We start from the raw sequence: 115343 nt of genomic DNA on the forward strand, positions 1-115343 counted from the left end.
TTTCCAGGAACTCATCAGGGAGAAGGTAGTTCTGGCTAAGAATGGATGTGAATTCCCTTAATTCTTTCCTGGAGGGAAGATAGCCAAAAAGGAGTAAAAACGAAGTCTCTTCAAAGCCATAGCGTTCATTGTTCTTTCCGCCTACCAGGTTCCCGATCTCGATTCCCCGGTAATAGAGCTTGCCAGGAACGTTGACCTTTTTTCCGTCTTGGATTTCATAGCCGACTACATCAGATACGCGGGTCAGGCCCACCCGGACTCCGGTACCGTCTTCGTTGCGGAGCCCTTTTTTTACATTGTGCTCCTTAAATAAATTGTTTGGAATATCCGTAAAATTAGAGGATTTACCAAAGGTCTGAGCGATAAAAAAGTTGTTCATGGAACGATCTCTCCTTTTTTTATTAAGCCACAGCCATAAAGGCGGGTACCTGTTTATAGAAAAGCAGCGCAAAAGGATTTCTCCGGCGCTGCCTCCATTGGCAAGAACGTGACTTGATTTATGTTGTTGGGTAGTTTAACATGGAAAAGTATCAAAGTCAATAACTTGTTACAATCACAACCAAAATATTGTTATTACGTCAGGATGAAGACTGGTTTTTAACAGAAAGGCAGAAAATCCTGTTTTAAGTTTTTCAAGCATATTTTTATGGTTTTCTCCACATCATATGGAAATACCCTGCAAATGTGCCATTACGCCCGAAAAAGCGGGGCGGACGCTGCCAGGAAAGCGTGGGATAAAGAGTAATCCATCAAATTTACAGTAAAACAGGAGGTTTTTAAGGTGAGAGAGTATCAAGATAGAAATAACGGGAAGAACGAAGAAACAGAGGAAAGACAGAATAACCAGAATGAGTCTTCCGATAATACGCGCAAGGAAAATCTTGATGAAAAGAAAACGGAAAAAGATATTGAACAGAAAGAGGATGAAAGGCTGGAAGAATATGGCCAGATGACCCTGGATGATAATGCAGGCAAGCGGAAGATCCATCTGATCTCCATTATCGGGGAGGTGGAAGGCCATGAAAATTTATCCGGCAACAGCAAGGCTACAAAATATGATCACATTCTCCCGAAGCTTGCCGAGATTGAAGATGATGATTCTGTGGAAGGGCTTTTGGTCCTTTTAAATACTTCCGGCGGTGACGTGGATGCAGGCCTTGCAATAGCGGAGATGATCGCTTCCTTAAGCATTCCTACCGTTTCCCTGGTTCTTGGAGGAAGCCATTCCATTGGAGTTCCCTTAGCAGTTTGTACGGATTATTCCTTTATCGTACCAACCGGAACCATGATGGTTCATCCCGTAAGAATGACGGGAATGGTAATCGGTGCTTCCCAGACTTATGAATATTTTGAAATGATACAGGACAGGATCTTAAGCTTTGTTTCCAGCCATGCAAAAATTGCCTACGACCAGTTAAAACGCCTTATGCTGAATACGGAAATGCTCACCAGAGACTTGGGAACCGTGCTGGTCGGTGAGGAAACGGTAAAAGAAGGCCTGATTAATGAAGTGGGCGGAATCAAGGATGCTTTAAAAAAATTATATGAACTGATGGAAACTGCTTCCCGTTAAACGTTGCAATTCTCCCGATTTTTTTGTATACTGTTACCAACGGATAGAAGGGGGAAGTATTGTGCCTGAGACAACGAAGAAACGGACTACAGCAAAAAAAGGAAAAAACGGGAGAACAAGAAATACAACCGCCAAAAAAAATGTGGTTTTGCCGGAACCAGAATTTATCCATTCAGAGGTCGTAATCATTATGTCATTTTTGGCTGCGGCCATACTGTTTTTCAGTAACTTTCATTTATGCGGAATGGTTGGAGATTTTCTGCGCAGCGTACAGCTTGGTATATTTGGAAGTGTGGGATATGTTGCGCCTGTGCTGCTGTTTGCAGGAACAGCGTTTTACATCTCCAACCAGGGAAATCCCAGGGCCGCTTTTAAACTGGCGTCTTTTATACTGGCGCTGGTTTCTTTGTGTGGATTTTTACAGCTTCTTTTTGGAACAAAGGGCGGCGAGGGAATGGGACTTGCCGATATTTATTTTGAGGCTTCCGTAAGCGGAAGAGGCGGCGGCATTATAGGCGGCCTTCTGGCCGGAGGGCTTACCTCTATCATTGGTGTTGTGGGAGCCTATTTGGTGATAGGAGTCCTTCTTATTATATCTGCAGTCTGCATTACGGAAAAATCTTTTGTAGATATTGTGAAAAAGGGAGGCGGAAAGGCATACCGCCATGCCAGGGATAATGTGGACATGCACATGGAAATCCATGCAATACGCCAGGAAGCCCGTAAAAAGCTTTTGGAAGAGAAAAAGCTTCGGGGAGTCAATCTGGAAGCCACGAAGCTGGTGGCGGCCCAGGAGGAAGGCTATGAGGAAGATCTGGCTGAGGAAGTTCCTGACAGCCTTGCCGATGATATTATGGCCCAGGCAGACAGGCTGTCTGCCGTAACTTCTGCGGAAGCAAACGAACCCAATCCTGCTGATGTTTTCCGTGGCAGTTTTTCTCCTGTCCCGGAAAATGAAGAGGATATTGTTCCCTTTGATCCCGATGTGGAAGCAGCTCCGCTTACAGAGGCATTAGAAGAATCTTCTATATATATGAAGAAAGAAGTGAAAACCTTAAAGGAAATGGAGGTCGTGGAAGAGGAATTCTATCCTGAGGAAGGACATGATACCTTTTCCATTCCAGAAGAGCCAAAACAGGTGGTCACCGCTTCCGGCAAAGTGATAGAGACAGATACAGAAGCTCTTCAGAAAAAGTTAGAAAAGAAGCGGGAAGAAGCGGAAAAGGAAGATGGTTTAAGTGTCACCCAGGAAATCAGGCAAAAGCAGGAGATTGTGAAAAAGGAATATAAGTATCCGCCTCTTTCCCTGCTTAAAAAGGGAAAATCAGGGGTCTTTTCCGACCGGGAATACAAGGAAACTGCCATCAAGCTTCAGCGGACTCTTCAGAATTTTGGTGTCGGAGTTACGGTCACTAATATAAGCTGCGGGCCTTCTGTAACCAGGTATGAGCTTCATCCGGAGCAGGGAGTAAAGGTCAGTAAGATCGTAAGCCTGGCGGATGATATTAAATTGAGCCTGGCGGCCGCTGACATCCGAATTGAAGCTCCCATACCGGGAAAATCGGCGGTGGGCATCGAGGTGCCCAATAAAGAAAACCAAATGGTATACCTGCGGGATATTCTGGAGGCGGACGGCTTTCAGAAGCATTCCTCAAAAATTGCTTTTGCGGTGGGTAAGGATATCGGCGGACAGGTGGTTGTCACTGACATTGCAAAGATGCCCCATCTATTAATCGCCGGAGCCACAGGTTCCGGTAAATCCGTCTGTATCAACACGTTGATCATGAGCATTATCTTTAAAGCGGATCCTGAGGATGTGAAACTGATCATGGTGGACCCCAAGGTGGTGGAATTAAGTGTTTATAATGGGATTCCCCATTTGCTGCTCCCTGTGGTCACTGACCCGAAAAAGGCTTCTGGAGCTCTTAACTGGGCGGTGGCGGAGATGACGGACCGTTATAATAAGTTTGCCCAGTATAATGTCAGGGAAATCAAGGGATATAACAAAAAAGTAGAGAGCATAAAAGACATTGAAGATGAGAATAAGCCCCAAAAGATGCCTCAGATCGTCATCATTATCGACGAGCTTGCGGATCTTATGATGGTAGCGCCCGGAGAAGTGGAAGATTCCATCTGCCGTCTGGCCCAGCTTGCCAGAGCTGCAGGCATTCATCTTGTCATTGCAACCCAGCGTCCGTCGGTCAACGTCATAACAGGTCTTATTAAGGCCAATGTTCCATCCAGGGTAGCCTTTGCGGTTTCTTCCGGAGTGGATTCCAGGACCATTATTGATATGAACGGAGCGGAGAAGCTTCTTGGAAAAGGTGATATGCTGTTTTATCCGGCAGGATACCCAAAACCAATGCGTGTTCAGGGTGCATTTGTATCGGATTCCGAAGTCTCCAAGGTTGTGGAATTCTTAACGGAGCAGGGGCTTACAGCAGATTATAATCCGGAAGTGGAGAACATGATCGCTTCCGCGCCTGCAGGCGGAGAGATAAAGGGCGGAGGTAATGACCGGGATGAGTATTTCGTTCAGGCCGGGAAGTTTATCATTGAAAAGGATAAGGCGTCCATCGGAATGCTGCAGAGAATGTTTAAAATAGGCTTTAACCGGGCTGCCCGGATCATGGACCAGCTTGCAGAAGCCGGTGTGGTAGGAGAAGAGGAAGGCACCAAACCCCGTAAGGTACTGATGAGCATGGAAGAATTCGATGAAATGCTCTCCCAGGGTTATTAAACATAAGTGAAGACAAAAGGGTTGCTTTTTAGCCCGTCCATCCGATGATCGGAAGCATTGCTGCTTCCAATAATATAGAACCGTGTTATTTACATAAAAGGAGGATTGGAAAATGAAAACAGATATCGAAATCGCGCAAGAGGCAAAAATGCTTCCTATCAAAGATGTGGCTGCTTCCTATGGAATCGGTGGGGATGAGCTGGAGCTTTACGGAAAGTATAAGGCAAAACTGACTGATGAACTGTGGGAGCGGGTAAAGGACCGTCCGGATGGCAGACTGGTTCTTGTAACGGCAATCAATCCCACTCCCGCAGGGGAAGGAAAGACCACAACTACTGTAGGTCTTGGTCAGGCATTGGGAAAAATGGATAAAAAGGCGATTATCGCTCTCAGAGAACCTTCCCTTGGACCATGTTTTGGCATTAAGGGCGGCGCGGCAGGCGGCGGATATGCCCAGGTGGTGCCCATGGAAGACTTAAATCTTCATTTTACCGGTGATTTTCATGCCATAACCTCAGCCAATAACCTGCTTGCAGCTTTGTTAGACAATCATATCCACCAAGGCAATGCCCTTGGAGTCGACACCCGTCAGATTCTTTGGAAGCGCTGTCTGGACATGAATGACCGCGCTCTTAGAAATATTGTGGTTGGCCTTGGCTCCAAAGCAGAAGGCTTTGTGAGAGAGGATCACTTTGTGATTACGGTGGCATCGGAAATCATGGCAATCCTTTGCCTTGCAAATGATATGGAAGATTTAAAAGAACGGCTGGGAAAGATCATTGTAGCATATAATTATGCTGGAGAGCCTGTGACTGCCTCCCAGTTAAATGCAGTAGGCGCTATGGCGGCTTTGCTAAAGGATGCCTTAAAGCCCAATCTGATACAGACCCTGGAGCACACCGGCGCCATTGTTCACGGAGGTCCTTTTGCAAACATCGCCCATGGCTGCAACAGCGTACGCGCGACGAAAACGGCGTTAAAGCTGGCTGATGTTGTTGTGACAGAGGCTGGATTTGGCGCGGATTTAGGTGCAGAAAAATTCCTTGACATCAAATGCAGAAAAGCCGGATTAAAGCCTGACGCCATTGTATTGGTAGCAACGGTAAGAGCCCTCAAATACAACGGCGGAGTGCCAAAGGACCAGTTAAAGGATGAAAACCTGGCTGCTCTTGAAAAAGGTATCGTCAATCTGGAAAAGCACATTGAAAATATGATGAAATACGGCGTTCCGGTAATTGTTACTCTGAATTCCTTTATCACAGATACAGAGGCTGAACACCAGTTTGTTAAAAAGTTTTGTGAGGAAAGAGGATGTGAATTCGCCTTATCCCAGGTTTGGGAAAAAGGAGGAGAGGGCGGCATAGAACTGGCAGAAAAAGTACTTTATACCCTGGAAAATAAAGAAAGCAATTTTGCGCCCATTTATCGTGATGACATGGGCCTTCAAGATAAGATCGCTGCAATTGCAAGGGAGATCTACGGCGCAGATGGCGTGACCTATGCTCCGGCAGCTTTAAAAGCCATAAGAAAATTTGAAGAAATGGGCTTTGGCAGCCTTCCTGTGTGCATGGCAAAGACACAGTATTCCTTATCCGATGACCAGACAAAGCTTGGAAGGCCGGAAGGCTTTGATATTAATGTGCGGGATGCTTATGTGTCCGCCGGAGCAGGATTTGTGGTCATTCTGACCGGAGCTATCATGACCATGCCAGGTCTTCCAAAGAAGCCTGCCGCAGATAATATTGACGTAAATGAAGATGGAGTAATCACCGGATTATTCTGATTGGGAGGTTTTATGAAGTTTAAAGAATGGTTAAAAGACTTAAAATATGAGGTGCTGCAGGGCAGCCTGGACGTTGAGGCCGAGGATGTCATATATGACTCCAGAAAGGCACGAAAAGGTGTTGTATTTGTCTGCATGAAAGGCACGAGAACCGACTCCCATGAATTCATACCAGAGGTGGTGGACGCCGGGGTGGAAATCCTTGTAGTAGAACGAGAGATGGATATCCCGGATGGCGTAACCGCCATTCTCGTACATAATGCAAGAGAGGCGCTGGCTCTTTTATCAGCCGCCAGATTTGGATATCCGGCGGAAAAGATGGTGACGATCGGCGTGACCGGAACCAAAGGAAAAACCACCACCACCCACATGATCAAGACGGTTTTGGAAGCCTGCGGCAAAAAAGTGGGAATGATCGGAACTACGGGCATTGTGATCGGCCAGGAAGTTACGCCTACGGTGAATACGACTCCCGAGTCCTATGAACTTCATCAGGCCTTCAGCCGCATGGCGGAAGCAGGCTGTGAATATTTGGTAATGGAGGTTTCCTCCCAGGCCTTTAAAATGCACCGGGTAGATGGAATCTGCTTTGATTACGGACTGTTTACCAATATTTCCCCTGATCATATCGGACCGGATGAGCACCGGGATTTTGAAGAATATCTTTTTTACAAATCCCGGATCTTTTGCTGCTCAAAAGTGGGGATCATGAATGGGGATGATGAGCATTGGGATGAAGTGGTAAAGGATGCTTCCTGCAAGCTCTATTCCTTCTCCATGGAGAAAAAGGACACGGATTTTAAAGCAGAGGCTGTCAGGTACATCGCCCAGCCGGATTTTGTCGGACTGGAATTTGACATCAAAGGAGCTTGTGAGCTATCTGTCCGGGTGAATATTCCAGGACGCTTTAACGTTGCCAATGCCTTGTCTGCAGTCAGTGTTTTAAGTTTTTTAGGGCTTCCGAAAGAGAATATCTGCCATGGACTGGAACATTTAAACGTGAACGGACGAATGGAAATCGTTTATTCTTCTGAAAAATGTACGGTAATCGTAGATTATGCCCACAATGCGGTCAGCATGGAAAGCCTGCTCTCAACGCTTAGAGATTATCACCCAAAGCGCCTTGTCTGCGTCTTTGGCTGCGGCGGAAACCGTTCCAAGGACCGGCGTATTTCCATGGGAGACAGCGCCGGACGCCTGGCAGATCTTACGATTATCACCGCGGATAATTCCAGATACGAAAAAACGGAAGATATCATCGCAGATATTCGTGAAAGCCTTGAAAAGATAGGTGGGAAATTCATGGAAATTCCGGACCGCAGGGAAGCGATCCGTTACAGCATCATTCATGCCGAACCAGGTGACATGATTGCCATTATAGGAAAGGGGCATGAGGATTACCAGGAGATAAACGGAGTCCGCCACCATTTCTCAGACAGAGAAGAGGTCTTAAATGCAGTGGATGCCCAGCTTTCAAAGGAAGCTTAAAAGGAAGGCAAAGCGATAAATAAAATGCCGAAAGCCGTAAGGATATGCGGCTTTCGGCATTTCCGCGGTAGGTGGTATGCCCAAAAGCACGGGAAGGAAAGAGGAACGCCCTTCGGGCATACCTTTATGCCCAAAAAGCATGGGCAGGAAAGACGAAAGGAATGTGCGCCGGAAGCGTACATGGAACGGAGGAAGCAATGGTAAATATGACAGTAAAGGAAATACTTTCAGCTACAGGAGGTAAGCTTCTTTGCGGAAATGAGGATACGGTTCTGGAGCACATCAGCATTGACTCCAGAAATATGAAGGGGAATGACCTGTTTGTTCCCATCATTGGAGAACGGCAGGATGCCCACCATTTTATCGGGCAGGCCTTTGACAATGGAGCAGCGGCCGTGCTTACCAGCGAGCATGACGCTATGGACTCTGTCAAACCGTGGATCCGGGTAGAGGATACAAAAAAGGCGCTTCAAGCGATTGGAAGCTATTACAGGGACTGCTTAAAGCTCCCCCTGGTGGGAATCACGGGAAGCGTGGGAAAGACCACTACAAGGGAGATGGTTGCCAGTGCTCTGTCTGCCCGTTATTCCGTTTATAAAACTCCTGGAAACCACAACAGCCAGGTAGGAGTGCCTATTACCATATCTGAGATTTCACCGGAGGCTGAAATTGGAGTCATTGAACTGGGAATGAGCGAGCCGGGAGAACTGACCGTCATTACCAGGATCGCAAAAATCCAGATGGCCGTAATAACCAATATCGGAGTAACCCATATCGAGCAGCTTGGATCCCAGGAAAACATCTACAAGGAAAAACTGACTATCCAGGATGGGTTAATGGAAGGCGGAATCCTCTTTTTAAATGGGGATGACCCGCTTTTAAAAACCACAAAGGCAAAGGAAGGCTGTAAGACCATTTATTACGGAACAGGAGATAATTGTGATTACAGGGCTGTCGATGTCCATTTGGAGGAAGGCTTTCCGGCCTTTACGGCAGTCTTCGGCCAGAAGAGAGTTCCTTTGCGGCTGGCAGTAATGGGAAGCCATAATGTGTTAAATGCCATGGTGTCCCTTGCAGTGGCTTCTGAGTGCGGTATCCCTATGGAAGAAGCGGCAGAATGTCTTCAGAAATTTACCGGTTTTAAGAACCGGCAGCAGATCTATCATGCAGCCGGTATGACTATCATCGATGATACATATAACGCCAGCCCGGTTTCCATGAAAGCAGGGCTGGAGGTCTTAGGTTCTATTAAAAAGGCGGAACGAAGGATCGCCGTATTGGCTGATATGAAGGAACTGGGAGAAAAAACGCGGTCATACCATTATGAAATCGGAGAATACATTGCAGAGCATCCAGTATATGAGGTGGTGACTTTGGGAGAACTGGCAGGGGAGATTGCCAGAGCGGTGAAGGAATATGCTCCTCATATCCTGGTTAAGGAATTCATGGAACCAGAACTGCTGGTATCTTATTTAAAAGAGGAATTAAAGGAAGGGGACTGCGTGTTGTTTAAGGGCTCAAACAGCATGAATCTTGGTCAGGTTGCGGAAAAGTTTTACCGGCCTTGACAGCCTTTTAGAGCCCATGACGCAAATGGTGCAGGTATACCTTTATGCCCAAAAGGCGTGGACAGAAAAGAGGAAACACTCTTCGAGTATACCTTTATGCCCCAAAAGCGTGGGCAGAAAAGAGGAAAACAATGACGGAACGATTTGCCCGGATTATTATTGATATTTCCCATGAAAAAGTTGACAGAACCTTTGATTACCGGATTCCGGCCGGGCTTCTTGATGAAGTGGCTGTAGGTTCTCTGGTTTTGATTCCTTTTGGAAAAGGAAATTCCATGCGGAAAGGGTATGTGGTGGGCATTGCCTCCCATGCGAATTATGATCCGGATAAAATTAAGGAGATAGCAGGAATCGTAACAGACGGCGTATCGGCAGAATCCCTGCTCATTTCCCTGGCATGGTGGCTGAAGGAGCGGTATGGCTCCACCATGAACCAGGCATTAAAAACAGTGCTTCCTGTGAAGCAAAAGGTAAAGCCAAGGGAAAAAAAGGTGATTAAAAGCCTTTTGGACCATTCCCAGCTTTTAAATGCCTTGGAGGAAGCGGAAAAAAAGAAATACAAGGCCAGGGCACGCCTCTTTCAGGCACTTTTGGAGAATCCAGCCATTCCATACGAAATTGCGGTTAATCAGATGAACCTTTCTGCCGCCACCTTAAAGCCGGTTATTGAAAGAGGATACGTAAGTCTTGATTGTGAAGAGGTTTACAGAAATCCTGTTAAAACAGAAATAAAAGAAAGAAGCAAGGTGGTTTTAAATGGAGAACAGCAGGCAATTGTAGACAGTTTTTACCTTGATTATTCCCATGATATAAGAAAAACCTATCTGATCCACGGCATTACAGGAAGCGGCAAGACAGAGGTTTATATGGAACTGATCCAAAAGGTCATAGAGGATAGAAAGCAGGTGATTGTTCTCATTCCTGAAATAGCCCTGACTTATCAGACCGTCCTGCGTTTCTATGGAAGATTTGGGAACCGGGTGTCCATAATCAATTCCAGATTATCGGCAGGGGAACGGTATGACCAGTTTGAACGGGCAAGAAACGGGGATATTGATATTATGATCGGTCCCCGTTCGGCCCTGTTTACTCCCTTTTCCCGTCTTGGACTGATACTCATAGACGAAGAGCATGAAGGAGCTTACAAAAGCGAGGTATCTCCAAGATATCATGCCAGGGAGGTGGCAGTGAAAAGAGCCTCCATGCAGGGGGCATCTTTGGTTTTGGGCTCCGCAACTCCCTCCCTGGAAGCTTATACAAAAGCTCTTCAGGGAGAATACCAGCTTTTTCGCCTGACAGAAAGGGCCAAAAAAAACAGCCGTCTGGCGGCAGTATCTGTGGTGGATTTAAGGCAGGAACTTAAAGAAGGCAATAAGTCCATTTTCAGCAGAAGCTTAAAGGAACTGATCGAGGACCGGCTTAAGAAGCGGGAACAGGCCATGTTATTTATCAACAGGCGCGGCTATGCGAACTTTGTGTCCTGCCGTTCCTGCGGAGAAGCCATTCGCTGCCCTCACTGTGATGTGACTCTGACACTTCATAATAACAGCCGCCTTGTATGCCATTATTGCGGATATTCCATATCCATGCCAGACCGCTGTCCGGCCTGCGGCTCTCCCTACATTGCTAATTTTGGAGTAGGAACCCAGAAGATTGAACAAATGACCAGAAAAATGTTCCCGGCTGCCAGAGTCCTGCGAATGGATCTGGACACCACCTCAAAAAAGGGAGGACATGAAGAGATACTCACAGCTTTTTCCGAAGGAGAGGCCGACATCCTTATCGGCACCCAGATGATCGTAAAAGGCCATGATTTTCCAAATGTGACCCTGGTGGGAGTGCTGGCTGCAGACCTGTCTTTGAATACTCCGGACTACCGGTCAGCAGAACGGACCTTTCAGCTTTTAACCCAGGCAGCAGGAAGGGCCGGCCGGGATTTTCGAAACGGTGATGTGGTCATCCAGACCTATAGTCCGGAGCACTACAGCATTGTGACCGCCGCCAATCAGGATTATGAGGCATTTTACCGGCAGGAAATGGCATACCGCCGTCTGATGAAATATCCTCCGGCAAGCGGCCTGTTAACAGTACAGTTTTCTTCCAGACTGGAGGACTGTTTAAAAGAAGCAGCTGATGCGGCTGCCGGTTTTATCGGCCCCCTTGCGGAACAGGAAGCGGTGCAGATCATCGGCCCGGTAGAGGCTACTGTTTACAAAATTAATGATATCTATAGAAAAATTTTATACTTGAAACAGGAAAACTATGATATACTAATAAAAATCAGGGATCAGATCGACGGTTTTTCAGAAAACTATGGGCACCTGTTTGATCAGGTAATGATCCAATACGATTTTTCATAAATTAAGAGGATATACCCTTTGGGCATCTCTTTACGCCCCATATAGCGGGGCCGGCTTTAACCATAAAGAACTGGCAGGAAAGAGGATAAAAGAAAATGGCAATTAGAAAGATCAGAACCATTGGAGATGAAATTTTAAGAAAGCACTGCAAGCCTGTAAAGGAGATCACGCCAAGGATCAGCGAACTGATCGTGGATATGTTTGAGACCATGTATGACTCGTGCGGAGTTGGCCTTGCGGCTTCTCAGGTGGGGATTTTAAAACAGATCGTAGTCATAGATGTAGATGATGGCAACCAGTATGTACTTATTAATCCGGAAATCATAGAGACAAAGGGAAGCCAGACCGGGCCGGAAGGCTGCCTTAGCGTGCCTGGAAAATCCGGTACAGTCACAAGGCCTGATTACGTAAAAGTAAAGGCTTATGATGCTGCTATGGAGCCCTTTGAGTTGGAAGGGGAAGGCTTTTTAGCCCGGGCAATCTGTCATGAATGCGATCATTTAAACGGTGATCTCTATGTAGATATCGTGGAAGGCGAGCTGGAGGATGTCTCCTTAGATGAGGAAGAAGGAGAGGTTGAAGAATAATTATGCGTATTATATTTATGGGAACACCTGATTTTTCTGTTCCCGCTCTTGAGGCTTTAAAAGAGGCCGGGCATGAAATTCTTGGGGTAGTTACCCAGCCGGACAAACCCAAAGGAAGAGGGAAGGAAATCCAGATGACTCCGGTAAAGGAGAAAGCAATGGAATACCACATCCCTGTTTATCAGCCGGTCAAGGCCAGGGATCCGGAGTTTGTTAAAATTCTATCAGATCTGGAACCGGAACTGATGGTAGTAATCGCTTTTGGACAGCTTCTGCCAAAGGCTATTCTGGATATTCCAAAATACGGCTGTGTAAATATCCATGCTTCTCTGCTCCCCAAATACCGGGGCGCATCTCCCATACAGTATGCGGTCATTAACGGAGAAAAGGAAAGCGGAGTCACGACCATGATGATGGCGGAAACCCTGGATACCGGAGATATGCTGGATCAGGAAGCCATTGCCCTGGATAAAAAAGAAACCTTTGGAAGCCTTCATGATAAGCTGAGCAGGCTGGGAAGCAGGCTTATTTTAAAAACCATAATAAAGCTGGAAGAAGGGACTGCCGAATGTACGCCACAGGATGATTTAAAGACCTGCTACGTAGGCATGATAAAAAAGTCCATGGGAGATATTGACTGGTCCATGGATGCAGTATCCATTGAGCGCCTGATCCGCGGCTTGAATCCATGGCCCAGCGCCTATACGGTCTGGAATGGAAAAGTGATGAAACTGTGGGAAGCAGATGTAGTGGATAAAGAGTATGAGGGGGCTTACGGCCAGGTAGTAGAGGTTAGCCGGGACTCTCTGGTCATAAAGACCGGGAAAGGCTGCCTGTCCATACGAAAACTTCAGCTGCAGGGAAAAAAATGCATGGAAATTGACGCATTTCTCCGCGGATACCAGATTGCGGAAGGCACCATTTTGGAGCGCCTTGCAGGTACGTCTTCATGCCCAGAAAGCGTGGGCAAGTAAGTGGAAAGGAGAGTCTGATTATGTATTATGGCGGTATGATGGGATATTATTGGGATCCGACATGGATCCTTGTCATCATTGGAGCAGTTCTTTCCATGGTGGCATCTGCAAAAGTGAATAGTACCTTTAATAAATATTCAAAAGTGAGAAGTATGTCCGGGATGACAGGAGCAGAAGCGGCAAAACGCCTTTTAACTTCCCAGGGCATCTATGATGTTCAGGTAAGGTCTGTAGGCGGGCAGCTTACGGATCATTATGATCCAAGAACCAAAACCGTTAATCTGTCGGAGTCTGTTTACGGCTCCACATCAGTAGCGGCAATCGGTGTCGCGGCCCATGAATGCGGTCATGTTATGCAGGACAGCACAGGCTATATTCCCTTAAAACTCCGGGCAGCCATTGTTCCTGCGGCCAATATTGGCTCCAAGGCGGCACTGCCTCTTATTATTCTCGGCGTCATTATAGGGGGGATCGGTTCTCCCTTAGTTAATATTGGCCTGATTCTTTTTTCTGTGGCGGTTATTTTCCAGCTGGTCACCCTGCCTGTGGAATTTAATGCGTCCAGCCGGGCGGTCACTCTTTTGGGGCAGGTGGGAATCTTAGGCGACCAGGAATTAGGCTATACCAGAAAAGTTCTGGGTGCCGCAGCCCTTACCTATGTAGCGGCGCTTGCTGCGACCGTACTTCAGCTTTTAAGGCTGGTCATCTTGTTCGGAGGAAGAAGGAATGATGACTAAGGAAACCGACAGCAGGGAAATCGCCCTGGATATCCTGTTAGAGATCCTGGAGCGTGGAGGTTATAGCCATATCATCCTGCGCCAGGCTTTAAATAAATATCAGTATCTGGATAAATCGGAACGGGCTTTTATTTCCAGGATAGCAGAAGGAACTGTGGAATACCTGCTTCAGATCGATTATATTATTGATTCCTTTTCCAACACAAAGGTTAAAAAGATGAAGCCGGTAATACGCACTATTTTGCGCATGTCGGTTTATCAGCTTCTTTATATGGACCGTGTTCCGGATTCTGCCGTATGCAACGAAGCGGTGAAGCTTGCCGTGAAACGGAAATTTACAGGATTAAAGGGCTTTGTCAATGGAGTACTGAGGAATATTTCCAGAAATAAAGAGGGATTAAGCTGGCCGGATGATTCTGTCCGCTATTCCATGCCGGCATGGATCGTATCCATGTGGGAGGAAACTTTTGGCCGGGAAACAGCAGTCACCATGATGGAGTCCTTTTTAAAAGATAAAAAAACTACAGTCCGCTGCAATTTTGCAAAGGCTTCCAAGGAAGAAATCCTTAAGAGCCTTAAAAAGCAGGGGGCAGAAGTGAGTGAGTCCGGAATTTCGGAAGCAGTGCTTTGCATTGAAAAATATGATTACCTGGAAGGACTGGAAGCATTCCAAAAGGGATATATCCAGGTTCAGGACCTAAGCTCCAGCTTTGTAGGTGAGATCGCAGATCCCAAAAAGGGAGATTACGTCATTGACGTCTGCGGCGCTCCTGGAGGAAAGAGTATTCATATAGCAGATAAGCTTGACGGAACTGGTATGGTGGAGGTCCGTGACTTAAGCCTCCAAAAGATAAGCATGGTTGAGGAAAATATTAAACGGTGCGGATTTTTAAATATCCGTACAAAGGTCCAGGATGCTCTTACTGCAGATCCGGATTCCGTGGAGAAAGCGGACATTGTCATTGCTGATCTGCCTTGCTCCGGTCTTGGGATCATCGGACGAAAGCCGGATATCAAATACCGTATGACGCCGGAAGACTTGGAATCCCTGGCAGCGCTCCAACGGGCGCTCCTGACAGTTGTCCAGACATATGTAAAACCGGGCGGGCGTCTGATTTTCAGTACATGTACCATAAACCGAAAAGAAAATGAAGAAAATGCCCAGTGGTTCCTTGAGCATTTTCCTTTTGACTGCATAAGCCTTAAGGGAAAATTTGGAGAAAAGATGGATTCAGCAGCTGCGAACCAGGAATTTATACAGCTTTTGCCGGGAATCCACCCCTGTGACGGATTTTTTATTGCGGCATTTCAAAAAAGGTAGAGCCTTTGGGGCATACCTTTATGCCCAAAAAACGTGGGCAGAATAGAGGAAATGTAGAATGGATAAGATAGATATAAAATCTCTGGATATGGAACACCTGATATCCTATATGGTGTCCATAGGAGAAAAGCCCTTCCGTGCAAAACAGCTTTATGAATGGATGCACCAGAAGCTGGCTTCTGATTTTAATGAGATGACCAATCTTCCTAAAACACTGAAGGAAAAGCTTTTGCAGCTTACAGAATTTACCTGCCTTACAGTCGTGGAGGAAAAGATTTCAAAAATAGATGGAACAAGAAAATACTTATTTGCCCTTTCCGATGGAAATGTGATTGAAAGCGTTTTGATGAAATACAAGCATGGAAATTCTGTCTGCATTTCATCCCAGGTAGGCTGCCGCATGGGCTGCCGGTTCTGCGCTTCCACACTTGACGGACTGGAAAGGAATTTGACCCCTTCTGAAATGCTTGACCAGATATACCGGATCCAAAGAATCACCGGGGAACGGGTTTCCAATGTGGTGGTTATGGGGTCCGGAGAACCTATGGATAATTATGATCATCTGGTTCAATTCATTCGTTTACTTACTGATGAAAACGGCCTGAATATCAGCCAGCGCAACATAACGGTGTCCACCTGCGGCATTGTTCCGGGAATTCTTCAATTGGCTGAAGAAGATCTGCAGATCACCCTGGCTTTGTCTCTTCATGCACCAAATGACGAAGTCAGAAAAACCCTGATGCCTGTTGCCAACCGTTACCCGCTAAAGGAGGTGCTGGATGCCTGCCAGACGTATTTTGAAAAGACCGGGCGAAGGCTTACCTTTGAATACAGCCTTGTAAGTGGTGTCAATGACAATTTAAAAGAGGCAGCCGCCCTGACTGCTCTTTTAAAAGGCCAGCACGGGCATGTGAATCTGATTCCGGTAAATCCTATTAAGGAGCGCAATTACGTGCAGTCAGACCGGAAGGCCATAGAAGCCTTTAAAAATCTTCTTGAAAAAAACGGAATAAATGTTACTATAAGAAGAGAAATGGGACGGGATATTAACGGCGCCTGCGGGCAGCTGAGAAAAAGCTTTTTAAATCAGGAGTAAAGAGGAAGTGAGAATAAAACGATGAAGGCTTGCGCTATGACGGACACCGGAAGAGTCCGTACGGCCAATCAGGATTATGTCTATGCCCAGGCAGAGCCTTTGGGCACACTGCCCAATCTTTTTTTGGTTGCAGACGGCATGGGCGGTCATCAGGCCGGGGATTACGCCTCCAGATATATTGCTGAAAATCTGGTGGCTCACTTAAAACAGGCGGATTCGCCGGGGATTGTTCCCCCTCTCCGGGAGGGAATTTTAAAGGTCAACGGAATGCTTTACCAGGAATCCTTAAAAAGTACAGAATTAAACGGCATGGGAACAACCCTGGTGGCAGCAGTGATCGAAGATTCTACCATGTACGTGGCTAATGTGGGAGACAGCCGTTTGTATCTGGTTAGGAACCGGCTGCAGCAGATTACAAAGGACCATTCCTATGTGGAAGAACTGGTGTCTTTAGGCCAGCTGGAACGGGGAAGCCGGGATTACCGGGAAAAAAAGAATATTATAACAAGAGCGGTTGGTACAGAGGATAAGCTGGAGATTGATTTTTTTGAAGTCAGTCTGGAACCGGGGGATTATGTGCTCATGTGTTCCGATGGACTCAGCAATATGCTTGAGGACGCTGAGATAGAAGAAATTATCTGCTCAGAACTGGAACTGCCGGAAAAGGCAGAAAAGTTGATTACAATAGCCAATGATAATGGCGGAAAAGATAATATAGCTGTTGTTTTAATTGATCCGCAAATTGGCAGGGAGGTAAGCTTATGATCTTAAGACCGGGGACATTTTTACAGGACAGATATGAAATACTGGACCAGATCGGTTCCGGCGGGATGTCAGATGTATATAAGGCCCTGTGCCATAAATTAAACCGCCCTGTTGCCATAAAGGTCTTGAAGGAAGAATTCAGTTTAGACAGCGGTTTTGTCAGCAAGTTTAAGATGGAAGCCCAGGCGGCTGCCCGCCTTTCCCATCCCAACATCGTAAATATCTATGATGTCGTGGATGAAGGGAATCTCCATTACATTGTTATGGAACTGATTGAAGGAATCACGTTAAAAAATTATATTACAAAAAAAGGCTGTCTTGATGTGAAGGAGGCCATAGGCGTTGCTATTTCCGTTGCGCAGGGAATTGCGGCAGCTCATGAACAGGGAATCATACACCGGGATATCAAGCCCCAGAATATTATCATTGCCAGGGATGGAAAGGTGAAGGTGGCTGATTTCGGAATCGCCCGTGCCGCTTCTTCCCAGACCTTAAGCGCTACCGCGGTGGGCTCTGTCCATTACATATCTCCGGAACAGGCAAGAGGCGGTTACAGCGATGTGAGAAGCGATGTTTATTCTCTGGGAATTACCATGTACGAAATGGTGGCCGGCCGGGTCCCCTTTCAGGGAGATAATACAGTAACCGTTGCCCTGGCTCATTTGGAAGACCCTATCACACCGCCCAGCTTTTATAATGAGAACATTCCGGTAGGACTTGAGAACATTATTTTAAAATGTACCGAGAAAAAGCCGGAGTACCGTTATGGAAGCATGCAGGAGACCATATCCGACTTACGGAAAGCGCTTGTCAATCCTGACGGAGATTTTGTCCAGTACAATTCCCAGGTGGATGATTCCCAGACTGTCATCATAGGAAAGCCGGAGCTGGAGCAGATCCGTTCCGGCCGGAAGGTACAGGCAGATCCTGCTGTAAACAGGAATGGAAACAGAAATCAGGAGCAGCGGCCGGAACGCCGCCAGGAAAAAAATGCAGGCGCACAGCCGGGCGGCAGAACCAGAAAACAGGATTCTGAGGATGACATCAATCCCAAAATCGAACGGCTTCTAACTGCGGCAGGTGTTGGTGTTGCCATCCTCATTGTGGTCGTACTGGTCATTGTATTCTCAAAGGTGGGAGGATTGTTCCGTTCCGGTTCTCCTAAGGAAACCGAATCAACTGCGGAGATTTCCACCGAAGAAACCTTAAGTGATAAAAAGGTGAAAATGACAAGCGTTGTGGGCTTGGCAACGGATATTGCAGAGCAGAAGTTAAAGGACAACGGCGGACTGTATATGAAGGTAAGCGATTACGTATTTCATGATACCATAGACAAAGGCGATATCGTGTCCCAGGATCCGGTTGAAGGGACTGTAATTGATAAGTATTCTGCTGTCTACGTAGTGGTCAGCAAGGGACCGGAACATGCAACCATTGACTTAACAAAGCTTGGACTTGAGAAGATGGATGGCACTTCAGCCAAAGCAGTGCTGGAGAGCAATGGCCTGACTGTTAATATAGAGCAGAAAAGCAGCGAAACCGTTGCGTCAGGATATGTAATCAGCTATACTCCTGATGCGGCAAAAGAAGGTGAAACCGTAACTCTGGTTATAAGCAGCGGTCCGGCTCTTGTCAATCCGGTCACGGTTCCGGATATTACCGGCCAGACTCAGGAGATTGCTGTGGAGATGCTGGCTGACGTGGGACTGGTACAGGGTACGGTTACGGAAGCGGCTTCTGAGACGGTTTTAAGGGGCAGTGTCATCAGCCAGTCCTTAACCGCTAACAGCCAGGTAGAGGCTGGAACTGCCGTGAATTATGTTATCAGCAGTGGAACCGCCCAACAGGCCAAAGTCAAGTATCTGGCTTCTATTGAAAAGTCCTATCCCCTGCAAAACATTATCGGACCAGGCTCCGGCAGCACCCAGCTTACCTTAAAGATCCAGCTGAAGCAATCGGTAAATGGAAAAGACGAAATCAGAGAGCTTATGGGACCTGTTACCATGGCAGGTGACCAGGTGCTTCCTGTATCATTTAAGAATATAGAAGGCGCATATGGCGTTTCAAGCGGTACTGTAGAGATTGTAAATGTGGAGACTGGCGATGTGATTAATTCTTATGTCATCACATTTATCCCGGTGCCACAATCGTAAGGAAACACCCTGCGGGCATACCTTTACGCCCGGTAAAGCGGGGCGAGGTTTGCCCAAAAAGCGTGGGCAGGAAAAAGGAAATTATATGACAGGAAAAATTTTGAAAGGAATTGCAGGCTTTTACTATGTCCACGGCACGGACGAAACCATCTATGAATGTAAGGCAAAGGGTATATTCCGCAATAAAAACGTAAAACCTTTGGTTGGGGATGATGTGGAATTTTCCATTCTGGACAGTTTGGAAAAGAAAGGCAACATCGAGCATATCCTTCCCAGGGAAAATTCCCTGGTTCGTCCGGCCGTAGCCAATGTAGATCAGGCTCTGGTGCTGTTTTCCATCACCCATCCGGAACCTAACTTAAATCTACTGGACCGTTTTCTGGTTATGATGGAAGTTCAGGAGGTTCCTGTAAAAATCTGTTTTAATAAAATTGATTTGGTTGGAAACGAGGAAATGCAGGCTCTTGGAGAAATCTATGAGGCGGCCGGCTATCCCGTATATTTTACCAGTACCTATGACGACCAGGGAATTGAGGAGATCAGGGAACTGGTACGGGGAAAAACCACGGTTTTAGCAGGACCTTCCGGAGTAGGGAAGTCCTCTTTAACCAATCTTCTCTATCCCCAGGCTGAGATGGAGACTGCAGGTATCAGTGAAAAGATCCAGAGGGGAAAGCATACCACCAGGCATTCGGAGCTTTTCGGCATCGGCCGGGATACGTACCTGATGGATACACCTGGATTTAGTTCCATGTACTTAGATGACATGGAGTGCGGCCGGCTGAAAGATTATTTCCCGGAGTTTGAACCCTATGAGGACGGCTGCCGGTTTCTGGGCTGTGTGCACATAGGGGAAAAAACCTGCGGAGTAAAAGATGCGGTAGAAGAAGGAAAGATAAACCGGGGCCGATATGAAAACTACCGGCTTTTATATCAGGATCTAAAAGAGAAAAGGAGATATTAATATGCTTAAACTTGCCCCTTCCATATTAGCGGCGGACTTTAAAATTCTTGGACAGCAGGTAGCTGAGGTAGCGGAGGCAGGTGCCCAGTACATTCATCTGGATGTGATGGATGGAGCATTTGTTCCCAGCATTTCATTTGGAATGCCGGTTATTGGAAGCCTTCGGGACTGCACGGACCGGGTTTTCGATGTTCATATGATGGTAGAGGAACCCGGAAGATATGTAAACGATATCAAAGAAGCGGGAGCTGATCTCATCTGTGTCCATGCGGAAGCATGTACCCATCTGGACCGCACCATTAATCAGATCAAGGAAGCAGGACTAAAGGCAGGAGTGGCACTTAATCCGGCGACCCCCTTATCTGTCCTTGACTTAATTCTTCCGGAAGTGGATATGGTTTTAATTATGACGGTAAATCCAGGTTTTGGCGGACAAAAATTCATCCCTTATACACTGGATAAGGTGAGGGCTTTAAGGCAAATTTGCAGGGAACGGAATCTTGAGACGGATATCCAGGTTGACGGAGGCGTGACTTGTGATAATGTGAGAGAACTGATCGAAGCAGGCGCTAATGTATTTGTGGCCGGTTCAGCTGTGTTTAAAGGAAATGCTGCCGCCAATACAAAGGCATTCTTAAAAATATTTGAGGAATATGAAGGGTGAAAGAAGAAGTCAGAGGTTTGATCGTTACCGGAGGTACCATGGATTATGGATTTGCCGGCAGGTTTTTAGAAAACAGAGAGTTTGATAAAGTCATCGCAGTAGATGGCGGGCTGGCGGCCCTTTCCAGGCTTCGGTTAAAGCCTGATGCCATTGTCGGAGATTTTGATACGGTGGCAGAAGATGTCCTGGCAGAATATAAAAACAGCCAGGACAAGATCACCTGGGAAATCCATAAACCGGAAAAGGATGAGACTGATACCGAACTTGCCATAAATACCGCCATAGGACTCGGCTGCTCGGAGTTAGTCATGCTTGGGGCAACGGGAGGAAGGATGGACCATTTTATCGGCAATCTCCATCTTCTCTATGCATGTCTGAAAAAAGGCGTAAAAGCCGCCATTGTTGATGAAAAAAACTGGATTACGGTGATCGATAAGGGAAGAACCTTTCATGCTGAAACATTGTGGGGAAAGTATATTTCCTTCCTTCCCCTGTACGGAGAAGTGAAGAAAATCACATTGACCGGATTCAAATATCCTCTTTATGAAAAGGATATTGACTTAGGAACAAGCTTGTGCATCAGCAATGAGCTGACCGGTGTAGAGGGCACAATTGAATTCGCGTCAGGAACCCTGATTTGTATCCAGTCCCATGATTAAACTGGCATGGTTTAATATATCGAAACTGGATATTTATGTCACTCCACTTGCATGCTAAGATAAAGAACAACAGAAGCAGCAAGGGAGGAATTACCAATGAGTAAAACAGACAACAGGATTTATAAAACCGCACTGACAGGACTATTTGCAGCCATGTCCTATATAGTATTTACGTTCCTGCAATTTAAGATCACCCTACCGGGAGGAGATGCCACATCCATTCATCTGGGAAATGCGGTCTGTGTTTTGGGCGCGCTTTTATTAGGTGGACTGTACGGCGGATTAGGCGGCGCCATCGGCATGACCATTGGAGACCTTTTTGACCCGGTTTATGTGGTCTATGCACCAAAGACTTTTGTACTAAAGCTGTGCATTGGTCTTATCACCGGATTCCTGGCTCATAAAATCGGCAGGATTAATGAATCCTCTGATAAAAAGCATATACTTTCCTGGACCATTGCGGCAGTGGCAGGAGGACTTTTGTTCAATGTGATTTTTGATCCCCTGGTGGGTTATTTTTACAAGCTTCTGATCCTGGGAAAACCGGCGGCAGAACTGGCGCTGGCATGGAATATTGCATCTACTTCCATTAATGCAATAACCTCTGCCATTGTTTCCGTCATCATTTATATGCCCCTCCGGAATTCCCTGATCAGGTCCGGTTTATTTACGAAAATTTGTTAGGAAGCACCCTGCGGGTATACCTTTATGCTCAAAAAGCATGAGCAGGAAAGAGGAAATTTTTATGACATCAGAAATACATCAGAAAAAAATTGCTGTCATTCATGATCTGTCAGGATATGGCCGCTGTTCCTTAACAGTGGCCCTTCCCATTCTTTCAGCCTTAAAGGTCCAGTGCTGTCCGGTTCCAACCTCCATCCTATCTAATCATACCGGATTTCCAACCTATTTTTTTGATGATTATACGGAGAAAATGCCTTCATATATTGAACAGTGGAAAAAACTGGATCTGTCCTTTGACGGGATTTACAGCGGATTTTTAGGCTCCGAGGAACAGATTGGAATTGTCATTGACATGATTAAGGATTTTAGAACACCGGATACAAAGGTTTTGGTGGATCCCATTATGGGAGACCATGGGAAAGCCTATCAGACCTATACGGAAAGGATGTGCAGCCGTATGAAGGAACTGGTTGGCTTTGGAGACATTGTAACTCCCAATCTGACAGAGGCCTGTATCCTGACCGGAAGAGAATACCGGCCAGAGGGCTGGAAGCGTGCAGAGCTTCTTGCAATGGCAGCTGAAATATTGGAAATGGGACCTGATTCCGTGGTGATCACAGGCGTAAGGGAAGGCGGCTATGTGACTAATGTAGTAGCGGAGAAGGACCAGGAGCCCCACTTTTTACGTTCTCTTCATGTTGGATGTGAACGGCCGGGAACCGGAGATGTGTTTTCCAGCATCCTTGCAGCCCAGACTGTGAAGGAAATTCCATTGACAGAAACAGTGAAAAAAGCGGCCGGCTTTGTAAAGAACTGTATTATAAAATCCGATGAGCTTCATGTTCCGGTGAAAAACGGAGTTTGCTTTGAAGAAATCCTTTCTTTGCTCATTCGTGGATAAGAATGAGGCAATGGATGGGGAATTTTAGGAAAGGGGCTTTTCTTTGCCCTTTTTTTGTAGTATAATCAACGGCAGACTATCATGCGGGACAACTTTCGCAGAGAATATTGAAGAAAAACCAGGAGGAATACCATGTTAGATTTAAAGTTTGTAAGAGAAAATCCTGAAATTGTAAAGGAAAACATTAAAAATAAATTTCAGGATAACAAGCTGCCTTTAGTTGACGAGGTCATTGAACTTGATGAGCAGAACCGTGCGGCAAAGCAGGAAGGGGATGCCTTAAGAGCTGAGCGCAACAAACTTTCCAAACAGATCGGCGCCTTAATGGGACAGGGAAAAAAGGAAGAAGCAGAGGAAATGAAGAAAAAAGTGACCGATGCTTCCGAAGATCTTGCCCAGTTGGAAGATAAGGAACGTGACCTGGAAGAAAGAATCAAAAAAATCATGATGACCATTCCGAATATCATTGATCCCAGCGTCCCCATCGGTAAGGATGACAGCGAGAACGTAGAGGTAGAGCGTTACGGCGAACCGGTCGTTCCTGAGTTTGAAATTCCTTATCATACGGACATTATGGAAAGCTTTAACGGCATTGACCTTGACAGTGCAAGAAAGGTGGCTGGCAATGGCTTCTATTACCTGATGGGTGATATTGCAAGGCTTCATTCTTCCGTACTTTCCTATGCAAGGGATTTCATGATAAACCGTGGCTTCACCTACTGCATTCCGCCTTTCATGATCCGCAGCGAAGTAGTGACCGGCGTTATGAGTTTTGCGGAAATGGATGCCATGATGTATAAGATCGAAGGAGAGGATTTATATCTGATCGGTACCAGTGAGCATTCCATGATCGGAAAGTTCATTGATACCATCCTTCCGGAAGAAAAGCTTCCAGAGACTCTGACCAGTTATTCTCCCTGCTTCCGTAAGGAGAAAGGCGCTCACGGCTTAGAGGAACGTGGAGTATACCGGATCCACCAGTTTGAGAAACAGGAAATGATCGTTGTCTGCAAACCGGAAGAAAGCATGGATTGGTATGATAAATTATGGCAGAATACAGTTGACTTGTTCCGTTCCCTGGATATCCCTGTAAGAACCCTGGAATGCTGTTCCGGAGATCTGGCAGATTTAAAGGTGAAATCCGTGGATGTGGAGGCATGGTCTCCCAGACAGAAAAAATATTTTGAGGTGGGCAGCTGCTCTAATTTAGGCGATGCCCAGGCAAGAAGACTGAAAATCCGTGTTGCAGGTGAAGACGGAAGAAAATATTTTGCCCATACCTTAAACAATACCGTAGCTGCCCCTCCAAGAATGCTGATCGCTTTCCTGGAAAACAACTTACAGGCAGACGGAACCGTGAAGATTCCGGAGGCTTTACAGCCTTATATGGGAGGCACAAAAGCACTTATGCCGAAAAAATAATAATTTTAAAAAGGTCCGGCTCTTTCCGAAAAGCCGGGCCTTTCTTAAAAAAAGGAATGGACACAACACCTGAATACATGCAGAATGAAAGCCTTTTTATATTTCCTGCAAAAGATATACGGTTGCAGTTGACAAGTGGGATAATAAGTATGGTATGATGGATACGGCAAAAGACAGGTGTGCAGCCGGTAAAAGACAAACTCATCTGGCGAAAAAAAGAAAAGGAGTGACAGCGGCATGATTACATTTAACCATTTTAATTTTAATGTACTTGATCTGGAAAAGAGCTTAAAATTTTATAAAGATGCATTGGGACTTACCCCTGTGCGAGAAAAAACAGCATCGGATGGTTCCTTTAAACTGATATATTTAGGTGATGGGAAAAGTGATTTTACCCTGGAACTGACTTACTTAACAGAGCGGAAAGAGCCTTATAACCTGGGCGAATGTGAATTTCATCTGGCATTCCAAACGGACGAATACGAGAGCTTCTATAAAAAACATAAGGAAATGGGCGTTATCTGTTTTGAAAATCCTGCCATGGGCATTTACTTCATCAGTGATCCGGACGGCTATTGGATCGAGATTGTTCCCGCCAGATAAGGAGAGACCGTGTATATTGAGGTAAACGGAATTACGTTATATTATGAGGTGTCAGGAAGCGGCCCGGCCATCCTTCTTCTCCATGGAAATGGGGAGGATCACAGCATTTTTAATGAGACGGCGGAGCTTTTAAGAAAAGATTATACTGTTTATGCCCTGGATTCCAGGGATCATGGGAAAAGCTCCAGAGTGCAAACACTGAGCTATGACGAAATGGCGGAAGATGTGGCAGAATTTGTCGGAATGCTGAAGCTTGAAAAACCCTGCTGCTGCGGATTCAGCGACGGTGGGATCATAGGGATACTTGCCTCCGTCCGGCATCCTGAGCTTTTTTCAAAGCTGGTGCTTTGCGGTGCCAATGCTTATCCCCAGGGCTTAAAGTGGTACTGGCTTAAATTTTTTACTATGATCGAAGCCTTAAGCCATGACCCAAAGCTTCTGATGATGCTTAGAGAACCCCAGATTACGGCCAAAGAGCTGGAGAGCATTTCTGTTCCAGTGCTTCTTTTGGCAGGAGAACGGGATATGATCCGTGAATCCCATACCCGTTATCTTGCTTCAAAGATAAAAGGCAGCCGTGTTAGAATTCTTCCCGGGGAAGGGCATGGAAGCTACATTATTCACAGCAGAAAACTTTATTATTCCATGAAAAAGTTTCTTAAAAGACCGCTTTCATGAGAAAAATAAATGTCAGGCGGATATTCGCAATCCGCTCTGCTGCTTGATTCGGTTAAAATAAAATATGGGTGTAAAGAAAAAACACTTGACACCTTATAAAAAGTATTGTATGATATCCCAGGTGATGATATGGAAAGGATTGCAAGACAGGGCTTATTATATGATTTCTATGGCGCTCTTTTAACAGAGCATCAGAGGCATATCTATGAAGATGTTGTTTTTTATGACCTTTCTTTAAGTGAGATTGCACAAGAACAGGGAATCAGCCGTCAGGGGGTCCATGACCTCATCAAACGGTGCGATAAAATCCTGGAAGGTTATGAAGAGAAGCTTCATCTGGTAAAAAAATTTGAGCAGACAAAAAAACTGGCCAGAGAGATCCAGAGTTTGACGAAAGAGTTTGCCGACAGGGCAGACATGAATCTGATCCATCGCATTGAGGAGATATCGGGCGAAATCATCGAGCTGGAAGCTCATTAGGAGGGCGTTAGATGGCTTTTGAGAGCTTATCCGATAAATTACAGAATGTATTTAAAAGTTTAAGAGGCAAAGGACGCTTGTCCGAAGCCGATGTAAAGACAGCCCTTAAAGAAGTGAAGATGGCTTTGTTGGAAGCCGATGTAAGCTTTAAGGTTGTTAAGCAGTTTATTAGTGCCGTACAGGAGCGGGCCATTGGACAGGATGTCCAGAACAGTCTGACTCCCGGACAGATGGTTATAAAGATTGTAAATGAAGAGCTGGTAAAGCTGATGGGGTCTGAGACGACTGAGATTCAGTTAAAACCTGCCAGCGATATGACCATCATCATGATGGCCGGTCTTCAGGGTGCCGGTAAGACCACCACCACTGCCAAGATTGCCGGAAAACTCAAGGCAAAAGGCAGGAAACCGCTTCTCGTTGCCTGTGACGTTTACCGTCCGGCTGCTATCAAGCAGCTGCAGATCAATGGAGAAAAGCAGGGCGTTCCCGTATTCTCCATGGGAGAAAACCATAAGCCGGCGGATATTGCAAAAGCTGCGGTTGCCTATGCGGAAAAGAATGACCAGAATGTAATTATTCTGGACACGGCAGGCCGCCTTCACATTGATGAGGACATGATGAACGAGCTGATCGAAATTAAAGATACAGTAGATGTTCATCAGACAATACTGGTAGTAGATGCCATGACAGGACAGGATGCAGTAAATGTAGCAGGAATGTTCAACGATAAAATCGGCATTGACGGCGTTATCATTACCAAGCTGGACGGTGATACCCGGGGCGGTGCTGCCCTTTCAATCCGTGCAGTGACCGGAAAGCCGGTTCTTTACGTAGGTATGGGAGAAAAGCTTTCGGATCTGGAACAGTTTTATCCGGACCGTATGGCTTCCAGAATACTTGGCATGGGCGATATCCTTTCCCTTATTGAAAAGGCTGAAACCCAGGTTGACGAAGAGAAAGCAAAAGAGCTGTCCCAAAAGCTCCGCAAGGCGGAATTTGATTATAACGATTTTTTGGACCAGATGAATCAGGTAAAGAAAATGGGCGGCATGGCAAGTATTTTAAGCATGATGCCAGGCATGGGACAAATGAAGGATATGGATTTTGATGAAAAAGCCATGGACCGGGTAGAAGCGATCATCCTTTCCATGACCAGCAAAGAACGGTTGAATCCGGAGCTTATGAAGAATGCTTCCAGAAAACAGCGTGTGGCTAAAGGCGCAGGCGTGGATATTACCGAGGTAAACCGCATTGTAAAGCAGTTTGACCAGATGAAAAAGATGATGAAACAGCTTCCCGGCATGATGGGCGGCGGTAAGCGTCACGGCGGTTTGTTAGGTAAACTGAAATTACCGTTTTAATTACTCTTTTCCGTTAGCAAAGCAGATTTTCTGCATTCGCTATAAATTAGTTTTAGAATCCAAGATTTAAGGAGGTGAATTTCACAATGGCAGTAAAAATGAGATTAAAAAGAATGGGTCAGAAAAAGGCTCCTTTCTATAGAATTGTAGTTGCAGATTCCAGATCTCCAAGAGATGGCAGATTCATCGAAGAGATTGGTTACTATGATCCTACCACAGAACCAAGCGTAATCAAGTTTAATGAAGAGAATGCTAAGAAGTGGTTAACAGCAGGTGCTCAGCCAACTGAAGTTGTAAGCAAGCTTTTAAAGATCGCCGGTATCCAGTAGTGAGAGGTGAAGCATATGAAGGAATTAGTAGAAGTAATTGCAAGAGCACTGGTTGATAATCCGGATCAGGTTGTTGTTACTGAAACCGTAAAAGAGGATGAGATAATCCTTGAACTTACGGTTGCACCTTCCGACATGGGTAAGGTAATTGGCAAGCAGGGCAGGATCGCAAAAGCTATCCGCTCTGTTGTAAAAGCAGCAGCCTCCAAAGAAGACAAAAAGGTTACTGTAGAGATCCAGTAATCAGAAAAGACCGCCGGCCTGTCGGGACGACGGTCCTTTTGGCATGAATCGAACTTCTTTGTGCAAATACTCAGAATAAGCCGGATAGTAATATCCGGTTTCTTTGACATGAGTTACCGAAAGAAGGCAGGTAAAGGGAATCGGATTTCCTTTGCATGATATGGAGAGACAGATGGAAAATTTGTTAAGAGTTGGCGTAATTTCCTCTACCCATGGGGTGAGGGGAGAAGTAAAGGTTTATCCAACCACAGATGATGTAAATCGCTTTAATAGTTTAAAAAATGTAATCCTGGATACTGGAAAAGAGCATATGGATCTTGAAATCCAGGGAGTAAAGTTTTTTAAGAATATGGTAATCCTTAAGTTTAAAGGATATGATTCCATTGATGATATTGAAAAATACAAAGGAAAAGATTTACTCATAACCAGGGACCAGGCTGTAGAACTGGGACCGGATGAAAATTTCATTGTTGACTTAATCGGGCTTCGTGTAGTCACTGAAGATGGAAAAGAATTTGGAACACTGACCGATGTGATCAAGACCGGAGCCAATGATGTCTATGAAGTAAAAACGGCCGAAGGGAAGGAAGTCCTGCTTCCTGCAATCAAGGAATGCGTGTTAAATGTGGATTTAAGGTCAGGAATTGTTACGGTTCACATCATGGACGGGCTTCTGGATTAAAATAGAGGAGTGGAAATAGATAATGAACTATCACATATTAACCCTGTTTCCTGAAATGGTCCTAAACGGCCTCCACACCAGTATTATCGGAAGAGCGGCAGAAAAGGGCCTGCTTTCCATTGAAGCCATTGATATCCGGGAATATTCAACAGACAAGCACCGCCATGTGGATGATTATCCTTATGGGGGCGGAGCTGGAATGGTCATGCAGCCCATGCCTATCTGTGAAGCCTATGATGACTTGTGTGAGAAAACCGGGAAAAAGCCCCGGGTTATTTACATGACTCCTCAGGGAAGGGTTTTTAACCAGAGAATTGCAGAGGAGCTGGCAAAGGAAGAAGACCTTGTTTTTCTATGCGGGCATTATGAAGGAATTGATGAGAGAGCTTTGGAGCTTGTTGCCACGGATTATCTTTCCATTGGTGACTATGTGCTGACAGGAGGCGAGCTTCCGGCCATGGTCATGATAGACTGCATTTCCCGGCTGATTCCAGGGGTCTTAAACAACGATACCTCTGCAGAATTTGAATCCTTTCACGATAATCTGCTGGAATATCCCCAGTATACCAGGCCGGAAGAGTACAGGGGACTTAAGGTTCCTGACATCCTTTTATCCGGTCATCATAAGAATATCGATACCTGGAGAAGGGAACAATCCATTAAGCGGACCCTGGAACGCAGGCCGGATCTTTTGTCGGATGCCAACCTGTCCAAAAAAGAAGCGGAATATTTAAAAAAGCTTGAAAATGAGCAGGAAAAACGGGAATAATATAACCGAATCAAGCAAGTAGCAACGCGGATTGGGAATATCCGCTTGATGAAAAAGGACTTGCAATCTAAGTTTCTTTATGATAAAATGTAAAACGTTGTGATGAAAAGGCGATGGTCCTCTGTTACGGATTTTAAAATGAAGTATTAAGAACATCAAATAATATCAAGGAGGTTCACACAATGAACGAAATTATTAAGAATATTGAAGCAGCACAGTTAAAGCAGGAAGTTCCACAGTTCAACGTTGGCGATACCGTTAAGGTATACAACAAGATCAAAGAGGGAGCCCGCGAAAGAATCCAGATTTTTGAAGGAACTGTTATCAAAAGACAGAACGGCGGCGCCAGAGAGACATTTACCGTAAGAAAGAATTCTAACGGCATCGGCGTTGAGAAGACCTGGCCATTACATTCCCCTTCCGTAGACAACATTGAAGTTGTAAGAAAGGGTAAAGTAAGAAGAGCAAAGCTGTATTACTTAAGAGACAGAGTTGGTAAAGCTGCCAAGGTTAAAGAATCAGTTAAATAATTCCGGATCAAGGTGAGGGGGACAATGCAAATTGTCCCTTTCTTGGCATAGTTACTTAAGAAAGTTCACTTCACCATGCTCACCAAATGACCAATTATGCCAAGGGAATCGAACTTTCTTATAATAGATGGGGTGTTTCATACATGGATTTTTATCACAGTGAAGATAATAATAGGCTCCGGCAAATAGTCAACTGGGTGGTTGACATTGTAGTAGTGATTGCATTAGCATGGTTTCTGGTCTATGCTTATGGAACACAGATCGCGATTGCAGGGCATTCCATGCTTCCTCTTCTCGCCTCGAATGACGTAGTTTTGATGGACCGGCTGGTTTATGATTTTGGAAACCCGGACCGGTTTGACGTGGTGGTATTTCAAAGAGAAGACCAGAAAATGAATGTAAAGAGGGTCATCGGCCTGCCAGGTGAAACTGTGCAGATAAAAAATGATGAAATCTTTATTGACGGCGAAAAACTAAAAGAACCCTCCGGTTCCGGCAGGATTTCTCTGGCCGGGCTTGCGGAAAAGCCGGTTAAGCTTGAAGATGATGAATATTTCCTGTTGGGTGATAACAGGGACAGCAGCGAGGACAGCCGTTTTGCCAATATCGGAAATGTAAGCAGAGACCAGATCCAGGGAAAGGTATGGTTCCGGATGCTGCCTTTTATAAAAATGGAACTAATTCGTTCAAAGTAGAGGAATGTTATGAATATACAATGGTATCCAGGTCATATGACCAAAGCCAAGAGGGCTATGAAAGAAGATATCAAATTAATTGATTTGATAATAGAACTGGTGGACGCAAGAGTCCCCTTAAGCAGCCGAAACCCTGATATTGATGATTTAGGGGCCGGAAAAGCGCGGATTGTTCTGCTTAATAAATCCGATCTTGCGGATGAACGTTACAACAGCGCCTGGGAGTCTTATTTTATAGCCAAGGGCTGCCACGTTATCAAGGTGAATTCCAAAAGCGGGGCAGGATTAAAGCAGATTAATGGTGTTGTCCAGGAGGCATGTAAGGAGAAAATAGAGCGTGACCGCAGAAGAGGAATTTTAAACCGCCCGGTGAGAGCCATGGTGGTTGGGATCCCCAACGTGGGAAAGTCTACTTTCATCAATTCCTTTGCAGGAAAAGCATGCACAAAAACAGGAAACAGGCCAGGAGTGACCAAAGGGAATCAATGGATCAGGCTGAATAAAAGCCTGGAGCTTCTTGATACTCCCGGCATTTTATGGCCGAAATTTGAAGATCAGCAGGTAGGAATCAAGCTGGCCATCATTGGATCCGTCAATGACGAGATCTTGAATAAGGATGAACTGGCAATGGAACTCATCCGTTTCCTGACAAAAGAATATCCCAAGGTTCTTTCCGAAAGATATGGAATAGAAACAGAAGATTCTCTGGAGGCATTAAGGCAGGTGGCACAGGCAAGGGCCTGTCTTGCAAAGGGCGGAGAGCTGGATCTGGTGAAGGCTTCCAATCTTTTGATTGACGATTTCAGAAGCGGAAAGCTGGGCCGGATGACTCTGGAATTACCTGTGCAGTAGTCGGAATTAAATATTAGGGTTTTGCTTTTTGGAAGAAGAGCAAGACCCTGTTTTTTAATCATAAAATGGGAGCTTAATGAAATGAGAAAATTAACAGAAGAAAAACTTCAGGCAGAACGAGAGCGTCTGGAGAACATGAAAGAGTTTGAATACCAGTATGAGGATCATATACTGGTCTGCGGGATCGATGAGGCAGGACGGGGGCCTCTGGCAGGACCGGTGGTGGCCGGCGCAGTGATCCTTCCCAGGGCCTGCGAGATTCTCTTTTTAAATGATTCAAAAAAGCTGTCAGAGAAACGGCGGGAAGCCCTGTATGAAGAGATCCGGGAAAAAGCCTCCGCTTTTGCGGTGGGAGTAGTGGGGGCAGACAGGATCGATGAAATAAACATCCTGCAGGCTACCTATGAAGCCATGAGGCTTGCCATAAATAAATTGGGAGTGGAGCCGGAAGTTCTTTTAAATGATGCGGTTACGATCCCAGGCATTGCCGTTTCCCAGGTTCCCATTGTCAAAGGAGATTCAAAAAGTGTGTCAATTGCTGCCGCAAGCATTATGGCCAAAGTGACCAGGGATCATATGATGGAAGAATATGATAAAATATTTCCGGAATATGGTTTTGCAAAGCATAAAGGATATGGGACGGCTGTTCATATTAATGCCTTAAAGGAGTTTGGCCCCTGCCCCATTCACAGGCGCAGTTTTATTAAAAATTTTGTGGGAGGTTCTCTTTGAAAAACCATCGGGAGGTTGGACGCGAGTTTGAGGATGCGGCCGCCGCATATCTGGAAAGTAAAGGATATGTAATATTAGAGCGAAATTATGGGGACCGTAAGGGAGAAATTGATATTATCGCAAAGGATGGAAAGGAACTCGTCTTTATCGAGGTAAAGTACCGGCGGAATCTGGAAAAAGGGGATCCTGCGGAAGCAGTCCATTTTTTGAAACAAAGAAAAATCAGGGATGCTGCCAGGAGATATCTGTACCGGCACCATCTGGGAGAGGACATTCCCTGCAGGTTTGACGTGGTGGCGATCCTGGGCCAGGAAATCCGGCTGATAAAAGACGCATTTTAAACAAAGGTGTGATGGAAAATATGTGGAAGCGAAAAGCTAGTGATATGAGATTGGATTATAAAACAATGGAAAAGGTGCCTTATTTGTCTTTTCCGATTTTAGAAAGAACCGGGCTGGTTAAACAAGGTTTTTCAACGAAGCTGGGCGGCGTCAGCCAGGGAAAGTTTGCTACTATGAATTTTACATTTACCCGGGGAGATAATCGGTCACATGTCCTGGAAAACTACAGCCGGATGGCAAAGGCTCTGGGAGTTGATATGGAACGGATGGTTTTGTCCTATCAGACCCATACCACCAATGTCCGGCTGGTGACAGAAGAGGACGCAGGGAAAGGAATTGTAAAGGAACGGGATTATGAAGATGTGGATGGATTGATCACAGATGTTCCTGGAATTACTCTGGTCACTTTTTATGCAGATTGTGTCCCCCTTTATTTTCTGGATCCGATCCACAGAGCTGTTGGGCTCAGCCATTCCGGCTGGAGGGGAACCGTGAAACGCATGGGGGAAGTTACTGTTAAAAAAATGGAGGAAGCCTTTGGAACAAAGGCGGAGGATGTGATCGCCTGCATCGGTCCCAGCATTTGCATGGAATGCTATGAGGTGGGAAGTGAAGTCGCCCAGGAGTTTATGAAAGGGTTTGACAGGAAGCATTGGGGCGAAATATTATGGGAAAAGGAAGATGGGAAATATTTGCTGGACCTTTGGCGGGCAAATGAAATTGTGCTGCTGGAGGCTGGAGTAAAGCAGGAAAATATCCAGGTTACGGATATCTGTACCCATTGCAATTCAGATCTTTTATTTTCCCATCGGACGACCGGAAATGAGAGAGGAAATCTGGCTGCGTTTTTAGGGATCGCAGAAAAAAGATAACCTCTAATGATACAGATGGAGAGATGCTGCTAAGCTGACTTAAATTCGTTTGCAGCATCTCCCTTTTTGTTAAAATAAAAGGAGCATTGCCCCCGGCATGAATTATGATGATTTCATGCCATCGTGCAATACTCCTTTCCGCTTTTACAAAAGTGAGGCATATTCTTATGCCAGATATTTTTTTAACAAATTCTGTATCTTGTCCGTAGATGAAAGAGCAGTACTTATGGGTACGTCATGATTTAAGGAATTCACAACTGCCGCAATGTATTTACTGATGTCTGCTTCCACATACCATTCCCTGTCAAGCAATTCCATTGGACGGTAATTTAAATTTGTTGTAACAACACAGTCTATGTAGCCCCGGCTGTAATACTCGTCAAATTTAGACAGTCCGTTGGTAAACAGGCCAAAGGTACAGCAAACAATAACCTTGTCCGCTTTCCGTTCTTTTAATTCCTTAGCCGTATCCAGCATACTCTCTCCGGAGGAGATCATATCGTCTACGATCAGCACCGTCTTGCCCTCTACGGAAGCACCCAAGAACTCGTGGGCAACAATAGGGTTCCGTCCGTCTATCACTTTGGAGTAATCTCGTCTTTTATAAAACATACCCATGTCCACACTTAAATTGTTTGCCAGGTATACGGCACGGTCCATGGCACCCTCATCCGGACTGATGACCATTAAATGCTCTTTATTAATCTTTAAATGCGGATACTTCCTTAAAACTGCCTTGACAAACTGGTAGGTGGGCATGAAATTGTCAAATCCGTTTAATGGGATGGCATTTTGAACTCTGGGGTCGTGGGCATCAAAGGTAATGATGTTGCTGACTCCCATGTGAACCAGTTCTTCCAATGCCATGGCGCAGTCTAAAGATTCCCTTTTGGTTCTCTTGTGCTGACGGCTTTCATATAAAAACGGCATAATGACGCATACCCTGTGGGCCGTTGCGCTGCAGGCACCAATGATTCTTTTTAAATCCTGAAAATGATCGTCAGGAGACATATGGTTGGTATAACCATTGACCGTATAGGTTATGCTGTAATTGGTGACGTCCGCCATCACGAATACATCCGTACCCCGGACAGATTCCCTGATGATGCCTTTTGCTTCTCCGCTTCCAAAACGTGGGCACTCGCATTTAAGAAGATAGGAGTCCACATCATAACCGCGATAGTGAAGATCAGCTTTACGGCGTATAAGCTCCTGGATATCATTTCTGCGGAAACCTACGATGTGGTCATTTACTTTTCCGGCCAGTTCCCGGCAGCTTTCCAGCGCTGCAATCTTTAAGGGTGCAACAGGTAGCTGGTCGTTAAATACATAATCATTTGCCATGACAAAGATTCCTCCATAATAAATCAACAGCCAGTCGTAAGACTGCCTGCTTTTAATCTTACACCCTTTTATACCATTGATTGACAGAATGCGTCAATAGCCTTGGGCGTATTTCCAGGAAAAAAAACAAAAAAGGCTTCCTTTACAAAGAGTAACAATCTTGTTATGATATATGGGACAGCTACAGAAAGGTAAAATTGAAATGAGCAAAAGAGGACATATCATAAAAGAAGTGGATCCCGGCTCCATTGCAGATCAGTTGGAACTTGAGCCAGGGGATGCGGTCCTGTCCATAGATGGCAATGAACTGGAAGACATTTTTGATTATGAGTATTATATTAACAGCGAGTCCGTTCTCATGACCGTGAAAAAGAAAGACGGGGAAGAGTGGGAACTGGAAATAGAGAACCAATACGAGGACTTAGGTATCACCTTTGAGAACGGACTGATGAGCGAATACAGATCCTGCCGGAACAAATGCATTTTCTGTTTTATTGACCAGATGCCCCCTGGAATGAGAGAGACCCTGTATTTTAAGGATGACGATTCCAGGCTTTCCTTTTTACAGGGGAACTACGTGACGCTGACCAATATGAGCGATCATGACATCGACCGCATCATCAAATTTAAGCTGGCACCTATTAATATTTCCGTCCATACCACCAATCCTGCCTTAAGGTGTGAGATGCTTCACAACCGGTTTGCAGGCAAAGCCCTGGATAAGATCCAAAGGCTGTATGAGGCGGAAATCCCCATGAACGGACAGATCGTGCTGTGCAAGGGCGTCAATGACGGAAAGGAACTGGAGAGGACCATAGGGGATTTATCAAAATTCCTCCCATACATGGAGAGCGTATCCGCAGTCCCTGTGGGAATGTCAAAATACCGGGATGGCCTTTATCCCTTACAGCCCTTTACGGCCGAAGATGCAAAAGAGATCTTAAAAATCATTGAACGGTGGCAGAAAAAGCTTTATAAAACCCATGGGAATCATTTCATTCACGCCAGCGACGAGCTTTATATCCTGGCCGGGCGGCCCTTTCCGGAAGAGAAGCGTTACGACGGATATATTCAGCTGGAAAACGGTGTAGGCATGCTCCGGCTTTTGGATGAGGAAATTAAGGCTGCTCTGGAAACTATGGAGGATGACCATAAGTCCGAAGAAATCTCAATAGCAACAGGAAAGCTGGCTGCCCCTTATATTGAAAAACATGCAAAACTGGTACAGGAAAAATTTCCCGGGCGGATCATTCATGTTTACTCTATTACCAATGTTTTTTTCGGTGAGCAGATCACAGTGGCAGGCTTAATCACCGGGCAGGACCTGATCGGACAACTTAAGGATAAGCCCCTTGGCAGACGGTTATTGCTTCCGGAATGCATGTTCCGAAGCGGAGAAGAGGTATTTCTTGATGACCTGACCCGTCAGGATGTACAAAATGCTTTACAAGTACAGGTAGATATTGTAAAATCAAGCGGTCAGGATTTTGTACAGGCAGTTCTTGAGCCGGTAGAAGAGAGTGAAGCTTCTTATGAAGGATATGAGTTAAACACCCTTGCGGGTATACCTTTGTGCCCGGAAGATCAGGCAGGAAGGGAGAAATACCCTACAGGTATACATTTATGCCCAGAAAACATGGGCGAGGGAGAGAAAGGAAATATTATATGAGTAAACCAGTAGTTGCCATCGTAGGCCGCCCCAATGTGGGAAAGTCTACTTTATTTAATGTTTTGGCCGGTGATACCATTTCTATTGTAAAGGACACGCCGGGCGTTACCAGGGACCGGATCTATGCAGACTGTACCTGGCTGGATATGAATTTTACCCTGATTGATACAGGAGGCATTGAGCCGGACAGCAGTGACATCATCCTGTCCCAGATGCGGGAGCAGGCGGAGATCGCCATTGCCACTGCAGATGTTATCATCTTTATCGTGGATGTCCGTCAGGGACTGGTGGATGCGGATTCCAAGGTCGCTGACATGCTTCGGAAGTCAAAAAAGCCTATCGTCCTTGCGGTCAATAAGGTGGATAGCTTCCAGAAATTTGGAAATGATGTATATGAGTTCTATAACCTGGGAATTGGTGATCCGGTTCCGGTTTCCGCAGCTTCCAGACTGGGTCTTGGAGAGCTTCTTGATGAAGTGGCAAAGCATTTCAGTGCTTTTGATACAGATGAAGAAGAGGATGACAGGCCGAGAATTGCGGTTGTGGGAAAACCAAACGTAGGAAAATCTTCTATTATAAATCAGCTCTTGGGAGAAAACCGGGTTATTGTCTCCAACATTGCAGGCACTACCAGGGATGCGGTGGATACAGAGATCGTCCATAATGGAACGGAATATGTGTTCATTGATACGGCAGGACTGAGACGGAAAAGTAAGATCAAAGAAGAACTGGAGCGCTACAGTATCATCCGTACCGTTACGGCAGTTGAACGGGCCGATGTGGTGGTAGTGGTTATTGATGCTGAGGAAGGCGTAACCGAGCAGGACGCAAAAATTGCGGGTATTGCCCATGAGCGGGGTAAGGGCATCATTGTTGCAGTCAACAAATGGGACGCCATTGAAAAGAATGATAAGACAATCTATGAATATACAAACAAGATCAAAAATACCCTGTCCTTTATGCCTTATGCAGAGTACCTGTTTATTTCAGCAAAGACCGGACAGAGGATGAATAAGCTGTTCGAGGTGATTGATATGGTTCGGGAGAACCAGACCCTTCGGGTGGCTACCGGAGTTCTAAACGAAATCATGACAGAAGCCGTGGCCCTTCAGCAGCCGCCGTCTGACAAGGGCAAGCGGTTAAGGCTCTATTATATCACCCAGGTTGCCGTAAAGCCTCCGACTTTTGTAATCTTTGTAAATGACAAGGAACTGACCCACTTTTCCTATACCAGATATTTAGAAAACAGGATCCGGGAAGCATTCGGTTTCCGGGGAACCTCCCTTAAGTTTATATATAGAGAAAGAAGCGGAAAGGAACAGTAGTATGGAACGAATCATCTGTCTTTTTGCAGGTTATTTATTTGGACTCATACAGTCCGGTTATTTTTACGGAAAGGCCCATAAAATCGATATCCGGAATTACGGAAGCGGTAATTCCGGTACAACCAATGCCTTAAGGGTCATGGGGGCAAAAGCCGGAGCAGTGGTCTTTTTTGGAGATTTTTTAAAGTCATTGCTGCCTTGCCTGATGATCCGGGTCCTGTTCCGGTCCCAGCCGGAGATGATTTATCTTCTGTTATTATATACGGGCTTTGGCGTTATTCTCGGCCATAATTACCCGTTCTACCTTAATTTCAAAGGCGGCAAGGGCATCGCGGCCACTGCCGGGCTGATCGTAGCTGCTGATTTAAGAATGACCCTTTTATGTCTGGCGGCATTTATTTTGATCGTTGCCATTACAAGATATGTTTCTCTGGGCTCTCTGGTGGTTGCAACGATTTTTATTGTATGGATGTGTCTTTTTGGATGGATGGGAGCCTATGGGATTGATCAAAAATTGCTGCCGGAATTCTACATAGTGACGGCGCTCATAAGCGGTCAGGCATTCTGGCGTCACCGGGCAAATATCGGGCGCCTTGTCCGTGGCAGAGAGAATAAAATTTCCTTTCGTTCAGGGGAAAAATAAAATGAGGTGAAGAAAATGGCTAAAATCGGAGTGATCGGATCGGGGAGCTGGGGAATTGCGCTTGCAGTTCTTCTATATAATAACGGACATGAGGTGACCGTCTGGTCGGCTCTCCCTGAGGAAATTTCGGAGATAAAATCGACTCACAGACATCATACCCTTCCGGATCTGGTGCTTCCAGAGGATATGGTCTTTACGGAGAATCTGGAGGAAACCATGACAGGACAGGATCTTCTGGTAACAGCAGTTCCTTCCGTATATGTCCGTTCCACCGCAAGAAAGATGAATCCATTTTGCAGATACGGTCAGGTGATTGTCAACGTTGCAAAAGGGATAGAAGAAGCCTCTCTTATGACCCTTTCCGAAATATTGGAAGAAGAACTTCCCATGGCAGATGTGGCAGTCCTTTCCGGTCCCAGCCATGCGGAAGAGGTGAGCAAGAACCTTCCCACTACCTGCGTTGCAGGTGCCCGTACCAGAAAGACAGCTGAATACATTCAGGGAATTTTCATGAGTGAGGTTTTCCGGGTTTACACAAGCCCCGACATCCAGGGAATCGAACTTGGAGCTTCCCTTAAAAACGTCATTGCCCTTGCTGCCGGAATTGCAGATGGATTGGGCTATGGAGATAACACAAAAGCGGCCCTTATTACAAGAGGGATCGCTGAGGTATCCAGGCTGGGAACGGAAATGGGCGGTAAATTCCAGACCTTTTGCGGTTTGTCCGGAATCGGTGATCTGATCGTGACCTGTGCAAGTATGCACAGCCGGAACAGAAGAGCCGGAATCCTGATCGGCCAGGGAAGGACCATGGAGGAAGCCACAAAGGAAGTGAAGATGGTGGTGGAAGGCATTTATTCTGCCAAAGCCGCTCTGGCCCTGTCGGAAAAGTATGATGTTTCCATGCCTATTGTGGAGCAGGTAAATGCAGTTTTATTTGATAATAAACCAGCCTCTGAGGCTGTCAAGGAACTGATGCTTCGGGATAAGACCATTGAAAGTTCTGATCTGCCATGGGATAAATGATGCCCTCTCTTTAAGGACAGGCTGGAAAAAAGAAACATGTCGATTTTTTCATAATTAAACTAAAATCAGTTGACATTTTTTAAAAGCCATTTTATTATAAAGACTATGTATACGTAAACGGCGTTCGATCTTTATGCCAAAGCTACTGTATATATAGAACGTTTTATGAGGAGGAACGGATTATGAAAAAATCTATGAAGAAGTTACTGAGCCTTACCATGGCAGTTGCTTTGGCAGCATCTTTAACTGCCTGCGGAAGCGGCAAAACTTCAGAAACCACCGCGGCATCAGGAGAATCCACGGAAGCAGCAAAGGCTTCTGGAGAAGGATCTTTTAAAATCGGTGGTATCGGACCAATTACCGGAAGTACAGCGATTTACGGACAGGCTGTTATGCGCGGTGCTGAACTTGCCATTGACGAAATCAATGCAAGCGGCGGAATAGGCGGCACTCAGATTGAGTACAACTTCCAGGATGATGAAAACGATACGGAAAAGGCAGTCAATGCCTACAATACCTTAAAGGATTGGGGTATGCAGATGTTAGTCGGTACCGTTACCTCCGCTCCCTGTATCGCAGTAGGTGCGGAATCCAGTAACGACAATATATTCCAGCTCACTCCTTCCGGCTCTGCAGTAGACTGTGCAAAGTTTGAAAACCAGTTCCGTGTATGCTTCTCCGATCCAAACCAGGGAGCAGCTTCCGCACAGTACATTGGTGAGAACAAGCTGGCTACTAAGGTTGCCATTATTTATGACAGTTCCGATGTTTATTCATCCGGTATCCATGATAAATTCTTTTCTGAAGCAGCAAATCAGGGAATTGAAATTGTGTCTGATGAGGCCTTTACCGCAGACAACAATACCAACTTCTCCGTACAGCTTCAAAAGGCACAGGATTCAGGCGCTGAGCTTGTATTCCTTCCGATTTACTATTCCCAGGCTGCCCTGATCCTTGCACAGGCAAAGCAGATGGGATATGAGCCCCAGTTCTTTGGCTGCGACGGACTTGACGGACTTTTAACCGTAGAAAACTTTGACACTGCATTGGCTGAAAATGTAATGCTTCTGACACCATTTGCTGCAGATGCAAAGGATGAACTGACACAGAAGTTTGTTACAACATTCAAAGAAAGGTACGGTGAGACACCGAACCAGTTTGCTGCTGACGGCTATGATGCGGTTTACGCCATCAAGGCTGCCGCTGAAAAGGCCGGACTTACAGCAGATATGGATGCTTCTGCAATCTGCGATGCTTTAAAGACAGCTATGACAGAAATTTCCGTAAACGGTTTAACAGGCGAGAACATGAAGTGGTCAGAGAACGGAGAACCTGATAAGGCTCCAAAAGCAGTTAAGATCGTAAACGGTGTTTACACAGCGATGTAATTACCGAGGCATAATTCGCTAAATGACCCAATGGAGGGTCGTCCAGAGGACGACTCTCTTCTTTTAAAATAAACAACGAATGAGGTGCGATGGTATGATGAGTTTCATATCCTATTTTATTAATGGTCTAAGCCTGGGCAGTGTTTATGCAATCATTGCCCTGGGATATACCATGGTATATGGCATTGCCAAGATGCTTAACTTTGCTCATGGCGATGTAATTATGATTGGAGGATACGTAGTGTTCACAGTCGTCAGCACAATGGGCCTTGGCCCGGTTGCCGGCATACTCCTTGCAGTGATCCTATGCACGGTACTTGGCGTTGTCATTGAGGGCGTTGCTTATCGTCCCCTCCGTATGGCAAGTCCTCTTGCAGTTCTGATCACGGCAATCGGTGTGAGCTACTTACTCCAAAACATCGCACTGCTCGTTTTTGGTTCTAATCCGAAATCCTTTACTTCTGTCGTAACAATTCCGGCTCTTAAGCTTTCACAGGGAAAGCTTACCATTTCCGGTGAGACCATTGTTACCATCGTCAGCTGCGTTATCATTATGATCGGTCTGACCATGTTTATCAAAAAGACAAGAGCAGGGCAGGCCATGCTTGCCGTATCGGAAGATAAGGGAGCTGCTCAGCTCATGGGGATTAATGTAGATGGAACCATTGCCCTTACTTTTGCCATTGGCTCTGCTCTGGCTGCTGTTGCCGGCGCGCTTCTTTGTTCCGCTTATCCGACTCTTACCCCCTATACCGGTTCCATGCCAGGCATCAAGGCATTCGTAGCTGCCGTATTTGGCGGAATCGGATCCATTCCGGGAGCATTGATCGGCGGACTTTTACTGGGTGTGATTGAAAACTTAAGCAAAGCTTACATCTCTTCCCAGCTTTCCGATGCCATCGTATTTGCAGTCCTTATTGTCGTTCTTCTGGTAAAGCCTACAGGAATCCTGGGTAAGAAGATTAACGAGAAAGTATAGGTGGACGACATGGAAAAAAGTATGAAAATGAAATTCTGTCTGAATAAGACTTTAAAAAGCAACATGATAACCTTTGGGCTGGTGATCGCCGCATTTATCATTGTACAGCTTCTTGTAAATGCAGGCCAGGTAAGCAGCCTGATGAAGGGCCTTTTGGTGCCTATCTGCATCTATACCATTATGGCAATATCCTTAAACTTAACGGTAGGCATCCTTGGAGAACTGAGCCTGGGACATGCCGGCTTCATGTGTATGGGAGCCTTTTCCAGTTCCCTGTTTTCCATTTCCATGCTGGAAGCCATTCCAAATCCGGGAATCCGTTTCTTTTTCGCTATTTTGATCGGAGCTTTTTTCGCGGCTTTGGCCGGCATTGTGGTGGGGATTCCGGTTTTAAGACTCCGGGGCGATTATTTAGCCATTGTGACCCTGGCATTTGGAGAAATTATTAAAAACGTAATGAACGTGATCTACATTGGAAAGGATGCTGACGGGCTTCATTTTTCCACGAAAAATGCAATGGCACTCAATATGGCAGAAGAAGGAAAGGTGATCATAAACGGCGCCCAGGGCATTACCGGAACGCCTAAAAATTCCACCTTTGCGATTGGTGTCATCCTTATTTTGATCACTCTGGTAATTGTTCTGAATTTGATTAATTCCAGATCCGGACGGGCAATCATGTCTGTAAGAGATAACCGCATTGCCGCAGAATCCATTGGCATCAACATTACAAAATACAAATTAATGGCCTTTACCATTTCTGCCTCCCTGGCAGGCGTGGCAGGTGTGCTGTATTCCCATAACCTTTCTGCCCTTACTGCAACACAGAAGAATTTTGGATATAATCAGTCCATCATGATTCTTGTATTTGTGGTTCTCGGCGGAATCGGAAATATCCGGGGTTCCATGATCGCTGCAGTTATCCTGACTCTGCTTCCGGAGCTTCTTAGAGGTTTAAATACCTACCGGATGCTGATTTACGCCATCATCCTGATCGTCATGATGATTTTCAACTGGAGTCCGAAGCTGATTGATTTCAGGAAACGGTATTTTCATAAGAACAGGGCATAGAAGGAGAGGGTATAACCATGGCTTTACTGGAAATCAAGAATCTTGGAATTTCCTTTGGCGGACTGCGCGCCGTAGATAATTTCAGCATTACCATAGAAAAAGGACAGCTTTACGGTCTTATCGGCCCTAATGGAGCAGGTAAAACTACCATCTTTAATCTTTTGACCGGTGTATATAAACCCAATACAGGCACTATTTTGCTGGACGGAGAGAACATGACCGGGAAAAAAACAGTGGATATTAACAGGGCCGGAATCGCCAGGACCTTTCAGAATATCCGTCTGTTTAAGGATTTAACTGTTCTTGATAATGTTAAGACCGGTCTTCATAACAGTTATTCCTATTCAACCGTCGCGGGGATTCTTCGTCTGCCAAAGTATTTTAAGGTGGAAAAGGAGATGGACGAACAGGCCATAGAGCTTTTGAAAGTATTTGGCCTTGATGAAGAAAAGGATGTCCTTGCGTCCAATCTTCCATACGGAAAGCAGAGGAAACTGGAGATTGCCCGTGCTCTTGCCACTGGTCCCAAGCTTTTGCTTCTGGACGAACCGGCAGCCGGTATGAATCCCAACGAAACTACAGAGCTTATGGATACCATACGCTTTGTACGGGATAATTTTGATATGACCATTCTGTTAATTGAACACGATATGAAGCTTGTTTCCGGGATCTGTGAAAAACTGACCGTACTGAATTTCGGTCAGGTGCTTACCCAGGGAAAAACAGCGGATGTGCTCAATGATCCGGAAGTTATCAAGGCATATCTGGGAGAATAAGGAGGCTTAAGGCATGGCATTACTTGAAGTAAAAGATCTGGAAGTATATTATGGCGTCATCAAGGCGCTTAAGAGTATTTCCTTTGAAGTAAACGAGGGTGAGATCGTGGCCCTGATCGGCGCTAACGGCGCTGGAAAAACCACGACCCTTCATACCATAACCGGCCTTTTAAAGGCGGCTTCCGGAACAATTCAGTTTGACGGCCGCGATATCACAAGAATTCGGGGCGATAAAATTGTGAGCATGGGTATGGCTCATGTACCGGAAGGGCGGCGGGTTTTCGCAGCTTTAAGCGTTTATGAAAATTTAAAGCTGGGCGCTTATACAAGGCGGGATAAAAACGAGATAGAAGAAACCCTGCAGATGATCTATAAACGTTTCCCAAGGCTTCAGGAGAGAAAGAACCAGCCTGCGGGAACCTTAAGCGGCGGAGAGCAGCAGATGTTAGCTATGGGGCGGGCACTGATGAGCCATCCAAAGGTGATCGTACTGGATGAGCCGTCTATGGGGCTTTCTCCCATATATGTAAACGAGATTTTTGATATCATCCAGGAGATCAATAAATCAGGAACCACGGTTTTGCTGGTTGAGCAGAATGCCAAAAAAGCTTTGTCCATTGCAAACCGCGCTTATGTTCTGGAAACAGGGGCTATTGTTTTAAGCGGCGATGCCCACGAACTGATGAATAATGATTCGGTAAAGAAAGCATATCTAAGCGAATGATCATACGGATTTTTTTGTGCCAGATTTAAGAATCCCCATAATCTCATGTATAAAATATGCATGAAATTATGGGGATTTCCCCTTTTTATCTGTTTTACGATTCATGATCCGGCATTGCGGCAGGCTTTTGTCCTGGGATTACCTGGCGGCAGAACATATAACCGGATTTGACGATGGAAAACTCAGGGAAGCTGCGTGAAAATAAAAGGGAATAATCCTTTCTCCCATGCATATAGTATAACAGCACAGAAGGGGGAATCTTTATGGACAATTATAACGTATACAATGATATCAAAGCCCGAACCAACGGAGAAATTTACATTGGAGTTGTGGGGCCGGTAAGAACAGGAAAGTCGACTTTTATTAAGCGTTTTATGGAATTAATGGTTCTGCCGGGCATGGAGGATGAACACCAGAAAACTCAGACAAGGGACGAACTGCCCCAGAGTGCGGCAGGAAAAACCATCATGACCACGGAACCCAAATTCATCCCCAAAGAAGCTGCCATCATCCGTCTGGGAGATGAAATTGAAACAAAAGTCCGCTTGATCGACTGTGTAGGCTTTATGGTAGACGGTGCTGCCGGCCACATTGAAAATGATGAAGAGCGGCTTGTGAAGACGCCCTGGTTTGATTATGAGATACCTTTTACAAAAGCGGCGGAAATCGGAACCAGAAAGGTCATCAATGATCATTCTACCATTGGCGTAGTCATCACCACAGACGGTTCTATCGGTGAACTGAAGCGTCCTAATTACATAGCTGCAGAAGAGCGCACCGTACAGGAATTAAAAGCTCTTGGGAAACCCTTTATTATCCTGCTTAATTCCGCAAAACCATATTCAGACGAAACGACGGCCCTTTCAAAGGATATGAGCCAGAAATATGGGGTAACGGTCATGCCCATTAACTGTGAACAGTTAAAAAAGGATGACGTAAACAACATCCTTGAACGGGTATTAAAGGAATTCCCTGTGACGGAAATGGATTTTTTCATTCCAAAATGGCTTGAGATCCTCCCTGCCACCCATTGGTTAAAAGCCCAGGTCATCCAGGCTGCAAAGGATATGGTGAAAAAGGTATCCCATATGAAGGACGTATCCTCAGACTTATTTGACGGTTCTGCGGAAAGTGTCCGGTCCATTAAGATCCAGAACATGAATATGGCTGACGGCAGCGTTTCTGTTGCCATGGATGTAGATGACAGTTATTACTATCAGATTTTAAGCGATTACGTAGGGCTTCCGATTGAGGGAGAATACCAGTTGATGCAGACCTTAAGCGAGCTTGCAAAAATGAAGTCGGAATACGAAAAAGTCAACCAGGCCATGAGCCAGGTTCGTTTCAAAGGTTATGGAATCGTGACCCCGGAACGGTCCGAGATTATACTGGATGAACCGGAAGTCATCAAACACGGAAATAAATACGGAGTAAAAATGCGGGCAGAAGCACCTTCCATCAATTTAATCAAGGCTCATATCCAGACGGAGATCGCCCCTATTGTCGGAAGCGAACAGCAGGCAGAAGATTTAATCGCCTACATCAAAGAAAATGCAAGAGAAAGCGAAGAGGGAATATGGAACACCAATATCTTTGGAAAATCCATTGAACAGATCGTGGAAGACGGCATTCAGCAAAAGGTTTCCCAGCTTACGGAAGACTGTCAAATAAAACTTCAGGACACCCTCCAAAAAATAATTAATGATAGTAATGGCGGTATGATTTGCATTATTATCTAAATTAATGGTATAATACAAAAAACAGGTACAAAAGGAGGGCTTATATGAAATTAATGTTCATCGGCGCAGCCCGCGAGGTAACCGGGAGCTGTCATTATCTGGAAGCTGCCGGTTTTAAAATCCTTGTGGACTGCGGTATGGAGCAGGGGATTGATAAATTTGTAAATGTGGATCTGCCGGTCAGTTACGCAGAGATTGATTATGTTCTTTTGACCCATGCCCATATCGATCACGCAGGGATGCTTCCTTTCATCTATGCCAGAGGCTTCCGGGGACAGGTGATCTCCACTGTGGCAACTGCTGACCTTTGCGGCATTATGCTGAAGGACAGCGCCCATATACAGGAGTCCGAAACAGAATGGAAGAACAGAAAAGCCAGGCGGGCAGGGTTTCCGGAAGAGGAACCTCTGTACGGAGTCAATGACGCCATAGGGGTAATGGAGCTGTTTCATTCCTACAATTACAATGAAAAGGTGGAACTGGAGGATGGCTTTACAATACGCTTTATCGATGTAGGCCATCTTCTTGGTTCCGCTTCTATTGAAATCTGGATTACAGAAGGCGGAACCTCCAGAAAAATCGTATTCTCCGGTGATATCGGCAACAAGAACAAGCCCTTAATCCGCGATCCTCACTACATAAAAGAGGCAGATTATGTGGTTATGGAATGTACCTACGGAGACCGGCTTCACGGTGTGATACCGGACCATGTTTCCGTTCTTGCAGGCATTGTCCAGAAGACCCTGGACAGAAAAGGAAACGTGGTGATACCCGCTTTTGCAGTAGGAAGGACCCAGGAACTCCTTTATATGTTCCGCCGTATCAAGGCGGAAAAGCTGGTCACCGGACACGACGGATTTGAGGTTTATGTCGACAGTCCTCTTGCAGTGGAAGCGACCCAGATTTTTAAAAATAATCTGGTTGACTGCTATGATGAGGAAACAAAGGAACTGGTAATGAAAGGCATCAATCCCATATCCTTTCCAGGCCTAAAGCTGTCAGTTACCAGCGAAGAATCCAAGAACATTAATTTTAATTCAAAACCAAAAGTGATCATATCAGCGGCAGGCATGTGTGATGCAGGCCGTATCCGCCATCACTTAAAGCATAATTTATGGAGGCCGGAATGCACCATAGTTTTCACCGGATACCAGTCCATAGGAACCTTGGGGAGAAGCCTGATCGAAGGGTGCAGTGAGGTTAGGCTATTTGGCGAAACCATTCAGGTGGAAGCCCATATAGAACAGATGGATGGGATGAGTTCCCACGCAGATATGGAAGGATTGATTGCCTGGTTGAACGCATTTGAAGAAAAACCACGACAAGTATTTCTGGTACACGGTGATGATCTGGTCTGCAGCTCCTTTGAACAGCTCCTTGAGAAGGATTACGGATACAGGGTAAATGCCCCTCACTCCGGTTCTGTTTATGATCTTTCCCTGGGAAGATGGCTGAATGAAACAGAGGGTATTGCAGTAGTCAAATCACCGGAAATCTCAAAAAAACCAGCGGGAGTTTATGGAAGGCTTTTTGCTGCAGGCGAAAGGCTTTTGCAGGTTATCCGTCATAACGAAGGCGGAGCCAATAAAGATCTTGCCAAATTTGCGGATCAGATTAATTCTTTATGTGATAAATGGGATAGATAAGGAGAACAACAGAAAGTGACGAGAGTACAATTATTTACCGACGGAGCTGCCAGAGGAAACCCCGACGGGCCGGGAGGCTATGGTGCGGTTTTACAGTTTATGGATTCCAAAGGGCAGCTCCACGAAAAAACCATGGCAGCCGGATATGTAAAGACTACCAATAACCGTATGGAACTGATGGCGGCCATTGCAGGTCTGGAGGCACTTACCAGGCCCTGCCAGGTGGAACTATACTCTGATTCCAAATACGTAACAGATGCATTTAATCAGCATTGGATTGACAACTGGATAAAAAACAACTGGAAGAGAGGCAAAAGCGGCCCTGTAAAGAACATTGATCTATGGGAAAGGCTGTTAAAAGCCATGGAACCTCATCAGGTGACTTTTAACTGGGTAAAGGGACATGCCGGCCACCCCCAGAACGAACGGTGCGACATGCTGGCCACAAGCGCTGCAGATGGAGACGATCTGCTGGTGGACGAAGGGATATGACATGGCAGCCATTGGAAAATGCCAAAAACTTACATATCTCTTACAATGTCTTACTAATTGCGGATTCCTATTTTCTTTCTTTTTTATTTGTGATATGTTAATTCCATCAAAGCAGGTTAGGATGATATTTCATGAATAAAAATAGAGGAATTTGGATTGTGATCGGAAGCATTTTGGTCATTGGTATCCTCATAACCCTTGCCACATCCAGTTTTGTGAAAAGCAAGGAAAACGTTTCGGATCCCATGGGAATTACCGGGCTTTCAAACTCCGAAGTTCCTGAAGCTTATGCGGACGCAAAAGGCTATGGCGGAACGCCGGAATTGTTTTCAGCGGATGCGCCGGCTCCTAAAGAAGCACCGGCTTCAGCAGAGGAACCAAAGCAGAGGAAAGCCGGGCCGGTTGCTGCCCCAAAGACCGAAACCGTCCCGGACAATAGTGCGCAGCCGGCAGAAGCCGGACTTCGGATGAAAATTGCTATAGTTTCCGATGAGGCGGAGCCGGCTCCCCAGGCAGCGGAAAGCTCTAACGAGGCTTCCATTGAGGAAACCGTGATCTCTCCCATCAGTCCGGATTCGAAAAGCAGGCCGGTTAACTCTGCCGGTTCTTCAGAAGGAGCAGCCTATTATCAAAAGCATTTGTTTGATCTGGATGCCCAGATCAAAAAGATGCGGCAGGAGTCGGGAGATTCCAATACTTATTCCATGAAGGCTCTGGCAGATAAAGAACTAAAGCTGTGGAACAGGGAACTGAATGCAATTTATGCTGCGATTTTAGAGGAACTGAACGACGAAGATATAAAGTCCCTTGAGACTTCTCAGCAGGCATGGATCAAAAGCAGGGATGCCAAGGCAGAGGAAGCCGCAAAAAAATACAGCGGCGGAAGCTTGGAAGAGGTTGAATACACCGCCTCCCTGGCAGAATCCACGAGGGCAAGGGCCTATGATCTGGTAGAAGAATATATGGATGTTCTCTCTTTAAAGGAGGAACAGTAAAAAGTACGGTATTTGCCGTACTTTTTTATTTCTGCAAGCAAAGAGAGACAAGCCAGAAATTACTCCGTTTTGGCAGCCCAATGAAAAAAATCCGTTGCAACATCTTGATAAATGAAATTCCATATGATAGGATAGTAAAATGAGTGATACTATATGAATTTTCGGGAGGAAAAAATATGATGGCAATATTTGCAAGTTTACTGGAGACCGCAATCAAATTCCTGTTTTTCTTGTTTCTTGCATGGGGCGGAATCATGTGCGGCAAGAAATACAGAGATCATAAGGATGCCGTGAACAGCGGAGATGCGACGAAAGAGACAAAATAGCAAACGGAGGACAGTAACGTGAAGAACTACGGTGTGAATGAACTAAGGAGAATGTTCCTTGAATTTTTTGAAAGCAAGGGACATCTGGCGATGAAAAGCTTCTCCCTGGTTCCGCATAATGATAACAGCTTGTTGTTGATCAACTCGGGTATGGCTCCCCTTAAGCCATATTTTACAGGCCAGGAAATCCCACCAAGAAAAAGGGTTACTACCTGTCAGAAGTGTATCCGGACAGGAGATATTGAGAACGTTGGCAAGACAGCCCGCCACGGCACATTCTTTGAGATGCTGGGAAACTTTTCCTTTGGGGACTATTTTAAGGATGAGGCGATTCACTGGTCATGGGAATTTTTGACCCAGGTTGTCGGACTTGACCCGGACAGGCTGTATCCCTCCATATATCTGGAAGATGATGAAGCCTTCGAAATCTGGAATAAGAAAATCGGTATTGCTCCGGAACGTATTTTCCGTTTTGGTAAGGAGGATAATTTCTGGGAGCACGGCGCAGGCCCCTGCGGCCCCTGTTCTGAGATTTACTATGACAGGGGAGAAAAGTATGGCTGCGGCAAGCCGGATTGTACCGTTGGCTGCGAATGCGACCGCTATATGGAAGTGTGGAATAATGTATTCACACAGTTTGAGAATGACGGCCATGGAAACTATGAGGAATTAAAGCAAAAGAACATTGATACCGGTATGGGACTTGAACGTCTGGCCGTAGTTGTTCAGGATGTGGATTCCATTTTTGATGTAGATACCATAAAAGCCCTTTTAAACCGTGTAGCTGAACTGGCCCGGACAGAATACAAGAAGGATTGCGATGTGGATGTATCCCTTCGTCTGATCACGGACCACATCCGTTCCTGTACCTTTATGATATCCGACGGCATCATGCCATCCAACGAAGGAAGAGGCTACGTTCTCCGCCGCCTCTTAAGAAGAGCTGCCCGTCATGGAAGACTTCTGGGCATCGGAGAAAAGTTTCTTGCAGACTTATCCACCACTGTGATCGATTTATCAAAGGATGGGTATCCGGAGCTGGAAGAAAAGAAGGCCATGATTTTAAAAGTTCTGACTCAGGAAGAGGACAAGTTCAATAAGACCATTGACCAGGGCCTTGCCATTCTTGGGGAGCTGGAAGAGGAGATGGTGAAAAAGAGTGAGACCATCCTTTCCGGTGAAGATGCTTTCAAATTATATGATACCTACGGATTCCCCCTGGATCTGACTCTGGAGATTCTGGAAGAAAAGAATTTCGGAGTAGACGAAGAAGGCTTTAAAGCTGCCATGCAGAAACAGCGGGAAACTGCCAGAAATGCCAGAAAGACAACCAATTACATGGGTGCTGACGTCACCGTTTATCAATCCATTGATCCTGCTATTACAACAGAGTTCATCGGCTATGATAAACTGGTTTGTGACTCCAAAATCCTTGTTCTCACCACAGAAACAGACTTGGCAGAGGCACTTACCGACGGAGAAACCGGAACCATTGTGACGGAACAGACCGTATTTTACGGTACCATGGGCGGCCAGCAGGGCGATGTGGGCAGGATCGTAAGTGATATGGGTGAATTTAAGGTGGAAGATACCATCCATTTACAGGGTGGAAAAGTGGGCCATGTGGGCAGGATGATAAAGGGAATGCTGCAGACCGGAGATGTGGTCACCTTAAAGGTTTGTGAGAACAACCGTCAGAATACGGGTAAGAACCACAGTGCGACCCATCTTCTCCAGAAGGCCTTAAGAGCGGTTCTGGGCGAACATGTAGAGCAGGCCGGTTCCTTTGTTGACGGAGACAGGCTGCGTTTCGACTTTACCCATTTCTCAGCTATGACGCCTGAGGAAATCGAGCAGGTGGAAATTCTTGTAAATGAGAAAATCAAGGAATCTCTTCCTGTAAAAACGGAAATCATGTCTTTAGAGGAAGCCAAGAAATCCGGTGCAATGGCACTGTTTGGGGAAAAATACGGAGATTCGGTCCGCGTAGTAAAAATGGGAGACTTTTCCACGGAGCTTTGCGGCGGTACCCATATTAATAATACAGGAGTCATCGGCTCCTTTAAGATCCTGTCAGAAACGGGTATCGCAGCCGGAGTCCGGAGAATCGAAGCCCTGACCGGAGACGGTCTGATGAATTATTATCAGGAAACAGAAAAAGAGCTTCATGAAGCGGCAAAGGCTGCCAAGACAACTCCTTTAGCCCTGACAGCAAAGATTGAGTCCCTTTTAGAAGAAATAAAAGCTCTGCATTCTGAAAATGAGAAGTTAAAGAGCAGGCTTGCAAAGGACTCTCTTGGAAATGTAATGGATCAGGTGAAGGAAGTAAAGGGAGTAAAGGTTCTTGCCACAAAGGTAGTTGATGTGGATATGAACGGACTCCGTAATCTGGGCGACCAGATGAAAGATAAATTAGGCGATGGGGTCATTGTAATCGCCTCTGTTCAGGATGGCAAAGTAAATCTGATGGCTACTGTAACGGATGAAGCGCAGAAAAAGGGAGCTCATGCGGGCAACTTAATCAAAGCCATTGCTTCCTTAGTCGGCGGCGGCGGCGGCGGACGTCCGAATATGGCTCAGGCAGGCGGAAAGAATCCGGCAGGAGTGGATGCGTGCCTTGAAAAAGTCATGGAAGTTGTTGCAGAACAGCTGAAATAATAAGTAAACAATTAAGAAAAATATAAAATTTTTCTTGACGAATGGCAAAATTATGCTATAATCATATCAGTGCTATAAAATACCCAAACAGTTGTATTATGCACAAGTACACAACTGGAGGGAGGTTAGGTGTGAGCTATGTCAAATGTTATCGTTAAAGACAACGAGACCTTAGATAGTGCTTTACGCAGATTCAAAAGAAACTGTGCAAAAGCAGGTATCCAACAGGAAATTCGTAAGAGAGAACATTACGAAAAACCAAGCGTAAGACGTAAGAAAAAGTCTGAAGCTGCAAGAAAACGTAAATATAACTAATAGTTAAAAGATGAGCCCCTGGTCCTATTTCCGTGTGACCAGGGGTTTTTTCGACCTTTTAAAGCCATAAAGAAGTTATAAAAACAAGTTCTTCACGCCAAATTAAGTATGGCATGCGGCAGCACTGTAACGAATTTCCCGCTTCCTGTTTGCATATAGTATAAAGGGGCCGAAAACCCCAACGCAAGTTCATTGCTTGCAGAAATAAAAAGAAAGGGGCAGAAAAGGGATTATGTTTGAGGAATCAAAGGAAAAAGCAGCTTCCGCCTTAAAACTCCCCAAGGACGTGGTTCTGGGAGAGGTGCTTGTATCTTTTCTTGGTCGTCATAGCGTTGTGATAGAAAATTACCGAAGCATTATCCTGTACACTGACTCTTCCATCAAACTTCAGGCAAAAAACTGTCGTGTGATCATCGGAGGAAGCAGACTGATGATTGAATATTACACCAATGAGGAGATGAAGATCAACGGTTATATAAAATCCCTGGAATTTGAATAAAAAGGGAAACTGGAGGTGTTGTAAAATGCTTGCATGGCTGAAGCATTACTTATTCGGTTATCTTTCCATAGAAATGACCGGTTTTTCTCCGGAACGTTTTCTTAATATGTGCAGTGTTCATGAAATTGAATTATGGAAAGTCGTAAATTACGGACATTCCTATCAGCTTTTTATGACTGTACAAGGGTTCCGCAAGGTAAAGCCCCTTGTCCGTAAATCGAAGGTCAGACTTAGGATTTTAAAAAAGTTTGGACTTCCTTTTTTTTTACACCAGAACAAAAAAAGAAAATTATATGCTGCCGGGTTTGTAAGCTTTTTTTTGATCCTATATTCCCTTTCCCTGTTTATCTGGGATATTGAATTCGACGGGAACCAGATGTATACATACGACACACTTTTAAAATTCTGTGAATCGGAAGAAATCCGGTATGGCATGAAAAAATCAAAAATTGACTGCGATGTCCTGGAAGAAGCCTTTCGTTCAAAGTTTCCTGAAATAACCTGGGTATCGGCAAGGGTATCAGGAACACGTCTTTTGGTTAAGATAAAAGAGAATGAAGTGCTGTCTGAGATTCCTGTAAAGGATAATACACCCTGTGATATCATAGCGGAAAAAGACGGTGTGATCACCTCCATGATCGTTCGAAGCGGTGTTCCAATGGTGGCTATAGGCGATACCATAGAACAGGGCCAGACGCTGGTCAGCGGCACCCTTCCCATCATTGGGGACAGCGAAGAAGTGATAAATACCCACTATGTGCGCTCCGATGCGGATATAACGGCCAGAACGGAATATCATTTTACCAGGCAGATTCCCCTTTTCCGGAAAATCGATGTAGAAACAGGAAAAGTCAGGAAGGGATATTATATGAAGGCATTCCGCTTTTCCTTTCTGCTTATCCGGCCCCGGCCGGAGGGAACCTCCTGGAAACGGACCATGGAAGAAGAGCAGCTTCATTTATTCCAGAATTTTTATCTTCCCATTTACATTGGAAAAATAACTGGGAAAGAGTATATATCCTACGAGCGGCCCTATACGGAAGAAGAGAAAAAACAGCTGTCCGAGGATATAAACGAGAGGTACAAAAAAAATTTAATAGAAAAAGGGGTACAAATTCTGGAAAATCATGTTAAAATACTAGATAATGAATCTTTATGCCAGATTGCCATAGATTTCGTGGCAGAGGAGCCTGTAGGCAGGCAGGAGGCGTTTGAGATACAAAGAACAGAGGAACCGGAGGAGACAATTCATTCAAATGAGCGTAATTGAGACAATCATAGACATTCCAGCTGAACACGAAAAAAATGTATGCGGACAGTTTGACAGCTATCTAAAGAAAATAGAACGTACCCTGCATGTTACCATGATTGGACGGGATGGCGCCCTTAAGATCATAGGATCGGAACAGATGGTGCAGAAAGCAAAGAGTGTATTTAATAACCTGATTGAGCTTTCCAAGCGGGGGAATGCCATTACAGAGCAAAATGTAGATTATGCCCTCTCTCTGTCATTTTCTGAAAGCGACAGTCAGATCTTGGAAATCGATAAGGACATTATCTGCAGAACCATTGCGGGAAAACCGGTAAAACCCAAGACCCTTGGGCAAAAGCAGTATGTGGACCAGATCAGGAAGAAGATGATCGTATTCGGCATCGGACCTGCAGGAACCGGAAAAACCTATCTTGCCATGGCAATGGCCATCCAGGCTTTTAAAAACGGAGAAGTGAGCCGGATCATCCTGACCAGGCCCGCCATTGAGGCAGGAGAGAAGCTGGGCTTTCTTCCGGGAGATCTGCAAAGTAAAATTGATCCTTACTTAAGGCCCTTATATGATGCACTCTATCAGATCATGGGAGCGGAGAGCTATCTTCATAATGCGGAAAAAGGCTTAATTGAGGTGGCTCCCCTGGCTTACATGAGAGGCCGTACCTTGGACAATGCCTATATTATTCTTGATGAAGCACAGAATACCACTCCGGCCCAGATGAAGATGTTCCTGACAAGAATCGGCTTTGGATCAAAGGTGATTGTTACCGGCGACTTAACACAAAAGGATCTGCCTTCCGGAAGTATATCAGGGCTTGACACGGCCATGAAAATATTAAAGAGAATTGACGACATCGGCTTCTGCCACTTAACCAGCAGCGACGTGGTTCGTCATCCTCTTGTGCAGAAGATTGTACAGGCTTACGACGATTATGAGTCAAAGAAAAAGCCGGTTGAGCGAAAGACAAAAGCCAGTGGCGGAAGAAAGGCACGTTATGACGATTAATGTTGAATATGAGGCCGAAAAAAAACTGGACCTCCCATATGAAGATATTATTACAAAGGTAGTAGAAGAATCACTGGATTATGAAGGCTGCCCTTATGAGGCAGAGGTGAATATCCTCATTACCGGCAATGAAGATATCCGCCAGATCAATAAGGAATTCCGGAATATAGACAACCCTACGGATGTTCTTTCCTTTCCCATGATCGAATACGAGAAACCTTCGGATTTTGAACGTCTGGAAGAGACGGCAGATGACTGCTTTCATCCGGAAACAGGAGAACTTTTGCTGGGGGATATTGTGATATCCGTAGATAAGGTAGAAGAACAGGCGGAAAAATACGGCCATTCCAGGACAAGGGAGCTTGCTTTTTTAGTTGCCCACAGCATGCTTCATCTATGCGGCTATGATCACATGGAAGAGGAAGAGCGGGAGATCATGGAAAAGAAGCAGGAGGAAATCTTAAGCCGGGGAGGATTTACAAGATGATGAAAAAGGTATGGTTTGGATTCGCCGGCGTCCTTCTGTCTGCCGCCTTTTTATCCGGCTGCAGTAGAAAATATGAAAAGGTATGGATTCCGGATCAAACTCTGGAAACCGACCAGGCTACGGAAACAAAAGAGATCAAAATCAGCAGCAGTGAGTCAGCAGACGATGGAACAGTGGCGAATTCCGGTGAGTACTATACCTTTGAAGAACGTACCGAAAAAGATGGAATGATACGCAGCTATCTTACGGGGGAGATGGTGAATTCTGCCATCGGGAACCGGAGGCCGGTGGCAGTGATGATGAGCAATGACAAAGAAGCTCTTCCCCAATATGGAATCAACCGTGCCGGAGTAGTTTATGAGGCGCCGGCAGAAGGGGGAATGAACCGTTACATGGCTATTCTGGAAAATTATGATGATCTGGACCGGATAGGCTCTGTCAGAAGCTGCCGCACCTATTATACATATTTTGCCCGTGAATTTGATGCCATTTACGCCCATTACGGACAGAGCACCTTTGCAAGGCCTTATCTTGCCAATGTGGATAACATCAACGGGCTGGATGGCATCGGCACGGTGGCATATTTTCGTTCCAAAGACCGAAAATCCCCCCACAACGCATATACCAGCGGGGAGCGGTTGAGTAAATCTATCCTTCAGCTGGGATATTCAGAAAGCTACGCCCCAGCCTACCGGGGCCACTACCGCTTTGCAAAAGATGGCCGTAAGGTGACCCTTGAAGGAGTAAATGGAGTCAGCGATGCCTATAAGGTCTATCCAGGCTATGTTCTCAATAAGCCGTGGTTTGAATACCATGAGGAGGACGGGCTTTATTACCGGTACCAGTATGGGGCTCCCCACAAGGGAAATGAAGGCCAGATCAAGGTTAAGAATATCATTCTTCAGTACTGTCCTTCCGCCCATTATGCAACGACAGATTATTTAAACATCAACGTACAGGATGACTCTTATGGCTGTTACGTGACGGAAGGACGTTCCATCCCCATAAAATGGGCCAAGGATGGAGAATTCGGCCCAACACATTATTACGACATGGAGAATAACGAGATTATCCTGAACCAGGGAAAAACCTGGGTATGCATTATTTCCGCACAGGATTCTCCCAATGTAAAGTTAAATGGAAAAGAATAAGACAAGCAGAAAACAGGCAAAAAGGGGATCCTCTAATTTCCTGATCCAGGGAGCCATCCTTGCGGTGGCAGGTATTATCGTCCGGGTCATTGGAATGTTTTACCGCATCCCTTTGGCGGATATTTTAGGGAATGAAGGAAATGGCTATTATAGCTCTGCCTATTCCATTTATTCCCTCCTTTTGATTGTATCATCTTACAGCCTGCCTACGGCAGTATCCAAGATGATTGCCACCAGGCTGGCGAGAAAAGAGTACTGCAATTCCATAAGGGTATTAAAGGTTTCCCTGTTTTACGGTACAGTTGTAGGAGGGCTGGGGGCTGCTGTGCTTTGGTTTGGAGCGGACCTGTTTGCCAGCCGTTTTTTAAAGATGCCTTACACCTTCTATGCCTTAAAGACACTGGCCCCCACCATTTGGGTGATTGCCTATCTCGGCGTATTCCGGGGCTATTTCCAGGGTATTGGGACCATGCTTCCAACAGCCATATCCCAGGTGCTTGAACAGATCGTCAATGCAATCATCAGCGTATACGCGGCTTCCAGGCTGTTCCAGGCAGGGCTTCGGTCCAATCTGGTTCATGGATCAACGGAATACTCCTTTGCCTTTGGAGCGGCCGGAGGAACCATTGGAACGGGAGCAGGGGCTGTGGCTGCCCTGCTGTTTCTCCTGTTTATTTTATTCAGCTACAAGCCAATCATGAGAAAACAGGCGAGAAGGGACCGGACAAGACGGCGGGAGTCCTATGGAGAGCTTTCCGGCGTTCTTTTCATGACAGTCTTTCCTATTGTATTAAGCAGCGTGGCCTATAACATCAGCACAGTGATAGATAACAGCATCTATGGAAACGGCATGGCAGCCATGGGCATGGGCGCATCGGAGATTGCTTCCAACTGGGGCGTAATCGGGAAATACCAGCTTCTTTTTAACATTCCGGTGGCAATTGCCAATTCCCTGTCCTCCGCCCTCATCCCCTCCCTGTCAAGGGCGATGGCGGAAGGTCAGAAAGGACAGTTAAAAAGCAAAGTTTCTATGGTGATCCGTTTTTCCATGCTCATAGCCATACCGGCCACGGTCGGCCTTACTGTACTGGCAGGGCCTATCTGCAATATGCTATTTAGCCGGAATGACAATTCGGCCCTTATTAAGATGGTGATGTACGGATCTGTGGCCGTGGTGTTTTTCTCCCTTTCCACAGTAACTAACGGAGTATTGCAGGGTATCAACCGGATGCAGACCCCCTTAAAGAATGCTATCATTTCTTTAATACTCCATGTCATCATCCTGTGTGTCATGCTTTTTGGATTCCGGTTGGGAATCTACAGCGTGGTATACTCCAATATCCTGTTTGCTTTTACGATGTGTATTTTAAACGGGGCCGCAATCGGTCGGTTTTTAAATTACAGGCAGGAATATAAAAAGACCTTTATCCTTCCCCTTCTGGCATCAGGAGTCATGGGAGCGGCTGCGTACGGCACCTATTTCCTGGTGCATCTGACCTTAAAGCGCAATGTATTTGGTGTTCTTGCCGCCATAGCTGTTGCTGTGGTAGTTTATGGAATTATTCTTTTAAAACTGCGCTGCGTGGATGAATCGGAGCTTTTAAATGTTCCGGGAGGGAAAAAGCTGGTGGGCATTGCAAGAAAATTCCATCTTATGTGATTAAAACCAGGGAAGAAGGCAGATACTATACTTACATGAAGGAGGTATCATCTCATGAAGAAGTATATGTTCTGCTTTCTTTTGTTCGTAGCGGCATCCGCCATTTGCTTAGGAATTGGGTTTGCCATTACAAAGGACAGCGTAAGGCCTGAGGAGGCCCTGCCGGGGGCAACCATAGAAACAGAAACTGTGACGGAAGCGCAGATTGTAATAAACCAGGAAGAGGTTGAACCCGTAAATGCAAAGGGCAAAGAAAAATATTATCTTGTCTCAGAGGACGGATATCTTCTCGTCCTCTATCAGGATAAAACCACCATCTGCCTTTATACCCATATGCCGGTCACTGATTTCCCCGAGGAAGAACGGGGGAAATTAATGGAGGGCATATGGTTTTCTTCCATGATCGAGGTATTTAATTACCTGGAATCCTATACAAGCTAAAGAAGCACTTGAAATGAAGGGGCAAACTGGATACAATAGGTCTGTCTGAGGATACAGGAGGATTTTATGAAACAACAGGTAATCATCGTAGGGGCAGGAGCTTCCGGTCTGGCAGCAGCCATCCAGGCAGCCAGGCAGGGCGCTTCTGTTACCGTTTTAGAACATACAGCCAGACCGGGAAAAAAACTTCTTTCCACTGGAAACGGAAAATGCAATTTAACTAATTTAATAACCCCTGATGGAGCTTACCGGGGAAGCCAGCCGGAATTTATAAAAAAGGTGCTGGATCGCATTACGGTAGAACAGACTCTGGAGTTTTTCCGGGACCTTGGCCTTGTACTTTCAGACCGGAACGGATATGTCTATCCAAACACCGGACAGGCCGCCTCTGTACTGGAGGCCCTTCTTTTTGAACTGGACCATCTGGGCGTTTCCATTGTTACCGACTGTCAGGTAGAGGAGATAAGGAAGGATCTGTCCTTAATGACTTCCATGGGGAAGAAAAAAGCGGATGCCATCATTTTAGCAGCAGGTTCCATGGCGGCTCCAAAAACAGGTTCCGATGGAAGCGGTTATCAGCTTGCAAGGGCATTGGGGCACCGCATCCTTAAGCCGCTGCCTGCTCTGGTTCAGCTTAGATGCAGGGAAAAATGGTACAAACAGGCTGCCGGTGTCAGGACAGAAGCCACCGTGACTCTTAAAATAGACGGAAAAACGGCAAAAGCCGACCTCGGGGAGCTTCAGTTCACGGATTATGGAATCTCCGGCATTCCGGTTTTCCAGGTCAGCCGTTTCGCTGCCAGAGAGCTGGATGCAGGCCGTAATGTAACAGCAGAGCTGGATCTATTCCCTTCCATGGATTTTGAAAGTACCAGGCAGCTTCTTTCGGAAAGAGTAAAACGCTTCGGCTACCGGCCGGCAGAAGAATTCTTAAACGGCGTATTAAACCATAAGCTGGCCCGGATTCTTTTAAAGGAAGCCGGGATTCCAAATGAAGGCATTGTTAAAAATATCACGGCTGCCCAGATAAAAAAACTGGCCTCCGTATTAAAGGGGCTGAAAACAGAAATCCTTGCCGCCAATTCCTTTGATCAGGCTCAGGTGTGCAGCGGAGGAATTGATACCAGGGATGTAGATCCAAATACCATGGAGTCAAAGCTTATTAAAGGGCTTTACCTGACCGGAGAAATTCTTGACGTGGACGGTATCTGCGGAGGCTATAACCTGCAGTGGGCATGGTCCTGCGGCATACTGGCAGGTATTTATGCAGGAAGGAAACGCCCAGAAAGCACGGGCAGGAATGAGGAAAACGAGGAAAACAATGATAAGAATTAATCAGTTAAAGATGCCGGTGGATCATACAGAAGAGGCCTTATGGGCAAAGGCAGCGAAGACATTAAAAATACCGGTAAAGGAAATCCGTTCCCTGCAAATAATTAAACAATCGATTGATGCCAGAAAAAAAGAGGAAATCCATTTTACTTACTGCATCGATGTGGAGACCGCAAAAGAAGAGTCTGTGATACATAAAGCCAGAAACGGAAACCTTGGATTATCAGAGAAAAAAGAATATTTCTTTCCAAAGCCGGGAACTGAAAAGATGGCCGGCCGGCCGGTGATCATCGGCGCCGGACCTGCCGGGCTTTTTTGCGGGCTTATGCTGGCTAGACACGGATACCGTCCCCTTCTTCTGGAGCGGGGAGATGCCGTGGAAAAGCGCAGGGAGGCCGTGGATTCATTCTGGAACGGCGGAATATTAAGGCCGGATTGCAATGTGCAGTTTGGAGAGGGCGGAGCAGGTACCTTTTCCGATGGAAAGCTGAATACCCTTCTTAAGGATCCCCTTATGAGGAACAGGAAGGTGTTGGAGCTTTTTGTGGAATTTGGAGCCGATCCCTCTATTCTCTATGTAAATAAGCCTCATATCGGCACCGATGTTTTAAGCGGCATTGTCAAGGGGATGAGGGATGAGATCATAAGCCTTGGAGGAGAGGTCCGCTTTAACAGCCGCGTGACCGATTTTACCGTAAAAGGCGGCAGGGTGCAGGGAGTGATGGTCGATGAAAAAGAAGAAATCCCGGCAGAAATTCTTGTGCTGGCCATCGGCCACAGCGCCAGGGACACCTTTGAAACCCTTAACAAAAGAGGGATTCCAATGGAAGCAAAGGCTTTTGCGGTGGGCTTAAGAATCCAGCATCCACAGGAAAGCATAAACCGTTCTCAGTATGGTACCGGAAACCATCCCATCCTGGGCCCGGCTGATTATAAGCTGACCCATCAGTGCACAAACGGAAGAGGAGTTTATACTTTCTGTATGTGTCCCGGAGGATATGTTGTCAATGCCTCCTCCGAAGAAAAAAGGCTTGCAGTAAACGGAATGAGCTATCACAAGAGAGATGGCGTAAATGCAAACAGCGCCCTGATCGTTACCGTGACACCGGAGGATTTTGGCGGCACGGCTCCTCTTGCCGGAATCGCTTATCAAAGACGGCTGGAGGAAGCTGCCTTCTTAAGCGGCAGCGGGAAAATGCCGGTCCAGCTTTATGGGGATTTTAAAAAGAATCAGCCGTCAAAGGCATTTGGCGATGTAGAGCCGGCCTTTAAGGGCTTATATGGTTTTGCCAATATAAGAGAATTTCTTCCTGAATACTTATCAGAATCCCTGATCCAGGGAGTGGAAGCCTTTGACCGCCGGATTCACGGATTTTCCAGACCGGATGCCATCTTTGCGGGCGTGGAAAGCAGAACCTCTTCACCGGTGCGCATTCCCAGAGGCGAAGCCTTTGAATGCAGCATAAAAGGAATCTATCCCTGCGGAGAAGGTGCCGGATACGCAGGAGGGATCACCTCTGCGGCAATGGATGGCTTAAAAGTGGCAGAAGCCATTGCCTCCAGATTTGAAAGGTTTTCTTTATAAATTGACGAAACAGCAAAAATGATGTAAGATATGAAACAAAAAGATTTCCAGAAAGCAGATGATAATGAAGATGAACGACAGGTCACGAGAAGAACTAAAGGATAAAAAAAGGATTGTAATAAAAATCGGTTCCTCATCCTTAACTCATGCATATACCGGGGATTTGAATCTGATGAAAATTGAAAAACTGGTCCGGGTAATCAGCGATTTAAAGGGACAGGGAAAACAGGTAGTCTTAGTTTCCTCCGGTGCGATCGCTGCAGGGCGTCAGGCTCTGGGGCACCATACCAGACCTGTTACCATATCGGAAAAGCAGGCATTCGCTGCCGTAGGCCAGGCCAGGCTTATGATGGTGTACCAGAAGCTTTTTGCAGAATATAATCAAATAGCTGCACAGGTTCTTTTGACCAAAAATACTATGGTTAATGACAGCAGCCGTTATAATGCACAGAATACCTTTGATGAGCTTTTAAAGCTTGGGACCATCCCAATTGTCAATGAAAACGATACCGTATCCACCTCCGAAATCCCTCTGGTGGATAATTTCGGTGATAATGACCGTCTTTCCGCCATTGTTGCCGCATTGATCGGAGCAGACTTATTAATCTTATTATCGGATATTGACGGCCTGTATTCCGATGATCCCAGACAAAACCCAAAAGCAGAATTTATCGGTTTGGTAAAGGAAATCACACCAAAGCTTATGGAAATGGGAAAATCCACCTCAGGAAGCGATGTAGGTACCGGAGGCATGGCTGCAAAGCTTGCTGCCGCACGTATTGCTACGGACGGCGGTTCCGATATGGTCATTGCCAACGGAGACCAGGTGGAGGTTATCGAACAGATCGTATTGGGCGAAGAAAAAGGAACCCTGTTCCTGGCCCATCCAAACCATGATTTTGACTTAATGGACTATATCAATCACGAGTATTAAGGAGAACCCTATGAATCAGGATAAGATCGACAGGATCAATACACTTTATCATAAATCAAAAGCAACAGGATTATCACCAGAAGAGCAGGCGGAGCAGGCCGCTTTGCGGAAGGAGTATATCGAATCCATCCGCAACAGTTTACGGGGAAATCTAAACAACATTTCCATTCAGGAAAAAGACGGTACCGTAACAGATTTGGGTAAAAAATATGGAAAAGTCGGAGAAGAATGATATCAGGCTGATTATAAAGGAACAGCGAAAGACCTTGGAGACAGCCACTGAGAACGCATGGAACCATGCTATCTGTGAGAAGCTTTTGAACCTTGATGATATCCATAGGGCTTTTTGTGTTTACTGCTATGCATCCTTTCACCGGGAGGCAGGTACCTGGAAATTCATGGAGGCATTATTAAGGCAGGGGAAATGCGTGGCTGTACCAAAGGTCGTCGGAAAGGAACTGGAGTTTTATTCCATATCCGGGAAAGCAGATTTAGAGGAAGGCATCATGGGTATTATGGAACCAAAGCCATCCTGCTTAAAAATCCATGACCCGGAAGCCCCTGTGATTGTTCCGGGACTTGCTTTTGACAAATCGGGAAACCGGCTGGGATACGGCGGCGGATATTATGACCGGCTTTTTGAAAAGGAACCAGACCATCCCCGCATTGCAATAGCCTACGGATTTCAGATATTTGACCACATTCCAACGGAACCTCATGACAAGCGTGTGGACCGGATTATCACTCCTTAAGGAAATAAGATTGGAGGACTCATTTATGACCATTATTGAGATCGGAAAAAAAGCAAAAGAAACAGCCGGAATTATCGGGATACTGGGTTCCGCAAAAAAGAATGAAGGCTTAAAGGCAGCGGCAGCAGCCCTGCTGGAAGGCGAAGCAGAAATCCTTGCAGCAAACCAGGAGGATGTTATAAAAGCAGTGGCCTCCGGAATGAGCGCCGGGCTGATTGACCGCCTGGAACTGACTCCCGGGAGAATCGAAGCCATGGCTGAAGGACTTTTGTCCGTGGCTGCGTTAGATGACCCGGTGGGAGAAGTGCTTTCCATGAAGGTCCGTCCCAATGGCCTTACCATTGGCCAGAAGCGGGTTCCTCTGGGCGTTGTAGGTATTATATACGAAGCCAGGCCCAATGTGACCGCCGATGCCTTCGGTCTTTGCTTCAAATCAGGAAATGCTGTAATCTTAAAGGGTGGAAGTGATGCACTGGAATCCAATATTGCTATTGTAAAATGGCTCCGAATCGGCCTTGGGAATGCGGGCCTGCCGGAGGATGCCATACAGCTCATCACTGATACTGACCGGGAAGTGACAAAGGAATTCATGCGTCTCAGGGAATATGTGGATGTATTGATCCCAAGAGGAGGCGCAGGATTAATAAAAACCGTTGTGGATAACAGCACCATTCCGGTCATTGAAACCGGAACTGGAAACTGCCACATTTTTGTAGACGAATCCGCTGACTTTGATATGGCCTTAAATATCATATTCAACGCAAAGACCCAGAGGATCGGGGTGTGCAACGCCTGCGAATCCCTGGTCATTCACAGAGCAATTGCCCCTCAGTTCCTCCCCTTATTAAAAGAGCGTCTTTCTCGGAAATCTGTTGAAATTCGGGCGGATGAGGAAGCCTGTACCATGGCAGAGGGATTTGTCCCTGCCGCCGGGGAAGATTGGGGCCGTGAATACCTGGACTATATTTTGTCCTTAAAGATTGTTGGTTCTGTGGAGGAAGCTATTTCCCACATTAACCGTTATAACACCAAGCATTCCGAATCTATTATTACATCAGATTATAACAATGCCCAGAAGTTTTTAAATGAAATCGATGCGGCAGCTGTTTATGTCAACGCATCCACCCGATTTACTGACGGATATGAATTCGGCTTTGGCGCTGAGATCGGAATCAGCACCCAGAAGCTTCATGCAAGAGGCCCCATGGGGCTTAAGGAACTGACGACCACCAAATATATCATATATGGTGATGGCCAGGTACGTCCATAGTTTTGCAAAAGGACGGAGGGATATTGTTTGACAATTTTATATATTTATGATAGACTACGGGCATATAAAACGAAATGAGGTGAAAGGATGATTTAATAATTCTTGCTTAAGTAACTGCATGATAAGAAGGAAAGGACATTGTCTTTTTTTGTCATGCCTGTTTTTGCAAGAATATTATTTCATTCTCATACCCTTTTTATGTCATAATAAGACATGGATAAAGCAGAAATTTTGCCCATTGGGCTTGTTTTGATGCGAACGGCTGTGAGAAAAAGGATTCTTGCAGTCGTTTTTTTGTGGGGAAATTTAATTTCCTGCCTGAATGGAGGAATATCTATGTCATTAATACAGGTCACTGATTTGTCATTCACCTATGAAGGAAGCCCAAACCCAGTCTTTAAGCACGCTTCCTTTCAAATTGATACAGATTGGAAGCTGGGCTTTACAGGAAGAAACGGAAGAGGAAAGACTACATTTTTAAATCTTCTGATGAACCGGTATCAATACACGGGAACCATTGTTTCCAATGTCCTGTTTGATTACTTCCCATTTCCTGTACCGGATGAGGAGCTGAACACTTTGGAAATTCTGGACTCTCTCCTTGGGGATTATGCATTTTGGGAGCTAAAAAAAGAATTATCCAGGCTGAAAGTTTCCGAGGATGCGCTATACCGCCCGTTTTACACGCTTTCAAACGGGGAGAGGACCAAGATTCTATTAGCAGCCCTGTTCTTAAAGGAAGGCCATTTTCTGCTGATCGATGAGCCGACCAATCATCTGGACCGGGAGGCCAGAGAACTGGTAAGCCAGTATTTAAACAGCAAAAAGGGATTTATCCTGGTATCCCATGACCGGAAATTCCTTGATGCATCCGTGGACCATATCTTGTCCATAAACAAAACCAACATTGAGGTGCAAAAGGGTAATTTCTCCTCCTGGTACGAGAATAAGCAGATGCAGGATCAGTACGAACGGTCCGAAAATGAACGTTTGAAAAAGGACATCAGGCATCTGGAGGCTGCTGCAAGACAATCCGGGGAATGGGCGGATCAAGTGGAATCGACAAAAATCGGAAAAAAATCCATGATACACGAAAAATCCATTGATACGCGGGCCTATGTCGGCGAAAAATCCAGGCGGATGCAAATGCGGAGAAAGAATCTGGAACGCAGGCAGGACCGTGTCATTGATGATAAAAAAGGCCTGCTTAAAAACATTGAAGATGTGGAAGATCTTAAGCTTTATCCTTTAAAATACCGCACCTCAAGGATTCTCACCTTGAAAAATGTGGTTCCATACTATGGGATGCCTGTCTGTGAGCCGGTCAGCTTCACCCTGGAACAGGGACAGCGCATATCCTTGCAGGGGAAAAACGGCTGCGGAAAATCCAGCATACTAAAGCTGATCCTGGGCGAAAACGTTACAGGTGAAAGTATCTCCTATGAGGGGGATAAGGAAACAGCCAGCGGCCTTAAAATTTCCTATGTATCCCAGGATACTTCATTTTTAAAAGGGAGCCTGACAGAATACTCCCGGGAAAGCGGTATCGAAGATTCCTTGTTTAAAGCGCTTCTGCGCAAGCTGGACTTTTCCAGAGAACAATTGGAAAAACCCATGGAATCCTATAGCGAAGGACAGAAGAAAAAAGTTCTTATCGCCCGCAGTCTCTGTGAGCAGGCCCATCTGTATATATGGGATGAACCTCTTAACTTCATTGACGTATATTCCAGGATTCAGATCGAAGATCTGATCCTTAAATTCCAGCCTACCATGCTGCTTGTGGAGCATGACGATGCATTTACCGGGAAAGTGGCAAGTGAAGTGGTGGAGATCCATGATCATAGGGAATAAAAGCTGTTTTATCCGGTATATTATCATGATTCCTTTGAATGGTTTAAAGGGGTAATTGAAACAAACAGAGAAAATTTCACCTGATTTTTCATAAAAGGGGCGTTGTAAATAGGAACGTAATCATCTATGTACAGCGGCTCTTTTCCATTGGAAATAATAGACTCAAAAGGCAGTTTTGGTTCAGGGTATATTGCGCAAGCCGATAAAAAAATATTTTACTTAAATACAGCCATATGATAAGCTTAATATGCATTAAAATACTTAAGAGAAAGGATATAAAAAATGGGTACTATATGGTATGTAAAAGTTTATGAAAAGGAGTATACGATTAAACTGAAATCAAGCGAGATTTTTGTTAATGATGAAGCGAAAAAGAAAATAAGGCGGGGGATAACTATATGAATGTATTCAAGGAACTTATATTGTCGGTTTATGATTTTAAAAGTTATAAGGAATTTTTGAAAAACAAACGCCGCAAGGTTTTTTTAGCAGGAATAATTCTTACAGTTTTATATTTTGCTCTAACAATGATTGTTCCTTTTATTAAATTTCAGGTCAAAACAGGCGGTTTTGTAAAGATTATAAATGATTATATTCCTGATTTTGAGCTAAGTGACGGAGAATTCTGGATTGAAAATCCTATTGAATATGAGGCAGATGGTACATATATTAATATCAATACTGATCCGGATAATATTTTTTATGATGCAGATGAGATCGGAGAGTATCTGTCAGATTATTACCAAGTATTCCTGATAGATTCAGAAAAAGTTATTGTGAAAAACAAAGGTCAAATTCAGGGACAATATTTTTCAGATCTCGATATAGAATTCAGCAGGGATAAACTTATGGAGTTCGTTCCGCAGGCTTATCTGATCGTAGCAGGTATTATGGTTGCGGCCTTTATATTCATGGCAGCCTTCTTTTTCTTTGGGGTACTAATTGTTGCTCTTCTTGGTATGATAGCCGCCTCCTGTATGAAGTATAAACTAACTTTCGGGCAGCTTTATCAAATGGGAGTCTATGCAAGGACATTACCTTTATTGCTGAAAGCAATTCTATCCTTTCTTCCGTTTTCCATACCCATGTTCGGTATCATCAATTTCGGCCTTTCGGTGCTGTATATTGTACTTGCTATTCAGAAGATGAAGGAGTTTGATTTACAACAGCCCATAGAAGTTGTTTCGGAACAGGATAATTATTTTAGATAGAAGCAAGACGCAGGCTGCTATGGGAATTTTTTTTGGTATTTGCAATAAAAAGGATTTATGATATACTGTTCACTGCGGATATATGCTATAATGAAAAAATTAAGAGGTTATGTAAATGAATGATATAAATATGACTTACGAAGAAGCCCTCAGCCATGCCCCCCAGGAGGAGCCTGCAAGACAATACTTTTTTATAGAACGCTGCCAGGATATTCTGGAAAAATTAAAGGAAGTCTCAGGAAAGGAGCAGCTTACCTTTCACATCGCCACCTTCGGCTGTCAGATGAATTCCAGAGATTCCGAAAAGCTTCAAGGTATCTTAGAAGCTATCGGGTTTGTGGAACATGACACGGAAGAGGCTGACTTTGTTCTTTATAACACTTGTACCGTCAGGGAAAATGCCAATGACAGAGTCTATGGACGTCTTGGTTATTTAAACAGCTTAAAAAAGAAAAATCCCCATATGATGATCGCTCTTTGCGGCTGCATGATGCAGGAAGAAAAAGTAGTTACAAAGATTAAAAAGAGCTACCGCTTTGTGGATATTATTTTTGGCACTCATAACATTTTTAAACTGGCAGAACTTATGTATGAACGCCTGGAAGAAAAAAAGATGGTTGTAGACATCTGGGAGGGAACGGACCGGATTGTGGAGGATCTCCCCACGGAACGGAAGTTCCCCTTTAAATCCGGCGTTAATATTATGTTTGGATGCAACAATTTCTGCAGCTACTGCATCGTTCCCTATGTGCGGGGCAGGGAACGGAGCCGCAGCCCCAAAGACATTCTGGAAGAGGTAAAGCAGCTGGTAAATGACGGAGTTGTGGAAATCATGCTTTTAGGGCAGAATGTCAACTCATACGGAAAGACCCTGGAAACACCCGTAAGCTTTGCAGAGCTTCTGACACAGATCGACCAGGTGGAAGGCCTGGAGCGGATTCGCTTTATGACTTCTCATCCAAAGGATTTGTCAGACGAACTGATTGAAGCCATGAAAAATTCAAAAAAGGTGTGCAATCATCTTCACCTGCCTCTTCAGTCAGGCAGCAGCCGGATTTTAAAGGTCATGAACCGGAAATACACCAAGGAACAGTACCTGGAGCTTGTGGAAAAAATCCGGACAGCCATGCCGGATATTTCCCTGACCACAGATATCATTGTAGGATTCCCCGGAGAGACAGAAGAGGATTTTAACGAAACTCTTGAAGTGGTGAGAAAGGTACGCTTTGACAGCGCCTTTACCTTTATCTACTCCAAACGCACCGGAACACCGGCAGCAAAGATGGAGGAGCAGGTTTCTGAAGAAGTAATAAAGAACCGTTTTGACCGTCTGCTGGGTGAAGTCCAGAAAATCTCCTCCGAGGTCTGCGGAAGAGAGGAACACACCGTTCAGAAGGTACTTGCAGAAGAAGTGAATGATCATGAGAAGGGCCTTTTAACCGGCCGCTTAAGTAATAACACTACCGTTCACTTTAAGGGAGATTCTTCTCTCATAGGAAAAATCGTGGACGTATATCTGGATGAATCCAGAGGATTTTACTACATGGGAACTTTAAGACCATAATACGGAAGAATACAGAAGAAACGCCCTGCGGGCATACCATTACACCCGGTAAAGCGGTGGGCTCTGCCAAAAGACATGGGCGGTATACAGAAAAGAGGAAGTAAAAGAGCATGGCTGGATTGTCACCAATGATGACTCATTACGTGGAAACAAAGAAGGAATACCCGGACTGTATCCTGTTTTACAGGCTGGGAGACTTTTATGAAATGTTTTTTGATGATGCGGTTACCGTATCAAAAGAGTTGGAAATTACCTTAACCGGGAAAGAATGCGGGCTGGAGGAACGGGCGCCTATGTGCGGCGTTCCTTACCATGCCGTTGATACATATTTAAACCGTCTTGTCCAGAAGGGCTATAAAGTTGCTATAGCCGAGCAGATGGAGGACCCCAGGCTTGCCAAGGGACTGGTAAAGCGGGAGGTCATCCGTGTGGTAACGCCTGGAACCATCACAAGCGCCCAGGCTCTTGATGAGACAAAAAATAATTACCTGATGGGAATCGTCTACATCGGCGAAACCTTTGGGATCGCAGTTGCGGATATCAGCACCGGTGATTTTCTTGTAACAGAAGTAGAGTCGGAGCGGGAGCTGATCGATGAGATCAATAAGTTTACCCCCTCCGAAATCATCTGCAACGAAGCGTTTTATGTTTCGGGCGTAGATGTTGAAGAAATAAAGAACCGTCACCATGCGGTTATTTCATCTCTGGATCATCATTTCTTTTCCGATGAAGTCTGCCGGAAAATTCTAAAAGAACACTTCAAGGTAGGCGTACTCACAGGGCTTGGACTGGAAGATTATGACACCGGAGTCATAGCTGCCGGGGCAGTTATGGAATACATGTACGAGACCCAGAAAAACAGCCTCTCCCATATAACCACCATTACCCCTTATTCCACCGGGCAATTCATGATTATTGATACTTCTACCAGGCGGAATCTGGAACTTTTGGAGACCTTAAGGGAAAAGCAGAAGCGCGGAAGCCTTCTCTGGGTCCTGGACCGGACAAAGACAGCCATGGGCGCCAGAATGCTGCGCACCTACATTGAGCAGCCCCTGATCCATAAGTCAGAGATCATAAAACGCCAGAACGCCATTGAAGAGCTGAATATGAATTTCATATCAAGGGAAGAAATCTGTGAATATTTAAACCCTATTTATGACCTGGAACGTCTGATCGGACGGATCAGCTATAAAACAGCCAATCCCAGAGACATAATCGCATTTAAAAGCTCCCTGGAAATGCTTCCCCATATCAAGAATCTTTTAAAAGAATTCACCAGTGACATGCTGAAGGACTTATGGGGGGAGTTAGATCCCTTAGAGGATGTCAGGGACTTAATTGACCGCGCCATTATTGACGACCCGCCGGTTACCTTAAGAGACGGAGGGATTATTAAGGATGGGTTCCATGAGGAAGCCGATAAGCTGAGAAGCGCCAAAACAGAGGGCAAGAACTGGCTGGCTGATTTGGAAGCGCGGGAAAAAGAAAAAACCGGGATCAAAAACCTGAAAGTAAAATTCAATAAAGTATTCGGTTATTATTTTGAAGTAACCAATTCCTTTAAGGATCTTGTACCCGATTACTTTATCCGTAAACAGACTCTTGCCAATGCGGAGCGTTACACCACCGATGAACTGAAGGAACTTGAAAATGTAATACTGGGCGCTGAGGACAAGCTGTTTTCCCTGGAATACAGTTTATTCTGCCAGGTCCGGGATTCGGTGGCAGACCAGGTTCTCCGGATCCAAAAGACTGCAAGGGCCATAGCAGGAGTTGATGTTCTGGCCTCCTTATCCTCTGTTGCCACAAGGAACAATTATGTCAAGCCCCAGATCAATGAAAAGGGACTGATCGACATTAAAAACGGACGCCATCCGGTGGTGGAAAAAATGATGCGGGATGATCTGTTCGTTTCCAATGATACCTATCTGGACAACGGGAAAAACCGGGTCTCCATCATCACCGGTCCCAACATGGCAGGAAAGTCTACCTACATGCGCCAGACTGCCTTGATTGTCCTTATGGCCCAGATCGGAAGCTTTGTTCCTGCAGAGGAGGCAAGCATTGGAATCTGCGACCGGATTTTTACCCGGGTAGGCGCATCCGATGATCTGGCTTCCGGCCAGAGTACATTTATGGTGGAGATGACGGAGGTAGCAAATATCCTCCGGAACGCCACAAAAAACAGCCTGATCGTCTTAGATGAAATAGGCCGCGGAACAAGCACCTTTGACGGGCTCAGCATTGCCTGGGCCGTGGTGGAGCACATCAGCAATCCGAAAATCCTGGGAGCAAAGACCCTGTTTGCCACCCACTATCATGAGCTGACCGAGCTGGAAGGAACCATGAGCGGGGTAAATAATTACTGCATCGCAGTAAAGGAACAGGGCGATGACATTGTTTTCTTAAGAAAAATCATAAAGGGCGGAGCCGATAAAAGCTACGGCGTACAGGTAGCAAAGCTGGCCGGCGTACCAGATACCGTCATTGTAAGGGCCAAGGAGCTGCTGTTAGAATTAAGCGATGCGGACATCACAGCTAAGGCCAGGGAAATTGCCGGGATCAACGCCAATATTACCCAGAGAAAAGCAGTTCCCAAGCCGGACGAAGTGGATTTGCAGCAGATGTCCATCTTTGATACCGTAAAGGATGATGACATCATCAAGGAATTAGGAGATTTAGAACTGGGTAACATGACGCCCATTGACGCACTTAATACTTTGTACTGTCTGCAGACAAAGCTGAAGAACCGCTGGCAGTAAGGCGTATCTGCTAATCCCGGAAAAAACTGACACGCCCTGGAGAAAGGAGACGTACCATGCCGAATATAACCGTACTGGACCAAAGCACCATTAACAAAATAGCGGCAGGAGAGGTCATTGAACGTCCGGCCTCCGTTGTAAAGGAGCTTTTGGAAAACGCCATTGACGCCAAATCTACCGCAGTTACCGTGGAGATCAAAGAAGGAGGAACCTCCTTTATCCGGGTGACCGACAATGGATGCGGAATCCCAAAAGAGGAAGTCTCTCTGGCTTTTTTGCGCCATTCTACAAGTAAAATTAAATCGGTAGAGGATCTGTTCACCATTTCCTCTCTTGGATTCCGGGGAGAGGCTCTTGCAAGCATTGCTGCAGTCTCCCAGGTGGAGCTTATTACCAAGACCAGTGCAGGGCTTACCGGAACCAGATATCAGATTGACGGAGGCGAAGAACGGTCCGTGGAAGAAATCGGAGCACCGGAAGGGACTACCTTTATTGCCAGGAACCTGTTTTATAACACTCCGGCCAGGAAAAAGTTTCTAAAGACTCCTGCAACGGAAGGCGCCCATGTGGCAGAACTGGTGGAAAAGCTGGCCCTGTCTCATCCGGAAGTATCCATCCGCTTTATCCAGAACAATCAGAACAAGCTGCACACTTCCGGAAACCACAACTTAAAGGATATTGTATACACAGTCTTTGGACGGGAAATCGCATCAAACCTTTTGGAGGTTTCGGTGAGCAAGCCCCAGGTTTCCATTCATGGCTACATCGGAAAACCGGTGATCGCCAGAGGCAACCGTAATTACGAAAACTATTTCATTAATGGCAGGTACATAAAAAGCAGCATCATTTCCAGAGCAATTGAAGAAGCTTACCGGCCATTTATGATGCAGCATAAATATCCCTTCACCATGCTTCATTTCTCCATTGACCAGGAAATCCTTGATGTGAATGTCCACCCCACCAAGATGGAACTTCGGTTCCGGGATGGGGAAATGATCTATCATATGGTACATCAAGTGATATCAAGCGCTTTGGCCCACAAAGAGCTGATCCCGGAGGTGGAATTAGAGAAAAAGGCGGAGGAAAAGCCAGGCTTTGCCGGCAAAAAACACGGGCCAAGCCCGGAGCCTTTTGAAAAGCAGCGGCTTATGGCCATGGAGCAGCAGGCTGCCGCGGAAGAGAAGAAGGAAACGGTAAGCCTCTTTCCTAAAAGGTTAACCCCGCCCCAGCCTTCCTTTGTAAAGGAAGGGGAGGAACTGTCGGACAACTGGTTAAAACCACAGGCCCCTCCCATTGATAAGCCGGCAGAGGTTCCAGCCAGGGAAGCGGCTCCCAAAAGAGAAAAGGAGCCGGAACAACTGGATCTGTTCGATGGAAAGCTTCTGGAACCAAAGGCCCGGTCCATGCACAAGCTCATCGGGCAGCTGTTCGATACCTACTGGCTGGTGGAATTTAATGAACAGCTTTTTATTATTGACCAGCATGCTGCCCATGAAAAGGTTTTATATGAAAAAACCATGGGAACACTTAAGAATATGGAATGCATTTCCCAGTTGGTAAGCCCCCCTATCATCCTGACCTTAAACCAGAATGAAGAAGTTTTATTAAAACGCCATTTAAAATATTTTACGGATATGGGCTTTGAGATCGAGCCCTTTGGCGGCAGGGAATATGCGGTCAGAGGGGTTCCGGCCAACCTGTTTTCCATCGCAAAAAAGGAGCTTCTGATTGAGATGATTGATGGATTGTCCGAGGATGGCTGATCCCATAACCCGGATATCATTTATGAGCGGGTCGCCTCCTTATCCTGCAAGGCAGCAGTAAAAGGAGGGCACAGCTTATCTGCAGCGGAAGCCAACCAGCTTATCGACCAGCTTTTAAGCCTGGAAAATCCCTATGCCTGCCCTCACGGAAGGCCAACGATCATTTCCATGAGCAGATATGAGTTAGAGAAGAAATTTAAGAGGATCGTATGATGAGACCGCTGATTATTTTAACCGGGCCGACGGCAGTGGGAAAGACCGCTCTGTCGGTCCGTCTTGCAAAGGCAATCGGAGGAGAAATTATAAGTGCTGATTCCATGCAGGTATACCGCCATATGGACATCGGTTCCGCAAAGATCACAAAAGAAGAAATGGAAGGCGTTCCTCATTACCTGATCGATGTCCTTGATCCGGAAGAGGAATTTAATGTAACAGTCTTTCAAAAAATGGCCAAGGAGGCCGTGGAAGAAATTTATTCTCACGGTCATATTCCAATTGTGGCCGGAGGAACCGGTTTTTATATCCAGGCCCTTCTTTATGATATTGATTTTACGGAAAATGGAGAAGATGTCTCCATACGCACGGAACTGGAAAAGCTGGGGCAGGAGAGGGGAGCAGCGTTTCTCCATAACCTTCTTCGGGACATTGACCCGGATTCCGCAGATGAGATCCATGAGAATAATATAAAACGGGTAATCCGGGCAATTGAATATTACCGGCAGACCGGGGAGAGGATCTCAGAGCATAACAAACGGGAAAGGCAGAAAAAGTCTCCTTATGATTTCCTCTATTATGTGGTAAATACAGATCGGGCCTACCTCTATGAACGGATAGACCGGCGCGTGGATCTCATGCTTGAGCAGGGTCTTGTGAAAGAGGTAATGCATTTAAAGGACATGGGCTTAACCAGGGACTTAGTTTCCATGCAGGGCCTTGGCTATAAAGAAATCCTGGATTATTTACAGGGGATATATACACTGGAAGAGGCCATTTATGTCCTGAAACGGGACACCAGGCATTTTGCAAAGCGCCAGATCACCTGGTTTAAACGGGAAAAGGATGTAAGATGGCTGAATCTTCCTGATTTTGACAATGACCTGGATCAAGTACTTTTGAAAATTTCACAGGACATAAATGAGACGTACGGATTGGAGAAAAATAAACAATGGACATAAATGAAATGTATGAAAACCTGGGAATCAGCCGTCAGGTAATGGATTTTGGGAAAGAAATTGAAGAAGCGTTAAGAGAACGTTTTAAAGAAATCGATGAAACGGCTGAATACAATCAGATGAAGGTCATTAAGGCCATGCAGGAGAACCGGGTCAGTGACATCCATTTTGCGGCAACCACAGGCTATGGCTACAACGATCTGGGCCGTGACACGTTAGAAGCAGTTTATGCCAGCGTATTCCATACAGAAAGCGCTCTCGTAAGGCCGAACCTGATCAGCGGAACCCATGCCCTGACCGTTGCCCTTTCCGGAAATCTCCGCCCCGGGGATGAACTTCTCTCACCTGTGGGAAAGCCTTATGATACCCTGGAGGAAGTGATCGGCATCAGGGACAGTGTGGGTTCCTTAAAAGAGTATGGAGTGGTATACCGGCAGGTAGACCTTTTGTCCGATGGAACCTTTGACTACGAATCCATAGAAAAAGCGGTAAACGAAAAAACAAAGCTGGTCACCATTCAGCGTTCCAAAGGCTACGATACCCGTCCTACCTTCTCGGTTTCCCATATCGGTGAGCTGATTTCCTTCGTGAAAAAACTGAAACCGGATGTGATCTGTATGGTCGACAACTGCTACGGGGAATTTGTTGAACGGATGGAGCCGTCTGACGTAGGGGCCGATATGGTGGTTGGCTCACTCATAAAGAATCCAGGGGGAGGCATTGCTCCCATCGGCGGCTACATCGCTGGAAGAACCGATTGCATTGAACGGGCAGCCTACCGTCTGACAGCACCTGGCCTTGGAAAGGAAGTAGGAGCTACTCTGGGCCTTAACCAGTCCTTTTTTCAGGGATTATTCTTATCGCCTACCGTAGTGGCAGGAGCCTTAAAGGGCGCTGTTTTCGCCGCCAATGTCTATGAAAAGCTGGGCTTTGCGGTGGTCCCTGACGGTTCCCAGTCCCGCCATGACATTATCCAGGCCGTTACCTTTGGAAAGCCGGAAGGAGTGATTGCTTTCTGTCAGGGAATTCAGGCAGCAGCCCCTGTTGACAGCTTTGTCACCCCGGAACCATGGGATATGCCTGGCTATGACGCCCCTGTCATCATGGCAGCCGGTGCTTTTGTACAAGGTTCATCCATTGAGCTGAGTGCCGACGGTCCTATCAAACCGCCTTATGCGGTTTATTTCCAGGGAGGTCTTACCTGGTACCACGCAAAGCTTGGAATTTTAATGTCAGTGCAAAAGCTTTTGGATGCTGGCCTGATCCGATTGTAAAAATAAATTTTTCACAAACAAGTCCCAGTACTTGTCCCTTAGAGGCAAATTATAAAAAAACGGTATACACAACTGCAAAACTATGTTAAAATGATTTGATAGGTATGGACAATCCTGTCATAAAACCAAAAGGGGTAGCAAAGCAGATGAAATACAAAAACTGCTGGGTACTGCTTCTTCTTATGCTGGCCGGCGTAGTGCTCGGAGGCTTTGTCGGAGATCTGACCCGGGGAATTTCCTGGCTGTCCTGGTTAAACGCAGGACAATCCTTTGGATTTGACACCCCTCTGACCGTCAATCTCGGCATTCTGGTAATTACCTTTGGCATTAACATTAAAATTACCATGGCCGGCATTATAGGAGTGGCGGCAGCCCTCATTACATATCGGTTAATTTGAACGCCTGCGTTCATAAGCAAGTATCGAAGCGGATTGTGAACAGCCGCTTTGTCTACATATGTCCTTTTTTAACGTGCCTGGAGAGTAACGGTCAGGAGGCATATGAAACGAATAACGATGAAAGACATTCCTGCGGATGAACGGCCCTATGAAAAGTGTTTAAAGGAAGGGCCGGAAGGGTTAAGCGATGCAGAGCTTTTATCTATCATCATCCGCACAGGTTCCAGGGAGAGCAATTCCGTGGCGCTGGCACAGAAGATACTGGCCTTAAATTATCCCAAAGAGGGTATTTTAGGGCTTTTGCATCTTTCAATGCCTGAACTTATGTCGGTTAAGGGAATCGGAGCTGTCAAAGGTGCCCAGCTTTTATGCGTGGGAGAACTTTCCAGACGGATCTGGAAAAGAGCTGCCCGCTCCGATGGGGATTTATTCCATAATCCCCTTGATATTGTAAATTACTTTATGGAGGATATGCGCCATAAAGAACAGGAGATGGTTTATATCATGCTCCTGAATACAAAAGGAGCCCTGATAAGGGACATTATGATCTCTCAGGGAACGGTGAATGCTTCCGCGGTTTCTCCCAGGGAGATTTTCATTGAGGCTATGAAATATCATGCAGTAAGCCTGGTACTGGTCCATAACCATCCAAGCGGAGATCCGTCCCCCAGCAGGGAAGATGTAAGCTTCACCCGCAGGGTAAAGGAGGCAGGGGATCTGGTTGGCATCCGGCTGTTGGACCACATTATCATAGGAGATAATTCCTATATCAGTTTGAAGGAACGGGGAATCTTATAGATGGAATCAAAACGCAGCAAATATGTTCTTATTGCCTTAACGGTATTTTGTGTCCTGTTGATCGGGCTGACCTCTATTCGTGACGAATGGCTGACGCCCCTTAGGACCGGGGTGGGGTATTTCCTGATCCCGGTGCAATCTGGCGTCAATGCGGTTGGCTCGGCCATTTATGATGAAATTATCGATTATACAAAGCTTCATGACGCACTGAAGGAAAATAAAGAGATGAGGGATATCATCACACAGCTGACAGAAGAAAACACCAGGCTTCAGGCGGAAGAATTTGAATTAAAACGGCTTCGCCAGCTTTACAGCCTGGATCAGGAGTATGCCCAATATACAAAGGTGGGAGCCAGGGTCATTGCCAATGACTCAAGCAACTGGTTCCAGATATTCCGCATAGACAAAGGCTCAAAGGATGGCATTGCCCCGGATATGAATGTTGTGGCCGGTGGCGGCCTGGTTGGCATTGTTACGGATGTGGGAGCCAATTATGCAACCGTCCGTTCCATTATTGATGACTCCAGCCGTGTGAGCGGCATGGCCATGCAGTCTGGTAACAGCTGCATCGTTGCCGGTGACTTAACCCTGTTTAAGGAAGGGAGGCTCCGGATCACCAACGTATTAAAGGAAAGTGATGTAAAAGACGGAGATAAGATCGTAACCTCCAACATCAGTTCCGTATTCCTGCCCGGCATCCTGGTTGGTTATGCCTCTGACATTACCAATGATACCAATAACGTCACCAAGTCAGGGTACTTAATTCCGGCTGCAAATTTTGACAGCCTGCAGGAGGTTCTGGTTATTACGAAACTGAAATCTGACATGATGAAGGAAGAAGCTGCTTCAGAGGAAACAGCTCCCCAGGAACCGGCTTCCTCTGAAGCAGAAACAACAGAGAGCAATTCTCAATAAAGGAGTGACATGAGACGGATAATTTTTAATGTGCTGATGATAATTCTGGCATTTACCATTCAAAACTGCCTATTTCCGTTGCTTCCGTTTTTATCGGCCTCACCTAACCTGCTCTTAATCCTTACCTTTTCCTTTGGCTTCATGCATGGAAAAGAAGCCGGGATGTATTACGGGCTTTTGGCCGGGCTTCTAATGGACTTATTTTACAGCGGGCCTTTTGGCTTTTACACCCTGATTTTTATCTACATTGGCTATATTAATGGAATTTGTACGAAATATTATTATGAAGATTACATTACGCTTCCCTTGATTCTAAGCGTACTGAACGAATTGGCTTACAACCTGTATATTTATGTTTTCCGGTTCCTCATCCGACAGAAAGTAAGGGTTGGTTATTATTTTATCAATCTGATGCTTCCGGAAATCATTTTTACCGTTGTAACGACCCTGCTTCTTTATCGGGCATTCCTGATTTTGAACCGGCACTTGGAAAAGATAGGAAAAAGAGGTGATTCGGCAATTGTTTAGTGATTTGTTAGACATTATAAAGGAATTTTTTAAAAAAGCAGTATCTTCACGGCTTTTTATTCTTGGAATCATCGCCTTTTTCATGTATGCAGGATTAATAAATAAACTTTTTAACATGCAGATCATCAATGGAGAAGAGGCCCTTAACGAATACCTGCAGCTTACGGAACAGACCATTACCACTGCCGGAACAAGGGGCAATATCTATGACCGGAACGGAAAAGTCCTGGCTTATAATAAGCTGGCTTATTCCGTCACTGTACAGGATACCGGAGCTTATAAGAATTCAGCAGCCAAAAATAACATGTACTTAATACTGGTGCAGATCCTTGAAAAGCACGGGGAAACCATACAGGGGAAATTCGAAATCGCTATTGATCCCAACGGCGACATGGTCTATACTTCTTCCTCTGAGCCTTCCAGAAAGCGCTTTCTACGAGACTATTACGGTCTGAAAAAGGTGGAAGAATTAGATAATGAAAAAGGCGATTATCCCTCTAATTTAAGCGCAAGAGAGCTGTTTGAGAAGGCATGCAAGGACAATGGCCTTACAGACATGAAAGACCAGGCTGGAAAGTCCTTGACCCTGACAGACCAGGAGGCACTGGATATCATCAATATCAAATACGCCCTTCGCCTCATGTCTTACCGCAAATATGAAGCCACTACGGTTGCTACCCAGGTATCCGATGAAACCGTGGCGGATATTCTGGAACATATCGGGGACATGCAGGGAGTGAATGTGGAGGAAACCACGATCCGCGCCTATAACGACAGCATCCCCTTTGCTCCTGTCATCGGTTATACCGGAAAGGTCCCGGAGGACCAGCTGGAGGGCCTTCAGAAGAAAAAGGACGATTACGACATCAATGACATCGTAGGGCGGGCCGGAATTGAATATACCATGGAGCATGATCTTCAGGGTACAAAAGGGAAAAAAACAATTTACAAAGACAGCGTAGGACGGATACGTGAAACAAAGGATGAAACTGATGCTTCTGCAGGAAACGATGTGTATCTGACTCTGGATGCAGATCTTCAGAAAGGCATTTACCACTTAATCGAACAGTCTTTAGCCGGAGTTCTCATTAAGACCATTGTAAATAGTGATTACCGTTCAGGCTCCACCACCGATGGTTCCAATATGAAGATACCTGTTAAGGATGCCTACTACCAGCTGATCAACAACAATGTCCTTTCCTTAAAGGAAATGGAAGGAGAGGACGCTTCTGAAACTGAAAAAAACATATACCGGAAATATATGTCTTCCCAGCAGCAGATTTTTACCAATCTGAACAATGAACTGATGAGCACTCATGCCACACCAATGAAAGATCTTTCGGAAGACATGAAAGCCTATATGTTTTATATATATACCTATCTTTCCAGTCCCACGGAGGGAATCATCAGGGAAGATGTCATTGATACCTCCAGCGGGGAATATCAGGCATGGAAAGCAGATGAAATCAGCTTAAGGAACTATTTGTATTATGGAATAGCCAGCGGCTGGGTAGACACCACCAAACTGGGGACCGGCAGCAAATATTCAAGCGCGGATGACACCTTTGAAGCCCTTGTGGCTTATGCACTGGACAAGTTAAAGGACGACCGGAACTTTACAAAGAGAATATACCGGTATCTGATCAATGACGATGTCATTACAGGGCAGGAGCTGTGCCTTGCCTTATACGATCAGGGAGTTTTAACAGACAGCGGTCAGGATGCCGCAGAACTGAGAGCTACAGGCGATGCTTACGCCTTCCTGATCAAAAAGCTGTCCACCCTGGAAATTACGCCTGCACAACTGGCATTATCTCCATGTAATGCGGGTGTAGTGGTTACAAACGACAAAACAGGAGAAGTGCTTGCCCTGGTATCCTATCCGGGATATGATAACAACCGGATCGGCGATGGCAGCTATTTCAGCCAGCTGCAAGCGGACTTGTCCCTTCCGTTATACAACAATGCGACCCAGACAAGAAAAGCACCTGGTTCTACCTTTAAACCCATTACCGCGGTAGCCGCTCTGGAAGAGCATGTCGTCACAACGGATGAAACCATTGCCTGTACCGGCATTTATACGGATGTGGAACCGCCTATTAAGTGCTGGATTTATCCCGGCCAGCATGGTCCTCTGAACATTGTAGGAGGAATCGGGAATTCCTGTAACTATTTCTTTGCTGATCTGGGGCACCGTTTATCAATGGACGCAAACGGAGTATATTCTCCTGACCAGGGACTTGAAGTCTTACGGAAATATGCATCCATGTTTGGGCTGGATCACAAGTCCGGGGTAGAGATTGCAGAGCTTGATCCTCAGATTTCAAAAGAAGCACCGGAGCGTTCTACCATGGGACAGGGAAGCCATGCTTACACCAATGTCCAGCTTTCCAGATATGTGGCTGCCATCGCAAACCGGGGAACCGTATTTGAACTCAGTTTATTGGACAAGACTACGGATTCTGAAGGCAATCTGATACAAGATTATACCCCTGAGATTTCTTCTCATATTGACGCGGCGGCTTCAACGTGGGATACTGTACAACAAGGAATGAGAGAAGTGATTGCAAACGGTTCAAGTAAAAGGCTGTTTACCGACCTTGAAGTGGAAATTGCCGGTAAAACCGGCACTGCCCAGGAGGCCCGTAACAAGCCCAATCACGCATTCTTTATTTCTTATGCGCCATATGACAATCCGGAAATCTGTGTTACCGTGAATATTCCGTATGGCTATTCATCATCCAACGCCGCCAATATTGCGAAGAACGTCTATAAGTATTATTACGGCTATACGGACTTAGAATCCATTGTAAATGCCGGCGCCCTGGATGCAGCGAAGGTCAACATTCGCGATTAACTAGGATAAGAGGTGATATGATGCATAGTACCGTAGTAATTAAAAGCAACAGAGCAGGTATGACTGTCATCCTGGACCCAGATATCCCCTTCCCTCAGCTTCTTTCTGATATCGGGAAAAAATTCGGGGATCATGCAAAATTCTGGGGATCCGTACAAATGACTCTGACCCTGGAGGGTCGGGAACTGACTCCCGAGGAAGAGTTCGCAATTATTAACCAGATCACGGAAAACTCCAATGTGGAGATCATCTGTCTGGTTGATACGGATATAAACCGTATGGAGCGCTGCGAAAAAGCACTGAATGAGAAACTCATGGAGCTGTCCTGCCAGACAGGACAATTCTTTAAAGGCAATCTACAAAACGGAGAGACTTTGGAATCTGAAGCCAGTATCGTCATCATCGGTGATGTAGGCAAGGGGGCAAAGGTTTTGGCAAAGGGCAACGTAATCGTTCTTGGAAAGCTTTCCGGAACGGTATGTGCAGGTGTGGCAGGCAACCGGGGAGCGCTCATTACAGCCCTGGAAATGGCTCCGACCCAGCTGCGCATTGCAGATTGCACCTCAGGTCTGGACGGAAGAGGCAAGCGTCTGGGACGGGGTCCTATGAAGGCTTTTATGGAAAATAACAAAGTCTTAATAAAACCAATGAAAAAAAGTGTGGAAATATTCCAAAAACTAAGGTAGAATAGAAAAAGGAAGTTCGATTCGCCTTTGGCCCATCGAACGGATAATTTACTTGCCTTCGCTAAGTAAATTATACCTTAAAATCAGGAGGATATGGTATGAGCGAAATTATCGTAATCACTTCTGGAAAAGGCGGGGTAGGCAAGACAACAACCTCTGCCAATGTTGGTACCGGACTGGCGATTCTGGGTAAAAAAGTAGTCCTGATCGATACGGATATAGGGCTTCGGAACCTGGACGTTGTTATGGGTCTGGAAAACCGCATTGTCTACAATTTAGTAGACGTGGTAGAGGGCAACTGCCGTATGAAGCAGGCCCTGATAAAAGACAAAAGATATCCGAACTTATTTTTACTTCCCTCCGCGCAGACCAGGGACAAGACGGCAGTCACTCCCGAGCAGATGGTGAAGCTGGTTGATGATTTAAGGGAAGAGTTTGATTATATCCTGCTGGATTGTCCCGCAGGCATTGAACAAGGCTTTCAAAACGCCATTGCAGGTGCTGACAGAGCTATTGTTGTTACCACTCCGGAGGTTTCCGCGATCCGGGATGCCGACCGGATCATCGGGCTTTTAGATGCCGCTGACATGGGAGCCATTGAACTCATCGTAAACCGGATCCGTGCGGATATGGTGAAAAGAGGAGACATGATGTCTCTTGACGATGTCATGGACATCCTTGCCGTTGATATTATCGGTGCCGTGCCGGATGACGAGGATATCGTCATTTCCACAAACCAGGGAGAACCTCTCGTTGGCATGGGAACCCCGGCCGGACAGGCCTATATGGACGTCTGCAGGCGGATTACCGGGGAAAACGTACCGCTTCAAAATCCGGCTGTGCGTGAAAGCCTGTTCTTTAGACTCTCCCATCTCCTAAAGAGAGCATAGGAGGGTGCGATATGAGACTGTTTCCTGTATTCAGCAAAAAGAATTCAGGAGAAATTGCAAGAAATCGTCTGAAACTTTTGCTGGTTGCGGACAAGGCTGATTGTTCTCCTGAGATCATGCAGATGATAAAAGACGATATGGTCCGTGTTGTTTCAAGATACATGGATATAGATTCCGACAGAATAGAGATACAGATGAAAAAGCTGAAGCAACCGGATTGCGAACGTTTTATACCGGTTCTTTATGCAAACATCCCTATTCGCGACGTACCTGATAAGGGGATATACTAATTATGTTTTCTGACTACAATTTTAAATACTATAATTACCGGTTAGTTTTGTACATGCTGTCGCTGTCCGTTATTGGGATTCTTGTGGTGGCCAGCGCCTCCAACCAGGATTCAAACACAGTGACAAAACAGATTATCGGCGTAATGGTGGGATTTGCCCTGGCTATCGGGCTTTCCATTATAGACTATCATAAAATCATCAAGCTTTATGCTTTGGATTATGCGGCTTGCATCCTTTTGCTGGGTGCTGTTCTGGTTATGGGACATACGGCTGGAGGAGCCACCAGATGGATCAACCTTCCTGGTATCGGGCGGATTCAGCCGTCTGAGTTCGTTAAAATCGGATTAATCGTGTTCTTTTCCTGGTATTGGAACAAATACCAGGAAAGGCTGAACACGCCGGTTATGATAGGGCTGGCCGCTTTGCTTGCGGCCATTCCCATCGGCCTTATTTTTGCAGAGCCGAATTTATCCACCAGCCTAGTGGTTTCTATCATTATCCTGTGTATGGTATTTTCCGCAGGAATCAGTTACCGCTGGATCGGGGGCGTCCTTGCCGTAGCAATACCGGCAGGAGCGCTTTTCATATTTCTGCTGACCAAAGGGTTGATCCCTTTTATCCACGATTATCAGGCACGGCGTATCCTTGCATGGATTTATCCTCATGCAGAGCAGTATGCAGAAAATCTGTACCAACAAAAAAATTCAATTATGGCAATCAGTTCCGGACAGCTTCAAGGGAAAGGACTTTTTAATACAACCATTGCATCGGTGAAAGATGGAAACTTCTTATCAGCCGGGGAAACCGACTTTATTTTCGCCATTATCGGCGAAGAGATGGGATTTCGAGGCAGCGTTATCGTCATTGTTCTTATTGGTTTGGTTGTATTTGAATGCCTTTATTTGGCATCCAAATCCAAGGATATGTCAGGAAGACTGATTTGTACCGGCATGGCGGCCCTGATTGGCTTCCAGGCCTTTGCCAATATCGCCGTAGCAACGCAGATATTTCCCAATACAGGCCTCCCGCTCCCCTTTATCAGTTCGGGAGTCAGTTCGCTCATCAGCATCTTTATGGGTATGGGACTGGTGCTGAATGTTGGACTGCAGCGCAAAATCGGCAATTAAAAATCGGTAATTAATAAGGAGGTATATCGTCATGAATATAGGACTAGTTGCACACGATTCAAAGAAAAAACTTATGCAGAACTTCTGCATTGCCTACAGGGGCATTTTAAGTAAACACATGTTATATGCTACCGGAACCACCGGACGCCTGATTGAAGAGGTCACAAACTTAAATGTTCATAAGTATCTGGCCGGACATCTGGGCGGAGAGCAGCAGCTTGGATCCCAGATTGAACATAATGAGATCGATCTGGTAATCTTTTTAAGGGATCCCCTTACACCCAAGTCCCATGAACCGGATATCGTAAATATCATGAGTACCTGTGATATGCACAACATTCCTCTTGCTACCAATCTGGCTACTGCAGAGCTTTTAATCAAGTCCCTGGAGCGCGGTGATATGGAATGGCGTGAGATGTACAAATAACAGAGGTAGATTCCGTGAAGAAAAGAGTTTTTGTAAAATCAGGCTGCATTGCCTTATGTACCGTATTCCTGACAGGCTGCGCCGGTTTAAAGGGCCTTGATAATCCTTATGTATATTCAGAAAGGACCGCCCTTTACCAGTCCAGTGCAGTGTCTGGCAGAGCAGAACCCTTTGCTCATGATCTCTGCATCGTTTCAGAGGATACTTCCAGCCAGGACAATGCGGTTACTGCCGAAGCTGCCGCTGTCTTTGACTTAACGGATAAGAAAGTCCTGTTTGCCAAGAATCCTTTTGAGCGTTTGTATCCTGCAAGCATCACGAAAACCATGACAGCTCTTATTGCTTTGAAATACGGAAATTTATCAGATGAGGTCACGGTGACCAGGGATGCTGTCATTACGGAAACCGGGGCCACTTTATGTGGGATAAAGCCAGGGGACAAGCTGACTATGGAACAGCTTTTATATGGTCTCATGATCCCTTCCGGCAATGATGCCGGGGCTGCCATTGCAACCCATATGGCCGGTGGAAACGACCAGTTCGCTCAAATGATGAATGATGAGGCGTTGAAGATCGGAGCTACAGGCACTCATTTCCTTAATCCACACGGATTGAGTGATGAAGATCATTATACCACAGCTTATGACCTGTATTTAATCTTTCATGAAGCTTTAAAGTATCCCGAATTTCGCAAGATAATCGGTACAACCGAGTACACCACCACCTATCAAGATGGAGCTGGAAAGCCGGTAAACGCAACCTGGAAAGGTACCAACTGGTATATGACAGGAGAGCGCCAGATGCCGGATGACCTTACCATCCTGGGCGGAAAAACTGGTACCACAAAGGCGGCCGGAAGCTGCCTTATTATGGGAAGCTCGGACTCCTCTAAGCGGGAATATGTTACCGTAGTTTTGAAAGCGCCGAATCATGCAGGCCTCTACGATAATATGACAAATATATTAAATAAAATTGTAGAATAGTCATTGCCTTTCTTATTGATTTGTACTATAATTATATTAATCCGAATAGACTTTTTATACAAATTATATAACGCAAGGAGGAGATTGCTATGGTGCAGATAATAGCAGGAAAAAAGGGTAAGGGGAAAACAAAACATCTGTTAGACAGAGCTAATTCCATCGTAAAAGAATCAACAGGTTCTATTGCCTACCTGGACAAAAGTTCCAAGCACATGTACGAATTAAGCAACAAGATCCGCCTCATTAATGTCAATGAGTATCCGATTACATCAAGCGAAGGATTTATAGGTTTTATCTGTGGTATAATATCTCAGGATCATGATTTAGAAATGATGTTCTTTGACAGCTTTTTAAAGCTGGCCTGCCTTGAAGGGGAAGACATATCTGAGACCATTGCAACTTTGGAAAAAATCGGTGAAAAGTATCACGTAACCTTTGTTCTCAGCGTTTCTTTAGATGCGGAGAATATGCCTGAGAATGCCAGGGCTAATGTGGTTGTTTCATTATAATCATACATAAAGATAAGGGGGCTGCACAGCAGTCCCCTTTGTTTTGCTTGAATTTTTTGGATTTTCCTTTTATAATACTAAAAGGATCGCCCTTCAGGTTATACCTCTATGCCCAGAATACATGGGCAGGAATAAGGAAACACCCTTCGGGTATACCTCTATGCCCAGAATACATGGGCAGGAATAAGGAAACACCCTTCGGGTATACCTCTATGCCCAGAATACATGGGCAGGAATAAGGAAAGGAGGCGTCAGGATGGCAAAACAAAAGGCACCGCAGCCATTAAAACGGGCTGCCCGCCCAAAGAAGAATAAAAAAATCATCCGGTACCGGCGGCCTCTGAATATTAATGTTGGCATGATCATCTTTGCGTTGATCTTTGTTTATATGGTGTTCAGTGTATCTGCCTATATCCGCAGAGATAAGGTACAGTTTTATGAAGTACAGGAAGGCAGCATCGTCAATAACAAGAATTACACGGGAATTATCCTCCGGCAGGAAGAAGTGAAGAATGCAGACCGTTCCGGCTATATCAATTACTATGTAAGGGAAGGGAAACGGGCTTCTAACGGCACCCGGGTCTATTCCATTGATGAGACTGGGAATCTGACTTCATTTCTGGCTGAAAATTCAGAGGATAAGGTCACACTGACCCCGGAAAATCTTGGCGGGCTGAAAAAACAGCTGACCGCATTCAGCCTTACTTATGACAACGACCAGTTTCATTCTGTCTATGATACCAAATACGCTTTGGATGCAGAAGTCATGGAATACATGAATTTTAACGCATTGGACAACCTTGGCGGCCTGATGGATCAGGCAGGCATTAACTTTGAGCAGGTGAAAGCGGACCAGGCAGGCATCGTCTCCTATGGAGTGGATTCCTATGAAGGATTTCAGCCATCGGAGGTCTCAGAAGCCGCATTTGACCGCAGTACCTATACAAAGACCATCACTAAATCAGGGAATCTTATAGAAAAGGGCACTCCGGTTTATAAGATCATCACTTCTGATTTATGGTCAATTGTGTTTCCAATGACGGAAGAAGATGGGAAAGCTTATGGTGACAAGACAAATCTCACCGTAGAATTTGCCGGGCGGGATTTGAAAGCTTCCGGAAGCTTTTCCCTGCTTAACGGAACAGATGGAAAAGCCTTTGGAAAATTGGATTTTGATAAATACATGGTTCAATTCGCTTCCGACCGGTACGTTGATTTTGAAATCGTTTCGGACCGGGTAGATGGATTAAAGATTCCTGTAACATCTGTTACGAAAAAAGATTTTTATCTGGTACCCATGGACTACGTCACTCAGGGCGGTGACAGCCAATCCACCGGCTTCAACAAAGAGGTGTATTCCGGGTCCGGGACCTCAGTTATCTTCGTCCCTACCGAAATTTACTATTCCGAAGGGAATAATTACTATATTGATATGGGTACGGAGGATGGCTTTAAGGCCGGAGACTATATTGTAAAACCTAATTCAACAGAGCGCTATCAGATTGGGACAAGTGCTTTTCTTCAGGGTGTTTATAATATAAACAAAGGGTATGCTGTCTTTAAACAGATTGACGTGCTGGCTTCCAATGATGAATATTACACAGTGAAAAAGAACATGGCCTATGGACTGGCAGTATACGATCATATTGTTCTCAATGCAGAAACTGTCAATGAAGGGGAATTAATTTATAAATAAGAGGTGATTGATTTGGTTAAGGAAAATCTGGAAGAAGTTAATAACCGGATCTTAGCCGCCTGTAAAAGGGCGGGAAGAAATCCGGAAGAAGTAATCCTGATAGCGGTAAGCAAGACAAAGCCGGCTGTCATGATATCAGAAGCATACTCTGCCGGTGTCCGGGATTTTGGAGAAAATAAAGTGCAGGAACTCTGTGAAAAATACCTTGCACTTCCGGAAGATATCCGCTGGCACATGATTGGGCATCTGCAGCGAAATAAAGTGAAACAGGTCATTGATAAAGCTGTGCTGATCCACAGTGTAGATTCTATCCGCCTGGCGGAGCAGATCGAAGAGGATGCAGCCAGAAAAAACCTGATTGTGGACATCCTTTTGGAAGTGAATGTGGCCGAAGAGGAAAGCAAATTTGGGTTTAAACTGGAGGAGACGGAAAGCGCTATCCGTAAAATCGCCAGCCTTCCCCATGTAAGGATAAAAGGTCTCATGACTATTGCGCCTTTTGTAGAAAATTCTGAGGAAAATCGTCCAGTTTTTAAAAAATTAAGACAATTTTATGTTGACATGCAAAGCAAAAACATTGATAATGTTAGTATGAATATGCTCTCAATGGGTATGACCGGAGACTATGAGATTGCCATAGAAGAAGGTGCTACTTTGGTAAGAGTGGGTACCGGAATTTTTGGTACAAGATATTATGGGAAGTAAAAAGCACTTCCCATAATCGGATGGACGGGGCAAAGAACGCCCCTTTTATCCCCACTTGCTTTGCAAGTTCGGATAAGTTGTATTATATGAACACTTAATGAATGCAGGAAAAGCGAAGCAGAGCCTGCCGCGCATGATCGGGCATGATTTTGGTGAGAATATTTGCCTGGTCCTGGGAAGATCTTTTCTGCCTTAGGAACCATGGCGTAAGATTGGAGAGAATGAAGTATGAGCATTTTAGGCAAACTGATGGATAGCATGCGCTTAAATGATACAGAAGATGACGATTACTATTTAGATGACGACTACGAGGATGAAAACGATAAACCTGCCAAAAGAACCCTTTTCTCAAAAAAGAATGAAGAGGATTACTATGATGATGAGGAGGATTATGATCAGAAGCCTCGTTTTCTGTCCCGCTCCCCTAAAGTAGTGCCCATGAAGCAGTCGCGTTCCATGGAGGTATCCATGATAAAACCCACCTCCATTGAAGATGCAAAGGAAATTTGCGATCACATGCTGGCTGGAAAGGCAGTTGTCCTTAACATGGAGGGAATCCATACGGAAGTCGCTCAGAGAATCATCGACTTTACCTCAGGCGCCACTTATTCCATGAATGGTAATTTACAGAAAATATCAAATTACATATTCATAGCGACCCCGGAATCCGTTGAACTCTCCGGTGATTTTCAGGACCTGCTAAATAACGGAAGCCTGGATATGGGCGGAATGAATTTACGCCTTTAACAGATTTTCCCCACAAGACATCATATATTTCTTTAAATGGTACAAGCAGACGATTTTCCACATCACCCGCTTCTTTAAATCGTTGCAGCATTGCAATGCAGGAAGCGGAGAGGAAGATTGTTTGCTTTCTTCCATGATATAGGAATATAAAAATACAGTAAAAGAACGCCCCGGGGGCATACCTGAATGTCCAAAAGCATGGACAAGAAAGAGGAACATACCATGGGATATAGAATTCCGGTACACATGAACGGTACCTTCATTTATGAGATTGTCATGGAAACTGGGTTTGACGGGCTAAAGGAAGAACTGAAAAAGCTGAACCTGGGAGACCGCAAGGTCTGTATTGTCACGGATTCCAATGTGGCCCCTCTTTACCTTGAGGAAGTAGAAACAATTGTTTCTGCCTGCTGTAAAAGAGCAGAGCATTTTATCTTTCCTGCCGGAGAAGAAAATAAAAATCTGGATACCGTCAGAAGCTTATATGAAACTCTTATCTTAAAACAGTTTGACCGCCATGACTGTCTGCTCGCTTTGGGCGGGGGAGTTGTGGGAGATTTATGCGGCTATGGTGCGGCCACCTATCTGCGGGGAATATCCTTTATCCAGGTGCCTACGACCCTGCTGTCCCAGGTCGACTCCAGCATCGGAGGAAAAACCGGCGTTGATTTTGACTCCTACAAAAATATGGTAGGAGCCTTCCATATGCCAAAGCTGGTATATTCCAATATTGCGGCCTTAAAAACTCTTTCAGAAGAACAGTTTTCATCAGGAATGGGAGAGATTATCAAGCATGGGCTGATCAAAGACGCCTCCTATTACCAATGGCTTATGGACCATGCCTCTGAAATCCGGAACAGGGATTTAACAGTATTAAGCCAGATGGTGCTTGTAAGCAACCAGATCAAGCGGGATGTGGTAGAAAAGGATCCAACGGAACAGGGAGAACGGGCTCTATTAAATCTGGGACATACCCTGGGCCATGCCATTGAAAAGCTTTCAGACTTCAGGCTGGTACACGGTCACTGTGTAGGACTGGGCTGCATCGCTGCCATGGCAATTTCCGTAAATAGAGGAATGGTCCGGGAGGAAGAGCTTCCAAGGCTTTTAACGGTAATGAAGCAGTTTGGTATGCCTGTTACGGTGAGCGGTCTTTCTCCGGAAAATATAGTTCTTACTACAAGAAGTGATAAAAAAATGGATTCCGGCACCATCCGGTTTATCCTGTTAGAACAGATTGGCAATGCCTGCACCTGCAAGACCGTCACCGAAACGGAAATGGCAGAAGGGCTCCGCCAAATCTTAGCTTAAGGAGATTTACATGAATCAAAAAATAAAACTGATCATTGGAATGATCATCGGCTTCTTTCTTTCCATTGGCCTGGATCAATGGACAAAGCTACTCGCGGTTAAGCATCTGATGAACCGGCCTCCTTTTGTTATCTGGGATGGGGTATTTGAATTTTATTATTCCGAAAACCGGGGGGCAGCATTTGGAATGCTCCAGGGAAAACAGACGTTTTTTCTGCTGGTTGCTTTGGCAGTGCTTACAGCAGCGGCTTTTGCTGTCAGCCGCATGCCTGCCGACAAAAAATACCTGCCTCTGCACCTTATTGCCATGTTTCTTTCAGCAGGAGCAGTGGGAAACATGATCGACCGCTTTGTCAGAGGTTATGTAGTAGACTTTTTGTATTTTAAGCTGATCGATTTCCCGATTTTTAATGTTGCAGATTGCTACGTTACGGTTTCCATGTTCGTTTTCATGCTTTTGTTTCTGTTTTATTATAAGGAGGAGGACTTATCCTGTCTTTCCATTCATAAAAAGGAGGACCAGGGTTGAGTCAAGAATTTGTAGTTGCTCCTGAGGAAGCCGGAGTCCGGATCGACCGGTATTTATCCGGCCAATGCCAGGACATTTCCCGTTCTTACCTTCAGAAGCTTTTAAAAGAACAATCCGTGCTGGTTGAAGAAAAACCGGTAAAAAGCAATTATAAAGTAAACGCAGGGGACCGGATATCCCTGACCCTTCCTGAAATAAGGGAACCGGAAATCCTGCCGGAGGATATCCCTCTTGATGTTATCTACGAGGACAAGGATATCATTCTCATTAACAAACCAAAGGGGATGGTAGTCCATCCCGCCGCAGGCCATTACACCGGAACCCTGGTCAATGGACTGATGTCCCATTGCCGCAGTGAATTATCTGGAATAAACGGAGTTATGCGCCCTGGAATCGTCCATCGGATTGATATGGATACTACCGGGGTTCTTATTGTGTGTAAAAATGACATGGCCCACAATTCCATTTCTGAGCAGCTGAAGGAACATTCCATTACCAGAAAATATGCTGCAATCGTACACGGCGTCTTAAAGGAATACGAGGGAACCATCAATGCTCCCATTGGCCGTCATCCTGTGGACCGGAAGAAAATGAGCATCAATGAAAAGAACGGAAGAGAAGCAGTGACCCATTACCGGGTTCTGGAGCGTTTTAAGCAGTATACCTATATAGAATGTCAGCTTGAAACGGGACGGACCCATCAGATCCGCGTCCATATGGCAAGCATAAACCATCCTCTATTAGGGGATTTAGTCTATGGCCCTGCAAAGTGCCCTTTCCGCCTCAACGGCCAGACGCTTCACGCCGGTGTGCTGGGAATCATCCATCCCAGAACTGGAGAATACATGGAATTTACAGCTCCTCTTCCTGACTATTTTGAAGAATTGTTGAGGAAATTAAGAACAACTTAACAGGCTATCCAAAAGACTCCTTCTCAAAATACAGTTAAATCAAAATAAAAACCTAGATTTTTCAGAAATTTTAAGGTATACTATACATGAAAGCAATGAGCAGTGCGAAATAATCCATGGAAAGATTTTCGTTGTGCTTGCACATAAGAAAATGTTTTCCTCCTATTACAAAATAACTGGAAGGAGCCTGCCTATATGAGTGGAAATTTAGTGATTGCAATCGGAAGACAATGCGGAAGTTCTGGAAAAATCATCGGACAGAAATTGGCAGAAGAACTGGGAATTAAGTGCTATGACAAGGAGCTCTTGGCGCTTGCAGCAAAAAACAGCGGATTATGTGAAGAATTATTCCATACCCACGATGAAAAGCCAACCAACAGTTTTCTCTATTCACTTGTGATGGATACATATTCCATGGGATTCACCACCTCTGGTTACATGGATATGCCAATTAACCATAAGATCTTTTTAGCACAGTTTGATACCATCAAACAGCTGGCGGATGAAGAATCCTGTGTAATCGTAGGAAGATGTGCCGATTATGCTCTGGCGGATTATCCGAACCTTGTTTCCGTATTCATTTCTGCCGATGAAGAAGACAAGATAAAATCCTTAAAAGAGCTTTATCACATTGATGATACAAAGGCAAAGGACATCATGGTCAAAACGGATAAAAAGCGTTCCAGCTACTATAACTACTATTCCAATAAAAAATGGGGAGATGTAAGAAGCTACGATTTATGCATTAATCGAAGCTCCATAGGTGTGGACGGAACCGTTAAGCTGATCCGCAATTTTGTTGAAACAAAGATGGAATGGAATAAAGCGAACCGCTAAAAGATAAATTTCCTTTGGGAACCGATATTGTTTTTATTGAATCGTATAAAGACGGACATTTCTGTAATACAACAGAGATATCCGTCTTTTTGTTTGGAAATTTGTACTTTCTGTGCAAAAAATAAAAATATATACCATAATATTGTTGACATTGCACATGTCATATGGTATTATTCTAATATACAAAATAATGTAAATTGGTAAAAGCGAGTGATCTCATGAAAAATAAATGTTTAGAAGCAGGAAACCTATATCAAAAAACAGGCCTGGTAAAAAATATGCTGGCGCTGGATTTAATGTCCAGGAATACCGGGGACCGGATTCTGCCTATCTCAGAGTACCAGGATAAGTTCGGGGTATCCAGGGGGACCATTCAGAACGCATTTACCTGTTTAAAAGAGTGCAACGCTGTGACACTGGAAAATCATGGACACCAGGGAACTTATATCAAAGAGATTGATTATAAGAAGCTGCAGGAAAACTGCATGCGCAAAGAAATCCTTGGAATCATGCCCCTTCCCTATTCTGTGACTTATGAGGGTCTTGCAACAGCCATGTATACCCAGTTCGCGCCACTTAACTTTAATATGGCTTACGCCAGAGGTGCGGTAGGACGTATTGAACTGGTGGAATCAGGAACCTATCAATTTGCGGTCTGCTCCCAGTATGCGGCGGAGCAATCCATAAGAGAAGGAAAACAGATTGAGGCAGCAATTAATTTTGGGCCGGGCAGCTTCCTTTCCAGGCACGTGCTTCTTCTGGCGGATTCCGGATATGACAGCATTCAGGATGGCATGAGAGTCGCATATGACAGCAGCTCCATTGACCAGAGCTGCATTACCAGAAATATTATCCACGGCAAAAAGGTTACCCTGGTTCCAATCCGGACCCAGCAGACCGTTAACGCCTTGATGGATGGTATCATAGATGCCGGCGTATGGAACTATGACGATATCCAGGAACATAAGCATGAACAATTAAACGTAGCATTTTTAGACGAATCAGATTATAACAATCTGTTTTCAACGGCTGTTATGGTGATCAGAAAAGAGGATGAGTATCTGAAAGCACTGCTGGAAAAGTATGTGAGCGTATCCAAAGTCGTTGAGATCATCCGGGAGGTAAGGGAGAAAAAAAGAGAGCCTTATTTTTAAAAGGCCATCTTTTTGAGGCAAAGTACAAAATAATGTATATTGTCAAAAGTGAAAAGCACTTTCAACAATCACATGGACGGGTTTAATAAACAGCCCCTTTATTATCACCAACAAGCCAAGTGACAATAAGCCATATTGAGACAGGGAGGAAATCCAATGGAATTAAAAGGTATTTTAAACCAGCGTCTGGACATTCTGGAAGAGAATCATGTGATCTGCAAAAAAGTTGCAGATTATTCCAGAAAAGCAGTGGAACGGATCCTGGAAGAAAATCCTGATGCACAGGAGGATAAGGCAGCAATGTTCATCACCCATCTGGCCATGGCTGGACAGAGGGTCTTAGACGGGGTCGTGGAGCACCCTCTGGATAACACGCTCCTTGATGGAGTTAAACAAGAACCTGTTTACCAGAGAGCAGAAGTGTTAAAAGAGGAGCTGTTAAAGGAAACGGATATCCAGTTCCCGGAAGCAGAGCGGGATTTTCTGACCGTTCATCTATGCAATCTGCTTTCATAATAAGGTATCAGGGCCAATGGCCTTTATAAGAAATGATACAAATAAAGAGGAGGATAGAAGCAATGAAGATTGTGGTCGGTGGTCAGATTGACAAGGAAGAAATTGCCAGACTGGTGGCGGAACAGATGAATGGCCGGGCAGAAATCGAGATCAAGGGGGATCTGGATGCTGCATTGGGTGTAAAAAACGGAAAGTATGATTATTATGTGGGTGCCTGCAATACTGGCGGCGGCGGAGCGCTGGCTATGGCTATGGCCATGTTAGGTTCCGGGCTCTGCTCTACGATTTCCATGCCAGGAAATGTAAAGAGCGGGGATTTTATCAGGGAAGAGGTTCAAAAGGGGAAAAAAGCATTCGGATTTACAGCACAGCACAAAGAAGAAGTCCTTCCTGTTCTGCTGCAGGCAATCATGGAAAAAGAGGAGGTTTAATAGGTATGAAATACATTGTTATTGCTTTAATCGGGGCGTTGGCTTCCGTTTTATCCAATCAGGGGATTGCAGTATTTAATGACGGGTTCCGGCCAATTGTGGGGCAGTATTTTAATGGAGAGATCAACCGGAAAGAACTGGCAGCCATGAGCTTTGCCATCAGCTTTGGCCTGGTCATCGGTTTTGGTATACCCACCTCCATTGCAGCAAGCATTATTTTGATCCACTGCCTGCTGCTGACTACGGATATCATCGGATCCTTCTGTAATAACAGCAAAAACGGGATGATCCTTTCCGCTGTTATCGGAGCCGCATATGGTTTAGCGATCCTCGCTGGTCTTGAGTTTGTTGTGAAACTTTTCAGCTATATGCCATATAACTTTACCAGTGACTTGGGAAGCGTTTCCGGCTATATAACGGTTGCATTTGCCGTGTTCCCGGCAGTGGGCATTGCTTACCAGCATGGTTTTAAAAAAGGCATGACCACTGGAATCGTAACCGTACTTGTTTATTTTCTTGTTAAAAAATTTGGTACTTTTACCATTGGAGCAGGCAAGGTTTCTTTAAATGCGGAAGGCATGGCAATGCTTGCAGGCATGATTATGATGATTCTTTATGCTGCCAAACAGAAAGGAACAGAACATGCCAATGAAATGCTGACCCAGGGCTTTGAGGGCAATATTTTACGCATCCGTAAAAACTGGCTGCTGCTTGCTGTTATGGGCGGTCTGATCGCGGCCGGAACCAGCCTTTCCATTATTGCCGGCGATCCCGCCTCCCTGGCTCTTTTAGCCAGCCAGGAATACAGCAACGCCGCATTAACTGCACTGGCAAGAGCCATTGGTTTCATACCTTTAGTATTTACTACAGCCATTGTTACAGGCGTTTACGGCGTAGCCGGCTGCACCTTTGTGTTTGTGGTGGGATTGTTCCTTCATGGAAACCCGCTCTTTGCCTTTGTGATCGGATTTGCAGTCATGGTGGCAGAAATTTTCCTGATCAACATTTTTGCAAAATACATGGATAAATTCCCTGGAGTCAAGGATATGGGAGAGTATGTGAGAACATCCATGAACAAGGTCCTGGAAATCTCTTTGCTGGCAGGCGGTATTGTTGCGGCAGAAAAAATGGCAGCTTCCTCTTCCGGATACACCGGCATCGGAGCACTGTTTGTAATCGGGGCCTTCCTGTTAAATAAGAAAGCGAAAAAGCCGATTGTGGATCTGGCTGTTGGTCCTGTGGCATGTATCGTTTTCGGAGTGCTTTTAAACCTGTTTCTCATAATCGGACTCATTGCGATCCCGACAGCAAAGTAGTCTGGAAATTGATATGGAAAAACTTGAAACATATGCAAAGAAAACATTTCTGGCACTTAAGAATCCCTGCTGCACCGTAAATAAGGTAAATCCCCGGGTTATTGATCTGGTTGCTTCATCGCATCAGAAACATGGGTTTGCCTGGTATACCGGAATCAAGGATACTCCGGTCATTCCCGAAGAACTAAAAGATCGTCTTAATGAATGCGGATTTTTACTTCATACTGCCGATAGAATGGCCTTGGGCGGAAGAGCGGTGGATTTACAGCTCATTAATCCCATAACCGGTAAATGGATGACCGGCTCCAGCAGCGGCACAGCCCTTAATGTGTTCTATGGAATCAATGATGCAGGAATCGGAACAGACGGAGGCGGCAGCGTTCTGGCACCTGCCGCTGCGCTCAATCTTTATGGATTCATCTCCCCGTTAATAGAGCAGGAGCATATGAGGCGGCATTCAAAAACCTCCACTGACGGTATCCTGTTTTCTCCCAGTCTGGGCGCCATTACCAGAGATTTAAAGACTCTGGAACAGATTTTAAATCCATTGCTTGGAATGAGCCTGGCAGAGGAATCCATGAATTGGGATTCCGGCTGGGAATGGAAAGAGGTTCCAAAGGTCAGCCAGCCTGATATCTATGGACGCCGGGAACCATTGATCCAATACTTAAACGGGATCATAAGCCCGGGGACCATCCTGATCTCAAGGGAAGGACCTGTGGATGTAAACGCCATGGGAGACAGCATTTACGGTCATTTTGATATGGAAACAGAACGTAGTCAGGCTCGTTCAGGAAAAGGGCTGATGCGGGTGGTCAATATGTGCGGTAAATCCGCACTGACCATTCCTTCCAGTGAGCTGGGATGCTGTACCGTTCTGATCTGTGAAAGTAAGAAAGAGGACATTGAAGCCATGTTCCGAAAGGCCAGATTGCTTGCCTGCAAAAGATCCCGGCTGATCGAGCGGTACTTTATGAATTTTGATATGTATTTTTAGAAATATTTTTCAACCTTGAGTTTGTGAACAGTGCGCCCCGCCTCATGGGGCGTCAACTGGATATACAAGCATATACGCTTGATTCATTAGGAGACAAAATATGGAAAAAGGTTATACTTTGATGCATGAACACATTACCATAGACTTATCCGGGGTAAAAAAAGACCCGGATTGCCGTCTGGACTGCTTTGAGGAAACGAAAAGTGAGCTTCGCGCTCTGTATCAGCTTGGTGTCAGGCGGATTCTGGATGTAACCAACATGGGTATGGGAAGGAATCCGGAATACGTAAGCAATATGGAAAAAGCCACCGGCATCCAGATCCTGCAGTCCACCGGCTTTTATAAAGAGCCGTTTCTTCCGGATTTTGTGTATTCCATGTCTGAAACGGAGCTGGCAGAACTGGCCGAAAAGGAATTAACGGAAGGAATTGGGGATTCCGGCATCAAAGCAAGAGTCATAGGTGAGTTCGGAACCAGTAAAAACACCATGACAGATATGGAAAAAAAGGTGTTTCACTCCATGGCTCTGGCAGCGGTTCGTACCGGAGCCCTGGTTACCACACATACCACCCTTGGAACCATGGCTCTGGAACAGGCCGTATATTTAATAAATGCCGGGATAAAGCCGGAGAAGATCATCATCGGTCATTTAGACCTTTCCCAGGACCCGGATTATATTCTTTCAGTTCTTAAGGAAGGCGTCAACATCGGGTTTGATACTGTGGGTAAAAATAATTACTGCCCTGACCGGCTCCGTGCAAAAACGTTGAAGCGGATCGCGGAAGAAGGATTCCTTGGGCAGGTGGTATTATCTATGGATATTACCAGAAAATCTCATTTAAAAAAATGGGGAGGTCCGGGTTATGCATATCTGTTTGAAACCTTTCTTCCCTTGCTTCGGGAATACGGTTTATCTGAGGAACAAATCGATATGCTGCTGATTGATAATCCAGACCGGATTCTGAAATAAGGAGGAAGAGAAAATGCTGACTTATCCGTTATCCAGTATCTCTGTGGAGGAGGCCGCCAGGCTGCAGTTCAAGGTGATTGATTGTATCACAAAAGCATTCAGCGGCCGTGAGATTTTAAACCGGGGAGACCTGGGGGTTGTTCCAGGACTTAATAAGCCCTTAACCACAAAAAAGGCAGAGCAGGTTATTGCAGACCTGTTTGATGGGGAAGCCTGTATCCTGGTAAGAGGAGCCGGAAGCGGAGCAATACGATCCGGACTCCACAGCATGCTAAAACCGGCTGAAAAAATCCTGGTACACAAGGCGCCCGTTTACAGCACCACTGCCACATCTCTTGAAATGTTAAACATACCGGCCATAGAGGCTGATTACAATGATCTGGACGATATACGCCGGGTAATGAAAGAAAACAATGATATTAAGGGGGCGATCATCCAATACACAAGGCAAAAACCGGATGACCGCTACGACATGTCCCAGGTAATAAAGACCATTAAGGAATGCAGCCATATTCCCATATTGACCGATGACAACTATGCCGCCATGAAAGTGAGCCGGATTGGTATCCAGTGCGGGGCAGACCTTTCCTGTTTTTCCTCATTTAAGCTGTTGGGGCCGGAAGGCGTAGGCGTTATCGTGGGAAAGGCATGCTACATTGAAAAGCTAGTGAAAGAATGTTATTCCGGAGGTATGCAGGTTCAGGGCCATGAAGCCCTGGATGTACTCCGCGGCCTTGTCTATGCGCCTGTGGCCCTGGCCATCCAGGCCCAGGTAAATGAAGAATGTGTAAAGCGGCTGAACACAGGTGAGATTCCTCATGTGAAACAGGCATTTCTGGCAAATGCCCAGTCAAAGGTGCTTTTGGTTGAGTTTTATGAGAACATTGCAGAAAAAGTCCTTAAGGAAGCCGAAAAGCTGGGAGCAGCACCGAATCCGGTGGGAGCGGAATCAAAATACGAATTGGTTCCCATGTTTTACCGGGTATCCGGCACCTTCCGGAATGCGGATCCTACACTGGAAAGCCGTATGATCCGGATTAACCCCATGCGTTCCGGGGCGGATACTATTTTACGCATTATAAAAGAAGCCGTAGAAAGAGTGATGTAAATGTTTTTAGAGCAGACCATAAAACGAAACCCGGAACTGATCAAAGCATCCTTTGAGCTTCATCAGAGCGGGCAGATTGGGCCGGATTCTTATGTGATAGACGTGGATACTTTTCTGGAAAATGCATCTTTCATGTTAAAAGAAGCAAAAGAAAAAAAAATCCGGCTGTTCTTCATGCTGAAACAGGCCGGGAGAAATCCCTATCTGGCAGGGAAGCTGATGGAACTGGGCTATGAAGGAGCAGTTGTGGTGGATTATAAGGAAGCCAGAGTCATGATGGATCACCGGATCCCCATTGCAAATGCAGGACATCTGGTACAGATTCCTACTGCCCAGGTAGAAGAGATGGTAGCATACCGCCCTCAGATGATCACCGTTTATTCCGAAGAAAAAATCAGCCAAATCCATCATGCAGCAAAGAAACTGGGACTTTTACAGGATATCATTCTCCGTGTTACCAGTGATTCGGATGTAATCTACTCCGGACAGACAGCAGGGTTCCCCCTTGATACATTAAAAGATCTGGCAGAACGGGTCAAAACCCAGTATCCCAGTGTAAGGATTGCAGGCGTTACATCTTTCCCCTGTTTTTTATATGAAGAAAACGCCCATGACCTGATCCCTACCGTGAATATGGATACCGTAAAACAGGCGGCTGTCATTTTAAAGGAGAGCGGATTACCTGTAACCGTTTTAAACACGCCTTCTGCTTCCTGTACCTACACCTTAAAAAAGATCAAAGAGCTGGGTGGAAACTGTGCTGAGCCGGGACATGGCCTGACCGGAACCACTCCAATGCATGCGGACCATATGCTTAAGGAAGTCCCGTGTGTTACTTATGTAAGTGAAATATCCCACAATTTTAAAGGGCAGGCTTATTGCTATGGCGGCGGATATTACAGACGCTCCCACGTAAAGTCAGCCCTGGTTGGAACCGCTTTTGATAATTACACAGAAATGGGCGTTATTCCGCCTTCCAATGAAAGCATTGATTATCATTTCGGCCTGACAAAAGAAGGGACGGTAGGAGATACTGTGGTAATGGCATTCCGTTACCAGATCTTCGTTACCCGGTCGGATGTGGTTTTGGTGGAAGGATTAAAAAAGAAAAAGCCGCAAATTGTTGGAATATATGACAGCATGGGGAAAAAGAGTGAAAGATAATTGTTTCACCTTTGATTTTGTGAAAAGCGTGTCCCGCTTCATCGGAAGTCAACTGGATATGTAAGCATATCTGCTTGATTCATTAGGAGACAAAATATGAAGAAAAGATTTATTGTCATTGTTTTGGATGGATTCGGCATCGGAGCCATGGAAGATGCCCGTATTGTCAGGCCGGGAGATGAAAAAGCCAATACCTTAAGAAGTATTCTAAAGGATTATCCCGATTTAAAGCTGCCGGCACTGGAGAAGCTGGGCCTTATGAATGCCTATGGGGAGGAAAGCGCCTCCATGAAATTTTCACCTGAAGCTAATTTCGGAAGCTGCGGACTCATGCATTTTGGGGCAGATACGTTTATGGGCCATCAGGAGATCATGGGAACCCTTCCCAAAAAACCGGAAGTCCATCCCTTTCAGGAAAAGGCAGACCCAGTAAAAGCCCATCTGGAGGCAAATGGACACCAGGTACAGGTCATAGAGCGGCAGGGGCTGCGCTATCTGCTGGTGGACCAATATGTAACCGTAGCAGATAATCTGGAAGCTGATTTAGGGATGTGCTACAACGTAACGGCTCCTTTGGATCTGATCTCCTTTGAAGAGGAATATGCCATTGCCAGAAAAGTAAGGGAAGTAGTGACCGTAGGCCGGGTGATTGTGTTTGGCGGAACCGGAAATACCATGGAAGACCTCTGGAACGCCGAAGAAGTGAAGCAAGGCCGCTTCATCGGCATTGCGTCTGCAAAATCCAAGTCCTACGATCATGGCTACCAGTGCAGACACTTAGGTTATGGAGTGGATCAGAATGTACAGGCTCCCACAATTCTCACAAAAGCAGGCTTTGACTGTACCCTGATTGGAAAAGTAGCTGACATTGTGTCCAATGACAGGGGACTGAGCATTTCCTGTGTACCCACACAGGAAGTAATGGACCTTACGTTTCGGGAAACAGAAGCCATGAATCAGGGCTTTTTGTGTACCAATGTTCAGGAAACCGACTTAGCCGGGCATTCCCAGTCCACCATGACTTATAAAAAAATCCTGGAAATCGCAGACCAGGGAATCAGCAGGCTTTTGCCGGAACTGACTTTCCAGGACATTCTGGTGATCATGGCTGACCACGGAAATGATCCTGCTATCGGTCACAGTAAGCATACCAGGGAACGTGTTCCCCTTCTTGTATATAAAAAGGGAATAACAGGAAAAATCCTTGGAAGGAGAACAACCCTGTCTGACATAGGCGCGACCGTATGTAATTATTTTGGCACAGACGATCCGCAAAACGGAGAATCCTTCTTGCAGGTTCTAAAAAATTGAAGTTAAGGAATTTAGCCATAAAAGAATCATGAGAGAAACGGCCAGGGCCGCACCCTCATGATTCTTTCTTTTCCTATGAGATTACTCAACTGTCACAGACTTCGCCAGATTCCTTGGCTGATCCACATCCAGATCCTTACCCACAGAAGCATAATATGCAATAAGCTGAAGCACAACCGCTATTGGAAATACGGTAAACCGGTCGCCGATCTCCGGAATATTAATCTGAACATCAGCAATTCCAGGCTCAACCTTTGATTTCTCCTTTGTCAATAAAATAACAAATGCTCCTCTTGCCTTTACTTCCCTGATATTGGAGATGGTCTTTGAAAAAATCTTTTCCTGTGTTGCAATGGCAATAACTGGAACCTGATCTGTTATAAGAGCAATTGTCCCGTGTTTCAATTCCCCTGCAGCATAAGCTTCCGCATGAATATAGGAGATTTCTTTTAATTTCAAAGCTCCTTCCAGGGAAAAAGCGTAATCAAGGCCACGCCCGATAAAAAATGCATCCGGCTTATTGATCAGGTGTGTTACCAAAGCTTTTACTTCATCCTTTTTTTCAATCATGGCCTCCATGGCCGGTATGGCATCAAGCAGCTTTTTAATAAAATCCTCGGCTTCCTCATGGTCATAATTTCCCCGGACAAAGGCCATCCGGCAGCAAACCATATAAAGAGCCGCCAGCTGGACAGAATATGCTTTGGTGCTGGCGACCGCAATTTCCGGGCCTGCATGAGTGAAAAGAACGTAATCACTCTCTCTGGCAATGGTAGAACCTTTTACATTGACCACGGAGAGGGTAGCAGCGCCGCAGGCTTTTGCCAGCCGCAAGGCCGCCAGGGTATCAATGGTCTCCCCTGACTGGGATATGATGATGACCAGGGTGTTACGATCAATGAGGGGATCCTCATAACGGAATTCAGAAGCAATGGAAACCGTAACAGGGATCCGAAGGAGCGGCTCCATAAGAGCCCTTGCCACCATCCCTGCATGCATGGCAGTACCGCAGGCCACAATATGAACCTGGCTGCACTGTTCTAACACGGTATCCGGTATGCCGTCATCGCCAAAGTCCGGAAGCCCCTTTACCAGGCGCGGTAATATGGTATTTTTAAGGGCATCCGGCTGTTCGTGGATTTCCTTCAGCATGAAATGGGGGAAACCATTCTTCATGGCTGCATCCATGTTCCAGTTTACCTCCATAAGCTCCGGAACTTCTTCCTCCTGCTTAAGATTGTAAAGATGTACCTTATAGGAGGTGAGTTTTACAATATGATCCTCCGGAACCACAAAATACTGCCTGGTATATGGAATGAGGGCAGTCAGGTCTGAAGCTACAAAAGAACCGGAACGGGTATAGGCCACTACCAAAGGGCTGACATTACGGATTGCATAAATTTCACCGGGATGATCCTCAAACATCACACAAAAGCTGTAGGAACCCTTTAAATAGGCGGTAAATTTTGAAATAGCTTCCACAGGATCTCCCTGATAAATGCTTTCCAATACCCAGGCAGCCACCTCGCTGTCTGTTTCAGAGCGAAGCTTGCCCTCCAGATGAAAATCCAGGGTAAGCTGATGATAATTTTCTATAATGCCATTATGAACCAGGGTGATCCGTCCGGCCTGATGGGGATGGGTATTCTGGGTCGTCACACCTCCATGGGTCGCCCACCTGGTATGTCCAAGACCACAATGTGACACCTCTGTGATTCCTTTGCATTCTGCCTTTAAATTAGATACTTTTCCTGTATGTCTGATCAGACGGGTATGGGAATTCTCCATAAAAAGAGCAATGCCTGCGCTGTCATATCCCCGGTATTCCAGCTGGGATAATCCCTCCAGTAATATTCTTTTAGAGTCCAATGGTCCTGTATATCCAATAATTCCGCACATAATTTTGCAATCTCCTTAAATTTTCATTTTATATCTGCACTTATTCTTAAAAATGGCAAACAAAAAACAAGCTGTCTGGCTCCAAATTTTAAAAACGGCAGCTTTTATCACATTCTGTTATATCTCCGGTTCCAACGCGTTTGTTTTGCAGTTACCCGCATATTTCACGTAGGATACACGCCCGGAGGGGCATGGAAGGGCATCCGCCGAAAATTCGATAACCCTTCACCTCGTCAACCCTTGATACCATTTTCCTGGGAAAAATGTTCACGATCGTATCAACAGGTACATGGCGCTTAGCTTTGCTATTGTTATTTATGCCTCCTTCATAAATCTAGTTTATTATAGCCTTTGATCGTTTGTGCGTCAATACCATGATTTACATTCATTTTACGAAAAGTACCTTTTTCATTTTACATCAATTCTATAAAATGAATTTATGATATGCAGAAAGGTTATGATTCCACACCTCAGTCCGCAGGAGCTCTTCTCAGCGTATTCCCTGAAGCAAGGCAGATCGTGGAAACAGAGTTCGAAAACATGAGCATCAATAAGTCCATTGAAGACTATAATCTTATTAACGGCTGGATTTATTTCGAAAGGATATTGACAGATGAGAACAAAAGTTTGGGCTCACAGAGGCGCTTCCGCTTATGCGCCGGAAAATACGCTGGAGGCTTTTGAACTGGCCATCAGGCAGAAAGCAGACGGAATAGAACTGGACATACAAATGACAAAAGATGGGAAGCTGGCTGTCATACACGATGAGACCATTGACCGCACCTGCGACGGCACCGGTTATGTAAAAGACTTCACCATGGAAGAACTGAAAAGGTTTCATTGCAGCAAAATCCGGCCGGAATTTGGCAGCTCAGCCATTCCAGAACTGACAGAAGTATTGGAGCTTGTAAAGCCTTTTGATCTTACTGTTAATATCGAACTGAAAACAGGGAACTTCCGTTACAGAGGAATTGAGAAGGAAGTATTAAAGCAGGTTAAAAATGCCGGGTTAGAGGAACGGGTCATCTATTCCTCCTTCCATCCCCCCAGCATTGTGAAGGTAAAGAAACTAAATCCCAATGCATTAACCGGCCTTCTTATTTCAGACGGTTTTATTAACGTTACCGGATACGCAAAATTACTGGGGGCAGATGCACTTCATCCGTCTCTCAACCTCCTCCGGTCTAAAAAACTGATCAAGAGCGCAAAAAAAAGAAAGCTTCTGCTCCATGTCTGGACCGTGGATGACAAAAACATGATGAAATACCTTGCAGAGCAGGAGATTGATGCCATAATTACCAATTATCCTGATATTGCAAAAGAAATTATAGATAAGAAAGGAAGATCATATGATACGATTAGTCGCATCTGACATGGATGGAACTCTTCTAAACCGGTATGGAAAGATTTCCGCCTTAAATATTGCCGCCATTGAGGCTCTCAGGCGGAAAAACATCGGTTTTGTAGTCTGCACAGGCAGAAACTTTGAGGATGCTTTTTCCCCCTTAAAAGAAGCCGGAATTTCCTGTGATATCATTTGCATGAACGGCGCTGCCGTTTTTAACAGCTTTGGAATACAACTGAGAAAGCAGCCGCTGTTAAAAAAACAGGTAAACCGTATTCTCAACATTTGCCGCCCGTTTTCCGTTCTTTATGACTTTATGACAGAAGAGGGAAGTTACACCACCTCCACCACGGAAGACTTTCGGAAAAGCTTTGAGGATAAGATTTTTCTTCCTATGGTTTCCGATGAGCATACCTACGAGACCATTGCAGCGCGGTTTCGCTTTACAACAGAAGAAGTGCTTCTTAGATCCTCCTGGGAGATTTATAAAATGTCTGTTGTCCATGAAAACCCGGAAGTCTTAAAGCAGATTCGCTGTGCTCTGGAAAAAGAAGAAGGAATTTCAATTGCTTCATCGGCCCCCTCCAATCTGGAACTGACTCACATAAGGGCGCAAAAGGGATCAGTCCTTATGGATTATGCGGCAAGCGCCAACATCCGTCCCAGGGAAATCCTTGCCATTGGAGACAGTGAAAACGACTTATCCATGCTCACCCTTCCGTTAGGGTATACCATTGCCATGGGCAATGCCTCGGAAATAATAAAACGCAGAGCACGCCTCATAACCAGAAATAACGATGAGGATGGAGTTGCTGCTGCCATTGATGCCTTAATTCTTTCTGATGCAGCCACAGTCTATTGACCCTTTCACCAATCTTAATAAACTATTAAATCTTTTTTTCTGTATTTTGGTCTCGGACTATGCTATAGTTCTATTCTAGAAAAAAATTACGGGAACGATAGCAGATGAATTTGAAAAAAACGGTCAAAGTACAGATATCAGCCGCCATGTTTATGGCTCTTATGAGTGTGTGCCTTTGCACATATTCCCAATCTTATACTTCACCCTACGATAGACTTAATATCATACCGGCAGCAGAAACCACCTTTCTGGCAAAAGCCGAAGTAAAAGAGGAAATCCCCGAGGAAGCAGCAGAGGAACCTGCTCCTTTTGTTCCTTCCCTTTCCACATTTAATCTTGCATTTATTTATGGAGAAGGCGACAGCCAGGAAAAAAGCCTGGGAGCAGAAGCAGCGGAAGCCCTTTCCCGCAAGGATTCGGATTGGCTGGCTTCCATTTACCAGCTGGCCAGTAAAAGCCCTGAACAGGCCGCATCAAGCCTTGGAATTCCAACAGCTCCATTAAAAGGGCTTTCCTTCAATAAGATTGATATTGCCTTTTATGATGAAAAAGGGAACATGATCTCCCCTCAGTCCAATATCCAGGAAATCATGGCAATGGCCAATACATATTTTTATTATAGTGCACCGGAGGATTACGATGCTTTTTTAAGTTATGCCCTTAAGCTGTGGGAAAGCTCTCACAGCTTCCAGTATTCCATCAGTGAGGTCTATGATTGCGGCGGTACCCTGGAAGGGAAAGCAGCCGTCCCCCAGCTGGAACGGACAGCCACACCGGCCCAGGCAGAAACGGCGGTTGTTCCGGAATCTTCTGCCGCCGGAGAAAGTGCCACAGGCAATGCGGAGGCTCTCCTTCCTTCAAAGGAAATCGGACCTGGTATCGCACTTAGGGAAGCCGCAGCGGCAGCAGCACAACCAGAAACGGAAGCTCCGGCAGAAACAGAAGCAGCTTTGCCTTCCGTCTGTCCCGGACACGTGGATCTTCACGTGAAAGCGGTGATTGCAGGACTTTCAGACCCAAAGAAGGGCTTATTTGCCCTTGATGCCGTTGGAAATGAGCCAAAAGAAGAGGGCCTCTGGCAGGGTTGGACGGAGGAGAACAAAACCTATGCCTCTGATCTGGCAAAACAGGACTGGTCAGAATGCTACGGCTTAACCCTTTCCCCTTCATTTATCACCAATCCCCTTTCCTATGAGGAAATTAACAATTATATGAGCCGCCTTCCTGAAAATCTTTCAGAAGACCGGAAAAAACTGATCCATTATGCCTTGTCCTCCGTAGGAAGAGTTCCTTACTACTGGGGCGGCAAGCCATCATCTGCAGGCTATGAAAAAAACAATTTCGGGTCCCTGGTATCACCGGATGAAAAAGGCCGTTCCATGAAGGGGCTGGACTGCTCCGGCTGGATCAGCTGGGTATACTGGTCCGCTCTCAGTAAGCGTTTGTCCTGTGAGAGTACAGGAGGTCTGATTTCCTGCGGAACCCCTATCCAGAAAAATGACTTACAGTCAGGCGATATTCTCTTAAAGACAGGAGATGACGCCCATGTGGTCATGTTTCTCTGTTGGGAGAGCAACGGAAATATGACGGTGATCCACGAATCCAGCGCATTGGTCAATAATGTAACGGTTACAACAATGGATGCAAACTGGCCTTACTGCAGAAAGCTGATTGACTGATAAAATTAAGAGAAAAGCAAGAAATTACAGCCTGGTTTCTGATAGAATAGATAGGATCTGCCAAAGAAAATATTGGAAAGGATTGATTATTCGGTCATGGATTATGAGGATGAATTAGACCGCATGCGGGCCCGCAAAAAGCGGGAGGGCAGCAGAAAAGCGGGGAGTGCTGACAGGGCGCGCCCGGCAGAAAAAAAGCACGGAGCGCATACGGCAAAAGGGGACAGGACTTATTATAGTACAGGTGATGGAAGGAATCCGCGTGTCCGTTATAACGGGCCGCAAAATAACGCCAACCGGAAGGCAAGTAAAAAGCGGAAGCGCAAACACAAGCAGAGAGTGGTACTTACGGAGCTTGTAATTTTAGCACTGGTGCTGCTGGCCGGGTTTTTTATATTGAAACAGCGTACCCATCAGAAAGGATTTTGGACCATTGCTATTTTTGGCGTGGATGCGAGAGATGGCAGTCTGGAAAAGGGCTCCCTATCTGACGTGGAAATGATCTGCAACATTGATAAAGCTACCGGCGAAATAAAACTGGTATCTGTTTACAGGGATACATATTTAAAGATCAACAGCAAAGGAACCTATCACAAGATTAACGAGGCTTATTTTAAAGGCGGCCATAAACAAGCAGTAGACGCATTAAATGAGAATCTGGATCTTAACATAGATGATTACGCCACATTTAACTGGAAGGCCGTTGCTGATGCCATTAACATTTTAGGCGGGGTGGATCTGGAAATTACGGATTCAGAATTTGCCTACATCAACGGTTTTATAACTGAGACCGTTAATTCCACCGGAATCGGTTCTTATCAGTTAAAAAAAGCCGGTATGAACCATTTGGATGGGGTACAAGCTGTGGCCTATGCCAGACTCCGTCTCATGGATACGGATTTTAACCGGACAGAGCGGCAGCGCAAGGTAATAAGTCTTGCAATGGAAAAAGCGAAAAAGGCTGATTTTAGTACACTAAGCACCCTGGTTTCTACCGTATTCCCACAGATATCCACCAGCATTGGCATGAATGATGTTCTGTCCATTGCCAAAGGAATCAATAAATACCACATAGGAGAAACAGGCGGTTTCCCATTTTCACGTACTACCATGAAGATCGGAAGAATGGATTGTGTTATCCCCACTACATTGGAGAGCAACGTCATCCAGCTCCACCAGTTCCTTTATAATCAGGAGGATTATACTCCGTCTTCAACGGTAAAGAAGATCAGCGACAAGATCGCCCAGGAAAGCGGTCTTAAGGAGCCTGGAAAGAATGCTCCGGCCGGGGGAAGTTCAGGCGGTAAGAAAAAGGAAAGTTCTTCTTCAAAAAATACCGCTCCTGTACAAACGGAGGCTCCCACAGAGGAAAGCGTGAAAGAAACTACAGCAGAAAATACGAAAGAAACAGTTCCTGAAACAACAGAGCAGGAGAGTACAGTAGCTCCCACCAACGATGACGGAAGCCTGATTGGACCTGGGGCTAATATAAAGGAAACCAAGGAAGAGAAGAAGCCGGAGAAAGAAACAGAAAAGGAAACAAAACCGGAAAAAGAAACCGTGGAAATTCCGGAAGTACAGGAAGGCCCTGGAGCCGGCGGAGAGATCGGTCCCGGAGCATAGGAAAAAAAGCTCATTGATGAAATAGCAATGATAACTTTCTAAAAAGCATAGATTGAACACCAAACAAGAAACTAACAAAGTCAGCCATCTTGTCCAATGTTCAATCTATGCTTTTTTTCTATATAATTCCGCTCAGAATGACTGCCAGTGCGACGGGAATTTCATCAGGATTCAAGATAACTCCTGATATCCTTTGTTTCATGATCTTCGTATTTAACGATATTTCCTTCCCAGGTTCTCAGCTGAACATAGCCTGGCCCCCGGGATACAATGTAATTGGGGAAGATAGGAGTTTTCCCCAATCCCTTGGGAGCGTTTACTATAAATGTAGGAATGGCCATGCCTGAAGTATAGCCTCGTAAATATTCCATGATCTCTATACCGTCTTCAATGGATGTATTAAAATGAGCAGTTCCCTGAACATGTTTTGCATGAAAGATGTAATAAGGTCTTACTCTGCATTTGAGCAGCTCATGATTAAGTACCCGCATGATGTACTTATCATTATTAATTCCATTTAGCAGCACGGCCTGATTTCCCAGAACGATCCCGGAATCAGCCAGTTTTTCACATGCCGCTTTTGACTCTTTCGTAATTTCTATGGGATGATTGAAATGAGTGTTTATATAAATCGGATGATATTTTTTCAGCATGGAGCATAATTGATCCGTTATCCTTTGAGGCATGGTTACCAGGCATCTGGTACCCAGGCGGATATAGTCAATATGGGGTATCTCTTTCAGCTGCTTTATCAGCCACTCAAGGTCCTCATCAGAAAGGCACAGGGCGTCCCCGCCAGTGATCAGCACATCCCTGATTTCTTCATTTTCCCTTATATAATCAATAGACTCCTGGATCATATTACGGGATCTATGGACATCCTCTTCACCGATATTCCTTCTTCTCTGACAGTGCCTGCAATACATGGCACACTCATTGGTCACATTAATAATCAGCCGGTCCGGATACCGTCTTGTAATGCAGCCCGCCGGATTTGTAAATTCCTCACCCATAGGATCGAGATCCGTGCAGGAATCCTCCAATTCTTTATAGGTTGGAATTGATAATAACCGTATGGGATCATACCTGTCATCCGGATCTGCCAGACTTAAATAATAGGGAGAAACCGCCCACCTGAACTTCTTCTCAACCTTTTTAATGCGCATTTTTTCTGTTTCACTTAAGAAAACGATTTTACTTAAGGTCTCAACATCCGTTATCTTATGGGTTAACTGCCACTGATAATCATTCCAGTTTTCTTCTGTGGCATCCAGTACCTCTAATATTTTGGCTTTCCTCTTAATGAATTCTTTCTCCAGGTCCATTCCCTTTGGAATCCCCTTGCGGGCTTCTAAAAAATCTTCAATTCTCCCCTTTAATTCCTCTGCTCTTTCAATTGATACCTGCCGCTTTTTGCTTTTTCCCATTTAACCTCTCCTTACATATTTTATTCACTCCATAAAAAACAAACTTCTTATGGAGATTTTTGCAACGAAAAACGAAAGCTTCTCTACTTTTACGAAACTATCAGAAGTTTATTCAAATTTTATTTTAAAAGTTCTTACATGGGATGATTGGACAATACATCTTCCAAGGTCTTCCAACAAACCTGTGGTTTTATCCGCCAGGCAGCCTGCAACGGGCCTTGCTTGCTGGAAAATGAAACGTTACTGGTTATTTATAAATTCAAGATATGATGATGGATTATAATGTCAGATCAGATATCCAAAGCAACAACTCAATTATACCAGTAAAGTTGTTGCTTAGTCAACCGCATGAAAATAACAATTCTATAAAACTTAATCGTTATAATAATATCTCAGACTAAAATAATATTTAATGTTTTGAAAGAGAATGAAGCAAAAGATTACATTCCATATAGTTGCATAAAATCTATGCTGACTTGAAAAAGTAAATTCCAGTGCAAGATTAAATTCTACCGCACCTTTATAATTCCTAGAATTTATCGAATTTGTTAGGAAAACTCAATTCACTATTTGGAACATATAGAGTGGTTTATTCTGAAAAAACTTTATATTGTGTCAAGCGTTTTTTATAGGCATTCTTGGCCTATGCAGAAGTAAATTCCATAGTAATGGAGCTTATTCTTTCTGTTTATGAGAAATGATACCGTAAGACCAGATATCCCCGTCAAGGGGGCAAGCCCTTGACAGGTAATCTGCCTTTCGGTACAGGGTGTTCAAGACAGAAATGGATAGCTATTCTTTCATATGAAAGATTAAATTCTACTTGTGCAAGACTAAATTCCAGTATGGATCAATAGAGTGGAATTTACTTTTTCAATTTAGGGCATAAAATCTATGAAGTATAACATGTTCAAAATTGTCTATAAATATGTTATACTTCTTTTGACAGCATAAAATCAGCAAATCCTTTAAAAAGGTAATCTTGTATGTGTTGTTCATAAAAGGAGGTAGGTAACATGATTCAGTGCAATTATGAAAGAATGGAAGATAAGATTAAAACTTTCAGCCGGTTTGGAAATACGGGAAGGGGTGGAATTACCAGATTTTCCTTATCGGAAGAAGCCTTAGCCGCAAGAAAAGAATTCGTAAAGCGCATGGAGGCAATTGGTGCCTCCATTGCAACAGACGATATGGCAAATATATATGCAACCATTGACGGAACAGAAGATTTGCCTGCCATAGTCTCAGGTTCTCATATGGATTCCGTACGGCAGGGCGGAAATTATGATGGGATTCTGGGTGTTTTAACCGCAATGGAAGTGGCAGAAACCATAGTAAAAGAAAAAATACCTCACAGGCATCCAATTACGGTTATTGTATGGACCAACGAAGAAGGAGCCAGATTTGAACCGGCAATGATGTCTTCCGGTGTTATTTGCGGAAAATTTGACAAGGAAACCATGCTGGCTTCACAGGCAAAAGACATTCCAGGATATACGTTCGGAGAGGCTTTGGAAAAAAGCGGTTTTAAAGGAAGGGAAGAAAACCGGCTGGATCCGTCTAAAACAAAGGCTTTGGTGGAACTGCATATTGAACAGGGCCCGGTACTGGAAGCAGAAGGGGTAGATATTGGAGTGGTAGAAGGTGTCTGCGGCATGATCAATTACGAATTTACTTTTACCGGACAGGCAGGCCACGCCGGAACAACGCCTATGAAATACCGTAAGGATGCTCTTTATGCAGCAGTAAAAACCATTCAATATCTCCATGATGAGCTGGACCAGTTAGATGGCAAACTGGTTTATACCACAGGAAAGATTTCTGCCCATCCGAACATTCATACCATAATACCGGATGAAGTAAAAATCACCCTGGATGCAAGACATCAGGATCCTGAAGTGATCAGGCAGGTACTTGCAGTAATTAAAAAAATTCCAAGCGTTGTGGAGCAATGCAAAGTGAGCTATGAGGAAGCATGGTCACGTAAGACCGTAAGCTTTACTGCCGAACTGGTTGATTATGTAGAAATGAGCGCACAGGAATGCGGCTATTCCAATCGGAGAATCTACAGCGGCCCTGGCCATGATGCGCAGTTTGCTATAGATATGGTTCCCACTACCATGATATTTGTGCCAAGTGTAGGAGGCCATAGTCATTGTGAGATCGAATATACTCCAGTAGAAAACTGCTTAAAAGGGGCTAATGTACTGCTAAATACAATTTTGCATATTGATAAGGAGCATTAAACAATAATAAAGCTTTATAGCCAATCTTTCGCTGATATGGTATGATGAAACTGCTACTATATCACGGTACAGCAAATGTACCGCAGGCGAAACCTGACAGGAGGAATTCAAATGATTGATTTGTCAAGGATACCAAAGACAAGCAGCCTGATCGACGAAGCGTTAAGGGAGCAGCTAAACGGCATTTTTTCCAAGATGCCGGAACCGGTAGTGCTAAAGGCTGTGGTTGATATGGAACAGGAAAAGGATTCCGAGATGGCATCATTTCTGCATGTTATTTCGGAGCTGGGGGAGCAGTTACGTGTGGAACTCTACACCCCAGCGGAGGCAGCCGCCCAGGTTCCTGAGCTCGATACGGCTTATCTGCCGGTAACCGGGCTTTACAAGGACGGCGAATACCGGCGGATAACCTTTCACGGGGTGCCCGGGGGAAAGGAGATCAACTCCTTTGTTCTTGCTGTCCTGAATCTGTCGGGAGGCGGTCAGGAAGTACCGGAAAAGTTAAAAAAACGCATTGGTAAGTTGAAGAAAAAAGCGAATATCAAGATCTGTGTGTCCCTGTCATGCCATCACTGCCCGGCAGTGGTAGCGGCATGTCAGCAAATCGCTATTTTAAACCCAGGCATTGAGGCCGAAATGATTGACGCGGCTCTTTACCCGGAGCTGGTGGAAAAATTCAACATTTCAAGAGTGCCTATGATGATCACCAATGACCGTGATACTTATATGGGAAGTAAAACGATTGAGGAAATTGTTAATTTGTTAAAATTTTAACTGTTGAAGTATGAAATTTTTATAAATATTTGTGAAAACTTAATAAACCAAAACAACAAATACGTTGAAAATATGTGCAAATCATCACAATTAAATCGAAGCTATTGAAAATTCGTGTGCAATGTGCTATATTGAATTAAGGTTAATACATTGTGCAGAGATGACGGAGAGCATGGGATAACAACAGAAATGTTGTTTATATTCTATGCTCTTTTTTTCTAGGGGCACATTGTATGCAGGAAAAGGAGATTCCATGGATCAGAAATTATACGACCTGATTGAGGCAAGCCCGGTGATCGCAGCCGTTAAGGATATGGAGGGCCTAAAGGCCTGCTGCGAGGCGGAAGATGTAAAAGTAGTTTTTGTTCTGTTTGGCGATATCTGCAATATAGATTCTATTGTAAAAGAGATCAAGCAGTCAGGCAAGGTTGTAATGGTACATATCGATCTGATTGCGGGGCTCAGCAGCAAGGAAATTGCTGTGGATTATATCAAAAATTATACGGAAGTGGACGGAATCATTTCGACCAGGCCGGCAATGATTAAGCGTGCCAAGGAGCTGTCGCTGTACACGACGCTGAGAGTTTTTATCCTGGACTCAATGGCGTTTGAGAATATTGAAAAACAGGTGAGTCAGGTACGACCGGATATCATCGAGATTCTGCCGGGGC

Annotated in this window: 107 protein-coding genes and 1 pseudogene (2 of these 108 only partly in view); 104 read left to right on the plus strand and 4 right to left on the minus strand. The window is 45.3% G+C overall.

What is annotated here, in order from left to right:
• A protein-coding gene (locus ABFV83_RS06290) for a citrate synthase (RefSeq protein ID WP_349948064.1) crosses the window boundary here: on the minus strand, nucleotides 1-379 show its 5' portion. 953 nt of this gene lie to the left of the window's left edge; 379 of the gene's 1332 nt are visible here — the first part of the coding sequence; it begins with the start codon at nucleotides 377-379; the stop codon falls past the left edge of the window.
• 402 nt (nucleotides 380-781) lie between these two features.
• On the opposite strand from ABFV83_RS06290, the gene ABFV83_RS06295 reads away from it, so the two are divergent.
• The 33 genes from ABFV83_RS06295 to pgeF all read left to right on the plus strand — a co-directional run bounded on the left by ABFV83_RS06295 (nucleotide 782) and on the right by pgeF (nucleotide 33606).
• Nucleotides 782-1573, plus strand: a complete 792-nt coding sequence (locus ABFV83_RS06295) for an ATP-dependent Clp protease proteolytic subunit (protein WP_349948065.1) — start codon at nucleotides 782-784, stop codon at nucleotides 1571-1573.
• A 190-nt stretch (nucleotides 1574-1763) separates the two neighbouring features.
• Nucleotides 1764-4313 carry a DNA translocase FtsK gene (locus tag ABFV83_RS06300; RefSeq protein ID WP_349948876.1) on the plus strand — a complete coding sequence of 850 codons (2550 nt, stop codon included), beginning with the start codon at nucleotides 1764-1766 and terminating at the stop codon, nucleotides 4311-4313.
• A gap of 112 nt (nucleotides 4314-4425) precedes the next feature.
• Complete coding sequence (locus ABFV83_RS06305) at nucleotides 4426-6096, plus strand: formate--tetrahydrofolate ligase (protein WP_349948066.1); 1671 nt, start codon at nucleotides 4426-4428, stop codon at nucleotides 6094-6096.
• A gap of 12 nt (nucleotides 6097-6108) precedes the next feature.
• Nucleotides 6109-7584 (plus strand): UDP-N-acetylmuramoyl-L-alanyl-D-glutamate--2,6-diaminopimelate ligase, encoded by a 1476-nt coding sequence (locus ABFV83_RS06310; protein ID WP_349948067.1) that lies wholly within the window; start codon nucleotides 6109-6111, stop codon nucleotides 7582-7584.
• A gap of 197 nt (nucleotides 7585-7781) precedes the next feature.
• The gene (gene murF / locus ABFV83_RS06315) at nucleotides 7782-9152 is read left to right on the plus strand and encodes a UDP-N-acetylmuramoyl-tripeptide--D-alanyl-D-alanine ligase (RefSeq protein ID WP_349948068.1); all 1371 of its coding nucleotides are present in this window, start codon (nucleotides 7782-7784) and stop codon (nucleotides 9150-9152) included.
• A 131-nt stretch (nucleotides 9153-9283) separates the two neighbouring features.
• On the plus strand, nucleotides 9284-11512 hold the full coding sequence (gene priA / locus ABFV83_RS06320; RefSeq protein ID WP_349948069.1) for a primosomal protein N': 2229 nt from the start codon (nucleotides 9284-9286) through the stop codon (nucleotides 11510-11512).
• A 95-nt stretch (nucleotides 11513-11607) separates the two neighbouring features.
• Nucleotides 11608-12099: a peptide deformylase gene (def, locus tag ABFV83_RS06325; protein WP_349948070.1), complete on the plus strand. Its 492-nt coding sequence runs from the start codon at nucleotides 11608-11610 to the stop codon at nucleotides 12097-12099.
• Nucleotides 12100-12101: 2 nt separating this feature from the next.
• Entirely contained in the window at nucleotides 12102-13073 is a 972-nt protein-coding gene (fmt, locus tag ABFV83_RS06330) for a methionyl-tRNA formyltransferase (RefSeq protein ID WP_349948071.1), read from the plus strand.
• A 20-nt stretch (nucleotides 13074-13093) separates the two neighbouring features.
• Nucleotides 13094-13810 (plus strand): zinc metallopeptidase, encoded by a 717-nt coding sequence (locus tag ABFV83_RS06335; RefSeq protein ID WP_349948072.1) that lies wholly within the window; start codon nucleotides 13094-13096, stop codon nucleotides 13808-13810.
• Complete coding sequence (gene rsmB, locus ABFV83_RS06340; RefSeq protein WP_349948073.1) at nucleotides 13800-15131, plus strand: 16S rRNA (cytosine(967)-C(5))-methyltransferase RsmB; 1332 nt, start codon at nucleotides 13800-13802, stop codon at nucleotides 15129-15131. The genes ABFV83_RS06335 and rsmB overlap by 11 nt, the downstream gene beginning before the upstream one ends.
• A gap of 58 nt (nucleotides 15132-15189) precedes the next feature.
• Complete coding sequence (gene rlmN / locus ABFV83_RS06345; protein WP_349948074.1) at nucleotides 15190-16227, plus strand: 23S rRNA (adenine(2503)-C(2))-methyltransferase RlmN; 1038 nt, start codon at nucleotides 15190-15192, stop codon at nucleotides 16225-16227.
• A gap of 21 nt (nucleotides 16228-16248) precedes the next feature.
• A complete protein-coding gene (locus ABFV83_RS06350) occupies nucleotides 16249-16992 on the plus strand; it encodes a Stp1/IreP family PP2C-type Ser/Thr phosphatase (RefSeq protein ID WP_349948075.1) in 744 nt (247 codons plus the stop codon).
• The gene (pknB, locus tag ABFV83_RS06355; protein ID WP_349948076.1) at nucleotides 16989-19145 is read left to right on the plus strand and encodes a Stk1 family PASTA domain-containing Ser/Thr kinase; all 2157 of its coding nucleotides are present in this window, start codon (nucleotides 16989-16991) and stop codon (nucleotides 19143-19145) included. The genes ABFV83_RS06350 and pknB overlap by 4 nt, the downstream gene beginning before the upstream one ends.
• 85 nt (nucleotides 19146-19230) lie before the next feature.
• Complete coding sequence (gene rsgA / locus ABFV83_RS06360) at nucleotides 19231-20109, plus strand: ribosome small subunit-dependent GTPase A (RefSeq protein ID WP_349948077.1); 879 nt, start codon at nucleotides 19231-19233, stop codon at nucleotides 20107-20109.
• Nucleotide 20110: 1 nt separating this feature from the next.
• A complete protein-coding gene (gene rpe, locus ABFV83_RS06365; protein ID WP_349948078.1) occupies nucleotides 20111-20773 on the plus strand; it encodes a ribulose-phosphate 3-epimerase in 663 nt (220 codons plus the stop codon).
• A gap of 38 nt (nucleotides 20774-20811) precedes the next feature.
• Complete coding sequence (locus ABFV83_RS06370) at nucleotides 20812-21432, plus strand: thiamine diphosphokinase (protein WP_349948877.1); 621 nt, start codon at nucleotides 20812-20814, stop codon at nucleotides 21430-21432.
• 96 nt (nucleotides 21433-21528) lie between these two features.
• Entirely contained in the window at nucleotides 21529-22116 is a 588-nt protein-coding gene (locus ABFV83_RS06375) for an ECF transporter S component (protein WP_349948079.1), read from the plus strand.
• 61 nt (nucleotides 22117-22177) lie between these two features.
• A complete protein-coding gene (locus ABFV83_RS06380) occupies nucleotides 22178-23017 on the plus strand; it encodes a pyridoxamine kinase (RefSeq protein WP_349948080.1) in 840 nt (279 codons plus the stop codon).
• Nucleotides 23018-23149: 132 nt separating this feature from the next.
• On the plus strand, nucleotides 23150-24439 hold the full coding sequence (gene serS / locus ABFV83_RS06385) for a serine--tRNA ligase (RefSeq protein ID WP_349948081.1): 1290 nt from the start codon (nucleotides 23150-23152) through the stop codon (nucleotides 24437-24439).
• A gap of 237 nt (nucleotides 24440-24676) precedes the next feature.
• Entirely contained in the window at nucleotides 24677-25042 is a 366-nt protein-coding gene (locus ABFV83_RS06390; RefSeq protein WP_349948082.1) for a VOC family protein, read from the plus strand.
• A gap of 9 nt (nucleotides 25043-25051) precedes the next feature.
• Nucleotides 25052-25720: an alpha/beta hydrolase gene (locus ABFV83_RS06395; protein ID WP_349948083.1), complete on the plus strand. Its 669-nt coding sequence runs from the start codon at nucleotides 25052-25054 to the stop codon at nucleotides 25718-25720.
• 129 nt (nucleotides 25721-25849) lie between these two features.
• Nucleotides 25850-26200, plus strand: a complete 351-nt coding sequence (gene ylxM / locus ABFV83_RS06400; RefSeq protein WP_349948084.1) for a YlxM family DNA-binding protein — start codon at nucleotides 25850-25852, stop codon at nucleotides 26198-26200.
• Nucleotides 26201-26211: 11 nt separating this feature from the next.
• Nucleotides 26212-27561 (plus strand): signal recognition particle protein, encoded by a 1350-nt coding sequence (ffh, locus tag ABFV83_RS06405; protein WP_349948085.1) that lies wholly within the window; start codon nucleotides 26212-26214, stop codon nucleotides 27559-27561.
• Between the two features lie 86 nt (nucleotides 27562-27647).
• Nucleotides 27648-27890 (plus strand): 30S ribosomal protein S16, encoded by a 243-nt coding sequence (rpsP, locus tag ABFV83_RS06410; RefSeq protein ID WP_349948086.1) that lies wholly within the window; start codon nucleotides 27648-27650, stop codon nucleotides 27888-27890.
• Nucleotides 27891-27905: 15 nt separating this feature from the next.
• Nucleotides 27906-28133, plus strand: a complete 228-nt coding sequence (locus ABFV83_RS06415) for a KH domain-containing protein (RefSeq protein ID WP_013272774.1) — start codon at nucleotides 27906-27908, stop codon at nucleotides 28131-28133.
• Between the two features lie 172 nt (nucleotides 28134-28305).
• Nucleotides 28306-28815, plus strand: coding sequence for a ribosome maturation factor RimM (rimM, locus tag ABFV83_RS06420; protein WP_349948087.1), 510 nt, complete (start codon nucleotides 28306-28308; stop codon nucleotides 28813-28815).
• Between the two features lie 22 nt (nucleotides 28816-28837).
• Nucleotides 28838-29584, plus strand: coding sequence for a tRNA (guanosine(37)-N1)-methyltransferase TrmD (gene trmD, locus ABFV83_RS06425; RefSeq protein WP_349948088.1), 747 nt, complete (start codon nucleotides 28838-28840; stop codon nucleotides 29582-29584).
• 182 nt (nucleotides 29585-29766) lie between these two features.
• Nucleotides 29767-30114, plus strand: a complete 348-nt coding sequence (gene rplS / locus ABFV83_RS06430; protein ID WP_054737763.1) for a 50S ribosomal protein L19 — start codon at nucleotides 29767-29769, stop codon at nucleotides 30112-30114.
• 143 nt (nucleotides 30115-30257) lie between these two features.
• Complete coding sequence (gene lepB, locus ABFV83_RS06435) at nucleotides 30258-30809, plus strand: signal peptidase I (protein WP_349948089.1); 552 nt, start codon at nucleotides 30258-30260, stop codon at nucleotides 30807-30809.
• Nucleotides 30810-30818: 9 nt separating this feature from the next.
• Nucleotides 30819-31661 carry a ribosome biogenesis GTPase YlqF gene (gene ylqF, locus ABFV83_RS06440; protein ID WP_349948090.1) on the plus strand — a complete coding sequence of 281 codons (843 nt, stop codon included), beginning with the start codon at nucleotides 30819-30821 and terminating at the stop codon, nucleotides 31659-31661.
• Nucleotides 31662-31742: 81 nt separating this feature from the next.
• Nucleotides 31743-32393 carry a ribonuclease HII gene (locus ABFV83_RS06445; RefSeq protein ID WP_349948091.1) on the plus strand — a complete coding sequence of 217 codons (651 nt, stop codon included), beginning with the start codon at nucleotides 31743-31745 and terminating at the stop codon, nucleotides 32391-32393.
• A complete protein-coding gene (locus tag ABFV83_RS06450; RefSeq protein ID WP_349948092.1) occupies nucleotides 32390-32734 on the plus strand; it encodes a YraN family protein in 345 nt (114 codons plus the stop codon). Before ABFV83_RS06445 ends, ABFV83_RS06450 begins: the two co-directional genes overlap by 4 nt.
• Nucleotides 32735-32754: 20 nt before the next feature.
• The gene (gene pgeF / locus ABFV83_RS06455; RefSeq protein ID WP_349948093.1) at nucleotides 32755-33606 is read left to right on the plus strand and encodes a peptidoglycan editing factor PgeF; all 852 of its coding nucleotides are present in this window, start codon (nucleotides 32755-32757) and stop codon (nucleotides 33604-33606) included.
• Between the two features lie 165 nt (nucleotides 33607-33771).
• Here the strand turns inward: pgeF and ABFV83_RS06460 are convergent, their stop codons facing one another.
• Nucleotides 33772-34950, minus strand: a complete 1179-nt coding sequence (locus ABFV83_RS06460) for a ribose-phosphate pyrophosphokinase (protein ID WP_349948094.1) — start codon at nucleotides 34948-34950, stop codon at nucleotides 33772-33774.
• 202 nt (nucleotides 34951-35152) lie between these two features.
• On the opposite strand from ABFV83_RS06460, the gene ABFV83_RS06465 reads away from it, so the two are divergent.
• The 64 genes and pseudogenes from ABFV83_RS06465 (at nucleotide 35153) to ABFV83_RS06780 (ending at nucleotide 102817) form a co-directional block, all read left to right on the plus strand.
• Nucleotides 35153-36619 carry a DUF512 domain-containing protein gene (locus ABFV83_RS06465; RefSeq protein ID WP_349948095.1) on the plus strand — a complete coding sequence of 489 codons (1467 nt, stop codon included), beginning with the start codon at nucleotides 35153-35155 and terminating at the stop codon, nucleotides 36617-36619.
• Complete coding sequence (der, locus tag ABFV83_RS06470; RefSeq protein ID WP_349948096.1) at nucleotides 36616-37944, plus strand: ribosome biogenesis GTPase Der; 1329 nt, start codon at nucleotides 36616-36618, stop codon at nucleotides 37942-37944. The genes ABFV83_RS06465 and der overlap by 4 nt, the downstream gene beginning before the upstream one ends.
• Before the next feature lies 1 nt (nucleotide 37945).
• Nucleotides 37946-38587: a glycerol-3-phosphate 1-O-acyltransferase PlsY gene (gene plsY / locus ABFV83_RS06475; protein ID WP_349948097.1), complete on the plus strand. Its 642-nt coding sequence runs from the start codon at nucleotides 37946-37948 to the stop codon at nucleotides 38585-38587.
• A 15-nt stretch (nucleotides 38588-38602) separates the two neighbouring features.
• Nucleotides 38603-39613 (plus strand): NAD(P)H-dependent glycerol-3-phosphate dehydrogenase, encoded by a 1011-nt coding sequence (locus ABFV83_RS06480; protein ID WP_349948098.1) that lies wholly within the window; start codon nucleotides 38603-38605, stop codon nucleotides 39611-39613.
• Between the two features lie 182 nt (nucleotides 39614-39795).
• A complete protein-coding gene (locus ABFV83_RS06485; RefSeq protein WP_349948099.1) occupies nucleotides 39796-41001 on the plus strand; it encodes an ABC transporter substrate-binding protein in 1206 nt (401 codons plus the stop codon).
• A gap of 97 nt (nucleotides 41002-41098) precedes the next feature.
• Entirely contained in the window at nucleotides 41099-41980 is an 882-nt protein-coding gene (locus tag ABFV83_RS06490) for a branched-chain amino acid ABC transporter permease (RefSeq protein ID WP_349948878.1), read from the plus strand.
• A gap of 9 nt (nucleotides 41981-41989) precedes the next feature.
• Complete coding sequence (locus ABFV83_RS06495) at nucleotides 41990-43051, plus strand: branched-chain amino acid ABC transporter permease (protein WP_349948100.1); 1062 nt, start codon at nucleotides 41990-41992, stop codon at nucleotides 43049-43051.
• Nucleotides 43052-43068: 17 nt separating this feature from the next.
• Entirely contained in the window at nucleotides 43069-43827 is a 759-nt protein-coding gene (locus ABFV83_RS06500; protein ID WP_349948101.1) for an ABC transporter ATP-binding protein, read from the plus strand.
• Between the two features lie 13 nt (nucleotides 43828-43840).
• The gene (locus tag ABFV83_RS06505; RefSeq protein WP_349948102.1) at nucleotides 43841-44551 is read left to right on the plus strand and encodes an ABC transporter ATP-binding protein; all 711 of its coding nucleotides are present in this window, start codon (nucleotides 43841-43843) and stop codon (nucleotides 44549-44551) included.
• Nucleotides 44552-44814: 263 nt separating this feature from the next.
• The gene (spoIVA, locus tag ABFV83_RS06510; RefSeq protein WP_349948103.1) at nucleotides 44815-46290 is read left to right on the plus strand and encodes a stage IV sporulation protein A; all 1476 of its coding nucleotides are present in this window, start codon (nucleotides 44815-44817) and stop codon (nucleotides 46288-46290) included.
• Between the two features lie 44 nt (nucleotides 46291-46334).
• A complete protein-coding gene (locus tag ABFV83_RS06515) occupies nucleotides 46335-47936 on the plus strand; it encodes an MBL fold metallo-hydrolase (protein ID WP_349948104.1) in 1602 nt (533 codons plus the stop codon).
• Nucleotides 47937-47951: 15 nt separating this feature from the next.
• The gene (gene rnhA, locus ABFV83_RS06520) at nucleotides 47952-48428 is read left to right on the plus strand and encodes a ribonuclease HI (RefSeq protein WP_349948105.1); all 477 of its coding nucleotides are present in this window, start codon (nucleotides 47952-47954) and stop codon (nucleotides 48426-48428) included.
• Between the two features lie 131 nt (nucleotides 48429-48559).
• A complete protein-coding gene (locus ABFV83_RS06525) occupies nucleotides 48560-49423 on the plus strand; it encodes a lysozyme inhibitor LprI family protein (protein ID WP_349948106.1) in 864 nt (287 codons plus the stop codon).
• A 176-nt stretch (nucleotides 49424-49599) separates the two neighbouring features.
• Nucleotides 49600-49749, plus strand: coding sequence for a hypothetical protein (locus ABFV83_RS06530; RefSeq protein WP_349948107.1), 150 nt, complete (start codon nucleotides 49600-49602; stop codon nucleotides 49747-49749).
• A gap of 51 nt (nucleotides 49750-49800) precedes the next feature.
• Nucleotides 49801-52407 carry an alanine--tRNA ligase gene (gene alaS, locus ABFV83_RS06535; protein WP_349948879.1) on the plus strand — a complete coding sequence of 869 codons (2607 nt, stop codon included), beginning with the start codon at nucleotides 49801-49803 and terminating at the stop codon, nucleotides 52405-52407.
• Between the two features lie 138 nt (nucleotides 52408-52545).
• Entirely contained in the window at nucleotides 52546-52722 is a 177-nt protein-coding gene (gene rpsU / locus ABFV83_RS06540; protein WP_008975787.1) for a 30S ribosomal protein S21, read from the plus strand.
• Between the two features lie 232 nt (nucleotides 52723-52954).
• A complete protein-coding gene (locus tag ABFV83_RS06545; protein ID WP_312443551.1) occupies nucleotides 52955-53221 on the plus strand; it encodes a YabP/YqfC family sporulation protein in 267 nt (88 codons plus the stop codon).
• A gap of 25 nt (nucleotides 53222-53246) precedes the next feature.
• Nucleotides 53247-54491, plus strand: a complete 1245-nt coding sequence (gene yqfD, locus ABFV83_RS06550) for a sporulation protein YqfD (RefSeq protein WP_349948108.1) — start codon at nucleotides 53247-53249, stop codon at nucleotides 54489-54491.
• On the plus strand, nucleotides 54478-55494 hold the full coding sequence (locus tag ABFV83_RS06555; RefSeq protein WP_349948109.1) for a PhoH family protein: 1017 nt from the start codon (nucleotides 54478-54480) through the stop codon (nucleotides 55492-55494). Before yqfD ends, ABFV83_RS06555 begins: the two co-directional genes overlap by 14 nt.
• Nucleotides 55484-55981, plus strand: coding sequence for an rRNA maturation RNase YbeY (ybeY, locus tag ABFV83_RS06560; RefSeq protein ID WP_349948110.1), 498 nt, complete (start codon nucleotides 55484-55486; stop codon nucleotides 55979-55981). The genes ABFV83_RS06555 and ybeY overlap by 11 nt, the downstream gene beginning before the upstream one ends.
• Nucleotides 55978-57132 (plus strand): DUF3048 domain-containing protein, encoded by a 1155-nt coding sequence (locus ABFV83_RS06565; protein WP_349948111.1) that lies wholly within the window; start codon nucleotides 55978-55980, stop codon nucleotides 57130-57132. The genes ybeY and ABFV83_RS06565 overlap by 4 nt, the downstream gene beginning before the upstream one ends.
• A complete protein-coding gene (locus ABFV83_RS06570; RefSeq protein ID WP_349948112.1) occupies nucleotides 57119-58792 on the plus strand; it encodes a polysaccharide biosynthesis protein in 1674 nt (557 codons plus the stop codon). Before ABFV83_RS06565 ends, ABFV83_RS06570 begins: the two co-directional genes overlap by 14 nt.
• Nucleotides 58793-58846: 54 nt before the next feature.
• Nucleotides 58847-59233, plus strand: a complete 387-nt coding sequence (locus ABFV83_RS06575; RefSeq protein ID WP_349948113.1) for a hypothetical protein — start codon at nucleotides 58847-58849, stop codon at nucleotides 59231-59233.
• A 66-nt stretch (nucleotides 59234-59299) separates the two neighbouring features.
• Complete coding sequence (locus ABFV83_RS06580) at nucleotides 59300-60568, plus strand: NAD(P)/FAD-dependent oxidoreductase (protein ID WP_349948114.1); 1269 nt, start codon at nucleotides 59300-59302, stop codon at nucleotides 60566-60568.
• A complete protein-coding gene (locus ABFV83_RS06585; RefSeq protein WP_349948115.1) occupies nucleotides 60555-62150 on the plus strand; it encodes an FAD-dependent protein in 1596 nt (531 codons plus the stop codon). The genes ABFV83_RS06580 and ABFV83_RS06585 overlap by 14 nt, the downstream gene beginning before the upstream one ends.
• Before the next feature lie 70 nt (nucleotides 62151-62220).
• A complete protein-coding gene (proB, locus tag ABFV83_RS06590; RefSeq protein WP_349948880.1) occupies nucleotides 62221-63084 on the plus strand; it encodes a glutamate 5-kinase in 864 nt (287 codons plus the stop codon).
• A 10-nt stretch (nucleotides 63085-63094) separates the two neighbouring features.
• Nucleotides 63095-63316: a DUF896 domain-containing protein gene (locus tag ABFV83_RS06595; RefSeq protein WP_349948116.1), complete on the plus strand. Its 222-nt coding sequence runs from the start codon at nucleotides 63095-63097 to the stop codon at nucleotides 63314-63316.
• A complete protein-coding gene (locus tag ABFV83_RS06600) occupies nucleotides 63294-63836 on the plus strand; it encodes a 5-formyltetrahydrofolate cyclo-ligase (protein WP_349948117.1) in 543 nt (180 codons plus the stop codon). Before ABFV83_RS06595 ends, ABFV83_RS06600 begins: the two co-directional genes overlap by 23 nt.
• 25 nt (nucleotides 63837-63861) lie before the next feature.
• A complete protein-coding gene (locus ABFV83_RS06605; protein ID WP_349948118.1) occupies nucleotides 63862-65106 on the plus strand; it encodes a glutamate-5-semialdehyde dehydrogenase in 1245 nt (414 codons plus the stop codon).
• 336 nt (nucleotides 65107-65442) lie between these two features.
• Entirely contained in the window at nucleotides 65443-66957 is a 1515-nt protein-coding gene (gene abc-f / locus ABFV83_RS06610) for a ribosomal protection-like ABC-F family protein (RefSeq protein WP_349948119.1), read from the plus strand.
• A 398-nt stretch (nucleotides 66958-67355) separates the two neighbouring features.
• A complete protein-coding gene (locus ABFV83_RS06615) occupies nucleotides 67356-68168 on the plus strand; it encodes a DUF1189 domain-containing protein (RefSeq protein WP_349948120.1) in 813 nt (270 codons plus the stop codon).
• A gap of 115 nt (nucleotides 68169-68283) precedes the next feature.
• Nucleotides 68284-69732: a tRNA (N6-isopentenyl adenosine(37)-C2)-methylthiotransferase MiaB gene (miaB, locus tag ABFV83_RS06620; RefSeq protein WP_349948121.1), complete on the plus strand. Its 1449-nt coding sequence runs from the start codon at nucleotides 68284-68286 to the stop codon at nucleotides 69730-69732.
• A 110-nt stretch (nucleotides 69733-69842) separates the two neighbouring features.
• A complete protein-coding gene (gene mutS, locus ABFV83_RS06625) occupies nucleotides 69843-72497 on the plus strand; it encodes a DNA mismatch repair protein MutS (RefSeq protein ID WP_349948122.1) in 2655 nt (884 codons plus the stop codon).
• A gap of 56 nt (nucleotides 72498-72553) precedes the next feature.
• Nucleotides 72554-74473, plus strand: a pseudogene (gene mutL, locus ABFV83_RS06630) (DNA mismatch repair endonuclease MutL).
• Entirely contained in the window at nucleotides 74470-75435 is a 966-nt protein-coding gene (gene miaA / locus ABFV83_RS06635) for a tRNA (adenosine(37)-N6)-dimethylallyltransferase MiaA (RefSeq protein WP_349948123.1), read from the plus strand. Before mutL ends, miaA begins: the two are co-directional and overlap by 4 nt.
• Nucleotides 75426-76706: a methionine gamma-lyase family protein gene (locus ABFV83_RS06640; RefSeq protein ID WP_349948124.1), complete on the plus strand. Its 1281-nt coding sequence runs from the start codon at nucleotides 75426-75428 to the stop codon at nucleotides 76704-76706. Before miaA ends, ABFV83_RS06640 begins: the two co-directional genes overlap by 10 nt.
• 146 nt (nucleotides 76707-76852) lie before the next feature.
• Nucleotides 76853-77104, plus strand: a complete 252-nt coding sequence (locus ABFV83_RS06645; RefSeq protein ID WP_349948125.1) for a DUF4321 domain-containing protein — start codon at nucleotides 76853-76855, stop codon at nucleotides 77102-77104.
• Between the two features lie 102 nt (nucleotides 77105-77206).
• A complete protein-coding gene (radC, locus tag ABFV83_RS06650; protein ID WP_349948126.1) occupies nucleotides 77207-77902 on the plus strand; it encodes a DNA repair protein RadC in 696 nt (231 codons plus the stop codon).
• Entirely contained in the window at nucleotides 77903-78817 is a 915-nt protein-coding gene (gene mreC / locus ABFV83_RS06655; protein WP_349948127.1) for a rod shape-determining protein MreC, read from the plus strand. It begins immediately after the preceding gene.
• 9 nt (nucleotides 78818-78826) lie between these two features.
• The gene (gene mreD, locus ABFV83_RS06660; protein WP_349948128.1) at nucleotides 78827-79345 is read left to right on the plus strand and encodes a rod shape-determining protein MreD; all 519 of its coding nucleotides are present in this window, start codon (nucleotides 78827-78829) and stop codon (nucleotides 79343-79345) included.
• Nucleotides 79338-82202 (plus strand): penicillin-binding transpeptidase domain-containing protein, encoded by a 2865-nt coding sequence (locus ABFV83_RS06665; protein ID WP_349948881.1) that lies wholly within the window; start codon nucleotides 79338-79340, stop codon nucleotides 82200-82202. The genes mreD and ABFV83_RS06665 overlap by 8 nt, the downstream gene beginning before the upstream one ends.
• Before the next feature lie 20 nt (nucleotides 82203-82222).
• Nucleotides 82223-82888, plus strand: coding sequence for a septum site-determining protein MinC (locus tag ABFV83_RS06670; RefSeq protein WP_349948882.1), 666 nt, complete (start codon nucleotides 82223-82225; stop codon nucleotides 82886-82888).
• 98 nt (nucleotides 82889-82986) lie between these two features.
• Nucleotides 82987-83778: a septum site-determining protein MinD gene (gene minD, locus ABFV83_RS06675; protein ID WP_349948129.1), complete on the plus strand. Its 792-nt coding sequence runs from the start codon at nucleotides 82987-82989 to the stop codon at nucleotides 83776-83778.
• Between the two features lie 11 nt (nucleotides 83779-83789).
• Complete coding sequence (minE, locus tag ABFV83_RS06680; RefSeq protein ID WP_349948130.1) at nucleotides 83790-84068, plus strand: cell division topological specificity factor MinE; 279 nt, start codon at nucleotides 83790-83792, stop codon at nucleotides 84066-84068.
• Nucleotides 84069-84070: 2 nt separating this feature from the next.
• Entirely contained in the window at nucleotides 84071-85195 is a 1125-nt protein-coding gene (locus ABFV83_RS06685; RefSeq protein WP_349948131.1) for an FtsW/RodA/SpoVE family cell cycle protein, read from the plus strand.
• Between the two features lie 31 nt (nucleotides 85196-85226).
• Nucleotides 85227-85622, plus strand: a complete 396-nt coding sequence (gene mgsA, locus ABFV83_RS06690; RefSeq protein ID WP_025233147.1) for a methylglyoxal synthase — start codon at nucleotides 85227-85229, stop codon at nucleotides 85620-85622.
• Between the two features lie 14 nt (nucleotides 85623-85636).
• Nucleotides 85637-86605, plus strand: coding sequence for a D-alanyl-D-alanine carboxypeptidase family protein (locus tag ABFV83_RS06695; RefSeq protein ID WP_349948132.1), 969 nt, complete (start codon nucleotides 85637-85639; stop codon nucleotides 86603-86605).
• An 89-nt stretch (nucleotides 86606-86694) separates the two neighbouring features.
• Nucleotides 86695-87114: a twitching motility protein PilT gene (locus ABFV83_RS06700; RefSeq protein WP_349948133.1), complete on the plus strand. Its 420-nt coding sequence runs from the start codon at nucleotides 86695-86697 to the stop codon at nucleotides 87112-87114.
• A gap of 256 nt (nucleotides 87115-87370) precedes the next feature.
• On the plus strand, nucleotides 87371-88810 hold the full coding sequence (locus ABFV83_RS06705; RefSeq protein ID WP_349948134.1) for an HlyD family efflux transporter periplasmic adaptor subunit: 1440 nt from the start codon (nucleotides 87371-87373) through the stop codon (nucleotides 88808-88810).
• Nucleotides 88811-88822: 12 nt separating this feature from the next.
• Nucleotides 88823-89515, plus strand: a complete 693-nt coding sequence (locus tag ABFV83_RS06710; protein ID WP_349948135.1) for a YggS family pyridoxal phosphate-dependent enzyme — start codon at nucleotides 88823-88825, stop codon at nucleotides 89513-89515.
• A gap of 228 nt (nucleotides 89516-89743) precedes the next feature.
• Nucleotides 89744-90262, plus strand: a complete 519-nt coding sequence (locus ABFV83_RS06715; RefSeq protein WP_349948136.1) for a cell division protein SepF — start codon at nucleotides 89744-89746, stop codon at nucleotides 90260-90262.
• 222 nt (nucleotides 90263-90484) lie between these two features.
• Nucleotides 90485-91573, plus strand: a complete 1089-nt coding sequence (gene aroB, locus ABFV83_RS06720) for a 3-dehydroquinate synthase (RefSeq protein WP_349948137.1) — start codon at nucleotides 90485-90487, stop codon at nucleotides 91571-91573.
• Nucleotides 91574-91583: 10 nt separating this feature from the next.
• The gene (gene lspA / locus ABFV83_RS06725; RefSeq protein ID WP_349948138.1) at nucleotides 91584-92102 is read left to right on the plus strand and encodes a signal peptidase II; all 519 of its coding nucleotides are present in this window, start codon (nucleotides 91584-91586) and stop codon (nucleotides 92100-92102) included.
• On the plus strand, nucleotides 92099-93013 hold the full coding sequence (locus ABFV83_RS06730) for an RluA family pseudouridine synthase (protein WP_349948139.1): 915 nt from the start codon (nucleotides 92099-92101) through the stop codon (nucleotides 93011-93013). The genes lspA and ABFV83_RS06730 overlap by 4 nt, the downstream gene beginning before the upstream one ends.
• Before the next feature lie 195 nt (nucleotides 93014-93208).
• Complete coding sequence (locus ABFV83_RS06735) at nucleotides 93209-93850, plus strand: cytidylate kinase-like family protein (RefSeq protein WP_349948140.1); 642 nt, start codon at nucleotides 93209-93211, stop codon at nucleotides 93848-93850.
• Nucleotides 93851-94068: 218 nt separating this feature from the next.
• Nucleotides 94069-95004, plus strand: coding sequence for a GntR family transcriptional regulator YhfZ (gene yhfZ, locus ABFV83_RS06740; RefSeq protein ID WP_349948141.1), 936 nt, complete (start codon nucleotides 94069-94071; stop codon nucleotides 95002-95004).
• A gap of 156 nt (nucleotides 95005-95160) precedes the next feature.
• Nucleotides 95161-95520: a PRD domain-containing protein gene (locus ABFV83_RS06745; RefSeq protein ID WP_349948142.1), complete on the plus strand. Its 360-nt coding sequence runs from the start codon at nucleotides 95161-95163 to the stop codon at nucleotides 95518-95520.
• 62 nt (nucleotides 95521-95582) lie between these two features.
• Nucleotides 95583-95951 (plus strand): DUF2620 domain-containing protein, encoded by a 369-nt coding sequence (locus tag ABFV83_RS06750; protein WP_349948143.1) that lies wholly within the window; start codon nucleotides 95583-95585, stop codon nucleotides 95949-95951.
• 5 nt (nucleotides 95952-95956) lie between these two features.
• The gene (locus ABFV83_RS06755; protein ID WP_349948144.1) at nucleotides 95957-97267 is read left to right on the plus strand and encodes a YhfT family protein; all 1311 of its coding nucleotides are present in this window, start codon (nucleotides 95957-95959) and stop codon (nucleotides 97265-97267) included.
• A gap of 13 nt (nucleotides 97268-97280) precedes the next feature.
• Entirely contained in the window at nucleotides 97281-98264 is a 984-nt protein-coding gene (locus ABFV83_RS06760) for an amidase family protein (RefSeq protein ID WP_349948145.1), read from the plus strand.
• A 100-nt stretch (nucleotides 98265-98364) separates the two neighbouring features.
• Entirely contained in the window at nucleotides 98365-99234 is an 870-nt protein-coding gene (locus ABFV83_RS06765; protein WP_349948146.1) for a phosphotriesterase-related protein, read from the plus strand.
• A 13-nt stretch (nucleotides 99235-99247) separates the two neighbouring features.
• Nucleotides 99248-100342, plus strand: a complete 1095-nt coding sequence (locus ABFV83_RS06770) for an aminotransferase class V-fold PLP-dependent enzyme (RefSeq protein ID WP_349948147.1) — start codon at nucleotides 99248-99250, stop codon at nucleotides 100340-100342.
• Nucleotides 100343-101506, plus strand: a complete 1164-nt coding sequence (locus ABFV83_RS06775) for an alanine racemase (protein WP_349948148.1) — start codon at nucleotides 100343-100345, stop codon at nucleotides 101504-101506.
• Between the two features lie 96 nt (nucleotides 101507-101602).
• Nucleotides 101603-102817, plus strand: coding sequence for a phosphopentomutase (locus ABFV83_RS06780; protein WP_349948149.1), 1215 nt, complete (start codon nucleotides 101603-101605; stop codon nucleotides 102815-102817).
• Nucleotides 102818-102898: 81 nt separating this feature from the next.
• On the opposite strand, the gene glmS is transcribed toward ABFV83_RS06780, so the two are convergent.
• Nucleotides 102899-104716: a glutamine--fructose-6-phosphate transaminase (isomerizing) gene (gene glmS, locus ABFV83_RS06785; protein WP_349948150.1), complete on the minus strand. Its 1818-nt coding sequence runs from the start codon at nucleotides 104714-104716 to the stop codon at nucleotides 102899-102901.
• A gap of 613 nt (nucleotides 104717-105329) precedes the next feature.
• Here glmS and ABFV83_RS06790 point away from each other — a divergent pair.
• From ABFV83_RS06790 to ABFV83_RS06805, 4 genes are all read left to right on the plus strand, one after another.
• Complete coding sequence (locus tag ABFV83_RS06790) at nucleotides 105330-106088, plus strand: glycerophosphodiester phosphodiesterase (RefSeq protein WP_349948151.1); 759 nt, start codon at nucleotides 105330-105332, stop codon at nucleotides 106086-106088.
• Nucleotides 106066-106923: a Cof-type HAD-IIB family hydrolase gene (locus ABFV83_RS06795; RefSeq protein ID WP_349948152.1), complete on the plus strand. Its 858-nt coding sequence runs from the start codon at nucleotides 106066-106068 to the stop codon at nucleotides 106921-106923. The genes ABFV83_RS06790 and ABFV83_RS06795 overlap by 23 nt, the downstream gene beginning before the upstream one ends.
• Nucleotides 106924-107027: 104 nt before the next feature.
• Nucleotides 107028-108602, plus strand: a complete 1575-nt coding sequence (locus ABFV83_RS06800; protein ID WP_349948153.1) for an NlpC/P60 family protein — start codon at nucleotides 107028-107030, stop codon at nucleotides 108600-108602.
• Between the two features lie 72 nt (nucleotides 108603-108674).
• Nucleotides 108675-110225, plus strand: a complete 1551-nt coding sequence (locus tag ABFV83_RS06805) for an LCP family protein (RefSeq protein ID WP_349948154.1) — start codon at nucleotides 108675-108677, stop codon at nucleotides 110223-110225.
• A 164-nt stretch (nucleotides 110226-110389) separates the two neighbouring features.
• On the opposite strand, the gene eam is transcribed toward ABFV83_RS06805, so the two are convergent.
• Nucleotides 110390-111652, minus strand: a complete 1263-nt coding sequence (eam, locus tag ABFV83_RS06810; protein WP_349948155.1) for a glutamate 2,3-aminomutase — start codon at nucleotides 111650-111652, stop codon at nucleotides 110390-110392.
• A 1016-nt stretch (nucleotides 111653-112668) separates the two neighbouring features.
• On the opposite strand from eam, the gene ABFV83_RS06815 reads away from it, so the two are divergent.
• The 3 genes from ABFV83_RS06815 to ABFV83_RS06825 form a co-directional block, all read left to right on the plus strand.
• Complete coding sequence (locus ABFV83_RS06815) at nucleotides 112669-113898, plus strand: Zn-dependent hydrolase (RefSeq protein WP_349948156.1); 1230 nt, start codon at nucleotides 112669-112671, stop codon at nucleotides 113896-113898.
• Between the two features lie 111 nt (nucleotides 113899-114009).
• Complete coding sequence (locus ABFV83_RS06820) at nucleotides 114010-114672, plus strand: thioredoxin family protein (RefSeq protein ID WP_349948157.1); 663 nt, start codon at nucleotides 114010-114012, stop codon at nucleotides 114670-114672.
• 253 nt (nucleotides 114673-114925) lie between these two features.
• Nucleotides 114926-115343, plus strand: partial view of a glycerol-3-phosphate responsive antiterminator gene (locus ABFV83_RS06825; protein WP_349948158.1) — the 5' portion only. It continues 152 nt past the right edge of the window; 418 of the gene's 570 nt are visible here — the first part of the coding sequence; it begins with the start codon at nucleotides 114926-114928; its stop codon lies beyond the right edge, outside the window.

Source organism: Lacrimispora sp. BS-2, from assembly GCF_040207125.1.
GTDB lineage: Bacteria > Bacillota > Clostridia > Lachnospirales > Lachnospiraceae > Lacrimispora.

What these genes read in the sequence shown, in the direction of transcription:
- ABFV83_RS06300 (WP_349948876.1), top strand. Translation starts at nt 1,764, where the DNA reads ATGTCATTTTTGGCTGCGGCCATACTGTTTTTCAGTAACTTTCATTTA.
- ABFV83_RS06305 (WP_349948066.1), top strand. Translation starts at nt 4,426, where the DNA reads ATGAAAACAGATATCGAAATCGCGCAAGAGGCAAAAATGCTTCCTATC.
- ABFV83_RS06310 (WP_349948067.1), top strand. Translation starts at nt 6,109, where the DNA reads ATGAAGTTTAAAGAATGGTTAAAAGACTTAAAATATGAGGTGCTGCAG.
- murF (WP_349948068.1), top strand. Translation starts at nt 7,782, where the DNA reads ATGGTAAATATGACAGTAAAGGAAATACTTTCAGCTACAGGAGGTAAG.
- priA (WP_349948069.1), top strand. Translation starts at nt 9,284, where the DNA reads ATGACGGAACGATTTGCCCGGATTATTATTGATATTTCCCATGAAAAA.
- def (WP_349948070.1), top strand. Translation starts at nt 11,608, where the DNA reads ATGGCAATTAGAAAGATCAGAACCATTGGAGATGAAATTTTAAGAAAG.
- fmt (WP_349948071.1), top strand. Translation starts at nt 12,102, where the DNA reads ATGCGTATTATATTTATGGGAACACCTGATTTTTCTGTTCCCGCTCTT.
- ABFV83_RS06335 (WP_349948072.1), top strand. Translation starts at nt 13,094, where the DNA reads ATGTATTATGGCGGTATGATGGGATATTATTGGGATCCGACATGGATC.
- rsmB (WP_349948073.1), top strand. Translation starts at nt 13,800, where the DNA reads ATGATGACTAAGGAAACCGACAGCAGGGAAATCGCCCTGGATATCCTG.
- rlmN (WP_349948074.1), top strand. Translation starts at nt 15,190, where the DNA reads ATGGATAAGATAGATATAAAATCTCTGGATATGGAACACCTGATATCC.
- ABFV83_RS06350 (WP_349948075.1), top strand. Translation starts at nt 16,249, where the DNA reads ATGAAGGCTTGCGCTATGACGGACACCGGAAGAGTCCGTACGGCCAAT.
- pknB (WP_349948076.1), top strand. Translation starts at nt 16,989, where the DNA reads ATGATCTTAAGACCGGGGACATTTTTACAGGACAGATATGAAATACTG.
- rsgA (WP_349948077.1), top strand. Translation starts at nt 19,231, where the DNA reads ATGACAGGAAAAATTTTGAAAGGAATTGCAGGCTTTTACTATGTCCAC.
- rpe (WP_349948078.1), top strand. Translation starts at nt 20,111, where the DNA reads ATGCTTAAACTTGCCCCTTCCATATTAGCGGCGGACTTTAAAATTCTT.
- ABFV83_RS06370 (WP_349948877.1), top strand. Translation starts at nt 20,812, where the DNA reads ATGGATTATGGATTTGCCGGCAGGTTTTTAGAAAACAGAGAGTTTGAT.
- ABFV83_RS06375 (WP_349948079.1), top strand. Translation starts at nt 21,529, where the DNA reads ATGAGTAAAACAGACAACAGGATTTATAAAACCGCACTGACAGGACTA.
- ABFV83_RS06380 (WP_349948080.1), top strand. Translation starts at nt 22,178, where the DNA reads ATGACATCAGAAATACATCAGAAAAAAATTGCTGTCATTCATGATCTG.
- serS (WP_349948081.1), top strand. Translation starts at nt 23,150, where the DNA reads ATGTTAGATTTAAAGTTTGTAAGAGAAAATCCTGAAATTGTAAAGGAA.
- ABFV83_RS06390 (WP_349948082.1), top strand. Translation starts at nt 24,677, where the DNA reads ATGATTACATTTAACCATTTTAATTTTAATGTACTTGATCTGGAAAAG.
- ylxM (WP_349948084.1), top strand. Translation starts at nt 25,850, where the DNA reads ATGGAAAGGATTGCAAGACAGGGCTTATTATATGATTTCTATGGCGCT.
- ffh (WP_349948085.1), top strand. Translation starts at nt 26,212, where the DNA reads ATGGCTTTTGAGAGCTTATCCGATAAATTACAGAATGTATTTAAAAGT.
- rpsP (WP_349948086.1), top strand. Translation starts at nt 27,648, where the DNA reads ATGGCAGTAAAAATGAGATTAAAAAGAATGGGTCAGAAAAAGGCTCCT.
- ABFV83_RS06415 (WP_013272774.1), top strand. Translation starts at nt 27,906, where the DNA reads ATGAAGGAATTAGTAGAAGTAATTGCAAGAGCACTGGTTGATAATCCG.
- rimM (WP_349948087.1), top strand. Translation starts at nt 28,306, where the DNA reads ATGGAAAATTTGTTAAGAGTTGGCGTAATTTCCTCTACCCATGGGGTG.
- trmD (WP_349948088.1), top strand. Translation starts at nt 28,838, where the DNA reads ATGAACTATCACATATTAACCCTGTTTCCTGAAATGGTCCTAAACGGC.
- rplS (WP_054737763.1), top strand. Translation starts at nt 29,767, where the DNA reads ATGAACGAAATTATTAAGAATATTGAAGCAGCACAGTTAAAGCAGGAA.
- lepB (WP_349948089.1), top strand. Translation starts at nt 30,258, where the DNA reads ATGGATTTTTATCACAGTGAAGATAATAATAGGCTCCGGCAAATAGTC.
- ylqF (WP_349948090.1), top strand. Translation starts at nt 30,819, where the DNA reads ATGAATATACAATGGTATCCAGGTCATATGACCAAAGCCAAGAGGGCT.
- ABFV83_RS06445 (WP_349948091.1), top strand. Translation starts at nt 31,743, where the DNA reads ATGAGAAAATTAACAGAAGAAAAACTTCAGGCAGAACGAGAGCGTCTG.
- pgeF (WP_349948093.1), top strand. Translation starts at nt 32,755, where the DNA reads ATGTGGAAGCGAAAAGCTAGTGATATGAGATTGGATTATAAAACAATG.
- ABFV83_RS06460 (WP_349948094.1), bottom strand. Translation starts at nt 34,950, where the DNA reads ATGGCAAATGATTATGTATTTAACGACCAGCTACCTGTTGCACCCTTA.
- ABFV83_RS06465 (WP_349948095.1), top strand. Translation starts at nt 35,153, where the DNA reads ATGAGCAAAAGAGGACATATCATAAAAGAAGTGGATCCCGGCTCCATT.
- der (WP_349948096.1), top strand. Translation starts at nt 36,616, where the DNA reads ATGAGTAAACCAGTAGTTGCCATCGTAGGCCGCCCCAATGTGGGAAAG.
- plsY (WP_349948097.1), top strand. Translation starts at nt 37,946, where the DNA reads ATGGAACGAATCATCTGTCTTTTTGCAGGTTATTTATTTGGACTCATA.
- ABFV83_RS06480 (WP_349948098.1), top strand. Translation starts at nt 38,603, where the DNA reads ATGGCTAAAATCGGAGTGATCGGATCGGGGAGCTGGGGAATTGCGCTT.
- ABFV83_RS06485 (WP_349948099.1), top strand. Translation starts at nt 39,796, where the DNA reads ATGAAAAAATCTATGAAGAAGTTACTGAGCCTTACCATGGCAGTTGCT.
- ABFV83_RS06490 (WP_349948878.1), top strand. Translation starts at nt 41,099, where the DNA reads ATGAGTTTCATATCCTATTTTATTAATGGTCTAAGCCTGGGCAGTGTT.
- ABFV83_RS06495 (WP_349948100.1), top strand. Translation starts at nt 41,990, where the DNA reads ATGGAAAAAAGTATGAAAATGAAATTCTGTCTGAATAAGACTTTAAAA.
- ABFV83_RS06500 (WP_349948101.1), top strand. Translation starts at nt 43,069, where the DNA reads ATGGCTTTACTGGAAATCAAGAATCTTGGAATTTCCTTTGGCGGACTG.
- ABFV83_RS06505 (WP_349948102.1), top strand. Translation starts at nt 43,841, where the DNA reads ATGGCATTACTTGAAGTAAAAGATCTGGAAGTATATTATGGCGTCATC.
- spoIVA (WP_349948103.1), top strand. Translation starts at nt 44,815, where the DNA reads ATGGACAATTATAACGTATACAATGATATCAAAGCCCGAACCAACGGA.
- ABFV83_RS06515 (WP_349948104.1), top strand. Translation starts at nt 46,335, where the DNA reads ATGAAATTAATGTTCATCGGCGCAGCCCGCGAGGTAACCGGGAGCTGT.
- ABFV83_RS06525 (WP_349948106.1), top strand. Translation starts at nt 48,560, where the DNA reads ATGAATAAAAATAGAGGAATTTGGATTGTGATCGGAAGCATTTTGGTC.
- ABFV83_RS06530 (WP_349948107.1), top strand. Translation starts at nt 49,600, where the DNA reads ATGATGGCAATATTTGCAAGTTTACTGGAGACCGCAATCAAATTCCTG.
- alaS (WP_349948879.1), top strand. Translation starts at nt 49,801, where the DNA reads ATGTTCCTTGAATTTTTTGAAAGCAAGGGACATCTGGCGATGAAAAGC.
- rpsU (WP_008975787.1), top strand. Translation starts at nt 52,546, where the DNA reads ATGTCAAATGTTATCGTTAAAGACAACGAGACCTTAGATAGTGCTTTA.
- ABFV83_RS06545 (WP_312443551.1), top strand. Translation starts at nt 52,955, where the DNA reads ATGTTTGAGGAATCAAAGGAAAAAGCAGCTTCCGCCTTAAAACTCCCC.
- yqfD (WP_349948108.1), top strand. Translation starts at nt 53,247, where the DNA reads ATGCTTGCATGGCTGAAGCATTACTTATTCGGTTATCTTTCCATAGAA.
- ABFV83_RS06555 (WP_349948109.1), top strand. Translation starts at nt 54,478, where the DNA reads ATGAGCGTAATTGAGACAATCATAGACATTCCAGCTGAACACGAAAAA.
- ybeY (WP_349948110.1), top strand. Translation starts at nt 55,484, where the DNA reads ATGACGATTAATGTTGAATATGAGGCCGAAAAAAAACTGGACCTCCCA.
- ABFV83_RS06565 (WP_349948111.1), top strand. Translation starts at nt 55,978, where the DNA reads ATGATGAAAAAGGTATGGTTTGGATTCGCCGGCGTCCTTCTGTCTGCC.
- ABFV83_RS06570 (WP_349948112.1), top strand. Translation starts at nt 57,119, where the DNA reads ATGGAAAAGAATAAGACAAGCAGAAAACAGGCAAAAAGGGGATCCTCT.
- ABFV83_RS06575 (WP_349948113.1), top strand. Translation starts at nt 58,847, where the DNA reads ATGAAGAAGTATATGTTCTGCTTTCTTTTGTTCGTAGCGGCATCCGCC.
- ABFV83_RS06580 (WP_349948114.1), top strand. Translation starts at nt 59,300, where the DNA reads ATGAAACAACAGGTAATCATCGTAGGGGCAGGAGCTTCCGGTCTGGCA.
- ABFV83_RS06585 (WP_349948115.1), top strand. Translation starts at nt 60,555, where the DNA reads ATGATAAGAATTAATCAGTTAAAGATGCCGGTGGATCATACAGAAGAG.
- proB (WP_349948880.1), top strand. Translation starts at nt 62,221, where the DNA reads ATGAACGACAGGTCACGAGAAGAACTAAAGGATAAAAAAAGGATTGTA.
- ABFV83_RS06595 (WP_349948116.1), top strand. Translation starts at nt 63,095, where the DNA reads ATGAATCAGGATAAGATCGACAGGATCAATACACTTTATCATAAATCA.
- ABFV83_RS06600 (WP_349948117.1), top strand. Translation starts at nt 63,294, where the DNA reads ATGGAAAAGTCGGAGAAGAATGATATCAGGCTGATTATAAAGGAACAG.
- ABFV83_RS06605 (WP_349948118.1), top strand. Translation starts at nt 63,862, where the DNA reads ATGACCATTATTGAGATCGGAAAAAAAGCAAAAGAAACAGCCGGAATT.
- abc-f (WP_349948119.1), top strand. Translation starts at nt 65,443, where the DNA reads ATGTCATTAATACAGGTCACTGATTTGTCATTCACCTATGAAGGAAGC.
- ABFV83_RS06615 (WP_349948120.1), top strand. Translation starts at nt 67,356, where the DNA reads ATGAATGTATTCAAGGAACTTATATTGTCGGTTTATGATTTTAAAAGT.
- miaB (WP_349948121.1), top strand. Translation starts at nt 68,284, where the DNA reads ATGAATGATATAAATATGACTTACGAAGAAGCCCTCAGCCATGCCCCC.
- mutS (WP_349948122.1), top strand. Translation starts at nt 69,843, where the DNA reads ATGGCTGGATTGTCACCAATGATGACTCATTACGTGGAAACAAAGAAG.
- miaA (WP_349948123.1), top strand. Translation starts at nt 74,470, where the DNA reads ATGATGAGACCGCTGATTATTTTAACCGGGCCGACGGCAGTGGGAAAG.
- ABFV83_RS06640 (WP_349948124.1), top strand. Translation starts at nt 75,426, where the DNA reads ATGGACATAAATGAAATGTATGAAAACCTGGGAATCAGCCGTCAGGTA.
- ABFV83_RS06645 (WP_349948125.1), top strand. Translation starts at nt 76,853, where the DNA reads ATGAAATACAAAAACTGCTGGGTACTGCTTCTTCTTATGCTGGCCGGC.
- radC (WP_349948126.1), top strand. Translation starts at nt 77,207, where the DNA reads ATGAAACGAATAACGATGAAAGACATTCCTGCGGATGAACGGCCCTAT.
- mreC (WP_349948127.1), top strand. Translation starts at nt 77,903, where the DNA reads ATGGAATCAAAACGCAGCAAATATGTTCTTATTGCCTTAACGGTATTT.
- mreD (WP_349948128.1), top strand. Translation starts at nt 78,827, where the DNA reads ATGAGACGGATAATTTTTAATGTGCTGATGATAATTCTGGCATTTACC.
- ABFV83_RS06670 (WP_349948882.1), top strand. Translation starts at nt 82,223, where the DNA reads ATGCATAGTACCGTAGTAATTAAAAGCAACAGAGCAGGTATGACTGTC.
- minD (WP_349948129.1), top strand. Translation starts at nt 82,987, where the DNA reads ATGAGCGAAATTATCGTAATCACTTCTGGAAAAGGCGGGGTAGGCAAG.
- minE (WP_349948130.1), top strand. Translation starts at nt 83,790, where the DNA reads ATGAGACTGTTTCCTGTATTCAGCAAAAAGAATTCAGGAGAAATTGCA.
- ABFV83_RS06685 (WP_349948131.1), top strand. Translation starts at nt 84,071, where the DNA reads ATGTTTTCTGACTACAATTTTAAATACTATAATTACCGGTTAGTTTTG.
- mgsA (WP_025233147.1), top strand. Translation starts at nt 85,227, where the DNA reads ATGAATATAGGACTAGTTGCACACGATTCAAAGAAAAAACTTATGCAG.
- ABFV83_RS06700 (WP_349948133.1), top strand. Translation starts at nt 86,695, where the DNA reads ATGGTGCAGATAATAGCAGGAAAAAAGGGTAAGGGGAAAACAAAACAT.
- ABFV83_RS06705 (WP_349948134.1), top strand. Translation starts at nt 87,371, where the DNA reads ATGGCAAAACAAAAGGCACCGCAGCCATTAAAACGGGCTGCCCGCCCA.
- ABFV83_RS06715 (WP_349948136.1), top strand. Translation starts at nt 89,744, where the DNA reads ATGAGCATTTTAGGCAAACTGATGGATAGCATGCGCTTAAATGATACA.
- aroB (WP_349948137.1), top strand. Translation starts at nt 90,485, where the DNA reads ATGGGATATAGAATTCCGGTACACATGAACGGTACCTTCATTTATGAG.
- lspA (WP_349948138.1), top strand. Translation starts at nt 91,584, where the DNA reads ATGAATCAAAAAATAAAACTGATCATTGGAATGATCATCGGCTTCTTT.
- ABFV83_RS06735 (WP_349948140.1), top strand. Translation starts at nt 93,209, where the DNA reads ATGAGTGGAAATTTAGTGATTGCAATCGGAAGACAATGCGGAAGTTCT.
- yhfZ (WP_349948141.1), top strand. Translation starts at nt 94,069, where the DNA reads ATGAAAAATAAATGTTTAGAAGCAGGAAACCTATATCAAAAAACAGGC.
- ABFV83_RS06745 (WP_349948142.1), top strand. Translation starts at nt 95,161, where the DNA reads ATGGAATTAAAAGGTATTTTAAACCAGCGTCTGGACATTCTGGAAGAG.
- ABFV83_RS06750 (WP_349948143.1), top strand. Translation starts at nt 95,583, where the DNA reads ATGAAGATTGTGGTCGGTGGTCAGATTGACAAGGAAGAAATTGCCAGA.
- ABFV83_RS06755 (WP_349948144.1), top strand. Translation starts at nt 95,957, where the DNA reads ATGAAATACATTGTTATTGCTTTAATCGGGGCGTTGGCTTCCGTTTTA.
- ABFV83_RS06760 (WP_349948145.1), top strand. Translation starts at nt 97,281, where the DNA reads ATGGAAAAACTTGAAACATATGCAAAGAAAACATTTCTGGCACTTAAG.
- ABFV83_RS06765 (WP_349948146.1), top strand. Translation starts at nt 98,365, where the DNA reads ATGGAAAAAGGTTATACTTTGATGCATGAACACATTACCATAGACTTA.
- ABFV83_RS06770 (WP_349948147.1), top strand. Translation starts at nt 99,248, where the DNA reads ATGCTGACTTATCCGTTATCCAGTATCTCTGTGGAGGAGGCCGCCAGG.
- ABFV83_RS06775 (WP_349948148.1), top strand. Translation starts at nt 100,343, where the DNA reads ATGTTTTTAGAGCAGACCATAAAACGAAACCCGGAACTGATCAAAGCA.
- ABFV83_RS06780 (WP_349948149.1), top strand. Translation starts at nt 101,603, where the DNA reads ATGAAGAAAAGATTTATTGTCATTGTTTTGGATGGATTCGGCATCGGA.
- glmS (WP_349948150.1), bottom strand. Translation starts at nt 104,716, where the DNA reads ATGTGCGGAATTATTGGATATACAGGACCATTGGACTCTAAAAGAATA.
- ABFV83_RS06790 (WP_349948151.1), top strand. Translation starts at nt 105,330, where the DNA reads ATGAGAACAAAAGTTTGGGCTCACAGAGGCGCTTCCGCTTATGCGCCG.
- ABFV83_RS06795 (WP_349948152.1), top strand. Translation starts at nt 106,066, where the DNA reads ATGATACGATTAGTCGCATCTGACATGGATGGAACTCTTCTAAACCGG.
- ABFV83_RS06800 (WP_349948153.1), top strand. Translation starts at nt 107,028, where the DNA reads ATGAATTTGAAAAAAACGGTCAAAGTACAGATATCAGCCGCCATGTTT.
- eam (WP_349948155.1), bottom strand. Translation starts at nt 111,652, where the DNA reads ATGGGAAAAAGCAAAAAGCGGCAGGTATCAATTGAAAGAGCAGAGGAA.
- ABFV83_RS06815 (WP_349948156.1), top strand. Translation starts at nt 112,669, where the DNA reads ATGATTCAGTGCAATTATGAAAGAATGGAAGATAAGATTAAAACTTTC.
- ABFV83_RS06820 (WP_349948157.1), top strand. Translation starts at nt 114,010, where the DNA reads ATGATTGATTTGTCAAGGATACCAAAGACAAGCAGCCTGATCGACGAA.